Consider the following 113,565-nt stretch of genomic DNA (forward strand, 5'->3'; position numbering starts at 1 on the left):
TGGAGAACACGTTCACGATCTCGGGTACCGGGTTCGTGGGTGCGGGTGCGCAGTACGGCGCGTACGTGCTGCTGGGCGACGCGTCGATCTGGTCGGGTGACGGGCCGCTGGTCGCGTCGGGTTGGCTGGGTCTGAAGTGGGTGTCGCCGGCTCAGGTCGTGGACGGGAAGTTCACGACGGAGATCACGGTTCCGGCGGGCGCGTTCGACGCCTCGAAGGAGTTCGTGGTCGCGACGTCGGCTGCGCACGGCCTGTCGGTCTCGGACCGCACGCTGGACACGTTCACGCCCCTCACGCTCAAGAAGGCGGAGATCCCGACCTTGCTGACGGTGACCCCGGGGGCTTCCTCGGTGACCGCCGGCGACAAGCTCTCGCTGACCGTCGCAGGCCTCACGCCTGGTGACACGGTGGCCTCCGTCCGCCTGGGCGGTGCGCCGGTCAGCTTCGTCGCCGACGGCGCGGCCGTCGTCGTGTCGGTGCCCGCAGACCTCGCCTCGGGCGAGCTCACGGTGACCGTCACGAGCAAGCTCGGAGCCACGGGCGAGACGACCGTCGCGGTCACGGCCGAGCCGGGGACTCCGGTCGAGAAGCCCACGGTGACGGTGACGCCCCGCGCGGATCTCGACCCTGCGGTCGAGAACACGTTCACGATCTCGGGTACCGGGTTCGTGGGTGCGGGTGCGCAGTACGGCGCGTACGTCCTGCTGGGCGATGCGTCGATCTGGAAGGGCGATGCCCCTCTGGTCGCAGATGGTTGGCTCGGCCTGCAGTGGGTGATGCCGGCTCAGGTCGTGGACGGGAAGTTCACGACGACGATCAAGGTCCCCGCGGGTTCGTTCGACCCGGCCACGGAGTACGTGGTCGCGACGTCGGCTGCGCACGGCCTGTCGGTCACGGACCGCTCGCTCGACACGTTCACGGCGCTGTCCGTGAAGCAGCCCGGGAAGGACGCGGAGGCGACGAGCACGACCCTGCGTGCTTCGTCGGCGAGCAGCGTCGAGGGCACCGGCGTGACGTTCACCGCGACCGTCGCACCGGCTTCGGCCGAGGGCGTGGTTCGCTTCGTCGACGGCTCCAAGGACCTGGGATCCGCCGCGGTCAAGGACGGCGTCGCGGTCCTCGTGGCGAGCGACCTCGCGGTCGGCCCGCACTCCGTGAAGGCCGTGTTCACCCCGACGGACAACACGTCCTTCGTGGGCTCGACCTCCGCGGCGACGACCGTCACGGTCACGGCCAAGCCCGTCACCCCGCCTCCCGCGGGTGCGGCAGGCAGCCTGCAGTGGGGCGTCAAGGAGTCGTTCCGGACCTACATCGCAGGCCCGATCGCCCAGGGAGGCGTGACGACCTCGAACGGTGCGTCGGGGGCCGCGACCGGTCTGTACTCGTTCCCGCAGTCCGCGAAGAGCTCGTTCGACACGGCCTCGCGCAAGGGCGCGGTCGACTTCGCCGGCACCGTCCGGTTCACGGGGCACGGCGGCATCCTCGACGTCCGCCTGAGCAACCCGCGCGTCGTCGCGACCGGCGACAAGGCGACACTGGTCGCGGACGTCGACTCGAAGGACATCGAGGGCGGTTCGTTCGTCCAGTCCGGCGTGACGGTCGCGACGCTCGACCTGGCCGCCGCAAAGGTCACGACCGGGAACGGCACGACGACCTACGCGAGCGTCCCCGCGGCCCTCACCGCAGCAGGCGTCCCGGCGTTCGGTGCGTTCTACACGGCCGGTGACGCGCTCGACCCGGTGACCTTCACGGTCGGCTCCGCCGTCGAGAACCCGGGCACGACCCCGGGCGAGAGCTCGGGCAACACCGACGGCTCGGGCACGCAGCAGGACCCCGCCAAGGCGACACTCTCCGTCTCCCAGGCCGCCCCCGGCGACCAGGTCACGATCAGCGGCATCGGGTTCGGGGCCGACGAGGAGGGGCTGCGCGTCGAGGTCCACTCCACCCCGCAGGTCCTCGCCACGGGCATCACGGCCAACGCCGGTGGTGCGGCCACGTCGACCGTCACGATCCCCAAGGATCTCCCGGCGGGCGAGCACACGCTGCTCCTCATCGGCGCGAACCACACCGCGTCCGCGGCCATCACGGTCACGGGTTCGAGCACCTCGGGCAGCGGTTCCGCCGCCCAGCAGTGCTACGCGCAGGGTGTCAACGGCGCCACGCTGACCTGGGCCGTGAGCGACAAGTTCCGCGCGTACATCGCGGGGCCGATCGCCAAGGGTTCCGTCTCGGCCAGCGGCGCCAAGGACAACGGCTCCACGACCACGTGGAGCGGTGGCGAGGGGTCGTTCAACACCGACCTCGGCAAGGGGCGCGCCTCCTTCGCAGGTTCGGTGCACTTCACCGGTCACGGCGGCATCCTCGACCTGCAGATCTCCAACCCGCGGGTCCAGGTCAACGGCGGCAGCGGCACGCTCGTCGTCGACGTCGTCAGCAGCGACATGGAGGGCAACAAGTCCACGAGCAAGGGCGTCGCGTTCGCGAACCTGGACCTCTCGGGCAAGAAGTCGACCTCGGGCACCACGATCACGTGGACCGGAGCCTCGGCCACGCTGACGGCCGCGGGCGCCAAGGCGTTCGCGGGCTTCTACGAGGCAGGGACCGCCCTGGCCCCCGTCACGTTCAGCTTCCCGATCGGCGGCGACGTCGAGTGCGACGCGTTCTCGGGCCTGGCGGCCACGGGGTCGGACGCGGGCAACGCCACGGCACTCGCGGTGATGCTGCTCCTGAGCGGCGCGGGCCTGCTCGCGGTGAGCAGGCGCCGTCGGGCACGCGCGACCGCCTGACGCACGACCGCACGACCGAACGACGAACGGCGGGCGGGCCGGGACCACTCCAGGTCCCGGCCCGCCCGCCGTTCGTCGTTCCCGCCTCAGCCGGTCGCGCAGCGACCTCGCACGCGGCCCTGCAGCGGTACTCCGGGCGTCCCGCCGGGCCGTGGCAGGGGTCGACACCTGCCACGGCCGGTCGCGCCCCTCCGGGGCCTTGCAGACGACTGCCCCGGTCCCCTCCGAGCTGGTCGGGGGGACCGGGGCAGCGCGCTGTCCGGGGGGCGTGCGTCAGACGAGGTCGACGAGGTTCGCTATCGAGTCGACGACCTTGCTGGGACGGAACGGGAACGTGTCGACCTCGTGGAGCTTGGTCGAGCCCGTCATGACGAGGTAGGTGTAGAGCCCGGCCTCGATGCCCGCCACGACGTCGGTGTCCATGCGGTCGCCGATCATCGCGGTCGTCTCGGAGTGCGCGTCGATGCGGTTGAGCGCGGACCGGAACATCATGGGGTTGGGCTTGCCCACGAAGTACGGCTCGCGGCCCGTCGCGGCCGTGATCATGGCGGCGACCGCGCCCGTCGCGGGCAGCGGCCCCTGCTGCGAGGGACCGGTCGTGTCCGGGTTGGTGCAGATGAAGCGCGAGCCGCCCAGGATCAGGCGCACGGCCTTGGTGATCGCCTCGAACGAGTAGGTGCGGGTCTCGCCCAGCACCACGTAGTCGGGGTCGGACTCGGTGAGCGTGTAGCCGGCCTCGTAGAGGGCCGTCGTCAGGCCCGCCTCACCGATCGCGTAGGCGCTGCCGCCCGGGACCTGGTCGCTCAGGAACTGCGCGGTGGCCAGCGCGGACGTCCAGATCGACTCCTCGGGCACCTCGATGCCGGAGGTGGCGAGGCGCGCGCGCAGGTCGCGGGCCGTGAAGATCGAGTTGTTGGTCAGGATGAGGAACGGGCGCTCCTTGTCGCGCAGCGCGCGCACGAACTCGGCTGCTCCGGGGATGGCGTGGCCCTCGTGGACGAGCACGCCGTCCATGTCGGTGAGCCAGCTCTCGATCACGCGCGTCATCGGTGGTCCTCTCCAGGGGTGTGCTCGACGGCGTCCGTCGTCTTCTCGGACCCCGTCGCCGGGGCGGTGGTCGCCTCGGACGTCGTCAGGGGGGTGTCGGTCGGGACGGCGGGGGTGGCCGTGGTCGGGGCGGCAGAGGTGCCCGCGGTCGCGACGGCGGGGCTCTCAGCGGCGCCGGCGGCGGCGGCGGCCGCTCCGCCCGCGGCGAGCTCGGCCTTGGTCCGCTGCGACTCACGGCGGGCCCGCAGCACCTCGATGACCACGGGGACGACCGAGACGGCGACGATGAGGACGAGGATCGTCTCGATGTGGTCGTTGACGAACTGGATGTTGCCGAGCCAGTAGCCGAGCAGCGTCACGCCGACGCCCCACACGAACGCGCCGACCAGGTTGTAGGCGACGAACGTCCGGTAGCGCATGCCGCTCATGCCCGCGGCGACCGGGGCGAACGTCCGCAGGAAGGGGACGAACCGGGCCAGGATGACGGTGCGTCCGCCGAAGCGCTCGAAGTAGTCGTGAGCCTGGTCGATGTACTTGGTCTTGAGGACGCGGGCGTCGGGCGTGAAGAGGCGCGGGCCGATCTTGTTGCCGATCAGGTAGGCGAGCTGGTCCCCGAGGAACGCGGCGGCGAAGATCATGGCGCACACGAGCCAGATCGACAGGTTGAGCTCGTCCTGGGCGACCAGGAGGCCCGCGGTGAAGAGCAGCGAGTCACCGGGCAGGAACGGGAACAGCAGGCCCGTCTCGATGAAGACCACGGCGACGATGCCGAGCACCGCGTACACGCCGAACCTCTCGATGAACCCGCTGATCATGGTTCGCGCGTCGAGCCAGTCCGGCCCCAGCGCGACCACCTGGGTGCCGTCGACGGCGGAGAGTGCCGCGGCCGTGTCCGGCAGCGTCGAGGTCAGGAGAAGGTCGGTGAGCACGCCACCAGCGTAGTGGGCGCCACGCTGCACGGACCTGGGCTGCGTGGAGCACCCTGTGAACATCGTGGGGGGATCGGGGTCACGGCGAGGCACCGGGGACAATGGGTCCGTGACGAACTCCTCCGCGCGCCCCCAGCACGAGGGTCACCCCGCGCGTGACGACCAGCCCGCAGCGCCCTCCGTGCCCCCGGCACCGGACGAGCCGCCGCACCCCCGCGGCGAGGACCAGGTCGAGGTGGGCGTGGGCCCCTGGCCCGGCGGTCGGGCAGCCTGGCCGACCGGCGAGCGCTACGACGTCGAGCTGCTCGAGCACGGCGACCGGCGCAACGTCGTGGACGCCTACCGGTACTGGACGGTCGAGGCGATCGTCGCGGACATGGACGCGCGACGCCCGGTGGGAAGGCGCCTGCACGTCGCGATCGAGAACTGGGGCCACGACCTGAACATCGGGTCGGTCGTGCGCACGGCCAACGCGTTCAACGCCGCGGGCGTGCACATCGTGGGCAGGCGGCGCTGGAACCGCCGTGGCGCGATGGTCACGGACCGCTACCAGCACGTGAGCCACCACCCGCAGGTCGAGGACCTGCTCGCGTGGGCCGCGGCGCAGCACGACGGCGCGGGCATCCCGGTCGTCGGGATCGACAACGTCCCCGGCTCGATACCGATCGAGGGCTACCTGTTCCCGCGCGAGTGCGTCCTGCTGTTCGGGCAGGAGAGCAGCGGGCTCTCGGCCGAGGCCCGCGAGGCGAGCCGGGAGATCCTGCACATCACGCAGCTCGGGTCGACCCGGTCGATCAACGCGGGGGCCGCGGCGGCCGTCGCGATGCACGCGTGGGCCGTGCAGCACGCGTACGAGCCCTAGGCGTCCCGACCTCCGGGACGTCCCAACCAGTGGTGACGGACGTCCACCAGAGGGACGGATCACACCGGCGGTAGGGATCCATGACAAAATCATGGGGATAACAGGGCGCGCGGCAGTGTCGTCGGCACCCACCTCCTTCCGTCATTGGAGTTCTGCAGATGGCTATCGCAACCCCCGAGGTCTACGCCGAGATGATCGACCGCGCGAAGGCAGGCAAGTTCGCCTACCCCGCCGTCAACATCACGTCGTCGCAGACCATCACCGCCGCCATTCAGGGCTTCGCCGAGGCCGAGTCCGACGGCATCATCCAGGTCTCCGTCGGCGGCGCCGAGTACGCGGCGGGCTCGACCATCAAGGACCGCGTCACCGGTTCGCTCGCCCTCGCGGCGTACGCGACCGAGGTCGCCAAGAACTACGACGTCACCATCGCGCTGCACACGGACCACTGCGCCAAGCAGAACCTGGACTCCTGGGTCCGTCCGCTGCTCGCGCTGGAGATCGAGCAGGTCAAGGCCGGCAAGCTCCCCACGTTCCAGTCGCACATGTGGGACGGCTCGTCCGTGCCGCTCGACGAGAACCTGATCATCGCCGAGGAGCTCCTCGAGCTCTCCGTCGCCGCGCGCACCATCCTCGAGATCGAGGTCGGCGTCGTCGGTGGCGAGGAGGACGGCCACACGGCCGAGATCAACGACAAGCTCTACACGACGGTCGAGGACGGTCTCGCGACGGTCAAGGCCCTCGGTGCGGGCGAGAAGGGCCGCTACCTGACGGCTCTCACGTTCGGCAACGTGCACGGCGTCTACAAGCCGGGCGCGGTCAAGCTGCGTCCGTCGATCCTCGCGGACATCCAGAAGGCCGTCGGCGACGCGATCGGCAAGGAGAACCCGTTCGACCTCGTCTTCCACGGCGGCTCGGGCTCCACGGCCGAGGAGATCACGGAGGCCGTGGACAACGGCGTCATCAAGATGAACATCGACACGGACACGCAGTACGCGTTCACGCGTCCGGTCGTCGACCACATCTTCCGCAACTACGACGGCGTCCTGAAGGTCGACGGCGAGGTGGGCAACAAGAAGGCCTACGACCCGCGCGCCTGGGGCAAGCTTGCTGAGGCCGGCATGGCTCAGCGCATCGTCGAGGCGTCGCAGCAGCTGCGTTCCGCGGGCCAGAAGATCCGCTGAACGGCTCGCTGAGCCGCCCGCGAGGGCGGTGAGCCCGGCGGGAGCCTCCCGCTACCAGAAGTGCCAGCAGGCCCCGGTCCGTCAGGACCGGGGCCTGCTGCGTGTCGTGGGCCCGCCAGGGGCGCCCGACGGCGGAGCGTCCGTCGGGCAGTCGTCCTCAGCGGTCGGTGCGCGGGAGGCGACGGCTCCCGTTGAGGTGCGTGACGCCGTCGGGCAGGTCGAAGCCGGGGTCCTCGTCGACGATGTCGAGCATGTCCCCGATGCGCGTGACCTCGAGCAGGAAGCGCACGGTCGGGGGAGCACGCAGCACCCGGACGCGATGCGGCCCGCGGGTCGCGAGCCGGGCGAGGAACGCCACGCCCGAGGAGTCCATGAAGGTCACGTGGTGCGCGTCGATCTCGACGGGGAGGCCGGTGGCCTCGGCGTCGGCGGTCGCGTCCAACAGGTCCGGCCCGAGATCGGCGTCGATCTCGCCGGACAGCACGATGCGGGCACGCGTCGCGCCCACGATGACGTGCACGCTCGCGGGGTCGGACTGCTCCGTCACGACGTTGCTCGACCCGGTCGCGGGGTCGTCAGGCTCGCTACCAACCGTGGTGTTACCGTCGCGCACGTTGCTCCTCCCAGCGTGGACCGGACCCGCACAGGTCTCGGAGATCACCAATCTACGGTTGAATGTCCACTCGGGACAGTAACGCGCTCACGGCAATCTCGGTCGGAGGTGGGAATGGTCGGCTCGTCGAGCCTCGGGCTGGGCTCCTGGGCCCGCGGTCCGCGCGCGGCCGGGGCCTCCCTGCCGGCCGGCGGACCGGAGATCTTCGCGCGCGCCGCGCAACGCTCCGGGGTCGCGTCCTTCCTCCTCGGCCGCCGGTCCGAGGGCATGCCGATGACCTGGGTCAACGACGCCTTCTGCCGGCTCACGGGGTACACGGCCGACGAGGTCCTGGGGCGCAGCCCACGCTTCCTCGCCGAGCTCCTCGCGGACCAGGGCGAAGCCGACCTGTTCCGCGCCGCGGTGCTCGAGGGACGCGAGGTCACGCGCACGGTCCGCAGCGACCGGCACGACGGCACCCCGTTGTGGACACAGGTCTCGCTGTCCCCGGTCGACGAGGCCGACGGCGAGATCGCCCACTGGATCGGCGTGATGATCGACGTCACCGAGCACATCGACCGCTCCGCTGCCCAGCTCGCGTCGCTCGAGCTCGAACGCCGGGAGCGCGTGAGCCTCGCGATCATCACCGAGACCTCGGACCTGCTCAACGACCTCGACTACCCGCTCGCCCTGCGCGAGATCTGCGACGTCCTCGAGGGGGCGCTCGTCGGGTGGGCCGGCTTCTACATGAACGACGACGGGCTGCGCTACGCCGAGGGCATCGACACGACGACCCCGCCGAGCGGCCGCGGGCAGCGCCACGGGCGCTACATCGCGGACGGTGCCGGCGCCGTGGAAGGGGCCATGGGGCTCACGGACGCCCTCGGGGACGCCACGGGTCCTGCGGGGCTCGTGCCCGGCACGGTGATCGACCTGCAGGACACCGTGCAGGACCTGCTCGACGGACGGATCGACGGTCCGGTCCTCCTGGACCTGACGGTCGACTACCCGCAGTGGTCCGCGTCGAGCTGGCTGAGCCGGGACGTCCGGCAGCGCACCTCGGCGAGCGCCGAGGCGCCCGCCTCCGTCCTGCTCCACCCGATCGCCGGCCGCCGTCGCGTCCTGGGTCTGCTCGCCACGAGCGGGCTGCCGGCATCGGTCACGACGGCCCCCGACGAGTCGGGGGCCCAGGCCGTCCTGAAGGCGCTGGCACGCCGTGCCGGCCTCGCGATCGACAACGTGCGCCTGTACGCCCGCGAGCACCGTCTCGCGGAGACGCTCCAGCGCGCCATGCTGCCCGAGCAGGCGGACGTCACGGGGCTCGACGTGTGGACCTACTACGCGCCCAACTCCGAGCACGCGCAGGTCGGCGGGGACTGGTACGACGTCCTGCAGATCTCTCCCGACGTCGTCGGCCTGGTGATCGGTGACGTCGTGGGCCACGACGTCGAAGCCGCTGCCGCGATGGGTCAGCTGCGGTCCGTGGTCCGTTCGTACGCGTACGAGCTCACGACCCCGGGGCCCGTCCTCGAGCGGGTCGACCAGCTCGTGGTGGGGATGCGGATCCCGCGGTCCGCGAGCCTCGTGTATGCGGCGCTCACGCACCGCCCGTCCGTGCCGTCCGCCACCCGTGCGTCCGAGCTCGACCCCGAGACGTTCGAGGAGGACGCGACGGTCCTCCAGGTCACCGCGACGGGCAGCGATGACACGGACGACGCCGGAGCCGCGGACGACGCGAAGACCTGGGCGATCGAGTACTCGCGAGCGGGCCACCTCCCGCCCCTGCTGCTCCGGGCCGGCGAGGTCACCCAGCTCAACGAGGCGGGCGGCTCGCTCGTCGGGTTCGGCACCGGCACCCGGGCGACGGGGCGGGTCGAGCTCGAGCCCGGCGATGTCCTGCTCTTCTACACGGACGGGCTGATCGAGCGGCGCGACCGTGCGCTGCGCGTCGGGCTCGACGCCCTCGTGGAGGCGACCCGGTCGATCACGGCCATCGACTCGGCCGGCATCGGCGAGGAGCTGCTCTCCCGCCTCGCGGACGCCCCCGAGGACGACGTGGCGCTCGTGGTCGTGCGGATCCCGGACCCCGTCTCGGACCCCGTCACCTCGGCCCTGAGCCCGCGCAGCCGCCGCTGGCTCCTCCCGAGCGAGCCCGCGTCGATCGGGCGTGCCCGCCATGCGGTGCTGCGCACGTGCCAGGCCTGGGACCTGGGTGACAGCGCCAACGCCGAGCTCGTGGTGTCCGAGCTCGTCGCCAACGGGGTCCTGCACGGCTGGGGCCACCTCGCGCTGCGGCTGTTCGACACGGGCGACGGCCTGCGCGTCGAGGTCGAGGACTCCAACCCCGCGCCACCCGTCTCGACCGACGGGCACGCGCACCGGATGGGCGGGTTCGGTATGCAGATCGTCGAGCGACTCGCGGACTGGGGCTGGCGTCCGGCGGGGTCGGGCAAGCTCGTGTGGGCGCGGCTGCGCCCGCTCGGGGAGCGACAGGACAGGACGTCGAGCGCCTCGGACTGAGGGCCGGTCAGGCGGGAGCGCCGCAGACCGAGGGCCGGTCGGTCGAGGAACGGCTCGGTCAGGAAGCGTTGGCCCCCGCCGGCGGGTCGCAGCGGTGGTCGACGTCGATCCGGAAGAGGTCGAGCGCGCCGCACACCTCGAGGACGAACAGGTCCCGGTCGTCGCACCCTCGCAGGACCGTCGCACCGCCGCGCTTGCGCCCCGAGTCGGCGAGCGAGATGAGGAACGCTGCGCCCGTGGAGTCCATGAACGTGACCCGGCACATGTCGATCACCAGGAGCTGACGGCGCAGCCCGACGACGCGGGCCGCGATCTCGGGGAACTGGTCCCGTTCGGCGAGATCGAGGTCCCCGGCGATGACGAGGGTGGTCGTCGCGGGGGAGGTCGAGATCTCGATCATGGTCCTGACTCTAGGCGGGTGCGCCGTTCGGTGCACATGCGCTCGTCAGGGGCCTGCGAGAATCGACGGATGTCGACCACACCTGTGCGCCCCAACCTCCTCGACGGACCGCCTCCGGTGCGTCTGCCCGCCGAGCCGGACGTCGTCGCCGGCCTCGCGCGCGGCGACGAGCCGTTCGGGCTCGCGGCCGCCCACCCCTCCTCCTCGCTGCTCTGGGCGCTCCTCGCCGAAGCCACGCTGCGCGACGGGGGAGAGCACGCCCCGGTGACCGCGTACGCGTTCGCGCGTACCGGGTACCACCGGGGCCTGGACGCGCTGAGGCGGGCAGGGTGGCGCGGTCAGGGGCCGATCCCGGCCGACCACGAGCCCAACCAGGGGTTCCTGCGAGCGCTGCTCGCGCTGCACCTCGCCGCTGCGCTCATCGGTGAGACCGACGAGGCCGACCGCTGCGCCCAGTTCCTGGTCGACTCGGGCACCTCGGTCGACGAGGTCGCCGCGCTCGTCGTCTGACGCAAGCCAGGACGTCCTCCGGGCGTCGCCCCTCGGCGGCGTACCCCGTCGTCCGTCGCCGAGGGCGCCCGAGGGGTGCGCCCCGCGACCCGCACCGGACCGGGGTGACGAGCGGCGCCGTCGGGCACGTGGAGCACGCCTCGTGGACCAGGGGAGCCGTCCAGGGCAAGGACAGGTAAACTCGTCCCGGCTTCCGGGTGACTGCCGCCCGGACGTGCCTCGGGCCCGCAGAGGACCCGCCGACGAGACGCGACACGCATCGACAACCGTCGACGACGCGTGCCGCCGTTCACCGGCCGGTCTGTCCCCTGTACGTGCCGGTCGGTGCTGGCCCGTGACCCGGTCCGAGGAACAGGCAGTCTGAAAGTGGGGAATCCATGCCAGGCGTGGTGCTCATCGGTGCCCAGTGGGGCGACGAAGGCAAGGGCAAGGCGACCGACCTCCTCGGTTCGCGGGTCGACTACGTGGTCAAGTTCAACGGCGGCAACAACGCCGGGCACACGGTCGTCATCGGGGACGAGAAGTACGCACTGCACCTTCTGCCCTCCGGCATCCTGTCGCCGGGCGTGACCCCCGTCATCGCGAACGGCGTGGTCGTCGACATCGAGGTGCTCTTCCAGGAGCTCGACGACCTGATCTCGCGCGGTGTGGACGTCTCGCGCCTCCTGGTCTCCGGGAGCGCGCACGTCATCACCGGGTACCACCGCACCATGGACAAGGTGAGCGAGCGGTTCCTCGGCAAGCGCCGCATCGGGACGACCGGGCGCGGGATCGGGCCGGCGTACGCCGACAAGATCAACCGCGTGGGCATCCGCATGTGGGACCTGTTCGACGAGAAGATCCTCGCCGAGAAGATCGAGGGCTCGCTCGACCAGAAGAACCACCTGCTGGTCAAGGTCTACAACCGTCGGGCCATCACGGTCGACGAGACCGTCGAGGAGCTCCTCGCGTACGCCGAGCGCGTCAAGCCGATGGTCGCGGACACGTCGCTGATCCTCAACCAGGCGCTCGACGCGGGCAAGAACGTCCTCTTCGAGGGCGGCCAGGCCACGATGCTCGACGTCGACCACGGCACCTACCCGTTCGTGACGTCGTCGAACGCGACGGCGGGCGGCGCGGTGACCGGTTCGGGCGTCGGCCCCACCAAGATCTCGTCGGTGATCGGTGTCATCAAGGCCTACACGACCCGGGTGGGCGAGGGGCCGTTCCCCACCGAGCTCTTCGACGAGATGGGCGAGTACCTGCTCAAGACCGGTGGCGAGTTCGGTGTGACCACCGGTCGCGCGCGTCGCTGCGGCTGGTACGACTCGGTGATCGCTCGCTACTCGAGTCGCATCAACGGGATCACGGACCTGGTCGTGACCAAGCTCGACATCCTCACGGGCATCCCCAAGATCCCGGTGTGCGTCGCCTACGACGTCGACGGCGTCCGCTACGACGAGATGCCCACGGACCAGACGGCGTTCCACCACGCCAAGCCGATCTACACCGAGTTCGACGGCTGGACCGAGGACATCTCCGGCTGCCGGACCTTCGAGGACCTGCCGGCCAACGCGCAGGCCTACGTGCGCTCGCTCGAGGAGCTCTCGGGTGCGCGGGTCTCGGCGATCGGGGTGGGACCGTCGCGCGACGCGATCATCCCGCTGCACGACCTGCTGCACTGAGACACCGCCCCCGCGCCTGCTCCTGACCACAGGGAGATGTTCCAGGTGCGCTGACGGACGACTCGCAACAGGGACGGACGCCGCGGATCCCCGACCTCGTGTCGAGGGTCCGTCGCGTCCGTCTTCTGTGCCCGGCGATCCTCCGGAGGGGCGCGACGGCAGCGCCGCGCGGCAGGGCTGCCCGGCTGCGGTGCGTGGACGCCTCGGGCTCACAGCGCACCGATCGGTAGACTGCGTTCCCGTGAAGATCCTCGTCATCGGTTCGGGTGCCCGCGAGCACGCCATCGTCCACTCCTTCGCCCAGGAGTCCGTCGCCTCGGGCGCGGAGGCGCACGAGCTGCACGCCGCTCCGGGGAACCCGGGGATCGGAGAGCTCGCGACGCTCCACGCGGTCAGCGCGGTCGACGGCGAGGCCGTCGCAGCGCTCGCCGTCGAGCTGGGCGCCGACCTGGTCGTGATCGGTCCGGAGGCTCCGCTCGTGGCCGGGGTCGCGGACGCCGTGCGGGCGGCCGGCGTCGACTGCTTCGGTCCCAGCGCCGAGGCCGCAGCGCTCGAGGGGTCCAAGGCGTTCGCCAAGGACGTCATGGCCGCCGCGTCGGTCCCCACGGCGCTCGCGCACGTGTGCACCGACATCGACCAGGTCGCCGACGCGCTCGACGCGTTCGGCGCCCCGTACGTGGTCAAGGACGACGGCCTCGCCGCGGGCAAGGGCGTCGTCGTGACCGACGACCGCCAGGAGGCGCTCGAGCACGCGCAGGCCTGCTTCGCGACGCCCCGTCCGGGCGCGGGCGACCCCGTGGTCGTGATCGAGGAGTACCTCGACGGACCCGAGGTCTCGCTCTTCTGCCTGTCGGACGGCACGAGTGTCGTCCCGCTCGCTCCGGCACAGGACTTCAAGCGCGCGTTCGACGGCGACGCCGGCCCCAACACGGGCGGCATGGGCGCCTACAGCCCCCTGCCCTGGGCCCCGGCCGGCCTGACCGAGGAGGTCGTGACCCGGGTCGCGCAGCCCACGATCGACGAGATGGCGCGCCGCGGCACGCCGTTCGCCGGCGTCCTCTACGTGGGCCTCGCGCTCACGAGCCGCGGTACGCGCGTGGTCGAGTTCAACGCGCGCTTCGGAGACCCCGAGACCCAGGTCGTCCTCTCGCGGCTCGTCACGCCGTTGTCCGCGGTGCTGCGCGCAGCGGCCCGCGGTGAGCTCGCGGACTTCCCGCGCCTGCGCTGGTCCGACGACGCGGCCGTGACGGTCGTCGTCGCCGCGAACGGCTACCCGGCCGCCGTCCGCAGCGGGGACGCCATCACGGGAGTGGCCGACGCCGAGGCGATCGAGGGCGTGCACGTCCTGCACGCGGGCACCGTGCTCGACGACGAGGACGTGCTGCGCAGCGCCGGTGGCCGTGTGCTGTCGGTCGTCGCGCGTGGGGAGGACCTCCAGGAGGCCCGTCGCCGTGTCTACGCAGGCGTCGACAAGATCGTCCTGCCCGGCTCGCACCACCGCACCGACATCGCCGAGAAGGCCGCGCGCGAGCAGCGCTGAGGCCGTGCACGGCGAGGGCCCGCGAGCTGGTGCTCGCGGGCCCTCGTCGTTCCCGGCCCGTCCGACAGGGCCAGGTCGATGGGGCGCCCCCGGCCGACGGCCGCAGACGCACCCGGTCAGGAGGTCGAGCAGGCCTTCCCACCGAGCGTGATGCTCGTCGGGGTGCCGGCCGTGCCCGACGCGATGAAGCCGACCGTTGCGCTCGCCCCCGGGGCGAGCGTCGTCGACCACGCCGGCGCCGCCACCCGGACGTCCGCCCCGGTCTGCGTCAGCGTGCCGCCCCAGCCCTGGGAGACCTGCTCGCCGCTCGCGAACGTCCACGCGGCCGACCAGCCCTCGACGGGCGTCGTCGCGGTGTTCTTCACCGTGAGGGAGCCCTGGAAGCCGCCGGGCCAGGAGCCTGCGACCGCGTACTGCGCCGTGCACGCACTGGTGCCGGGCTGCTCGGTCGGCTGCTCGGTCGGCTGCCCCGTAGGCCCTTCCGTCGGTTCCTCGGTCGGCTCGGGAGCCGTGCCCGTGAGGTCGCCGACGACGATCCCTCGCCCGTTGGTCCCGACGAAGACCCGGCCGTACACGTCGGGGTCGCCCGTGATGGTGCTGCCCGTCCAGGCCCACTGGTGCTCGTCGTCGTTGATACGGACCCACGTGGCGCCCGCGTCGTCCGAGCGGAACAGTCCTCGGACGCCGTCGATCTTCGACGACGTGTACACGGCTGGATAGCTGTTCCCGGGAGCGGCCTTGCCGAACCCGACGGCATCGCCCTCGTCGACCGCCGCGACGCGGGTGAACGTCGCGCCCTCGTCGGTCGAGCGCCACATGCCGTAGGTCTTGTCGGTCGCGCCGCCCGCGAGCCACACGTCACCCTCGTGACCCGGGACCGCCGCGAACCGGACGTTGCCGTCCGCGGGCAGGCCCGTCGCGGCTGACGCGGTGAACGACGCCCCGCCGTCGGTGCTGCGGTAGAACGTCCCGCCCGCGTAGCCGTAGAAGACCTTGGGGTTCACCCGGTCCGACTCGACGCGGGCACCTGCGGGGATCCCGGTCGACGCGGTCCAGCCCGACCCGAGCGTCGTCGAGACGTGCACCCCGGTCCCGGCCGGGCTCCACACGATGCGTCCGCCGTCGGCGGCCACTGCGACCGTGCCCGCGCCGGTCACGCCCGCCGGCTCCTGACCGGCCCACCACGAGGACCCGCCGCTCGTCGAGATCCCGATGTGCGACTCGACGTCCCCGTCGACCCCCTGACCGACCCTGACCACGGTCGAGGGCGAGAGCTCGGCGAAGTCGAGGCTGTGCACCGCGCCGTGGTACGGCTGGGTGTACATGCCCGACGGCACCTGCGTGACGTCGGTGTGGACGAACCCGCCGATGTCGGCGAGCCCCGAGATGAGCTCGGCGCCCCCCGGAGGGGCGACGAGGTCGAGCACGGCGGTCTCCTCGATGCCCTGCGCCTTGACGGAGATGTCGACGATCCCGCCCGCGTCCCAGTCGGTGAGGTCGGTCCCGCCGTAGATCGTCGCGCCCGTGCCGTAGAAGAAGCGGTCGGAGTCGAACGGGTCGATCTCGAACGACTCGGTCATCCAGCCGAGCTTGGGGCTGGGCTCCGGGGGGTTGGGCTGCTCGCCGAAGCTCAGCCACGGGGCCCCGCTGATGTCGAGCGTGTACCGGAGCGTGCGGTTCGGGTAGCCGTCCCAGTCCCAGATGCGGCTCCAGGTCTCTCCGCGATCGGTGCTTCGCCAGATCACGATGTCCGGCCACCAGGAGACCTGGCTCACGACCATGAGGGTGTCCGGGTCCTGCCGGTCGATCGTGAGGCCCGAGTAGCCGTAGTAGGCGTCCGCGCTGCTCGACGGGACGGGGCTGATCCGGTCCCAGGTGCCCGTCGCGACGTCGAGCCGCCACACGTCGCCGCTGCCGCCGTCGTACGGGCCGCCCGTGTCCGAGGTCGCGATGTAGAGCTGTCGGCCGGTCGCGTCGAGCACCCCCTTGTGGGGGAGGAACCCGGTGGGCTGGCCCGGGACGCGCTCCCAGGTGGCCCCGGCGTCGGTCGAGCGGTAGACGCCGTTCTCCTTGTCGGCGACCCCGACGTAGATGGTCCGGGTCGGCTGCGTCCCCGTCGAGCTCGACGGGTCGAACGTCACCCAGACGACGCCCTGGTTCGAGCTGAGGTAGCCGTTCTCGTCGTCGGGGTCCTGCACGTAGGTGCCCGCGTTGGGGAACGACGCGACCTCGGACCACGTGACGCCCTTGTCGGTGCTGCGCCACAGACCGTGGCCACCCTCGGTGCCCAGGTAGAGGACACGGTTGTCGTGCGGGTCGACCGAGAGCCGTTCGCCCATGCCGCGGCCGGGCATGTTGCCCCCGACCTTGAACGGCAGGTCCGTCTTCTGCCAGGTCTCGCCGCGGTCCGACGACCGCAGGATCGCGCCGTTGTGGGGGTCCCACGAGTTCGTGTAGGTGCCGACCGCGACGTAGACGTTGTCCGGGTCGACGGGGTCGGTCGCGAGGCTCAGGACGCCGTTGTGGTTCCAGTCGTCCCAGCCGACGTGGTCGAGCAGCGGGATCCAGCGCTGCGTCGCAGGGTCGAGCCGGTACGCACCCCCGATGTCGGTCCGGGCGTAGACGAGCCCCGGCTCGGTCTGGTTGAAGACGATGCCGGGGACGAACCCGCCGCCGACGATCTCGACGTTCCCCCAGTCGTAGTCCTGCGCGGCGCTCGCGGCGGGGTCTGCGGCGACTCCCGCGGTGGCCAGGCCGCCGGTCGCGGCGACGGCGCCCGCCGTGCCGAGCCCGGCGGCGAGACCGAGCCCGACGAGGGACGCGATCAGTGGTCGGTAGCTCATCCGTGGCACTCCTTCGTGACGGTCGGTCGGAGCGGGTCCGCCGTCACCCCCTCCGACGGACCCGCGCCGCCGACCTTAGCGAAGCGCTTCGACGATGAGCACCGGGTGAAACGTTTAGGCGGAGCGGCCGGCCGGGCGGCCCGCTGACGGGCCGCCCGGTTCGTGCGCGCCAGGTGCGTGTCAGGCGCTCGTGCAGGGCTGGCCGTCGAGCGCGAAGCCCGTGGGGGCCGCCCCGGTGCCGTTCGCGTTGAAGCCGAGCTCGACGCTCGCGCCCGGGGACAGGGTCGCGTTCCACGGTGCGTTGGCGACCGTGACGGCCGTGCCCGACTGGCTGAACGTGCCCGACCAGCCGTTCGTGACCTGCTGACCTGCCGGCAGGGTGAAGGTCAGGGTCCACCCGTTGCGGGTCGTCGAGCCCGTGTTGGTGACCTTGAGCGTCCCCGTGTAGCCCGTGCTCCAGCCGTTCGCGGAGAACGTCACGGCACACTGGCCCGTGGGGGTCACGGGACTGGCCGACGTGGTCACGGTCCGCGCGCCCGACGGGGGTGAGACATTGCCCGCCGCGTCGCGCGCCCGCACCGTGAACGAGTAGGTGGTCGCGGCCGACAGTCCTGTCAGGGTGGCGTTCGGAGCGATCGTCGCGGCGACCTTCGTGGCCCCCGTGGCGTCGTTCCGGTAGACGTCGTAGGCGGTCACGGCCCGGTCGTCGGTCGAGGCGGCCCAGGTGAGCGTCACGCCCGACGACGTCACGTCGGTCGCGCTCGGGGTCCCCGGCACGGTCGGTACCTGGGTGTCCGGGACGGGCGTGGTGCCGCCGTCGCCGTACAGGTCGCCGAGCGACCGTCCCGTCGTCGAACCGGCCCCGCCGAGCGGCACCTGGTGGTCGAGCGAGACGAACTTCCCACCCTCCTTCCACAGGGAGGGCTCGAGCAGGTCGTACTTGGCCTCGTCCCACGTGGTCCAGTCGTGGTTGAGCAGCCCGCCCGTGTCGCCCGAGTTCGGGTTGATGCACCAGAACGTGTGGCTGATCCGGTAGTCGACCATCAGGTCGCGCAGCGCACGCATCCACTTCTCGTTCTTGCCGCCGTCCAGGAAGCCGCCCCACTCGCCCACGAGCAGCGGCGCGGTCTCCTGCTTCCACAGGTACAGCCAGTTCGGGTCCCACACCTCGGCCTCGAGCGAGGCACGGTCCCAGTCGTCGCCCTCGAACCAGGGCTGCGCGGAGACGAGCGGCCCGTAGTCGTGCGGCGAGTAGACGAGCTGGTCCTGGTGCGCGCCCAGGTCGACCGGGTGGTCGGCCGCGCCGCGCAGGTTGCCGCCCCACCACGTGTTGTGGAAGTCGTCGAGCCCGCGGTCGGCCCAGGTCTTGCCGGCCTTCGGGTAGACCTGGACACCCTCGACGAGGATGAGCAGGTGCGGGTTGATCGCGAGGATCCGTGCGGCCGCCTGCTCGGCGACGTAGCGCCAGTTGTCGGCGTCGCTCGACCCGTCCCACTTGGCGCGCAGGGTCTCGGACTGCGAGCCGTGCGGCTCGTTCTTGAGGTCGGCCGCGACGATCGTGTCGTCGTCCGCGTACTCCTGGGCGAACCACTCCCAGCCTGCGTAGAAGTCCTCGACGGTGAATCCCCCGTGGGTCCACAGGGGATAGACGTGGCCCGAGTTGTCGGCCGTGGCGCTGTGGAGGTCGATCATCACCTTGAGCCCGTACTTCTCGCACAGCGAGAGCCAGTGGTCGAAGATCTCCTTGTTGTCCATGCCCACGAGCTCGGGGTTCACGTACGTGTTGACGTTGGGCGACGCGACGGTCTCCCCGTCCTTCCACTCGAGCAGCAGCTCGGTCGAGACGGGCACGCGCACGATGTTGATGCCCCGCTCGGCCATCGAGCGCGTGATCGCCTCGAGGTCGCCGGACCACAGGCCGTGGAACACACGCTCGCTCGCGTTGAAGCCGAACCAGTTCGCGCCGGTCAGCCAGACCTCGTTGCCCGCCGCGTCGACGATGGTCGAGCCGTCGGTGTGCAGCCAGTCGTCGGCCGGGACGCCGGCGAGGGACACGTCGGCGGCCTCAGACGGGGCGAGGGACGCCGAGGTGGGAGTCGCGGACGAGGTGAGCGGCGTCGTCGGGCCGGAGTGGGCTGCGGCGGACGGCAGCGCGCTCGCGACCAGGACGGCGCCCACCGCGATCGCGGCGTACGCGGCCCTGCGCCGGGGGCGGGAGATCGGATCCTGCAGAGGACTCATGGAAAAGCTCCTGGAAGAAGGACCGGGCTGCCCGGGGCCGCGAGGTGCGGGCCCGGGCAGCCCGGTCGGGTGCTGTCGGTCAGGTCAGGTCAGGCGACGGTGCAGGCCTGGCCGTTGAGGGTGAAGACGGCCGGCACGCCGTTCGTGCCGCTGTGGCTCGCGTTGAAGCCGACCTCTGCGGACCCGCCCGGGGCGAGGTTCGCGTTCCAGGAGAGCCCGGTCACCGTGACGTTCGCGCCGGTCTGGGTGAACTGGCCCGACCACGAGTTGGTGATCGTCTGGCCCGACGGGAACGTGAAGGCCAGGCTCCAGCCGTTGACCGTGCTGGTCGAGGTGTTCGTGACCTTGATGGTGCCCGTGAAGCCCGAGCCCCAGCTGTTGGCCGTGTAGGCAACCGTGCACGAGCCCGGGGGCGGGACGACGACCGTCGTGGTCGTGGCGCTCACCGCGGCCGAGGCCGCCGAGAGGTTGCCCGCGGTGTCCTTGGCCCGGACCGTGTACGAGTACGCGGTGCCGGCCGTCAGGCCCGTGTCGGTGAACGACGTGCCGGTCGGGGTGCCGACCTGCGAGCCGTTGCGGAAGACCACGTAGCCCGCCACGCCGACGTCGTCGGTCGACGCGTTCCACGAGAGCGGGACGGTGCTCGCGGTGGTCGTGCCCGCGGTCAGCCCCGTGGGGGTCGACGGCGGCTGGTCCGTCTGGCCTGCCGCGGTCGTGACGGACCGGGCGGCCGACGCGGCCGAGACGTTGCCCGCCGCGTCGCGCGCCGTGACCGTGAACGAGTACGTGGTCGAGGGGTTCAGTCCCGTCGCCGTGAAGCTCGTCGAGGTCGACGTGCCGACCTGCACGCCGTTGCGGTAGACGGTGTAGCCCGTCACCCCGACCGCGTCGGTCGAGGCCGTCCACGAGAGCGCGACCGAGGTGGCCGTGGGCGTGCCCGCGGTCAGGCCCGTCGGGGCCGTGGGCGCCGTCACGTCGCCGGGCGTCGTGCCGCCGCCGTCGATCACCGGGTAGGCGTTCTCGACGAGCATCTCGAACTGCGCGTCGAACCACTGGCCCGCGAGCGGGGCCCCGCCCAGCGCGCCCGTCAGCTGGTTGGCGAGCTTGGGCGAGACGAACGTCGGGTCGCACATGCGGTCGAACCGCTTGCCCTGGTCGTTCGGGATGTCCGTCGAGGCGCCGTCGGACTCGCCCGGAGGCTTGACCCACACGAACGCGTGCAGGTGCGACTCGGGGTATCCCGCGGGCGTGGCCTGCGGGCGCTCGCCGATGCCGGCGCCGGCCGGGTTGCACCACGCGCCGCGGTGGATGCGCTTGTCGACCCGGGACTCGTCGACGTAGGTGTTGTGGTTGGTCGACGTGCTGACCGCGGTCGGCCGGGCGTCGCCGCCCCACCCGTTGCGCGACGTGTCGATGAGCATGCCGATCGAGGCCGGGAAGCCCTCGGCGACCAGGAGGTCGTAGAGGTGCGCGGTCCAGTCGGTCTCGTCGAAGTCGGCGTTCCACTCGTAGAAGCTGGACGACCGGATGGGCGTGCCGCCGATCTGGATGTCCTCGAGGAACGGCTCGGCCAGCGGCGTCGAGTTCGCGGTGTTGGTCACGAATCCCGTGACCGAGGCGAAGCCCGCGTTCGTCGACCTCACCACGTCGGCGAAGAGCTTGGCGGCAGGACCCGAGTTGCTCGGCCAGCCCAGCCAGCCCGCGTGCGCGGCGTCGATGTAGGAGTACACGTTGCCGACCGTGTAGAGCTCGTCGAGCGCGTACTTCACGCCTGCGCGGTAGTACGGTGCGGACTGCTGGCAGTCGGGCGTGCTGATGTTGGTGATGAGGTTGGGCAGAGAGTCGGGCTCGATCGTCGCGGCGATGCGCAGCGAGTCGTACTTGGGGTCGTCGAGGATGTCGACGATCGGGTCGATGTACTCGTTCTTGTAGCGCACGAGCCCGGCGTCGGTGGCGGGCAGCTCGCCGTTCGACGCGAGCGCGTAGCAGTCACGACCGGGCAGGTCGTAGATGACCAGGTTGAACACGATCGGTACGCCCGCGTCCTTCTGGGCGAGCGCCTCGTCCAGGTGGAAGCGCAGGCCGGGTCCGTCGGCGTTGCCCTCGATCGCGCTGATGCGGTCCATCCAGACGGCCGTGGGCTCGCCCGAGATCGCCTGCATCTTCGCGGCGAGGTCGCCGCCCGCCCGCGTCGCGGCCGCCTCGACCGAGTCCGACCAGTACGGGTTCACGTACTGGGTCGCCCCGGAGTACGGGTTCGCGACCCGCGGCTCGGCCGCTGCGGCAGGGACCTGCGCGAGTGCGAGGGGAGCGGCGACGAGCGCCGCGGCGGCCATGGCTGTCGCGCCCTTGCGCAGCCGATGGTGGGTTGGTGACACGAGATCCTCCTGGGGTTCGTCCTGGGGCCGGACGACGCCGGCCGGCCCGTGCCGCGGAGTGCGGCGCCGAGCGCAACGTGTCACGGACCGGGTGAGGTCGGCAGGTCGTGAAACGTTTAGGTGGACAACCCCGTTCACCCGCTCGACGGGTGCGGGGGCCCCGGTCAGCGCGGGGGAGAGGTGGTGCCGCGCACGACGAGCCGTCCGCCGGGGACCGCGGGCAGGGGCTCGGGATGCGAGGTCGCGGTCCCCGGCGCGGCGTCGGGGCCGGCGTCGGGGCCGGCCTCGGGGCCGGGCACGGTCCCGTCGGACCGGCCGAGGGCGCGGAGCACCTGACGCCCGGCCTCCTGCCCCAGCTCCCGGTCGGGCCGCCCGACGGCCGTCACGGGTGGGGTCGACAGTCGCAGCACCGGGGAGTCGCGGCCCGCGACGACCGACAGGTCCCACGGGACGGCGAGACCCGCACGTCGCGCGACGTCGAGGACGACCAGGGCGCCCTGGTCGTCCGAGGTGACGATCGCCGTCGGGCGCTCCGGGGACGCGAGCAGCCGGCGCGCGGTCGCCGCGACGTCCGCGAGCGTCGTGCACGACTCGACGACCGCGACCCCGCCCCGGCGGACGACCTCCGCGCTCACGGCCTCCGCGGCGCCGCGCCCCGACCGGAGGTCCGCCGCGGGCGCGAGCACCGCGACGCGCCGGTGCCCGAGGTCCGAGACGTAGCGGCCGACCTTGGTGTCGGCCGAGGGGTCCAGGGCCACGGCCCGCGGCTCGGGCCTCGGGGGCGCCGACGACACGGGTGCTGCCTGGTCGCGCGGGTCGCGGACGGGCGCGACGTGGTCGACCAGGACCGCGGCCGCGCCCAGGCGTGCGACGACCGCGAGCCGTGGGTCCTCGTGACGGACCCCCGTGAGGACCACGGCGTCGTATCGCTGCTCGGCCCACCAGTCTGCGATCGCGCCCGCCGCCGTGGCCGTGGAGCCCAGCAGGTGGACGGCCAGCGAGAGGTGCCCGTCGAGGACGTCCCGGAGACCGTCCGAGAGCTCGAGGTCCGTGGCCGTCGACGCGATCCCGACCGCGTCGCGCACCAGGACGAGCGCGACCGATCCGGCCGCGCCGCGCAGCGTCCTGGCGGCCACGCTCGGCCGCCACCCGAGCTCCTCGGCGACCTGGAGAACCCGGCGCCGCGTGCGGTCGGAGACCCCCGGTCGACCGTTGAGGGCGTAGGAGACGACGGCGATCGACACCCCGGCCGCGCGGGCGACGTCGGTGATGGTCGTGCGCCTACCGGTAGCAATCGGGCGTTCCGGACGTAAGAATGTGGCCACGGTCACACAGCATGCCCCCAGTCAGGGCGTGGTGCACGATCGGACGGGCTCGACGGCGAGCCCGCCAGGGGGGAAACCGGTACACGACGGGGTGATCGCCATGGTCGATGTCACGACCCACCGACGGAACCTCACGATCGGTGTGCTCTCACCGGTCGTGGGGGGCTTCTACTTCGGCAAGGTCCTCGCGGGGATCGCGCGCGGCCTGCGCGCGGGCGGGCACCGCGTGGTCGCGGTCCAGACCTATCCCGCGGACCTCGACCGGGACGAGTTTCCCGACCAGCCCCCGCACCGTCCGATCGTGGGGCTCGACGCGATGGACGGGGTCATCGTGGTCACGTCCGCCGTCGAGCACGACGTCCTGCGGACGCTCGACCGGTCGGGAAGGCCCCTGGTCGTGATCAGCGAGACGGTCGACGCCCTCGGGGCGCCCCTGGTCACCCCCGACAACGCGGGCGGGGTGCGTGCCGCCGTCGAACACCTCCTCCAGCACGGTCACCAGCGGATCGGGTTCCTCGGCAACCCCCGCCAGCACGACCTGGCCGAACGGCACGCCGCGTACGAGGCCGCGCTGCGCAGCCACGGGATCGAGCCCCGGCCCGAGTGGGTCTACCGGACCCGCGACAACCAGGAGGCCGCGGGGGCGGCAGCCGCCCGGACCGCGCTCGACGAGGGGCTCGACACGACCGCGACCATCGCAGGGACGGACCGCAACGCGGTCGGCTTCCTGCGCGCTCTGACAGACTCGGGGCTCGTGCTGCCCCGCGACCAGGCGCTCATCGGGTTCGACCACTCGGACGGCGGCGCTCGTGCGCGGCCACGGCTCTCGTCCGTCGACCCGCACCACGACCGCGTCGGCGAGCTCGCTGCCGAGCTCCTGCTCGCACGCATCCACGGCGACCGCGTCGGTCCGGGCCAGCACCTCGCCGAGGCGACCCTCGTCTGCCGCGAGTCCTGCGGGTGCGTCGACGGCACGCGGACCGACCTGCTCGTCGACGGCGTGCCGCGGATCGCCGGTGCGGGCGAGGGGGACTCCGCGGCGGCTCGCCTCGGGGCCGTGGCACGCGCCGTGCTCGACGACGCCGTGGTCCTGCGCGCGAGGCCGCGCCCGGGTCCCTCGGGGGCGGCCGGTGCAGGAGAGAGCGCGGTCGGAGGGTGGGTGCGCGCCGTCGTCGGGATGATGACCGACGCCGCCACCCACGCGACGACGCCCACGTCGCACTCCTACCGGGCCCTCGCCGACCGGACCGCGGTGCTGCGACCCGTCCCCGAGGCCCTCGAACAGCTCGTGCCGGCCGTGCGCGCCCTGGAGGCCGAGCTCCTCGGCGGCCTCAGGCGCCGTGGGCCGGCGGGGCCGCTCGGGGTCGCGGTCGGTGGCGCGGCGCGCGGCCGTCCGCAGGAGCGCTCCCGAGCGCTCGGCGACGTGACGACCGAGATCCTCGTCGCACTCTCGAAAGGATGCACGCACGGGCTCCTCGTCCGCTCGGGTCACCTCGAACGAGCCATGGTCGACCAGTACGAGCTCGACCTCGAGCTCATGCACGCCGACAGCGCGTCGCTGCGTCACCTCGAGTGGTTGCCGCGAGGGCAGGCCGGTCCGGCGGCGATCGCGCTGTGGGTCCCGCCGGGCGGTGGGGCCGCGGGCGGCGTGCTCGAGGTCGCGGGCGTCCGAGGCAGCGCCGCCGGGCAACGGCTCGTCGGCCACCGGTACGCCCCGGCGGAGTTCCCGCCCCGGGCGCTGCTGAGCGCCAACGCTCTCTCGTTCGTCATCCCGGTCGCGTTCGACGTGAGCGACTGGGGGTACCTCGTGATCGGAGGGCCCGTCGACACCCGGGCGACGAGCGCGCGCGAGAAGTACAACCACTGGGCGGCCATGCTCGCGGTCGCGCTCGACCAGGAGCACCACCTCGCGGCGCTGCGCGCGCAGCGCGCCGAGCTCGAGGAGTCGGCGCGGCGAGAGCGGCGCCTGGCCGAGGAGATCAGCGCGAGCGAGGAACGCTACGCCCTCGCCTCGGTCGCCGCGTACGACGCGACGTGGGACTGGGACGTCGCGACCGGCACGGTCTACTTCTCGCCGTCCTGGCGGGCCATGCTCGGCCTGCCCGACGACGACGTCAAGACCGCCGACCCCGACGAGTGGCTCGACCGGGTCCACCCCGAGGACCTGCAGGCGGTCCAGGTCGCGCTCGCGGCCCAGCTCGGCGGAGCGGGCGGGTCGCTCGACCTCGAGCACCGCCTGCGGTCCGCCGACGGACGCTACCTGCGCGTGGCCTGCCGTGCCGTGACGGTGAGCGACGGTGCGGGCTGTCCGACGCGCATGGTCGGGGTCATGACGGACCGGTCCGACGAGCGTCGGGAGGCCGCGCTCCGAGGGGTCTTCCTGCCCGATCCCTCGCGGCCCTGACCCGGCTCTCCCTTCGGCCGCTAGGGTGCAGCGACGATGAAGTACCTTTCCGCCAGGTCGCAGGCGTCGGGGACGACGGTGGTCGGCCCCGGCTCGGGCATCCCTTCGTCGCCCCCGCCGCCCAGCGAGATCTCCTCGCCCGGGACGACCTCGTCCCTCGTCGCCGGGTCTCTCGGGTTGGTGGTCGTCAGGGTCGAACCGTCCCAGTCGACCGCACCCGCGGGAAAGACCGGAAGGTACCTCGCCGATCTCGCATCGACGTACAGGCAGCCGTCCTCTTCCACGAGAGTGCCCTCGAGCTGAGCCGCGTCACCTCCCGGCTCCGACGGGAGCCAGTACGCGAACGGCACCGGCACGGTCGGGGTGGGAAGCGGATCGAGGCGCGGCTGACCCATGCCGGCGCAGGCCGTGAGCCCGAGCATGCCGACGAGAACCCCACCGAGCAAGCGCCTCGGTCTCATACGACCTTGACCCCCATCCATCGAGCTGGGCTCGTTCGCTCCAGGTCTCGAGCGGCATCTGCCCTGAAGCCGTTGCCAGGACCCTACCTGGGCAGATCACGACAGCCCGCCGGCATCGCGGCGAGCAGAGCTGCCGATCCGTGCGCGTCAGCAGCCGACGGACCGGAGCCTCGCCATCCGGACGCCCTGAACGACGCCCGTGCCGGATGAGAGACTAAGCGCCGTGACTGACTCGCGCGACGCCCTCGACACGGCCCACCTCGACCTGCCGGGGTGGCGGCACGTCTACTCGGGGAAGGTCCGCGACCTCTACGAGCCGGACCTCGCGCAGCTCGGCGGGGCGCACCCGCTCGGCGACGTCGTCCTGGTCGTCGCGAGCGACCGCGTGAGCGCGTTCGACCACGTCCTGTCCCCGGGGATCCCCGACAAGGGCGTCGTCCTGACCCAGCTCAGCCTGTGGTGGTTCGACAAGCTCGCCGACCTCGTCCCCAACCACGTCGTGAGCACCGAGGCCAGCGCCATGCCCGGTGACGGCCTGGTGCCGGACGTCGTCGCCGGTCGCGCCATGATCTGCCGCCGCCTCGAGATGTTCCCGGTCGAGTGCGTGGCTCGTGGTTATCTCACCGGTTCCGGCCTGGTCGAGTACCGCGTGGACCGTACGGTGTGCGGAGTTCCTCTGCCCGAGGGGCTCGTCGACGGCTCGCGCCTGCCGGAGGCGATCTTCACACCCGCCGCCAAGGCCGAGGTCGGGGAGCACGACGAGAACGTGTCGTTCGAGGTCGTCGCCCAGACCGTCGGGCTCGAGGCGGCGACCCGCCTGCGCGACCTGACGCTCGCGGTCTACTCGCGCGCCGAGGAGATCGCGCGCGAGCGCGGCGTGATCCTCGCCGACACCAAGTTCGAGTTCGGCGTGGACCCCGTCACAGGCGCGACCGTGCTGGGCGACGAGGTGCTGACGCCCGACTCGTCGCGCTTCTGGCCTGCTGACCAGTGGCAGCCGGGGCGCTCGCAGCCGAGCTTCGACAAGCAGTACGTCCGCGACTGGCTCGCCTCCGACGCCTCGGGCTGGGACCGCGCGTCCGATGCCACGCCGCCGTCCCTGCCCGCCGACGTCGTCGAGCGCACGCGCGACCGCTACCTCGAGGCCTACGAGCGGATCACGGGCGACTCCCTGTTCTGAGCGACCCCGAGGCGCTCTCGGACGTAGCGGTGCCCCGTCGGTGACGTCCAGCGGACGGTGCCGTCGGCCGCGAGCTCAGGACGCCAGCCGTGCCGCGCCCGGACCACGTGGTGGTGTCGGCAGAGCGAGATGAGCTCGTCGGGGCCCACGTCCGTCGTCTCCTGGGTCGCGCCCGGTCCCGGCGGCGACGGGCGCCTGACGTGGTCGAGGTCGCAGCGGAACGCGGGCACGGCGCACCCCGGGAACGTGCACGTGCGGTCGCGCGAGAGGACGGCGGCGATCACCTGGACCCCTGGCCCAGGGCGGGCTTCGAGCAGCGATTCGAACATGTGTTCGATCGTAGCGTCGGGGTCCGACAGTGACCCGTGGGGCCGCAGGGTCGTCCAGCCGGGCGCGGCGTCTTGCCCCATGGGTCGTCGCGCGATATATATCGACCATGACTCCCGCCGTGAGTGGTCCGCCTGGCGCCAAGCCGTTCCGCATGACCGAGCAGGCGTACCTGATCCTGCTCTCGCTCACTCCCGAGCCGCTCCACGGCTACGCCGTCATCCAGGCGGTCGCCGAGCTCTCCGACGGGGCCACCGCCCTCGGAGCCGGCACCCTGTACGGCAACCTCGACCGGCTCTCGGGCGCGGGGCTCGTCGAACCCTCGGGCGAGGAGGTGGTCGACGGTCGCCTGCGGCGCTACTACCGGATCACCGACGACGGCCGTCGCGCGGCCGAGCAGGAGACGGCTCGGCTCCGAGAGCTCGCCGCCAGGGCGCAGCAGGCCCTCGACGGGCGCGGCACGGCAGCACGCCCGACGTCGGGCAGGCTCGCCGGAGGGCTGGCCTGATGCGCCGCCGCGACCTGACGCCCGACGAGCGCTTCGAGCGGTCGGCGCGCTTCTGGGCGCGTGCCTACCCGCGCCGCTGGCGCGAGGTCCACGGCGACGAGCTGCTCGCCGTCCAGCAGGACGTGGCCCGAGCGGCCGCGGAGGCGACCGGCGCACCCGCGCCCGACCGGCTGAGCACCGACGAGATCCGCAGCCTGCTGCGTGCAGGGTGGGGCCTGCGGTGGCGCGAGCGCCCGCCGCTGTGGCGGTGGGGGCTGTACCGGCTCGGCATGCGGCTGCCCGCGAGGTACTGGTGGTGGGTCGCGGACGACATCCGGGGAGCGTTCTACTCGGTGCGGGACACGACCTGGACGCTGGTCCTGGGCTACGGCACGATGCTCATGGTGATCGCCGGATACGCGCTGATCGCTGGTGAACCGGTCGCCGCATACTGGCCCGCATTCTTCGCGTCGGGGTTCTTCTGGGCCTTCGTGGCCGTTCTCGTGCTCCTCTCCGGGACGGTGTTCCGCGAGTCCCGCACGCGTACCGCCTGGTACCGGCACGTCGTCCACGGCAACGTCCCCGAGCCGATGCGGCTCATGACCGCGTCCTCGGCGGACCAGGTGCGGGACGACCGAGACCCCGCCTGACCCCGCCTGACCCCGCCTGACCCCGCCCGACGTCCGGCTCCGCGAGGCCGCACGGTCCTCCTGAGGTGGGCTCCGTCGTCGGGCTGGGGGATTCCTGCGGCCGAGCACGAGGTTGCGGTCGTTCTGACGCCCAGAACGACCGCAACCTCGCGCTCGGCTCCCCTCGAAAGCACCGCACCGCCCGCCGCCTGAGACGCGGCCCGGCCCCGTGCGCGGCGCGGGTAAACTGGCCCCGGAATCCCCACCCACCGAGATCCGCGCGACCCGGTCGCCGCCCTCGCGGCGCGCCCCGAGCCTCGTGCGGACCTGTCCGAGCCGAGCGGCCGGACCAACTTCCCGAGGAGCTCCTGTGGGACGCGTAGTCGTCGAGGTCATGCCCAAGCCCGAGATCCTGGACCCGCAGGGCAAGGCCGTCGTCGGGGCGCTCCCGCGCCTGGGCTTCACCCAGTTCACCAGCGTGCGCCAGGGCAAGCGGTTCGAGCTCGAGGTCGAGGGTGACGTCACCCCCGAGGTGCTCGCCGCAGCCCGCGAGGCCGGCGAGAAGGTCCTGTCGAACCCGGTCATCGAGGACGTCGTCCTCGTCGCCGAGCTGACGGCCGAGCTGGGCGGGGAGAGCGCCTGATGAGCGCCCCCGCAGCGACCGGCCTGGCCACGGCCCGGATCGGTGTCATCACGTTCCCCGGTACGCTCGACGACCGGGACGCGGCCCGTGCCGTGCGCCTGGCCGGCGGCGAGCCCGTGTCCCTGTGGCACGCGGACGCCGACCTGCACGGGGTCGACGCGGTCGTGCTCCCGGGCGGCTTCTCGTACGGGGACTACCTGCGCGCCGGGGCGATCAGCCGCTTCGCGCCCGTCATGGACTCGCTCGTCGACGCGGCCAAGGGCGGCCTGCCCGTCCTGGGCATCTGCAACGGCTTCCAGATCCTCACCGAGGCGCACCTGCTGCCCGGCTCGATGATCAAGAACGACCACCTCGCGTTCATCTGCCGCGAGCAGACCATGGTCGTGGAGAACGCCGAGACGGCCTGGACGCGCGACTACACCGCGGGCCAGCGCATCACGGTGCCGCTCAAGAACCAGGACGGCCAGTTCGTGGCCGACGAGCGCACGCTCGACGAGCTCGAGGCCGAGGGCCGCGTGGTCTTCCGCTACGAGGGCTGGAACCCGAACGGTTCGCGCCGCAACATCGCGGGCATCTCGAACGCGGCGGGCAACGTCGTGGGGCTCATGCCGCACCCCGAGCACGCGGTCGAGGCCGGGTTCGGCCCCGCGAACGAGTCCGGGCCCCGCGCGGGCACGGACGGGCTGGGCTTCTTCACCTCGGTGCTGAGCACGCTCGTCCAGGCCTGACCGCACCAGCACTGCCCGACGGCGGGTCCCACCCAGGAGGTGAGGCCCGCCGTCGGCGTGCCACCACGTCTCGACGCGGTCGCGGGGCGGTAGGTCGCGGCGCGGCGGCCTACCTCGCGACGGCGGTCCGCCAGGAGGGCCGGACACGGCGGAGATCACCCGACGCCCTGCCGCGCGAGCCGCTACCCTGTTCCCGTGCCCACCTTCTTGTCCGGTTCCTCCACGTTCGGCGCCTTCATGATCGACTGCCTCGCGTGGGTCGCCGGTGCGCTGGGCGCGGCTCCGGGACGGGTGGGGGCCATCGCCACGCACGCCGAGGCGGTCGTCACCGAGTGGGGCTGGTTCGGCCCCGCGGAAGAGATGACCGAGCGCATCGCGTACACACCGCTGCGCGTCGCGATCGCCCTGTTCCTGGTCATGGCGGTCGCCGCGGTCGCGGCGATCGTGTCGAGCGTCCTGACGCGCCGGGCCCGGTGACGCGCGGGCCTCAGAGCCCCGCGACGAGGTTGACCACCGCGCCGATGATCACCGTCCCGAACAGGTAGGACAGCAGCGAGTGGCCCAGCGCCGTCCGACGGATGTCCCCCGACGTGACGTTCGTGTCGGAGATCGCGAAGCTCATCCCGACCGTGAACGCCACGTACATGAAGTCGAGGTAGCGAGGCGGCTCGACCTGGTTGAAGTCGATCCCGCCGTCCTCGCCCGTGTAGTACTGGCGGGCGTAGGCCAGCCCGAACAGGGTGTGGACCGCAGCCCACGAGACGGTGATGCAGGCGACGGCGAACACCGCGCTCACGGCCTGGGCGCTCTTCTTCTCGGGTGAGGCCAGCAGGAGGAGCGCGACCCCCACGAGGCTCGCGAGCGAGGCCGTGACGATGAACAGGTGGGTCACGCGACGGGACGGTTCCTCGCGGGTCGCGAGCCGCGAGGTCATCCGTGCGTCCATGGGCGCGACCACGACCCAGGTCCACACCGTGAAGATCAGCGCGGTGACGCTCCACCCGGCCAGGACCGCGAACCTCGGGTAGCCCTGCGTGCCGAACCAGAGGCCCGCGCCGACACCCACGACCGCACTGATGCCCAGCCGCACCACAGGACCCGCCATCAGGACGTCGCGGCGGGCGGAGGGCGTGGGACGGTCCGGGATCGAGGGAGTCACGCGGTCAGTCAACCACCGGCGTCGAGGCCCGGCGCGTCGGGTCGTCGCGTCGCTCCGCTCCGGCTCGGCACTCCGGTCGCGAGGCCACCGCTGTGTGTCAGGGGCGGCTCCGGCGCGCGCCGGAACCCGGAGGTCTACGGGCTCTCGGCGAGGTACCGGAGCTGGGCGCGGACGCTCTGCCGGGCGGCGGGGAGCACCCCGGGCGCGACGTCGCCGTAGACGATCGCCGTGACCTGCTCGACGAGCTGGTCGGTCACGGGGGCCTCGGCGATCCCGGACCCGGCCAGGGCCGCGCGCACCTCGGCGAGCCGGCCCAGGCGGTGGTCCCGGTACGCACGCACGACGGCGGACAGGTCACCCAGGTGCGGGCCGTGCGCGGGCAGGACCGTCGCGGTCCCGAACGCCTCGAGCACGTCGAGGCTCGCGAGGTAGTCGCGCAGCGACCCGTCGGGCGTGGAGATGACCGTGGTGCCGCGCCCGAGGATCGTGTCGCCCGTGAGCACCGAGCCGTGCGGTCCGTCGTCCGGGAGGCGGAAGCTCACCGAGTCGGCCGTGTGACCCGGGGTCGCGACGACCTCGATCCGCAGCCCGGCGGCGTGGAGCACCTCGCCCCCGCGCAGCGGTGCGGCAGCTCCCGCGGGCCCGGGGCCTCCGGCCGCGCCGCCCGTCGCGGGGTGCGCGGGGTGGCAGTGGGTGGGGTCGGCCGCCCGGACGGGCGCCCCGGTGAGCTCGGCGAAGCGCGCCGCCCCGGCGGTGTGGTCCGCGTGCCGGTGCGTGATGACGACGAGCTCGACGCGTGGACCGTCGGCCAGGGCCGTGAGGTGAGCGACGTCGTCGGGCCCGGGGTCGACGACCACGCGCGTGCGCGCGCCCGGCGCGGCCAGGACGTAGGACCTGGTCCCGTCGAGCGTCATGGGTCCGGGGTTCGGGGCGAGCAGCACCGAGGCGTGGTCCGTGACGCGCACGGGCACGCCCGACGGCGCCGCGTCGGCGGGCGGTCGGGCGGGCTCTGCGCGTGGCGGGGTCACGGGACGGGCGTCAGGCGAGCGCGTCCGCGAGCAGCTCGAGCGTCTGCGTGCGGCCGGGCGTCGCGTCGAGCGACTCGTCGGCGCGGGACGCCGCGACGGGCACGACCATGACCTCGTCGACGCCGTGCCGGGTGGCGAGCTCGCGCACGCGACGGGCCGCGGCCTGGGGCTCGTCGACGATCCAGCGGTCGAGCATCTCGTCGGCCATCTGGGACGTGAGCCCGTCGAGCGGCGTGGACGCGGCGTCCTCGACCGTCTCCTGGGCGCCGAGCGGCTTGCCCGAGCGCAGGCGGGCCATCATGCGCGCCTGCGGCAGCGCGCGGGCGCGAGCCTCGGCGAGCGTCGGGGCGACCGACACGTTGACCGTCAGGAACGTCTCCGGCGCGGGGTGCTCGGGGGAGGGGCGGTAGCCGTCGCGGTACAGCGCGAGGATCTCGTCCATGCCGGCACCCGAGAAGTGGTTCGCGAACACGTAGGGCAGCCCGAGCTCGGCGGCCAGGCGCGCCGAGTAGTCGCTCGACCCGAGCAGCCAGACGGTCGGCACGGACTCCGCGGCCGGGGTCGCGTGCACGTCGTAGACCTGGCCGCTCGTGAGGCGGACGGTGGCGCCCTCGGCGCTCATGAGCGAGCGGATGTCCTGGACGTGCTGGGGGAAGCGGTCGACGTCCGACGTGGGGCCGCTGCTGCGCAGCAGCGCCGTGACCACGGGGTCGCTGCCGGGCGCGCGCCCGATCCCCAGGTCGATGCGCCCCGGGGCCAGGGCCTCGAGGACCGCGAACTGCTCGGCCACGACGAGGGGCGCGTGGTTCGGGAGCATGACGCCGCCCGACCCGACGCGGATCCGCTCGGTCACCGAGGCGGCGGCCGCGATCATGACGGGCGGGGCGGACGCGGCGACCGCGGGCATGTTGTGGTGCTCGGCGAACCAGTAGCGCGTGAAGCCGAGGCGGTCGGCGAGGCGCACGAGGTCCAGGGAGGCGGCGATGGCCTGGGAGCTGGACTGTCCCAAACGGACGGGGACGAGGTCGAGGACGGAGAGGCGCGGCGAGGTAGTCATCGCCAGGTGCAACCCCGGGATACGGCCGGGGTATTCCTGGACCGTCCGCCGAGTGCGGTGCGGCGGGCGCCTCAGCGGGCGGCGAGCGCCTGCTCGACGTCCTCGATCAGGTCGAGGGGGTCCTCGAGGCCGATCGACAAGCGCACGGTCGTCTCTGCGATCCCGACGGCGGCACGACCGTCGGGCCCCAGCTTGCGGTGCGTCGTGGTCGCGGGGTGCGTGATGAGGGACTTGGCGTCGCCCAGGTTGTTGGAGATGTCCACGATCCGCAGCGCGTCGAGGAACTGGAACGTGCGCTTCTTGAGGAGCTCGGGGTCCGTGCCCGGGTCGTCGGCGCCGGGCACGTCGAGGTTGAACGTCACGACCGTCCCGCCGCCGCTCTGCTGGGCCTTGGCGAGCTCGACCTGCGGGTGCGAGGCGAGGAACGGGTAGCGCACGGCCGTGATACCGGGCAGCTCCTCGAGCGCGGTCGCGACCTGGAAGGCCGCGGCGTTCTGGGCCTTGACGCGCACCGACAGGGTCTCGAGCCCCTTGACCAGGACCCACGCGTTGAACGCGCTGAGCGAGGGGCCGGTGTTGCGGATGAACGTCTGGACGGGTCCCTTGACGTACTCCTCGGAGCCCAGGATCGCGCCGCCGAGCACGCGCCCCTGGCCGTCGATGTGCTTGGTCGCCGAGTACACGACGACGTCCGCGCCGAGCTCGAGCGGCTTCTGCAGCACGGGGGTCGCGAACACGTTGTCGAGCACGACGACGGCGCCCGCCGCGTGCGCGAGGTCGCTCACGCGGCGCACGTCGATCACGTCCTGCATGGGGTTGGACGGGGTCTCGAAGAAGACGACGTCCGCGGGGGTCGACAGCGCCTCCTCCCACTGCGAGAGCACGTGACCGTCGACGTAGTCGGTGCGCACGCCCCACTTGGCGAAGATCTCGTCGAAGATCACGAGCGACGAGCCGAACAGCGCGCGGGCTGCGACGATGCGCGACCCCGCACCGACGAGCGCTGCGAGCGACGTGAAGACCGCAGACATGCCCGACGCCGTGGCGTAGCAGGCCTCGGCGCCCTCGATGAGGCGCAGCCGCTCCTCGAACGTGTGCACGGTCGGGTTGCCGTAGCGCGAGTAGATGAAGCGGTCGACCTCGCCCGTGAACGCGGCCTCGGCCTCGGCGGCGCTCCCGTAGACGTAGCCCTGCGTGAGGAAGAGCGCCTCGCTCGTCTCTTCGAACTCGGAGCGGGCGTGGCCACCGCGCACCGCGAGAGTGTCGGGTCGCACCGAGCGGGGGAGCGGGCCGCGGCCCGAGCCTCCGGGGATCCCGGCGGGGATGCGCAGGACGCCGTCCTCGGCCGCGGCGCTCACGACTGCTTCCAGGGGAGGCCCGCTGCGCGCCAGCCGTCGGAACCACGGTGACCGGCGCCGTCGAGCGCTCCTTCGAAGCCCTCGAGGACGTTGTACGCCGGGCCGAGGCCCGCCGCGGTCGCGGCCTTGGCCGCGCCGATCGACCGCGCACCGGAGCGGCACAGGAACACGACCGGGCGCTCGGGGGTCACACCGGCCGCGGTGAGGTCGGCGACGAACGCCGGGTTGGGGCGGCCCTCGACCGTGACCCACTGGGTCAGGACCGGTTCGCGGCCCGCCGAGGACAGGTCAGGGACGCCGACGAAGCGCCACTCGGCGTCGGTGCGGACGTCGACGAGGACGGCGTCCGGGTCCGACTGGAGAAGGGTCCACGCCTGCAGGGGCGTGATGTCGCCGGCGTAGCCGTCGGCGGGCCGGGCGTCGGGGACCGGTGCAGCGGTCGCGCGGTCGGGGGCACTCATGGTGATCCTCCATCGGTCGTGGCGGTAGCACCCTCGCCCGTCGCCGGGGGGTTGCTGCGGCGTCATCGTGCCAAGTCACTCAGCCGCTCTGGATGGTTGCGTCGGATCGTACGCCACGGTGCCCACGGAGTGGAACGGGTGTCTCGCAGGGTGGGCAGGGGATAGGTTGCCGTGCATGGAGAGCTTCCCGTCCGGCCGTGAGATCGAGGATTCCTGTCGAGGGAGGGGGCTCGGTGCCTCGACCTCGACGCAAGCCCTCGCCCTCAGCGAAGGTGGTCAGGAAGGCGGCCCGCTCGAGGAGATTCTGACCGGGGGCAACTCCACGACCGTCGTGCGGAGCGGCGACACGGTCCGCCGGTCGGCCGGATCCTGGACGCCCACGGTCCAGGCGCTGTTGGCGCACCTGCGGGCGAGCGGTGTCGTCGAGGTGCCCGAGCCGCTGGGCGTCGACGACCAGGGGCGCGAGGTCCTGTCCTACCTCCCGGGCGATGTCGCGAACTATCCGCTGCCCGACTGGCTCTGGGGCGAGTCGGTGCTCCGCGACGCGGGCGCGCTCCTGCGACGCGTGCACGACGCGAGCATCGGGTTCCTCGCGGCCGCGGCCACGGCCACGGCCATGGTCACAGCCGGCGGTGCGGTCTCGGACGGCACGGCCTCCGGGGGCACCGTCGTCGGCGGCGCTGCAGCCGTCCCCGTACCCGCCGCCGCCCCGACCTGGCAGCTCCCGCAGCGCGAGCCGGTCGAGGTCGTGTGCCACAACGACGTCGCCCCGTACAACCTGGTCTTCCGCGACGGGACCCTGGTGGGCCTCATCGACTTCGACACCGCGAGCCCCGGCCCGCGGATCCGGGACCTGGCCTACCTGGGATACCGGCTCGCGCCCTTCGTGGCGGACGCCGTGGGCGAGGACGGGGGCGACGTCGTCGGGCGCCTGGACCCCCTCGTGCGCCTCGACGCGCTGGTCGCGGCCTACGGGCTGCCCTTCTCGCGTCGTGAGGTCCTGAGCGTGATGGTCGAACGGCTCGAGGAGATCGCGGACTTCACCGACGGCCGCGCGGAGGAGACGGGCCGGTCCGACTTCCTCGACCACGCGGCCATGTACCGCGCCGACGCGCGCCGCGTCGCGGCCCTGCGCGACGACTCCCCGGCACCCGCTCCGACCACCTGACGCACCCCCGTTGCCCACCATCCGAGACGCCGTGCCCACCGGTTGACACGCTCCGTGGGCCTCGCCCATCCTGGACACCAGGTCATGAGCGCCAGCGCAAAACCCCGGTTTGCTGGCCGGCAACCCTCCTCCGCGGCGGGGTGCCCCGGGTGACGACCGGGCCCCTCTCTACAAGGAGGGGGGCAAGCGCGGAGGGGCCGCAGGGCGAACTCCGACGACCACCGGAGGACGTGCCATGAGCGCACACGCAGTCATCGAAGCCCCTACCTCGTGTGCCGTGCTGCCCGTCGTGGGCAGCGACACCCTGGTCCCGCTCGTCGACGGGCGCAGCGTCCCGTACGCGAACCTCGACGTCGCGGCGTCGGCCCCTGCGCTGCAGGTCGTGGCCGACCGCGTCAACGAGGTCCTGCCGCTCTACGCGAGCGTGCACCGCGGCGCGGGCTACCTGTCCCAGGTGTCGACGGCCCTCTACGAGGCCGCGCGCCAGACCATCGGCGCGTTCGTCGGCGCCCGCGAGGACGACGTCACGATCGTCACGCGCAACACCACCGACTCGCTCAACCTGCTCGCGGGCTGCGTCCCGGCGCAGGCCGACGGGACGCCCGGCCGGGTGCTCGTCCTGGACGTCGAGCACCACGCGAACCTCCTGCCCTGGCAGCGCACGGGCGGTGCCACGGTCCTGGTCGGCGGCGCGACGGTCGCCGAGACCCTGTCCGGGCTGCGCGCCGAGCTGTCCCGCTTCCCGTACGCGCTCGTCGCGATCACGGGGGCCTCGAACGTCACGGGCGAGTCCCTCCCTCTCGCAGAGGTCGTCGCCGCAGCGCACGACGCCGGGGCGCGCGTCCTGCTCGACGGCGCCCAGCTCGTCCCGCACCGCGGTGTCTCGCTCGCGGCGAGCGACGTGGACTACGTCGCGTTCTCGGGCCACAAGACCTACGCGCCGTTCGGCGCGGGCGCGCTCGTGGGACGTCGTGACTGGCTCGACGCCGGCACGCCCTACCTCGCGGGCGGTGGTGCGGTGCGCAACGTGACGCTCGACGGCACCACGTGGCAGAGCGCCCCCGCGCGGCACGAGGCCGGGTCGCCCAACGTGATCGGCGCGGTCGCGCTCGCCTCGGCGTGCGACGCGCTCGCAGCGCTCGAGCCGGGCGTGCTGGTCGCGCACGAGACCGAGCTCCGCGCCCGCCTGGTCGAGGGGCTCGAGGAGATCGACGGCGTGCGCGTCGTCCGCGCCTGGGCCGACGCCGTGGACCCCGTGGGCGTCGTGACGTTCTCGGTCGACGGCCACGACGCGGGCCTCGTCGCGTCCTACCTGTCGGCCGAGCACGGGATCGGCGTGCGTGACGGTCGGTTCTGCGCGCACCCGCTCCTGGCCCGCCTGGGTTTCCCGGCCGGTGCCATCCGGGCGTCCATCGGCGTGGGCACCACGGGTGAGGAGATCGAGCGCCTGATCGTCGCGCTGCGCGCCTACGTCGGCGAGGGGGCCAAGGCCCGGTACGAGGTCGTGGACGGCTGCTGGGTCGTGAGCGACGACCCGCGCCCGCTGCTCCAGGTCGCAGGGCTCTCCGGGCTGTTTGCGACCGCCGCGGTCGGCAACATCACGGCCGCCGTGGGGTGCGGTCCCGCCCCCGCCTGAGAGGCCCTCTGACCTGCGGAGACGCTCCTCGGAGCACAACGTTCACCCGTGCGTCACCTCGTCGTCCACAGCAGACCGCTCCGTGGTCTTGGCGGCGACGCCTGCGTGTGTTCTGATATGCGCTGTGCAGCACGATGTCGTCCTGGAAGGCCACGGGTTCCGCCTCGAACCCCTGGCTGTCGCGCACGCCGGTGCGCTGGCTCAGATCGTCGATCCGACGATGTGGGCGGGTATGAGTATGACCCTCCCCGAGGGGGAGGTCGGGATGGTGAACTTCATCGAGGACACTCGGGCTACCCGGGCGCTGACGGCCTTCGCCGTCGTCGACGCGGGCTCGGGTCTCGTGGTGGGGAGCACCGCTTTCCGTGACCTGTCGCTCGACGACAGGCGCGTGGAGATCGGGCGGACCTTCTACGCCCGTTCCACGTGGGGGAGCCTCGTCAACCCGGTCTCGAAATGGTTGCTGCTCCGACATGCGTTCGAGTCGTGGGACGTGCACCGCGTGGGCTTCCGGGTGGACGCGCGCAACGCTCGCTCGCTCGCCGCGATGCGTCGCCTCGGCGCGTACGAGGAGGGCGTCATGCGAGGTCATCGCGCGGCCCCTGACGGCACGCGCGCCGACTCGGTGTGCTTCTCGATCCTCGCGCACGAGTGGGCGGGCGTCGAGCTCGGCCTGCTCGCGCGGATCACGAGCCCGCGGATCGTCCCGCTGCTCGGCCCGGTCGAGATGTCCGCCGCCGGCGAGCCCGTGACCACGCCGCTCCTGTCGGTCGTCCCGCCGGTCGTCGGGCACGCCGCCGCCGTGCCCGGCCAGCCCGTCGCGTCCGTCACGGCCCTGCCGCCCGCCGTCGCCCTCTGAACCTCCCCCGTCCACAGCGACGCCCCGGGACCCGTGCGGGTCCCGGGGCGTTCTTCGTCTGGTGGGTCAGTCCTTCTTGAAGGCGTCCTTGACGTCGTCACCGGCCTGCTTGACGTTGGCCTTCGCCTGGTCGGCGTGGCCCTCGGCCTCGAGCTTCTCGTTGCCCGTGAGCTTGCCGGCGCCCTCCTTGACCTTGCCCTCGACCTCTTCGGCCGCGTGCTTGATCTTGTCTCCCAGTCCCATGGAGGTCCTCCCGTGGTGATCGTCGGATGGTGGGTGGTTCGCATCGACCGTAGGCAGGTCCGGAGACGGCTCGCATCTCGGGGGACGGGCGGTTCACAGGATCCTCACGTCCGGTCCGGCAGGATGACCGCATGGAGAACGCCACGGTCCTGGAAGGGTTCGGGCTGCGCCTCGAGCCGCTCGGCGAGCAGCACGCGCAGGCGCTGGGGGCGTTCGTCGACGACGCCCTGTGGGCGGGCATGTCCTCGCCGACGCCTCGCGGGACGCCGGCCATGTCCGTCTATGTGCGGGACGCGGTGGCGGCGCCGGGGCGCCTGGCGTGGGCCGTCGTCGGGCCGGCTGCTCCCGGCGAGGGGCCCGACGGCGCCACGTCCGTCCGCGGCAGCACCTCGCTCTACGAGTGGTCGCCCTCGCAGCGGAGGGTCGAGCTCGGCTCGACGTTCTACGACCGTCCCTGGTGGGGCGGCGTGACGAACCCGGCGTGCAAGTACCTGCTGCTGCGGCACGCGTTCGAGGTGCTCGACGTCGAGCGCGTCGCGCTGCGGGCCGACGCGCGCAACGCCCGCTCGATCGCGGCGATCCAGCGCCTCGGGGCCGTGCCCGAGGGGGTGCTGCGCAGCCACCGCGTCGCTCCCGACGGGTCGCGCGGCGACACGGCCTACTTCTCGATCCTGGCGGACGAGTGGCCGGACGTGCGAGACGCCCTGCTCGGCCGGCTCGCCCGCCTGGAGGGCCTCGACCGGGTCGTCTGACGGGCTGCGAGCCGCGCTGCGGGCGACCAGGCCGAGCGTCCCTGTGGCCCCGGGCCCCGATCCTCCCTAGGTTGGAAGGATGCCTCCGCGAGCCTGCGGCGGGCGCACCGATCGCTGGAGGGCTGTTGACGACCGAGGACGCACGACCGGCAGACCCCGCGGTCGACCCGGACGACAGGGCCTTCTTCGGGCACCCGCGAGGTCTGTCGACCCTGTTCGGCCTCGAGGTCTGGGAGCGGTTCTCGTTCCTCGGGATGCAGGCCATCCTCGTGCTGTTCTTCACCGCGACCGTCGCGGACGACGGGCTCGGGATGGAGGCCGGTCCTGCGGCCTCCATCGCGGCGGGCTACGGGACCATGGTCTACCTCGTCTCGGTCGGCGGCGGGTGGATCGCGGACCGGGTCCTGGGCTCGTACCGCGCCGTCCTGTGGGGCGGGATCCTCATCGCGTGCGGGCACTACACCATGGCGATCCCCGCCGAGCTCTCGACGTGGCTCGGGCTGGTCCTCATCAGCCTGGGCACGGGGCTGCTCAAGCCCAACGTGTCGACGCTCGTGGGCAAGCTCTACTCGACCACGGACGAGCGCCGCGACGCGGGGTTCGCGCTCTACTACATGGGCATCAACGTGGGGGCGTTCTTCGGCCCCCTGGTCACGGGGTGGCTCGGCGCCGACGTCGGCTGGCACTGGGGGTTCTCGGCTGCCGCGATCGGCATGACCGCGGGAGTGGTCCAGTACGTCGTGGGCCGCCGGCACATCCCGGGGCACGGGCGCGGCCCCGAGGCGCCCCTGCCGCCGGCCGTGATGCGCCGGACCCTGTGGATCCTGGGAGGCGTCGCGGCCGGCGTGCTGATCCTCGCCGTCGGGCTCGCGCTCGCGGGGCGGCTCAGCATCGCGGGCGTCGTCGACGCGCTGACCGTGGTCGCCATGGCCGCCCCGATCGTCTACTTCACCGTCGTGTTCCGCAGCCCGCGCGTGACGGGCGAGGAGCGCGGCCGGCTCCGGCCGTTCCTGGTGCTGTGGTTCGCGTCGGTCGCGTTCAACTTCGTGCTGTTCCAGGCGTACAGCGTCCTGATCCTGCTGGCCGACCAGCACGTCGAACGCACGATCTTCGGCTGGGAGGCGCCGGCGGCCTGGTTCAGCTCGTTCCTCGGCGGCGTCGAGGTGCTCGTCGCGCCGGTGGTCGCCGCCCTGTGGACCTGGCTCGGCCCCCGGCAGCCGCACGCGTCCAAGAAGATCGCGATCGGTGCGCTCCTCGGCGGGCTGTCCTACCTGATCCTCGTGCCCGCCGTGACCGGGCAGAGCGGAGACTGGAAGATCGCCGTCTGGTGGCTCCTGGCCTCGCTCCTGCTGCTGGGCCTGGGCGACGTCCTGCTCCAGACGACGGGCCTGTCCGCGACCACCAAGCTCGCCCCCGCGGCGTTCTCGAGCCAGTCCATGGCCGTGTGGTTCCTGTCGATCGCGCTCGCGAACGGCATCCAGGCGCAGACCGTCCGGTTCTACGGCGAGATCCCTGACGGCCTCTACTTCACGCTCAACGGGGCCGTCGCGGTGCTCGTCGGGGTCGTCGTCCTGATCCTGTCGCCCTGGATGAAGCGGACCATGCACCCCGTCCACTGACCGGCGGGCGCGACCCGCACGACCCACGTGGCCCCGCGCCACCACCACTGAACGAGCACCACCCGCCCGACAGCACCACCCGCACCACCCAGCACCGGAGGAACGACCATGCGGTACGTGACCGAGCTCCCGTTCGAGACCACGGTCGAGGACCACTGGATACCCCTCGCCGACGGCACGCGCCTCGCGGCGAGGGTCTGGCGGCCGGTCGACCCCACGCCGGTCCCCGCGATCCTGGAGTACCTGCCCTACCGGCTGTCCGACTGGACGGCCCCGCGCGACGCGCAGCGCCACCCGTACTACGCGGGCCACGGGTACGCGTCGGTGCGTGTCGACATCCGCGGCAGCGGGAACTCGGACGGGCACCAGGACGACGAGTACTCGCCGACCGAGCTCGCCGACGGCGTCGCGGTCGTCGAGTGGCTCGCCGCGCAGGAGTGGTGCAGCGGCAAGGTCGGGATGTTCGGCATCTCGTGGGGAGGGTTCAACGCCCTGCAGGTCGCGGCCCTCGCCCCCGAGGCGCTCGCGGCGATCGTCACGGTCTGCTCGACCGACGACCGCTACGACAACGACGTGCACTACACGGGCGGGTCGGTCCTCGCGGTCGACATGCACGCGTGGGCGGCGACCATGCTCGCGTTCTGCTCCCGGCCCCCGGACCCGGCCGTCGTGGGCGACCGGTGGAAGGAGCAGTGGCTCGACCGCCTCGAGCACACCGAGCCGTTCGTCCACACCTGGCTCGACCACCAGACGCGCGACGACTACTGGCGCCACGGCAGCGTCATCGAGGACTACTCGGCGATCAAGGCCGCGGTCCTGGCGGTCGGCGGGTGGAACGACCCGTACCGAGACACGGTCCTGCGGCTCGTCGCCGCGGGGGAGGAGTCGGCGGACCAGGGATCGAGCGACGGCTCGGCGAACGCCGGCCGGACCCTGGGTGGCCCCGTCCGGGGCATCGTCGGGCCGTGGTCGCACCAGTACCCCGACCGCGGCCTGCCGCCCGGACCGTCGATCGGGTTCCTCCAGGAGACGCTGCGCTGGTGGGACCAGTTCCTCAAGGGCCAGGACACGGGCGCCCTCGACGAGCCGGCGCTGCGCGCCTGGATCACGGAGTCCGTGCCGCCCGCGACGGTCTACGACGAGCTGCCCGGGCGCTGGGTCGGCGAGGAGCGCTGGCCCTCCCCGCACGTCCGGCCCACGGTCTTCCCGCTCGCGGGAGCGCCTGGCGGCACCGACGACGTTGACGACTCCGCGGTCGCCACCGAGCTGCGCACGACCGCCCCGCTCGTCAACCACCTTCCCGCCCACCCGAGCCCGGCGGGCGGTGAGCCGACCGCCCCGGCGGACGTGCCGCCGTCGTGCCTCGTGGCCTCTCCCCAGCACACCGGGATCGACGCGGGGCGCTTCTTCCCGTTCGGGAACGACGCGGACCTGCCCCCCGACCAGCGCGAGGAGGACGGGAGGTCCGTGTGCTTCGACTCGGCCGCGCTCACGCAGCGGCTCGAGATCCTGGGCCGTGCCCGGGTCCGTCTGCGCCTGACGTGCGCGGGCGAGAAGGGGCAGGTCGTGGCGCGGCTGTGCGACGTGGGCCCCGACGGCTCCTCGACGCTCGTGACCCGTGGCGTGCTCAACCTGTCCGCGCGCGAGGGGCGTGACCGCGTGGTGCCGTGGGAACCCGGCGCGACGCACGACGTGACGTTCGAGCTCAGCGGGACCGGGTACGCGGTCGCGCCGGGGCACCGGCTCCGGCTCGCGGTCTCCTCGGCGTACTGGCCGTGGGTGTGGCCGCAGCCGGGAGGGGCGGGGCTCGCGGTCGCGCCCGCGGGCAGCTCGCTCGAGCTCCCGGTGCACGACGGCGCAGCGCCGGGCGGGCACCCCGTCGTCACCTTCGAGGAGCCCGAGCAGGCGCCCCCGCTCGGTGTCGTCTACCCGGAGGCCGCGGACCAGCGGCCCGAGCGACGCGTGGTGCGTGACGTCGCGGCCGACGAGTGGCTCCTGGAGGTCGACCCGAGGTACGGCGGGACGCGCGTCTACCCCGACGGTCTCGAGTTCACCGAGGACGCGCTCGAGCGGTACTGGATCGGGCGCGACCCGCTGAGCGCGCGCACGCGCTCGGACTGGAGCGTGCGGCTGCGCAGGCCGGGGGCCACACCGGCCGACCCTGTGTGGGACGCGAGCATCGTGACGCGCTCGGAGATCACGTGCGACGCGGAGTACTTCCACACCGACGACGAGGTCGTGGCGCGCGACGGCCAGGACGTGGTGTTCGAACGTCGGTGGCGGCGCAGCATCCGGCGGACCGCGGGGTGAGCTCGGCGGGCGGCGGCACGAGCGCTCAGCGCGGCGTGACCGTCCCGCTGAAGTGCCGCTTGCCGCTCTTGCCGTTCCAGCCCGTGTACGCGAAGCCGGCGTCCGCACCCGGGTGAGCGCCGTCGTCGGGCACGCGGTGGATCGCGACCTGGACCGTGCCCGGCAGCAGGACCGGCTTCTCGAACTCGACCGTCCAGTCGTACGCGTCGCCGCGTGCCGCGCCGACCTCGGCCAGCGCGCGCGCAGCCGTGTACATGCCGTGCGCGATGGTCCGCGGGAAGCCGAACGCCTTGGCGCCCAGGACCGAGGTGTGGATGGGGTTGCGGTCGCCCGAGATCGCGCCGTACGCGCGCCCGACCCCGCTGCCGAGCTCCCAGCGCGCCGTCGGGAGCGGTGGCACGAACTCCTCGCGCGGCACCTCCTCGGCCGCCCGTTCGCCCGACAGCAGCCCGAACCCCTTGGCCAGGTACGTCGAGACGCCACGGTAGGCGAGCTCGCCCCCCGTGCTGACCTCGGTCACGAGGTCCACCTGGACCCCGCGCCGGTGCGCGCGCAGGTTCTCGGCGGACGCACGAACCTCGAGCACGTCCCCGACCTGCACGGGCCGGTGCACCGAGACCGCGTTGGACACGTGCACGAGCCCCAGCAGCGGCAGCGGGAAGTCGCCGCGCACCATGAGCGCGGTCGCGAGCGGGAACGCGAGCACGTGCAGGTACCCCGCGGGCAGGGTGTCGCACACGCGCTCGCCGACGAGGCGCTGGTAGTCGGTCAGGTGCTCGGTCACGCCCGACGTCGGGACGTCGGCGACGCGGTAGACGACGTCGGGCAGGACGACGTCGCGCGGCCCGGGCAGGGCGCGCCCCACGGGGGAGCGCGTCACGGCGATCCGGCCCGACGACGCCACGCCCTTCGCGTACAGGCCGCCGAGCCCCGGCAGCGAGGGCAGCGTGACGAGGCGCGGGTTGCGGGTCTCGTGCGTGGCGGCCGTCACGCGCCCACCAGGCTCTGGCCGCACACGCGCAGCACCTGGCCGTTGACGCCGACCGCCGCGGGCGACGCGAGGAAGGCGATGGCCTCCGCGACGTCGATCGGCAGGCCGCCCTGCTGGAGCGAGGACACGCGGCGCGCCATCTCGCGCTGGACGAGCGGGATCGACGCCGTCATGTCGGTCTCGATGAACCCGGGCGCGACCGCGTTGGCCGAGCCGCCGAGCGGGGCCAGGAGGCGTGCCGTCGCGCGCGTGTGGCCGATGACCCCGGCCTTGGAGGCGCCGTAGTTCGTCTGGCCACGGTTGCCCGCGATGCCGCTCGTCGAGGCCAGCGAGACGATGTGCGGGGCCTCGGAGAAGCCGCTCGCGCCCAGCAGGTAGTCGTTGATGCGGAGCTGCGAGAGCAGGTTGACCGCGATCACGGCGTCCCACTTGTCGGGGGACATGTTGGCGAGGAGCTTGTCGCGCAGGATCCCGGCGTTGTGGACCAGGATGTGCAGACCGCCGTGGCGGGTCCGCGCGTGCTCGAGGATCCGTGCGCCCGCGTCGTCGGCCGTGACGTCGAGCTGCAGAGCCGTGCCCTTGATCTCGTTCGCGACCTTCGCGAGGGACTCGCCCGCCGCGGGGACGTCGACCACGACGACCGTCGCGCCGTCGCGGGCCAGCGTCCGGGCGATGGCCGCCCCGATCCCGCGGGCTGCGCCCGTCACGACCGCGACGCGCCCCGCGAGGGGGCGGTCCCAGTCGGGGGCCTCGGCGCTCGCGGCCGGGCCCACGTGCAGCAGCTGGCCGTCGACGAACGCCGACCTCGCCGAGAGGAAGAAGCGCAGCGTGGCCAGGGCGGAGGTGCTGTCGGGGGCTGTGCCGTCGGTGAGCTGGATGCCGTTGGCCGTGGCCCCCGCGCGCAGCTCCTTGGCGAGCGAGCGCAGGAACCCGTCGACGCCCTGGCGGGTCGCCGCGAGCAGGGGCGTGTCGTCGTCGGACGGTGCGCGCGAGACGGTCACGACGCGGCCGCCGGGCGCGAGCTGGCGCAGGTTCGCGCCCAGCTCGAGGACGGGGGCCGAGAAGTCGGCGGGGCTCGTCGCGCCCGTCAGGACGACGACGATCGCACCCCAGCGGGTCTCGGCGCCGTTCGCGTTCTGCCGCACGTCGAGGTCCCAGCCGAGCAGGGCCTGGGCGACCGCGGTGGTGTCGGCGGCCGAGCCGGGCTCGCCGATCACCAGCACGGGGCCGGGCACGAGCGGGTCGCCCGCGCGGTAGCGGCGCAGGACGGCGGGCCGGGGGAGGCCGAGCTTCTTGGCGAGCGTCTTGGTGAAGCCCGAGTTCACGGCGGACAGGTACTTGTCGGTCATGGCGGGTTCCCTCAGCTCTCGGTGCTCTGCGCAGGCGTGGTGGACAGGTCGTCGGCGCTCTCGATGATCGCGGCGAGGCCCAGGCCGCCGGCCGCGCAGATCGAGATGAGCGCGCGGGCGGGGCGACCGGTCTCGGAGGCCTTCTGCGCGACGAGCTTCGCCGCCGTGGCGACGATGCGCCCGCCCGTCGCGGCGAACGGGTGCCCTGCGGCGAGCGACGAACCGTTGACGTTGAGACGCGAGCGGTCGATCGACCCCAGGGCGCCGTCGAGGCCGAGCTCGGTGCGGCAGTAGTCGTCGTCCTCCCACGCGGCGAGCGTGGTCAGGACCGTCGAGGCGAAGGCCTCGTGGATCTCGTAGACGTCGAAGTCCTCGAGCGCGAGGCCGTTGCGGGCGAGCAGCCGGGGGACCGCGTGCGCCGGGGCCATGAGCAGGCCCTCGTGGCCGTGCACGTAGTCGACGGCGGCGGACTCGGCGTCGACCACGCGGGCCAGGACCGGCAGGTCGTGCTCGGCGGCCCACTCGCGCGAACCGAGCAGGACGACCGAGGCGCCGTCGGTCAGGGGGGTCGAGTTGCCGGCCGTCATGGTGGGGCCCACCGGCTGAGCGGGTCCGGCGTCTCCGCCCGCCGCGGCCCCGTGCGTGGGCGCGCTCGGCGTGAGGTGCTTGCCGAACACGGGCTTGAGGGACGCGAGCTTCTCGGCCGACGAGTCGGCGCGCATGTTCTGGTCCTGCGCGAGGCCGCGGAACGGGGTGACGAGGTCGTCGAAGAACCCGGCCTGCCACGCGGCGGCGAGGTTCAGGTGGCTGTTCAGCGCGACCTCGTCCTGCGCCTCGCGCGTGATGCCCCACGCGGCGGTCGTGATCGCCTGGTGCTCGCCCATCGACAGGCCCGTGCGGGGCTCGCCCGTGCTGGGCGTCGACGGCGCCAGGTCGCCGGGGCGCACCGAGGCGAACGCCTTGAGGCGCGCGCCCAGGGTCTTGGCGTGGCTGGCCTTGAGCAGCGCCTTGCGCAGCCCCTCGCTCACCGCGATGGGGGCGTCGGACACGGTGTCGGAGCCGCCCGCGACGCCCGACTCGATCTGCCCGAGGCGGATCTTGTTGGACACGGTGACGACGGCCTCGAGGCCCGTGGCGCACGCCTGCTGGAGGTCGAACGCCGGGGTCTGGGGCGAGAGCGACGAGCCCAGGACCGACTCGCGAACCAGGTTGAAGTCGCGCGAGTGCTTGAGCACCGCGCCGCCGACGACCTCGCCCAGGCGCTCGCCCTGGAGGCCGTAGCGGGCCACGAGCCCCTCGAGGGCGGCCGTGAACATGTCCTGGTTGCTGGCCCCTGTGTACTTCCCGCCGGCGCGTGCGAACGGGATGCGGTTGCCGCCCAGGACGTAGGCGTCGCGGAGGGCCGGGGGCTGCTGGGGGGAACTGGGCGTGGGGGTGGGCTGCTGCGTCTTCCGGATGGCCACTTCGGCTGCTCTCTCTCGCTTCGTTGCTGAGGATCTCGGACCGCGGGCGCGATCCACGCGGTGTCCAAGACCCACAGTACCTGATACTCTCGGTATCGTGAGGCGGGTCACACCCTTCACTCCCTGTGCCCGGCGTTCCCGCCAGGGCAGGACGCCGTCGTGAGGACCACTCGCGGACCGACGGACGGACGACCAGGGACGACACCGACGTCGGGCACCTCTGGAGGACTGTGTGATCAACGGCGACACGAACGGCAGGACCGGACGGCCTCGCTCCGCCGTGCTCCACCGTGCCCCCGGCCGCGCCCCCGCACCCGCTCCTGCTCCCGTCGTGGACGGACGCTCGACCCGCTGGGACGACCACCGCGCGATCCGTCGCGCCGAGCTCGTGCACGCGGCCCGCAAGGCCGTCCACAAGGGCGGACCGGGCGTCTCCATGGACGAGATCGCGGCGGCCTCGGGCACGTCCAAGTCGATCATCTACCGCTACTTCGAGGACAAGACCGGCCTGCAGATCGCGATCGGGGCGTCGGTCGTCGGGCAGATGCACGACGCCCTGACCCAGGCCGCCGAGTCCGCCGAGACACCGCGCCGGGCGCTGCGCGCCATGGTCGGCGTGTACCTCGAGATGATCGCGAGCTCGCCCAACGTCTACTACTTCGTGACACGCACGGGCGCCATCGCCGGCACCGACGGCACGGCCCGCACGGCCTCGGCGCCCCTCGCGGCGTTCCTCGACTCGGTGACCGAGCTCGTCGCCCAGCCCTTCACGCGCGCGGCCGACGTCACGCCCGCCGACGCCGCGGCCTGGGCCGCGGGCGCGGTCGGGTTCGTGCGCGGCGCGGGCGAGTGGTGGCTCGGCCACCACGACGACCCCGACACCCCGGACCGCGACGAGCTCACCGAGCGGGTCGCGGCCTGGCTGTGGGGCGGCCCCGTGGGCGTCATGGCCCGTGGCCGGGGCGCCACGACCGACGGCGCCGCGACCGCGACCGGCGGCACCGCCGCCTCGGACGGCACCGCCGCCTCGGACGGCACCGCCGCCCCCTCCACCGACGACCTCTGATCCTTCTCATGGCTACCACCGGCACACAGGAGTCCCGATGACCACCACCTCTGACCGCACCGCAGCCCGCGACACCCAGCGGGGCGACGGCGCAGCGACCTCCACGTCCATCCCCGCCGCAGGCGTCACACCCCCGATGCCCGAGGGCGAGGTCCGCGTCGACGTGGCCGACCTCTCGCACCAGCTCCTGGGCCGGTGGGCCGACCTGCGTGCCAAGGCGCGCGCGACCGCGGGCGAGGAGCGGTTCCAGCGCATCGAGGGGCTCTCGCTGACCGAGCACCGCGAGCGTGTCATGGACCAGGTCAAGCAGCTCGTCGAGATCGGGCAGGTGCACCGCGGGTTCCCGACGCGCCTCGGCGGGCAGGACGACGCGGGCGGCAACCTCGCCGGGTTCGAGGAGCTCGTCGCCGCGGACCCCTCGCTCCAGATCAAGGCGGGCGTCCAGTGGGGCCTGTTCGCCGCGGCGATCCTGCACCTCGGCACGCCCGAGCAGCAGGACCGCCTGCTCCCGGCCGCGATGGACGCCTCGGTGCCCGGTGCGTTCGCCATGACCGAGACGGGGCACGGCTCGGACGTCGCCTCGATCGCGACGACCGCGACGTTCGACCCGGCCACGCAGGAGTTCGTCGTCCACACCCCGTTCCGCGGTGCCTGGAAGGACTACCTCGGCAACGCGGCGGTCAACGGCACGGCGGCGGTGATCTTCGCGCAGCTCGTGACGAACGGCGTCAACCACGGCGTCCACGCGTTCTACGCGCCCATCCGCGAGACCACGCCCGACGGCGCCGCGGGGGCCTTTCTTCCCGGCGTCGGCGGGGAGGACGACGGGCTCAAGGGCGGGCTCAACGGGATCGACAACGGTCGCCTGCACTTCACGCACGTCCGCGTCCCGCGCGAGAACCTCCTCGCCCGTTACGGCCAGGTCGCCGAGGACGGCACGTACACCTCGCCGATCGACAGCCCCGGGCGTCGCTTCTTCACGATGCTCGGCTCGCTCGTCCAGGGCCGCGTATCGCTCGACGGTGCCGCCATCACGGCGTCGAAGCTGGGCCTCACGACCGCGGTGACCTACGGCAACCAGCGTCGCCAGTTCAACGCGGCCTCGCCCGTCGACGAGGTCGTGATCCTCGACTACGGCACGCACCAGCGCCGCCTGATCCCGCGCATCGCGCAGACCTACGCGATGCACTTCGCGCACGACCGCCTGCTCGACCTGTTCGACCTGGTGTTCTCGGGCGAGAGCGACACCCCCGAGTCGCGCGAGGACCTCGAGACCATGGCGGCCTCGCTCAAGCCGATGAGCACGTGGTTCGCGCTCGACACGCTCCAGGAGGCCCGTGAGGCCTGCGGCGGCGCGGGGTTCCTCACGGAGAACCGGATCACGAGCCTGCGCGCCGACATGGACGTGTACGTGACGTTCGAGGGCGACAACACCGTGCTGCTCCAGCTCGTCGCCAAGCGCCTCCTGGCCGACTACGGCAAGGAGTTCAAGGACATCTCGCCCGGGCAGATGGCCCGGTTCGTGGTCGAGCAGGCCGCCGATGCCGCACTGCACCGCACGCCGCTCAAGCGGGCCGCCCAGACCATCGCGGACGTGGGCGACCCGCGCCGTGCGGCCGGGCACCTCAAGGACGTCGGCAACCAGCGCGAGCTGCTGACCGACCGCGTCGAGACCATGGTCGCCGACGTCGCGGCGGCCCTGCGCCCCGCGCAGAAGGCCACGCCGGAGAGGGCCGCCGAGCTCTTCAACGAGCACCAGCACGAGCTCATCGAGATGGCGAAGGCGCACGCCGACCTGCTGCACTGGGAGGCGTTCACGCAGGCCCTCGAGACCATCGAGGACGCGGGCACGCGTCAGATCCTCACGTGGGTCCGTGACCTGTTCGGGCTCACGGTCATCGAGCGCAACCTCGCCTGGTACCTGATCAACGGGCGCCTGTCCGCGCAGCGTGCGCGCATCGTGACCGGCTACATCGACCGCCTCGTCGCGCGCCTGCGCCCCCACGCCCAGGACCTGGTCGACGCCTGGGGCTACGGCCCCGAGCACCTGCGCGCGAAGATTGCGTCGGGGGCCGAGCAGGTACGTCAGGACGAGGCGCGGGAGTACTACCGGCAGCTGCGGGCCAGCGGCGACGAGCCCGTGAGCGAGAAGTCGATCAAGGCCCGCGAGAAGGCCGCAGCCAAGGCGGCGGCACGAGGCGGGTCGAAGGCCGCGAGGCGCTGAGGGCTCACGGGGCTGGTTCCCGGCGCCGTCAGGGTCTGGGTTCCGTGCTGGTCCGGCCTCGGTGCCGAGCATGCGGTGGGCGTTCGAATCCTGCTGAATTCTGACGGCAACCGCATGGTCGACGGACGACAACCGTCTGTTCGGCAACGGCAGCGGCTGGTGCGGCCACAGCCGCGCCGCAGGAACGACCTCGGGGCCCGGCGGAGCGGTACCGCCGCCGAGGGAGCCAGGGACCCGCGGTTCCGGCGTGACGACCACCAGCCGTCGCGTCGGGCCCGCGGGTCCCTTCGTGCGTCCGGGTCGGCTTCGGCACGGGAATCCTGTTGACGTGCCTGGTGCACTCGGCCAGGCTGCACCGATGGCACCCGATTCCGCACCTGACCCCACGCGCGATCCCGCGCCCCGTGCACACGACCAGGCGGCGCGTGGCACCGGGCGACCGTCGCGCACCGAGCTCTGGCCCCCGTCCGGGCTGCGCGTCGTCTCAGGGGACCTGGAGCTGCGTCATCTCGACGAGGACCTGCTCTTCCAGCTCGCGGCGGTCGGTGGCGAGGGCATCCACGACGAGGGCTTCATGCCCTTCGTGTTCCCGTGGTCGCGCGGGTCGGCGGTCGAGGTCGGCCGCAGCATCCTGGCCTACCAGTGGGGTGCCGCGTCCCGGATCTCGCCCGCGTCGTGGGCGATCGAGCTCGCCGTGGTCCGCGGAGGCGAGGTGCTGGGCGTGCAGGCTCTCACGGCCTCGGACTTCGTGGTGACGCGCACTGCAGAGTCGGGCTCGTGGCTGGGGCGACGGCACCAGGGGGCCGGGGTCGGTACGCTCGCGCGGCTCATGATCCTCGAGCTCCTCTTCACGGGGTTCGGCGCGCAGACGGCCACGACGTCGGCCTGGGAGGACAACGGTCCGTCGAACGGCGTCACGCGCAAGATCGGCTACCGGCCCAACGGCACGGCGACGCTCGCCCGCGAGGGCAAGCCCGCCGGCGACGTCCGGTACCGCCTCGACCGGGAGGACTGGGAGTCCCGCGCCGAGGCGCTGCGACCCGAGGTGACGCTGCACGGCGTGGGGCCCGTCCGGGAGATGCTCGGGCTCGGCTGACGGCTGACGGCTGGCGGCTGGCGGCTGGCGGCTGGCGCGCAGCACGGGGCTGTCGGCGCGAGCACGAGGTTCCGGTCGGTCGAGCACGAGGTTGCGGTCGGAATCCGCCGGACAGCGACCGCAACCTCGTGCTCGGCCCCCAGCGACGGCGCCGAAGGCCGGCACAGACGGCCGACCGGTCAGCCCGCCACGAGCTCCGCGAGCACCGACCTGGCCTCGGCCTCGAACCCCGGGTCGTCGTGCGCGACCGACCACGCGATGGTCGCGAGCGCCGAGAGCGCGACGTACGCGCGCAGCACGAGGCGATCCTCGTCGTCGGGCACGCGCCCGTAGCCCTCGAGGAACGCCGCCTCCAGCTCGGGGCGGCCTCGCCACTCGCGCATCGTGAGCTTCTGCAGGTCCACGGCCCACGGCGAGGGCTCGGAGTGCGCGAAGTCGATCACGCGCACGTGCCCCGCCGCGTCGACCAGCCAGTTGCGCGGACCGTAGTCGCGGTGCGCGGGCACGAGCCGCACGGACCGTACGTCGGCTACGGGTGCCGCGACCTCGCGCAGCCGCACGAGGTTCGCCGCGTCGACGAGGTCGGCGTGCGCAGCGATCTTCTCGTCGAGCTCGGTGAGGAGGCGTTCGCCGTACCACTCGTCGGGCACGGCCGGGGCGCTCGCGTGCAGCCGCGCGAGCAGGGCGCCGGCCTGCCGGTGGACGTCCGGGTCGAGGGCCGCCGCACCGGCGGCGAGCGTCCCGGGCACGTGCGTCAGCACCAGCACATGGGCGTCGACGTCGGCCGCGAGCAGCTGTCCGGCGTCGTCCTCCAGCACGGGGACGTACCGCCGCAGGGCCTCGACCTCGCGCTCCACGTTGCGCGCCGAGCGCTCCCACTTCACGACGACGTCACCCGCTCCCGTCCGCACGCGCGCCACGCGGGACTGGCCGTGGGGCCAGGCCCATTCCTCGACGAGCTCGACGGCCCCGCCGTGCCCGGTCGAGGCGGACCAGGCCGCGGCCGCGCCGAGCAGGAGCGAGAGGGGAGGCAGGTCGGAGAGCATCCGCCGATGCTAGGGCCCTCGGCGCCGAACACGAGGTTGCGACCGGTCGAGCACGAGGTTGTGGTCGAAATCCGCTGGATATCGTCCGCAACCTCGTGCTCGGCACCCAGGACTACGACGTCGGGTTGCAGCGCGCCGCGACCGTCGCGAGGAACCCGACGTCGGGCCGCCACGGCTCGAGGTTCCACGTCTTCTTGTCGGTCGCGCCCAGCGCGTGGCAGTCGAACTGGTCGCGCATGGTCGACGAGTCCGCCTCGGGCTCGCCCGCGACGAGCTGCGCCCACGCGGTCTCCTCGCCCACCAGGCCCGACTGCCGCGCCCACGGCGTCGGGTCCACCGCGAGCGAGCGCCCGCCCTCGCGGTTCCCCCAGGTCGCGCTGCGCACGCCCTGCGCGCCGAGCCAGGTCGTCACGGTCACGTCGTCGGGCGGGGTGCTCGCGGTGGTCCCCGCCGTGCCCGACGGCGTCACGCCCGCAGCCTTGACCCGCACCTCCGCGCGGGTCGGCGCCACGACCACGACTCCTGCGCGGAGCGTGGATCCGGACGGTTCCGTCGCCTCCGGCGCCGACAGGCCACCGAGCGGCGTGCCCGCCGCGTCGAGCACGCTGATGCTGCCGTCGCCGTTGCGGAGCAGCGAACCGTCGGCGGGGGAGACGAGGTCGAGCGTCGCAGTGGCGGAGTCGTCAGCCGTGCCGGTCCCCGTGCCGTTGTCGCCGCCACCTTCGCCACCGCTGTCGGAGCCGGACCCCGTCCCGGCCGTCGGGACAGCGAGCCCGAACGAGACCCGGCTCGACCCGTCCTCGTCGGGGATCACGGTCACCGGCGCTGCCTGCCCGGGGGCCACCGGACCGGTCCCTGCCGGACCGGCCGCCGCCTCACCGTCACCGCCCTCACCGTCACCGCCCTCACCGTCACCGCCCTCACCGGCCTCGGCGCCGTCACCGCTCACCTCGCCGGCTCCGTCGGCCGATGCGACCGGCACCGACAGCAGCAGCTCGATCCCGTCGGCCGTGAGCGCGTGCGTCGTCATGGCCGACTCAGGGGGCTCGGCCGTCTCGGCCTCCGCGGCGTCGCCCGACGTGCCCCCCTCGGCAGGCGAGGACGACCCGGGGACGGAAGCGGCGCCGTCGGGCCCGGTGCAGCCCACCAGCAGGCAGGCCGCCAGCGCCGCCCCGACGAGGGCGGGGCGCGAACGAGGGCGGCGAACGGTCGAGGTCACCGTGCGAGGCTAACCCCGCCGCAGCCCCGGCCCCCCGCGCACCCGGTCCCCGCCGCCCGAGGCGAGCGCATCCGCGCAGCCCACGGGCCCGCCTGCACCTCCAGGAACGCGTTCATGGACGCCCGACCGCGCCGCCCCCAACCCCCGGTAAACTGGCCGCACCTGTGCAGCCCCGTGCCGGTCGCCTCCCCGATGACTCGCTCGTCGAAACGCGCCGGCTGGCACGCCACCCCGAGGGATTCGATGACCGCCCCCAGCAACGCCCCGACGCCCGCCGCAGCGACCTCCGAGCACCGGCCGCACCTCGACACGGTCGAGCGCGCAGCCGCCACCCCCGACGAGGCGCAGCCCTTCGCGGAGCTCGGCCTCAAGCCGGACGAGTACCAGCGCATCCGCGACATCCTCGGGCGACGCCCCACGGCTGCCGAGCTCGCGATGTACTCCGTCATGTGGTCGGAGCACTGCTCCTACAAGTCGTCCAAGGTGCACCTGAGCACGTTCGGCAAGAAGACGACCGACGAGATGAAGAAGCACCTCCTCGTCGGCATCGGCGAGAACGCGGGCGTCGTCGACATCGGTGACGGCTGGGCCGTGACGTTCAAGGTCGAGTCCCACAACCACCCGAGCTTCGTCGAGCCCTACCAGGGTGCCGCGACGGGCGTCGGCGGGATCGTCCGCGACATCATCTCGATGGGCGCGCGTCCCGTGGCCGTCATGGACCAGCTCCGCTTCGGTGCGGTCGACCACCCGGACACGGCGCGCGTCGTGCACGGCGTCGTGTCGGGCGTCGGCGGCTACGGCAACTCCCTCGGCCTGCCGAACATCGGTGGCGAGCTCGTCTTCGACTCCTCGTACCAGGGCAACCCCCTCGTCAACGCGCTGTGCATCGGCGTGCTGCGCCACGAGGACATCCACCTCGCCAACGCCTCGGGCGTGGGCAACAAGGTCGTCCTGTTCGGTGCCCGCACCGGTGGCGACGGCATCGGTGGCGCCTCGATCCTCGCGTCCGAGACCTTCGAGGACGGCGTGCCCGCCAAGCGCCCCTCGGTCCAGGTCGGCGACCCCTTCATGGAGAAGGTCCTCATCGAGTGCTGCCTCGAGCTCTACGCGGCACGCGTCGTCGAGGGCATCCAGGACCTCGGCGCGGCCGGGATCTCGTGCGCCACGTCGGAGCTCGCCTCCAACGGTGACGGCGGCATGCACGTCGAGCTCGACTCGGTCCTGCTGCGCGACCCGTCGCTCAACGCGGGCGAGATCCTCATGTCGGAGTCGCAGGAGCGCATGATGGCCGTCGTCGCTCCCGACAAGCTCGACGAGTTTCTCGCGATCACGGGCAAGTGGGACGTCGAGACCTCGGTCATCGGCGAGGTCACCGGTACCGGTCGCCTCACGATCGACCACCAGGGCGAGCGCATCGTGGACGTGGACCCCAAGTCCGTGGCGCACGAGGGCCCCACCTACCACCGCCCCTACGCGCGCCCCACGTGGATGGACGGCCTCAACGCGGACAGCATCTCGACGGGTGAGGGCGCCGCGCGATTCGCTCGTCCCGAGACGGCCGACGAGCTCCGCGCGACCGCGCTGCGCCTGCTCGGCTCGCCCAACCTCGCGTCCAAGGAGTGGGTCACCAACCAGTACGACCGCTTCGTCCAGGGCAACACGGCCCTCGCCCAGCCCGACGACGGCGGCGTGATCCGCGTCGACGAGACCACGGGCCTCGGGGTCGCGCTCGCGACCGACGCCAACGGCCGCTACGCCAAGCTCGACCCGCGCACGGGCGCCCAGCTCGCGCTCGCCGAGGCGTACCGCAACGTCGCCACGACCGGCGCGCGCCCGCTCGCGATCACCGACTGCCTGAACTTCGGCTCGCCCGAGGACCCCGACTCCATGTGGCAGCTCGTCGAGGCCATCGAAGGCCTGGCCGACGCGTGCCAGACCCTCGGCGTCCCCGTCACGGGCGGCAACGTCTCGCTCTACAACGGCACGGGAGAGCCCGGGCAGATCGACTCGTCGATCCACCCGACGCCCGTCGTCGGCGTCCTCGGTGTGCTCGACGACGTCGCGCACGCCACCGGGTCCGGCTGGCGCGAGGCGGGGGAGGCCATCTACCTCCTCGGCACGACCAGTGCAGAGCTCGACGGTTCCGCATGGGCCGACGTCGTCCACCAGCACCTCGGCGGCGTTCCCCCGCAGCTCGACCTCGCGGCCGAGCGTGCCCTGGCCGAGGTCCTCGTCAACGCGAGCCGCGACCACCTGGTCTCCGCCGCGCACGACCTCTCCGAGGGTGGCCTGGTCCAGGGCCTGCTCGAGGCGTCGCTGCGGTTCGGGACCGGCGCCAAGGTGTCGATCGACGCCCTCGCGACGCGCGACGGTGTGACCCCGTTCGAGGCCCTGTTCTCCGAGTCCACGGCCCGCGCGCTCGTCGCCGTGCCGCGCAGCGAGGAGACCAAGCTCGTCGACGCGTGCGTCGCCCGCGGCGTGCCCGTCCTCAAGATCGGCGAGACCGGCACCGAGCCGGCCGAGGTCGCCGAGACCGGTGAGTCGCTCGAGATCGAGGGCATCTTCACGATCCCGCTGAGCGAGGCCGACCAGGTCTTCCGCGCGACGCTGCCGGGGATCTTCGGCTAGTCGTCCGACCCGAGGGGCGAGTGCGCGGTCTTCCGGCCGCGCACTCGCCCTTCGTGCGTCTCCACCACGGCGGGCCTTCGCGAGTTGCGGCCAACGGGGGTCCAGGACGGGTTCCGACCCCCGTTGGCCGCATCTCGCGGCGACGCCCCCGTCGCGGGTGCCGTTCACGATGCCCCGTTCGCCGAGAGTGCCGTTCACAGGATCCCTCCGTGTGCTGCACCGGGCTCCCGCACCGGCGGGGGCCGACCGGCCCAGAACCGTGCGAACCGGTCGATAGGGTCGCTGCATGACAGGGGACAGCCGCACCACGGGGGAGATCGCCGCCTCGACGGCCGAGTCACCGTCCACACCGACCACACCGCCCGTCGGCCCCACCCCCGCCCCCGCAGCCCGACGTCGTCCCGGTGGGCGCGCCGTCGGGCTGGTGCTGTGGGTCGTGGGCGGCCTGGTCCTGGCCTTGACGCTCGTGCGCGCCGTGCCGTACGACGGCGTCACGCCCCTCGCGCAGGTCGTCGGCGTGACGCCGTGGGTCGTCCCGCTCGCGCTGCTGGTGGCCGCGACGGCCCTGGTCCTGCGGCGCCGCTTCCTTGCGATCTTGTGCGCGGTCGCTCTCGTGGCCCAGGTCGCGTGGGTCGCGCCCTTCTTCGTGCCCGGGCAGGGCATCGAGGCAGACGCCCGGGGCACGCTGCGGGTCCTGACGGTCAACGCGTACTTCGGGCAGGCGGACGCCGCCGCCGTGGTGCAGATGGTTCGCGACCAGGAGGCCGACGTGCTCGCGGTCGTCGAGCTCACGGCCGACTTCCACGACCGTCTCGAATCGGCAGGGCTCGAGGCGGTCATGCCGCATCACGTCGACGCCAAGGTGGGCACCGGCTCGCCCGGGAGCGGCCTGTGGAGCAAGACCGCGCTGACCGACCCCGACACGACAGAGTGGAGCACGTTCGCCATGCCCGCAGCCACGGTCGACGTGGACGGCACGCCCGTTCGCGTGACCGCCGTCCATCCCGTCCCGCCGCTCCCCGAGATCACGGGCGTGTGGCACCAGGAGATGGCGGACCTCGTCCGCCGTGCCCACGACGAGTCCCTGCCGCAGGTGCTCCTGGGCGACTTCAACTCGACGTACGACCACGCGTCGTTCCGCGCCGTCCTGGGCGACCGGTTCCACGACGCGACGCGCACGGCCGGGCGCGGCCTGAACCTGTCGTGGCCCGTGGGGGAACGGGTGCCGACGTTCCTCGACCTCGACCACGTGGTGGTCGACGAGGGCATGCGGGTAGGCGACCTCGCGTCGCTCGTGGTCCCGGGGTCGGACCACCGCGCGCTCGCCGTCACGGTGCAGGTCGCCCCGTGAGCGCCCCGGCACGCGCCGCAGCGCGCACGCCGTCGCGGGCGCGTCGCGTGGGCGGTGTCGTGTGGACGGTCCTGCTGTCGTCGTGCCTCGTCGGGGTGGGTGCGCTCACGCTCGCCCGCGCCCTGGGGTTCGACGACGTCACGCCCCTCGCCCAGCTCGTGTCCTTCACGCCATGGGTGGCCCTCGCGGCGCTCGTGGTGCTGCTGCTCTCGTTGAGCCGGCGGCGGTGGGTGCTCAGCGCGATCGCGGGGGTGCTCGTCGTCGCGCACGCGGTGTGGCTCGTGCCGTTCTTCGTGCCGGGCCCGGGCATCGCTCCCGGTGCCGACGGGACCCTGCGCGTCATGGCGACCAACGTCCTCTACGGGCGTGCCGACGCCCGGGCGGTGGTCGAGGCCGTGCGCGAGCAGGAGGTCGAGCTGTTGAGCGTGGTCGAGCTGACCGAGGAGCTCGAGGCCGAGCTCGTGGCAGCCGGGATCGAGGACGTGCTGCCGTACTCGTGGACCGCGACCCACCTGACCGAGGGTGCCGCGGGCAGCGGGCTGTGGAGTGCGACCCCGCTGACCGACGAGCGCGAGGGCGTGGCGAGCCGCTTCCATCAGCCGAGCGCCGTCGTCGAGGTCGACGGGACCTCGGTCCGCGTCACGGCCGTCCACCCGCACCCGCCCACACCCGGGGACGTCGACCTGTGGACGGGCGACCTCGCGCTTCTGCGCGACGCGGCGCACGCCGACCACGTGCCGCAGATCCTGCTCGGCGACTTCAACGCGACCTTCGGCCACTCGGCGTTCCGCGACCTCCTGGGCGGGCGCTTCGCCGACGCGACCCGCCTCGCGGGGCAGGGCGTGAGCCTGTCGTGGCCCGCCGACCGCAGGTATCCGCCGCTCGTCGACCTGGACCACGTGGTCGTCGACCAGGGCATGCGTGTCGACGACGTCGGAGCCATCGCGATCCCCGGCACGGATCACCTCGCAATCCTGGCGACCGTGCAGGTCAGGCCGTAGGTTGGGGTCATGAGCGCCGACGAGACCGCCACCATGTACGAGTCGCAGCTGCGCGACCTCCTCGAGCAGCGCATGGCCGCAGGTCGCGCCCTCGCCGAACGGGCTGAGCAGGTCGCAGTCGCCCGTACCCAGCTGGACGAGGCCGAGCGCGCCTACGCTGCGACGTTCTCCGAGGCGCTCGCCGCGGGCTGGACCGAGGCCGAGCTGCGCAAGGTCTTCAAGTCGCTCGGCGTCGCAGTGCCGACGCGCCCGCGCCGCAGCAAGAGCACGGGCGTCAAGGCGCAGCCCCCGGTGCCCAAGCCTCCCGTGGTCTCCGCGCTCGCGCGCATGCACGACGACACCGAGGTCATCCAGGTCGTCAGCGCCTGAGCGCGAGCGGCTCCGACCGGAGCCCCAGCGTCGGGTCGTTCCGCGCCGGCGCCGCGCACCTGGCGCGTCGCCCGCACCGTGCCCGACGGCGGCGCTTGCCGCCGTGGTCCGGCTACGCTTCTCGCCGATCCCGGCTCACGTGAGGACCCCAGATGGCGCTGTTCGGTTCACTGTTCCGCAAGAAGTCCGACCCGTCCTCGTGGGACGAGCTGTGGACGGTGCTGGCTCCGTACGGCGGGCGCGTGACGCCGTCGAGCACCCAGACCTGGCTCCAGGCCGCGGCGAACATGGACCCCAAGATGCTCGCGAAGGCCAAGGGCCAGCTCGAGCGGGCCTACGACCTCCTCGACACCGAGGCCGTGGCCCGCTTCGCGGGTGAGGCCCCGTTCACGGGTTCGGACCGCCCGTTCGCGCGCCGTCGTTTCCTGCGGACCGTTGACGCCGTGATCGTCGCGGGGCCGGAGGCCGTCGCGCGCGTCGTCGCCGACCCGTCCTACCTGCGCTCGTACGACTCCTCGCCTGCCGTCGCGCCCTACGAGACCCCTGACCCCGAGGGGTACCTGGGCGACCGGTGGGACGTCGAGAGGTGGAAGGACCCGCTCCACCGCATGATCTGGAAGGACGTGCTCGTGAGCCTGAGCACGCGGCGCCAGAAGGCGTGGCCGAGCGTCGCGGACGACTCCGCCGCCCAGATGTTCCACCTCGACCCCGAGTACGGGTGGGTCGACGTCGACGCGTCGTCGATCGCCGCGGAGCAGGGAGCGCCGGTCGAGGCCGTCGACGGGTGGACCGGAGCAGGTATCGAGGCGAGCAAGCGGCTCTACGCGGCCCTCGGGAGCGTCGTCGAACGACCTGACGTGCTGGGGCTCGTCGCGGTCGTCGTGCTGTCGCAGGCGGAGTGGGACGGTGAGGCCGAGGACGGGGACGAGGTGCGCGACGGTGTCCTGAACCTCGGGATCGACAGGCAGGCGACCGAGCTCGACATCGCGTTCTCCGCCGAGGAGTGCGCGATCGAGGACCAGGAGGAGCGCGTCGAGTTGCTGGTCGGCCGTGCGGCGCACGCGCTCCTGGTGTTCGACCTGCCGTTCACCGGGGCCCAGGCTGCGACGCTCGGTGAGCTGGCGCGTTCCCGGGAGGGCCTGGGGCGCTGAGGCCCAGGGGCCGGACGCGGTCGGCGGTGCGACGGTCGGCGAGCGGCGGCCGGGAGTGCCGCACGGAGGTGTTCTGCTGGACGGGACCTGGTCCTGCTCAGCGAACGCAGGTTCGGCCCAGCCGAACCTGCTCGGCAGACACCCCGCCCAGCCCGGAGGGTTCGTCGCCCAGGAACGAGCGCCCCGACGACCGGCTCAGTCCTCCCGGAACCTCGATCCCCGCTCGGCGAGCTCCTCGCCCAGGATCCGGATCGCCTTGGGCCCGACCCCGTGGATCGCGAGCAGCTCCTTGGCCGTGGCCCGCGTGAGGTCGTCGTAGCGGGTGTACCCGTGGTGGGCGAGCTCGCGCGTGGCGACCTTCCCGATGCGTGGCGTGAGGTCGCTGGGCGGGACGGCAGCACGGTCCTCGGTCATGGGCTCGGTCCTCTCTGGGCCCGTCCGCGGGCGGGGCGGGTCTCCAGGATCACCGGGGGACGGTCTCGACCGCCACCTCGACCGCCTCCTCCGGGAGCGTCGACGAAGTGACCGCCGGCAGGGCCGGCCGCGGCCATGGCGCCCACACGGGCACGTACCGCCAGAGCACCGCACCTCCGGCGGCCGACGCCGCTCCGACGACGAGCGCCGCCGCCCCGAGCGGGGCCACGAGCGCCGTGCCCGCGACGACCAGGGGACCCGCGAAGGCCCCGGCGTCGTGCATGAGTCGCCACGCCCCGAAGAACTCGGCGCGCTGCGCGGGCGGCGCGACGTCCGCTCCGAGCGTCATGATGACGCCGTTGCTCAACCCGTTCCCGAGCCCCAGCACCAGGGCCACGACGGTCAGCGACGCGACGCCACCCGCCCAGGGGAGCGCGACGTACCCGGTGGCGAGGACCAGCAGCGACGGGACCGCGAGGGCACGCCGCCCGAACCGGTCCATGAGGTACCCCGCGGGGATCGAGACGATCACGTCGAGCGCCGCGCTGGCCCCGAAGACGAGGCTCGTGGTGGCGGCGTCGACGCCCAGGACGTCGGCCCACAGGGGCAGCACCACGGTGCGGGCCGTGCGCGAGAGTCCCATGAGCGCGGCCCCGAGCCCCAGCGTGCGCAGCAGCCGGCGGTGCTCGACGACCACGCGCCACAGCCCCGCCTCCCGGGCGACCGCGTCGCCGGGCGAGCCGGGCGCCCGGGGGGAGCGTCCGACGTCGGGCACGCGACCCATGAGGACCGCCGTCGCGCACACGGCCACGAGCTGGACCGCGAAGCCGCCCCTCGTCCCGACGGCGAGGATCGCCGCCGCCCCGAGGATCGGGCCCGCGAAGAACCCGACGCGCATCATGGCCGCCACGGTCGACATGACGCGTGCCCGCCGCGCGAACGGGACGGCCTCGGCCAGGTACGTCTGGCGCGCGAGGCCCCACACGGCCTGGGACAGGCCCGCGAGGAACACGCCGACCGCGAGCGAGACCACCGACCAGGACACCAGGCACAGCGCCACGCCGCCCACGGCCAGGACGCCCGCCCCGACGATCGAGCGCCGCTCCCCGAACCGGGACACGAGGCGCCCCGCCGGCAGGTCGCCGATCAGCTGGCCGAGCCCGGCGAGCGCCACGACGAGCCCTGCGACGCCGAGCGACGCGCCGTGCTCGCGCGCCGCGAGCGCGACGACCGGTGCCGCCGCGCCCTGGGCCACGCCCCAGACCCCGGCGGGGACGTGGACGGTCCAGGCCAACCTGACCGGCGGCGCGCCCGTGCCCGTGCTCACGCCAGGACCGGCTCCGCGGTCCGGGCCTCCTCCTGCCCGACGACGTCGCTCGCCTCGTGCGCGCCCCTCGCGCCGTGCGAGGCGTCGGCAAGCTCTGCGGCGGGTGTCGCGTACCGGCTCGCGGGGCGCTCGAGCCCGAAGTGGTCACGCAGCGTCGTGCCCTCGTACTCCGTACGGAACAGGCGGCGCTCGCGAAGGATCGGCACGACGTGGTCGGCGAAGTCGTCCAGGCCGCCCGGCAGGTACGGCGGCATGACGTTGAAGCCGTCGGCGGCGCCCTGCGTGAACCACTCCTCGATCGTGTCGGCGACTTGCTCGGGCGTGCCCGCGACGACCCGGTGGCCGCGCGCCCCGGCGAGGCGGTGGAGCAGCCCGCGGACCGTGGGCTGCTCGCGCTCGACGATGCCCGCCACGACCTGGAGGCGGCTGCGGGAGTTGTCGGTCACGTCGCCCGCGCCCGCGAAGAGCTCGGCCGGGACGGGGCCGTCGAGCTGGGCGTGATCGAGGCGGACCCCGGTGAGCTTCTCGAGCTGGCGCAGGCCGTACTCGGGGACCGTGAGCTCGTTGAACTCGCGCTCGAGCGCGCGCGCCTCGTCCTCGGTCGAGCCGATGAACGGGCTGATGCCCGGGAGGATCTTGACTGCGTCGCGCGAGCGGCCCAGGGCCTCGGCCCCCGCCTTGATGTCGGCGTAGAAGGCCTGGGCGTCGGCCAGGCGCTGGTGGGCCGTGAAGATCGCCTCGGCGTAGCGGCTCGCGAACGCGCGCCCCTCGTTCGACGCGCCCGCCTGGACCAGGACCGGGTGCCCCTGGGGAGAGCGTGCCGCGTTGAACGCGCCCTCGACCCGCAGGTGCTTGCCGCGGAAGGCCACGTCGTGGATCTTCGCCGGGTCGGCGTATCGGCCCGATTCCCGGTCGATCAGGACCGCGTCGTCCTCCCAGCTGTCCCAGAGGCGGGTGACGACCTCGACGAACTCGGCCGCGCGGGCGTACCGCTCGACGTGGTCCGGGTGGGAGTCGAGGCCGAAGTTGCGGGCCGCGTCCTCGGAGGCCGTCGTCACGATGTTCCAGCCCGCCCGCCCGTTGCTCAGGTGGTCGAGCGTCGAGAAGAGACGCGCCAGGTTGTACGGGTCGTAGAACGTGGTCGAGGCCGTCGCGATGAGCCCGATCCGCTCGGTCGCGGCGGCGATCGACGCGAGCGTCAGGAGCGGCTCGAGCCGCCCGACGCTGTTGAACTCGATGCCGTCGTGCAGGACGGGCCCGTCGGCGAAGAAGACCGCGTCGAACGTCGCGGCCTCGGCCTTGCGGGCGAGCTCGGTGTAGAAGTCGGCCGTGAAGATGCGTTCGGGCTGGGTGTCCGGGTGGCGCCAGGCGGCCTCGTGGTGCCCGGCCGGGTGGATGAAGAGGTTCAGGCTGAGCTGACGGGGGTGCTGGGTCATGGTGCGTCCTCTGGTCGTGGTGGTCGTGGTCGTGGTCGTGGACTTGGGTGCGGGGTCGGGAGGTGGGTCGTGCCTACGAGGCCGGGTCGCTCAGGACGCGCGGCCCCTGTTCACGTGGTGCGCCAGCGCGAGAAGTGCCGTTCGAGGCCCACGAGCACGGCGTTGATCGAGACGCCGACGAGCGAGATCGCGATGATCCCGGCGTACATGTTCGTGATCTGGAAGTTGAACTGGGCGTACGTGATGAGGTAGCCGAGGCCCGCCTTGGCGCCGACCATCTCGGCCGCGATGAGCACGAGGATCGAGCTCGTCCCGGCCATCTGGATGCCCGTGAAGATCGTGGGGACCGCGGCCGGCAGGACGACCTTCTGGAACAGCCGGACGGGCGGCAGCCCGAGCGACCGGGCGGACTTCACCAGGAGCGGGTCGACCGTGCGGACCCCGGCGATCGTGTTGAGCAGGATGGGGAAGAAGCACGCGTAGACGACGAGCGTGATCTTCGAGGTCTCGCCGATCCCGAGGATGAGGATGAACACGGGGAGCAGCGCCAGGGCTGCGGTGTTGCGGAACAGCTCGAGGAACGGACCGAGGAACTGGGCCACTCCCGCCCACCAGCCGATCGCGATCCCGAGCGGGATCGCTAGCAGCACCGCGATCGCGAAGCCCGTGCCGGCCCGCGTCAGGCTCGTCCCGACGTGCTTGCCGAGCTCGCCGCTCACGAGCAGCTCCCCGAAGGACTCGAGCACCGCGCTGAGGGGCGGGAGGAAGACGCGGTCGACGAGCCCGACGCGCGGCGCGACCTCCCAGATCACGAGGAAGAGCACGATCGCGGCCGACGCCCGCAGGACACGGGTGCCGACGCCGCGCAGGCGGGCCGCGAGCGAGGGCGTCGGGTCCTCGTCGGCCGTGAGTGCCTGACGGCGTCCCAGCGTGGGCGGGTCCGCGAACGCGACGGTGTCCTCGGCCGGGGGGACCGGGGCCACACGGGCCGGTGTGGTCGCGGTGCTAGACATGAGCGTCCTCCTCGTGGGTTCCTGCTCCGGCGTCCTGCGCCGGGGTGGGCGAGCCGTGGAGCGCGCTCCACACCTCGTGCCGGTACCGGCCGAACAGGGCCGAGGAACGGACGTCGGCCACGGCGTCGTCGTCGGTGCGGTCCGCCGGACCGCGGTCCGTCCGGCTGCTGTCCCCGGACGGGCCGGCGTCGCCTGCTCCCGCGAGGTCCACGTCGATCACGGTCTGCAGGCGCCCCGGGCGAGGCGTCATGACCGCGACCCGTTGGCCGAGGTACACCGACTCCTCGATGCCGTGCGTGATGAAGACGATCGTCTTGCCCGTGGTACGCCAGATGCGCAGCAGCTCGTCCTGGAGCGACTCGCGCGTCTGCGCGTCGAGGGCCGCGAAGGGCTCGTCCATCAGGAGAACCTCGGGGTCGAACGCGAGGCTGCGCGCGATCGCGACGCGCTGCTTCATGCCGCCCGAGAGCTCGTGCGGGTACCTGTCCGCGAAGGCCGTGAGGCCCACGAGGTCGAGGTACTCGTCGGCGACCCGGGCTCGGGCGGCCCGCCCGACGCCCTTGGCCTCGAGCCCGAACTCGACGTTCGCGCGGGCCGAGCGCCAGGGCAGCAGCGCGTACTGCTGGAAGACCACGCCGCGGTCCAGGCCGGGACCCGTCACGGGGGAGCCGTCGAGCAGGATCCGGCCCGACGTCGGCTCGGTGAGCCCGCCCAGCAGGTCCAGGAGCGTCGACTTGCCGCAGCCCGAGGGGCCGACGACCGTCAAGAACTCGCCCGCCCGGACGTCGAGCGTGAAGTCCTCGACGGCCGTGAAACGCTTGCGGGCCCCGCGGCCGCCGGCCGCGTCGCGCACGATGAACTCCTTGCGCACGTGCTCGAGGCGGAGCTTGGGCGTCGAGCCCGGGAAGTCCGTCGTCGTCGTGGAGTCCGTCGCGCTGGGGCGGGCGGTCAGGGCCGTCGCTGCCGGCGCTGCCGTCACCGCGCCGCTCACGGTGACACCTCGACGGGCTCGCCGTCGGGGCCGGCGTCCTGCGGGTAGGTCCCGTTCGCGTAGGGGTTGTCGTCGTTGGTGTAGATGTCCTCGGGAGAGAACTGGCCCTCCTCGAGCTCACCTTCGCGGACCAACCAGTCGATCCACGTCGAGATCTCCTCATCGACGATCACACCGCCCGGGGCCGTGATGCTCGCGGACTTCCAGTAGGGGACCAGGTCGGTGGTCTCGCCGCGCCCGCGCCCCTCGATGATGGACGTGAACCGGGCACGGACCTCCTCGACCGGGGTGACCTGCGACCACCGGATGGCCCGCGCGGTGCCCTGCACGAAGTCCTCGACCACCTCGGGGTTCTGCGCGATGTACTCGTCGCGGAAGATGTACGTGCCGTAGCTGAAGTCGCCGAACAGCGAGAGCTCGCTGAACAGCGGCGTGATCCCGCCGCGTTCGAGGGCCTTGTCCTGGAAGACGCGGGACAGCGCGACGACGTCGACCTGACCCTCGCGCAGCACCTGCTCGGCGTTGACGGGCGGGACCACGATGAGCTCGACCTGGTCGATCTCGTCCGCGGTCAGCCCGCCCCGAGTGAGCCACTCGCGGATGACGAACTCGCTCTGCGCGCCCAGCGTGTTGACGCCGATCGACTTGCCGATCAGGTCCTTGGGCTCGGTCAGCGGGCTCCCTTCGAGCGTGTAGAAGCCGCCGTACGACAGCTCGTCCGAGCCGTAGTAGGAGATGACCGACGTGATGGCCGAGCCCGAGGCCTTGAGCTTGACGATCGCCCCGTTGAACGCACCGCCGAAGTCGGTCGAACCCGTCGCGGCGGCCTGGATGCTCTGCGGGCCACCCGTCGAGTCGCCGACCCACTCGAGCTCGACCTTCTCGTAGTAGCCGAGGTCCGCCGCGAGCTCGGGGAACGTCACCTGCCCGACCGACCCGTCGTAGCGCAGGACGGTCCGGCCCGACTCGCCGACGACGGCCTCCTCGGCGCTCGCGGCCGAGCAGGCCACGAGCGCGGTCGTGAGGCCGATGGTCACGGCGGCCCGCAGTGCGGTGCGAGCCAGTCGGCGGGCATGGGGTCTGAGGGTGCGGGGCATGGGAGCTCCAGGTCTTCGGGTACGGGGGCCGACCGGTCGTGGGTACGCCGGCGGCAGGGAGGGAAGGGAGGCGCTCGGTGCGTGAGACCGCCTGCGGGCGCGAGATTCCGGCGGCGTTACGGCGTGAGCGGGATGGTGAGGGTGCGAGGTGCGCGGATCAACCGGCCGTCAGCGCGAGCTGCGGCCGGGCCGGGGCAGGGCTACCGACAGAGACAGCCCGCGACGAGGCGCAGGTCGACGGCGCGGCGCACCACGAGGCGCACCGGTGTCCCGGGGTGCTCGTGGGCCCTGACGTCGAAGCGCATGGCGGTGATCCTGTCGGCCCGCGCAGGCCCGGCACAAGCCCCCATCCGGTCTCCGAGACGATGTTTCGCCCGGTTTCTCCCGGTAAACGCTGCCCGACGGCGTCGCGCGCCGCGGCAGGGTGGGTGGGGGTGGGGCGTCGGTCGGGTCTCGCGGACGGGCAGGCTACGGAGGGCCTGCGGGCCGAGTGCTGAGGACCGCTACGCTCGGCGCACCAACCCGACGAACGACGGAGCTCCGATGTCCCTTCCCTCGTCCTTGACCGACGACGACGTCAGTCGTCGGCTGGCCTCGTTCCACGGCGCACTGCGGACGGAGCTCACCGGCATCGCCGATCTCTCCAGCACCCGTGACGGAGACCTCGAGGGCTTCGACCTCCGACCACGCCGCGCCGGTGCGCTCCGGGTCATCTGGGTGCAGTCACCCGAGGACATCGATCTCAGCGTCGGCGACTCTTTCGTGTGGACGCTTCCCCGCACGGTCGAGTCGGTCGAGCGGATCGAGCGCGCGGTCCGTGCCACGGTCGACGGCAGGGTGCGGGTCGGAACCTCGTGGGCGACGACCCGCTACGAGGTGGACCTGGGCGACAGCGAGGTCCTCGCGAACGAGTCGGAGCGGTGGTGGGCCAGCCTGGTCGCGGTGCCGTGGCGGCCTCGGTGGAGATGGTCCGACGCTGTGCCGTACCGCAAGGGCGAGTGACTCCTCGTCATGCCGATGCTGAGACGGGAGCACGACCCGGCCCTCGACGTCTTCGACAAGGGCTGCCTGGTCCTGCGGCGTGACGGCGAGGTCACCGGTCACGTGGGCACGACCCTCGGAACGTTCTGGTCCCCGTTCCGTCCTCTGACCAGGCAGCAGTGGGTCTGGTTCAGGGTCGTGTGGGCCGACGGGGTCGTGGAGGACGCGTTCGAGGACTATCCGCCGTGGACGGTGGTCACGGAGGTCCTGAACGGCACGTTCACCTGGGACGAGCAGGGGGCGCACAGCGGGGAGCACACCGCCGAGTGGCTGCCCGACGGAGAGAGCCGCTGGCCGGAGCTGGGCATCACGCTGAGCGACTTCTGAGGAGGCGCAGGGACTTCGCGCCCGCGGCCGTGCGCTGCGAGCTCAGGTCAGCGACCGGACCGCCTCGATCGTGTCCGCCTCGGCCGCGGTCTTGTCGTCGCGGTAGCGCAGCACGCGCGCGAACCGCAGCGCGAGCCCGCCCGGGTAGCGCGTGGAGCGCTGCAGCCCGTCGAACGCGATCTCGACGACCTGCTCGGGCCGCAGGGTCACGGTCCAGCCGTCGTCGGCGACCTCGAGCTCGCGGAAGCGCTCGGTCTGCCAGCGCAGCATCTCGTCGGTCATGCCCTTGAACGTCTTGCCGAGCATCACGAAACCGCCCGTCTCGGGATCGCGCGCGCCCAGGTGAATGTTGGACAGCAGGCCCGTCCGGCGCCCCGACCCGCGTTCGACCGCGAGCACCACGAGGTCGAGCGTGTGCCGCGGCTTGACCTTGACCCATCCCGCGCCGCGTCGCCCGGCCGCGTAGGGAGCGTCGAGCGACTTCACGACGACGCCCTCGTCGCCCTCGCGCACCGTCTCGAGGAAGTACTGGGTCGCCGCGCCGGGGGAGGAGGTCGTGAGGCGCCGGACCCTGAAGGAATCTGCGACGCGGTCCAGCACGACGAGCCGCTCACGCAGCGGGGCGTCGATCAGGTCGCGACCGTCCGCGTGGAGCACGTCGAAGAAGTACGGGCGCAGCGCGAGCGCCCCGGCGAGCGTGGCATCCTCGGCCTCGGCGTCCGGAGCACCGGGGGCGTCGCGCGTGGCCGAGCGGGCGGCCGTCTCCTGGAAGGGCCTGGCCACCCCGTCCGGCCCGACGACGAGGGCCTCGCCGTCCAGCACGAACCGCTCCGAGGCCAGGGAGCGGGCGTCCGCGACGATCTCGGGGACGCGCGAGGTGATGTCGTCGAGCGAGCGCGTGAACACTCGCACCCGGTCGCCGTCGCGGTGGACCTGGATGCGGATGCCGTCGAGCTTGACGTCGACCGACACCTGGTGAGCCCTGTCGTCGGTCTCGGCCGAGACACCGAGCTTGTCGAACGCCGCCGCGACGTCGGGGGCCGACTGCGCGAGCATCGGTCGCACGGGGCGCCCCACCTCGAGGCCGAACCCGGCCAGGGCGGCGAGCGCCGCCGTCGGGCCGTCTGCCTCGAGCGCCGCCCGCGCGACCGGGCCCGACGCTCCGCACAGCATGGCCGCGCGGCGCACCGCGTCGACCGGGACGCCCGCTGCCTCGGCGACCGCGTCGACGACCAGCGCGTCGAGCGCGCCCTGCCGCAGGTCGCCCGCGACCAGCCCGCGCAGGAACGACTGCTCGCGCTCGGTGGCCGCAGCGAACAACGCCGTGGCCGCCGCGGACCTGGCCGTGTCCGAGCCGGGCCCCGCGAGGCCGGCCATGTGCTCGAAGGTCGCGTCGACGGCCTCAACGCTCAGCGTCGGTGTCGTGGCGGGCGGGGGGAGCGAGCGCAGCGAGGCCCAGCCGAGCCCCGTGCGGCGTTGCCGCAGCTCGCCCGCGAGGTAGGACACGACGATCTCGACGTCGGTCCCTGTGCCGGTTGCCGCAGCGTCCTGGGCGGCCCGGCGCAGCAGGTCGGCGATCGCCGCGCGCTTGGCGAGGCGCGAGCGGGTGCCGGCGACGGCGTCGGACGTGGCGGCGACCTCGGCGAGCAGCATGTCTCATCCTCCCGCCGCTCCCGCGCCCTCGCGCGGGCTGTCGGCACCCCGCGCCGGGCGACGCCGCGACCACGTGGCTACGCTGGCGGACGACCGTCGACGAAGGAGTGGGACGTGGAGATCTCGGGCAAGGTCGCGCTGGTGACCGGAGGGGCCTCGGGCCTGGGGCGGGCGACCGTCGAGGAGCTGGTCGGCGCCGGGGCGCGGGTCGTGGTCGCGGACCTGCCGGGCTCGCCCGGCCAGGCGCTCGCGGACTCCCTGGGCGATGCGGTGCGGTTCGTGCCGACCGACGTCACGAGCGAGGACGACGTGTCCCGGGCCCTCGACGCTGCCGCGGACCTGGGCGGGCTGCACGTCGCGGTGAGCTGCGCGGGGATCGTGCTCGCGCGGCGCGTGCTCGGCAGGAACGGGGTGCACGACCTGGCGTCGTTCGCGAAGGTCGTGACCGTGAACCTCGTCGGGACGTTCAACGTCGCGCGGCTCGCGGCCGAGCGCATGGTCGCGCTGGACGGCCCGGCCAGCGCGGACGGCACGGACGGCGCAGCGGCCGACGGCGGGCGCGGCGAGGCCCCCGAGGAGCGCGGGGTGATCGTGAACACCGCGTCGGTCGCGGCGTTCGACGGTCAGGTGGGCCAGGCCGCGTACGCGGCCTCGAAGGGCGGGGTCGCGGCCATGACGCTGCCGCTCGCGCGCGACCTCGCGGACCTGCGCATCCGTGTCATGACGATCGCGCCGGGCATCTTCAGCACGCCCATGATGGCGTCGTTGCCCGCGGAGGCCCAGGAGTCGCTCGCGGCGCAGGTGCCGCACCCGCGGCGGCTCGGGCGCCCGGAGGAGTTCGCGCGCCTGGTCCGCACGATCGTCGAGAACCCCATGCTCAACGGCGAGGTGATCCGCCTCGACGGCGGCATCCGGATGGCGCCGCGCTGACCCGCCAGGGTGCCGGCCCGCGAGGTAGAACCTGCTGCGCGAGGTAGAACCCGCCGCGTCCTACCTCGCGCAGACGGTTCTACCTCGGCACCGGGAATCGTCCGGTCGAGCGCACGCCCGACGACGGCGCGCCCTCCGATGTCCGTTTCAGCCAGGTTCACGTCTCAATCTCTACTGAATCGGTCCAGAATGCGGACTGTTCGCCGAAGTCGTTGACACTCCCCGGACCCCGGCATACATTCCGGGCCATCGGCAGACACCACCGTCCGCCGCACCGAAGCACCGAAGCACCGCCGACCCGAGGAGGACCCGTGGACATCAGCAGCACGCTCGTCCTCCCGTCCGCAGGGTCGGCGCGGGGAGCCGTGGCTCCCGCCCGTCGAATGTGTTGTTCCCCCGGGCGCCCCGTCGTCCCGGGCCGCGTCTGTTGTTGAGCCTGCGCTCCTCCTGACGCCTCCCGAGCCGAGCCGGCTCGCCCCTGAACCGCCCTGCCCCTGACACGGGTCGCCGCGGCCTGCCGGTCCTCCGGCCCGCCTCGGCCTCCCGTCTCCGGCCCGGCGGTCCACCTGCTGCACCCCCACCTGCACCCGCAGTGCTCGCGACACGCCGCGGCCTTCCGCCGACCCCGGCGACCGCGGCCCCGCGACCCCCGCACCCGACCTCCCGGAGTGGAACGACCCATGCCTGACTCGAACCTGACCCCGCTGTTCGCCCCCGCCTCCTCGTCCGCCGAGCAGCCGGACGACCGGCCCTCCGGCCGAACGGTCGACGCGCTCGACGCGCTCGACGACCAGCTCGACGAGGCGCCGCGCCGCTCGGCCCACCTCGGGGTCGACCTGTCCGACGCCGGAGCACGAGCGGGCGCCTGGCGCGCCGTGGGGTCCGAGTCGCCCCGCCTGTTCGACGGCCAGCGCCTCCAGGAGCTCGTCGCCACGGCCCAGCGCGGCGTGCTCGACTTCGCGCTGTTCGACGACACCTTCTCGCTCCAGCCGACGCGCAACACCACGCTGCGCGGGCGGCTCGACGCGGCCCTCGTGGCCTCGCGCATCGCGCCCCGCTCGGCGGGGATCGGGCTCGTCGCGACGGTCGACACGACACACACCGAGCCGTTCCACGTCTCCAAGGCGATCGCGACGATCGACCACGTGAGCGCAGGCCGTGCGGCGTGGCAGGTGGGCTGGTCGACGACCGAGGCCGGTGCCGCGCTGTTCGGGCGCAAGGGCGCCCAGGCCACCGCCGACGCGGTCGCCGAGGCCGAGGAGGCCATCGAGGTCGTGAGCCGGCTCTGGGACAGCTGGGAGGACGACGCCGAGATCCGCGACGTCGCATCGGGTCGTTTCGTCGACCGCGACAAGCTCCACTACGTCGACTACGACGGCGTCCGGTTCGCCGTGAAGGGTCCGTCGATCACGCCGCGCTCGCCCCAGGCCCAGCCCCCGGTCGTCGTCCGCGGCGACTCCGCGGAGGCGCTGGCCCTCGCAGGCCGCCGCGCCGACGTCGTGCGGGTGCGTGCCACCACGCTCGACGGGGCACGGGCGCTGCGCGACCAGGTGCGTGCCACGGCCGCCGAGGCGGGCCGCAACCCCGACGACCTGCGTGTGCTCGTCGACGTCTACGCCGTGATCGGCCAGGACCGTGCGAGCGCCCAGGCGCGCCTCGACCTCCTCGAAGGGCTCGAGGGCATCACGTGGGACACCGGGTCGCTCACGCACGTGGGCACGGCCCGCGACCTCGCCGAGGTCGTCGAGGAGTGGTTCGACGCGGGTGCGGCCGACGGCTTCACGATCCGGCCCTCGTCGCTGCGCACCGACCTCGACGCCCTGGTCGACGACGTCGTCCCGCTGCTCCAGGAGGCCGGCGTCTTCCGCTCGGCCTACCCGGGATCGACCCTGCGGGACACCCTGGGGCTCGCCCGCCCCGCCAACCGCTACGCCGCCGCGATCGCCTGAGGACCCGCCACCATGACGAACCCCACCCCCGCCTCGACGGCCCGTTCGCGCGACGGTCGTCCCCGCAAGCAGATCCACCTGGGCGCCCACTTCCCGGGCGTCAACAACACGACCGTGTGGAGCGACCCCGCCTCGCGCAGCCAGATCGACTTCAGCTCGTTCGAATACCTCGCCCGCCGGGCCGAGGAGGCCAAGCTCGACTTCTTCTTCCTCGCCGAGGGCCTGCGCCTGCGCGAGCACAAGGGTCAGATCCACGACCTCGACGTCGTGGGCCGTCCCGACACGCTCCCCGTGCTCGCGGCCCTCGCCGCGGTCACCGACCGCCTGGGCCTCGCGGGCACGGTCAACACGACCTTCAACGAGCCCTACGAGCTGGCGCGCCAGTTCGCGAGCCTCGACATCCTGTCCGGCGGTCGCGCGGCCTGGAACCTCGTCACGAGCCCCGACGCCTTCACGGGTGCGAACTTCCGCCGCGGCGGGTTCCTGCCCTACGAGGAGCGGTACGAGCGCGCGGGCGAGCTCGTGGCCCTGGCCCGGCACCTCTGGGACTCGTGGGACGACGACGCGGTGGACACCGAGGACGGCCTCGTGCGGCCCGGTGGGGTGCGCCCGTTCGCGCACCACGGCAAGCACTTCGAGGTGTCCGGCCGGTTCGAGACCCCGCGCGGCCCCCAGGGGCACCCGGTCCTTTTCCAGGCGGGCGACTCGGCCGACGGGCGCGACTTCGCGGCCGCGACGGCCGACGTCGTCTTCTCGGCGCACTCGGCGTTCGAGGACGGCCAGGCGTTCTACGCCGACGTGAAGTCCCGCCTCGCGGCCCACGGCCGCGACCGCGACTCGCTCAAGATCCTCCCGGCCACGGTCGTGGTCCTGGGCGACACGGCCGAGGAGGCCGCCGAGCGCGCTCGGGAGATCCGCCTCCAGCAGGTGCCGGGCCGGACCGCGATCGCGTTCCTCGAGCAGGTCTGGGGTCGTGACCTCACGGCCTACGACCCCGAGGGTCCGCTGCCCGACGTCGAGCCCGACCTCGAGCACCTCAGCATCACGCGCGGCCGGGTCCGGCACGTCAAGGATCCAGGTCCCGTGGTCCGCGCCTGGCGCGAGAAGGCGGTGGCCAACGGCTGGTCCATCCGCGACCTCGTGATCGAGGTGTCGGGGCGCGGCGGGTTCGTCGGCACGGCCCAGCAGGTCGCGGACGACATCGACCGGCACGTCCAGGAGGACGCGTCCGATGGCTTCATCCTCGTCCCGCACCTGACGCCCGCAGGGCTCGACGACGTGTTCGACCAGGTCGTGCCGCTGCTCCAGGAGCGCGGCTCGTTCCGCACCGAGTACACGGGCACGACGCTCCGCGAGCACCTCGGGCTCGAACGCCCCGAGGCCGGGACCGTTCCTGCCCCCGCGGGCGACACGGTCGCGGCCGGGGCGAGCAGCTCGGCCCGCCCGAGCTGACCCCGCAGCACCCGACCGTCCGACCACCAGCCCTGAAGGAGCATCATGACGACGAGCACCACCACCCCGACCGACGTCGCCACGCGCGGCCGCCACGTCGCGGCGCCCGCCCCGACGGGCACGTCGACCGGCACCCCGGACGGCGCAGCCGCATGGGCCGCGTGGCACGCCGAGCGCGAGCGGTCGCTGCGCGAGCCGCACGGCTGGCTCACGCTCACCGCGCTGCACTGGGTCCCGGAGTCCCCGACGACGTTCGCGGGCCTGCCCGGCCAGTGGTGGGCGGACGGCCAGGGCGTGCACCTGCGAGCGGCCGCGGCCGACGCGATCGTCCCGGCCGGGAGCCAGGACGCGCTGCGCGGGACGCACGTCCAGGACGTCGCGGAGGGGGCCTCGCGCATCGTCGCGACCTTCGTGCCCGACGGCGCCGACCCGGCCTCGGCGGTCGCCGTCGAGCTCGTGCAGCGCACCGGGCGCTACGGGCTGCGCGTGCGCGACCCGAGAGCGCGCGCCCGGGTCGCGTTCGAGGGGGTCCCGACCTTCGCCTACGACCCGGCCTGGGTCCTCGACGCGCCGGTGCGCTGGTACGACGAGCCCGTCGCCGAGGTCGTGGGCGGGGCCCAGCCGGGGCTGGAGCACCACGTCCAGGTCGTGGGCGAGGTCGACGTGGTCCGCGACGGTGTCACGACGACGCTCCGGCTCACGGGCAAGCCCGGCGGCGGCGCGACGCTCCTGTTCACGGACCCGGCCCCCGGCGTCGCGGACTGGCGGATCCTGTTCGTCGACCGTGACGCCACGGCGCACGGGAGGGGCGGGGACCTCGCAGGGGAAGGAGCCGACGGCGACGGTCGGCCTGGGCAGACGCTCCGTCTCGACCTGAACCGCACGCTCAACCTGCCCTACGCCTTCAGCGACTTCGGCACGTGCCCCCAGCCCGTCGCGGGCAACGTCCTGCCGTTCTCGGTCGAGGCGGGGGAGAAGGTCCCCCGATGAGCGCGCCCACCACGACACGGGCCACCACGACACGGGCCGCCACGACCGGGCCGGTCGTCGCGCCGTCGGTCCTCCCGTCCGTCGAGGTCCGGTCGGTGACCCTGCACGACCCGCTCGTGCGCCCGCTCCTCGACGAGCTCGCCCACGAGTACGCCACGCGCTACCGCAGCATCCTCGACGCGGACGAGCTGCGGGCCGAGATGGAGCACTACCCGGCAGCCGACTTCGCGGCGCCCGACGGCGAGCTCGTCCTGCTCCTCGCGGACGGCGAGCCGGTCGCGGGAGGGGCGTTCCGGCGTCGGGCAGAGCCTGAGCTCGGCGACCCCGCGCGCCGGACCCGGCCCGAGGCCGGCCCGCACGCCCGCACCGACGCGCACAGCGGTGCGGTCCACAGCGGTGCCGTCCACAGCGACGACGGCACCCCGCTCGTCGCGACCGCCGAGCTCAAGCGCATCTGGACGCACTCGGCCCACCGGCGGCGCGGGCTCGCCCGCCAGGTCCTCGTCGAGCTCGAGGACCGCGCTGCCCAGCGCGGCTACGTGCGGATCTACCTGACGACCGGTCCCCGCCAGCCCGAGGCCGCAGGCCTCTACCTGCGTGCGGGCTACACCCCCTTGTTCGACGTGAGCCGGGACCCCGAGGAGATCGGACCCCTGGCGTTCGAGAAGTGGCTCTGTCCGCGCGTGTCAGACCCTGCGTGACCACCAGGTCCCGCTCGCTCTGACACGGCACGACCCGCCGACCCGGCCCCCTGCCGCGGCCCGCGCCCGACCCCTTCTCACCTGCCCGAGGTCCCCATGAGCACCCTGTCCCTGCCACAGGACGAGTCACGCCAGCTCGTCCCACCCCCCGGAGCGCTGCCCGACCCGCCGGGCGCGACCACGCTCGCGCCCGCCACCCCGACGACGGCCAGCACGACCAGCACGACCAGAACGACCGACGCGTCGACCACGCGCTGGGAGGACCTCAAGGTCGTCCCCGCGAGGCACCCGGGCCGGTGGATCGCCACCGCGGGCGTCGCGGTCCTCCTCGCGATGGTCGTGAGCTCGCTCGTGACCAACCCCAAGTGGGAGTGGTCGATCGTCGCGCAGTACCTGACGTGGCCCTCGGTCCTCAACGGCCTGTGGGGCACCATCCGGCTCACCGCGGTCGCCGCCGTGGTCGGGTTCGGCCTCGGCACGGTCCTCGCGCTCATGCGCCTGTCGAGGTCGCCCCTGCTCCAGGCCGTGTCGTCGGCGTACACGTGGGTGTTCCGCTCGGTGCCGCTGATCCTGCAGCTCCTGCTCTGGTACAACCTGGCCTATCTCTACCCGACGCTCTCGCTGGGCATCCCGTTCGGCCCCGGCTTCCTCGAGTTCGGGACCCTCGACGTGATCGACAAGTTCGGTGCCGCGATCCTGGGCCTGGGGCTCTCGCAGGCCGCCTACTCCTCGGAGATCGTCCGGGCCGGGATCCTCTCGGTCGACCAGGGCCAGCACGAGGCCGCGGCCTCGCTGGGGATCCCGCGCTCGCGCCAGACGCTGCGCATCGTGCTCCCGCAGGCCATGCGGACCATCGTCCCGACGTCGGTCAACGAGATCATCGGCCTCGTCAAGGGCACCTCGGTCGTGTACGTCCTCGCGTACGGCGAGCTGTTCTACACGATCGGCGTGATCTACGGCCGCAACCAGCGCGTCGTCCCGCTGCTCATGGTCGCGGCGATCTGGTACCTCGTCATCACGACCGTGCTGACCGTCGCGCAGTACTACGTCGAGCGGCACTACGCCAAGGGCGCGGTGCGCACGCTGCCCCCGACCCCGGTCCAGCGGGTCCGGTGGACGCTCCAGGTCGCGTGGTCGCGCGTCACCGGGCGCCCCGCGCCCGCCCACCTGCCCCCTGCCTACGCCGCGCGCGCCGCGGTCGGCCGCAGCCACCTGCTGCGCACGGCAACGAGCGACCGCACCACCGGAGGTGCTGCATGACCGCCACGACCACGGCTGCGGCTACCTCGACCGCCGGATCCACGACCGCCTCTCCGGCCAAGGGCCTCGTCGAGGTCCGCGGGGTCCACAAGTCCTACGGCACGCTCGAGGTGCTCGCGGGCATCGACCTCGAGGTCCGCCCGGGCGAGGTCACCGTGATCCTCGGCCCGTCGGGCTCGGGCAAGTCGACGCTCCTGCGCGTCATCAACCACCTCGAGAAGGTGGACCGCGGCTTCATCGCGGTCGACGGCGACCTCATCGGCTACTCCCGCAAGGGCGACACCCTGCGCGAGCTCAAGGAGAAGGAGATCCTGGTCCAGCGCACCCGGATCGGGTTCGTGTTCCAGAGCTTCAACCTCTTCCCGCACCTCACGGCCCTCGAGAACGTCGTCGAGGCACCGGTCTCCGCCCAGGGCAGGGACCGGGCCGAGGTCGAGGCCGAGGGGCGCGAGCTCCTGGCCCGCGTGGGTCTCGCGGACAAGGCCGACGCCCGTCCCCGGCAGCTCTCGGGCGGGCAGCAGCAGCGCGTCGCGATCGCCCGCGCGCTCGCCATGCGTCCCCGCGTCCTGCTCTTCGACGAGCCGACCTCTGCGCTCGACCCCGAGCTCGTCGGCGAGGTGCTCGACGTCATCAAGGGCCTCGCGCACGGCGGCACGACCCTGGTCGTCGTCACGCACGAGATCGGCTTCGCCCGTGAGGTCGCGGACACGGTCGTCTTCATGGACGCCGGCCGCATCGTCGAGCAGGGCCCGCCCGCGCAGGTCCTCGACGCCCCCCGCCACGACCGGACCAAGGCCTTCCTCGACAAGGTCCTGTGATGCCCGGAGCCCGGCACGCAGATCGCCCGGGCCGCGTCACCCCACCGCACGTCCACCCACACCGAAAGAGAACATGATGTCCCTCCGTACCTCCGGCGCGCCCCGCGCCGCCCGCCGCCCCTCCCGCCGGACGGTCGCCGCCGTCGCGACCCTCCCGCTCCTCGCGCTGCTCGCGGCGTGCGCCACGAGCGCCGACGCCGAGCCCGGCACGGCCGACAACGAGAAGGCCGCGGAGGCCGCCGGCCTCGTCATCGACACCTCGCCCGACCAGGAGTGGATCCACACGACCGAGTCGCCCGAGGCCATCGCCCTCCTGCCCGAGGACGTCAAGGCCGCGGGGGTCCTCAAGGTCTCGACGACCGCGGGCGGACTGCCTCCGCTCGGCTTCCTCGCGGACGACGACAAGACGCCCATCGGCAACGAGCCCAACATCGCGGTCCTCGTCGCGGACGCGCTCGGCCTCGAGCTCGAGCTCGAGGTCAAGGCGTGGGCCGACTGGCCGCTCGCGCTGCAGTCCGGGGACGTCGACGCCGTGATCTCGAACGTCACGGTGACCGAGGAGCGCAAGGAGCTCTACGACTTCTCGTCCTACCGCAACGACCAGCTCGGCTGGCTCGCGGGTGCGTCCAACGACAAGGTGCCTGCGATCAAGGAGGCCAAGGACATCGCGGGCCTCACCGTGGGCGTCGGTTCGGGGACCAACCAGGAGAAGATCCTCCTCGCCTGGAACCAGGAGAACATCGACGCGGGACTCGAGCCCATCAAGGGTGGAGAGCCCGAGTACTACGAGGACTACAAGGACGCGCTGCTCGCTGTCGCGTCGGGCAGGCTCGACCTCTACGTCGGCCCCAACGCGAGCCTCGCCTAAGCGCCGCGACCGCGCCCGACCAGTACAAGGTGGTCGGCACGCTCAACGGCGGCTGGCCCGCGACCGCGCAGATCGCCGTCGCGACGCTCAAGGGCAGCGAGCTCGCCCCGGCCGTGACCGCGGCGATCAACCACGCGATCGAGGACGGCAGCTACACCGAGCTCCTCGAGCACTGGGGTCTCGAGGACGAGGCGATCCCCGCCTCCGAGACCAACCCTCCCGGGCTGCCCAAGCCCTGACCCGGACGGCCGACCGGCCCGCGGAATCCTCCTGGGACCCGCGGGCCGGCGGCACCGACCTACTGATCGAGAGGCAGCCAGATGACCGAGCACGTGTCGCACGTCGTCGTCGGTGGAGGCGTCATGGGCTCGGCCGCGGCGTGGCAGCTCGCGCGCGCGGGGCACGACGTCGTCCTGCTCGAACGCTTCGAGCCCGGCCACGCGCAGGGCGCCTCGCACGGGGCGTCGCGCATCTACCGGACCACCTACACCCAGCCCGCGTACCTCGATCTCGCGCAGGAGGCGTTCGGCCTGTGGCGCGAGCTCGAGCGCGACGCAGGGCTCCCCGCCGACGCGGTCCTCACCCTGACGGGCGGCGTGAGCCACGGCTTCCCGCGCCGCACCGAGATCGGTGACGCGTTCGTCGCACGGGGCGTCCCGCACGAGTGGCTGCGCCCCGAGGAGGCTGCCGAGCGCTGGCCCGGCCTGCGCTTCGAGGGCGACGTGCTCCACGAGACCGCGACGGCGGGGCGCGTCCACGCCGACCGCGCGGTCGCAGCCTTCCAGTCCGCGGCGCGCTCGCACGGCGCCGACGTCCGCCACGGCGTGCACGTGCGTCACGTCCACCCGGGTGCGGGCTCGGTCCGGGTCGTCACGGACCGGTACGACCTGGTCGCGGACACGGTCGTGGTCGCGGTGGGGGCGTGGAGCGCGGGCCTGCTGGGGGCGGCGTTCTCCGAGCCCGACGGCGTCGCGTCCGTCCCGCCGCTCGTCGTCACCCAGGAGCAGCCCGCGCACTTCGCGCTCGCCCCGGGAGCACCGGCGGAGGACGCCTGGCCGAGCTTCACGCACGCCCCTGCCGAGCCGCACCCGTGGCCCAGCGGGGTCTACGGGCTCGCGACCCCGGGAGAGGGGATCAAGGTCGGCTTCCACGGGGTCGGGCCGCGCACCGATCCCGACCGGCGGACCTACCGTCCCGAGCCCGGGCAGCTCGCACAGCTCCAGGACTACGTCAGGGCGTGGGTCCCGGGGGCCGACGCCGACCGGCTCGTGCCGATCTCCTGCACGTACACCACGACACCGGACCACGACTTCGTGCTCGACCGCGTGGGCCGTGTCGTGATCGCCGCCGGGTTCTCGGGCCACGGCTTCAAGTTCGCGCCGTCGATCGGCCGGGTCCTGGCGGAGCTGGCCCGCGAGGAACCGACCGCCCGGCCGGTCGCCGCGGACCGGCTGTTCTCCCTGGCCCGCTTCGCGCAGGTGCCTGCCGGCTGACGCTGCCGGTCGCCTCTCTGCCCCGCGCCGCGTCCCACGCTCTCACGACCGAAAGGCCCTCATGTCGACCACGACCGACCTCGCCGCCCTCCCTGAGGCCGCACCCTCGGTGACCGCGTCCTCCGAGACCGTCCCCGCGACGGCCTCGCCCCTGGCCGAGCGCTACGGCCCCGACCAGTCCGTTCCCCTCGCTCCGCTCACGGACGCGATCGACGGGATCCTGCGGCACCGCACGGTGCGCGCCTATCTCACGGACCCGCTCGACGAGGTGGTCCTGCCGACCCTGGTCGCCGCCGCACAGTCGGCCCCGACGTCGTCCAACATGCAGTTCTGGAGCGTCGTGGCGGTGACCGACCCGGCCCGCAAGGACCGGCTCGCGGCGCTCGCCGGCGGCCAGGAGCACGTCCGGCAGGCGCCGCTCCTGCTCGTGTGGGTCGCGGACCTGGCCCGCGCCCGCGCGATCGGCGACGCGCACGGCACCTCGCTCGAGGGGACCGACTACCTCGACTCGACGGTCGTGGCGTTCGTCGACGCGGCCCTCGCCGCCCAGAACGCCGTCGTGGCCGCCGAGTCGCTGGGGCTCGGGACCGTGTACATCGGTGCGCTGCGGCACCACCCCGAGCAGGTCGCGGCCGAGCTGGGCCTGCCCGAGGGCACGGTCGCGGTCGTCGGCCTGGTCGTGGGGCACCCCGACCCCGCGGGCGGCGAACGGGTCAAGCCGCGCCTTCCCCAGGCCGCGGTGCTGCACCACGAGACCTACGACCTGGCCGTCCAGGGTCCGTACGTCGACGCGTACGAGGACCTCATCGCGCCCTTCTACCGCGAGGAGGGGCTCGCCGAGAGCTGGCGTCGGCGCGTGGTCGACCGGCTCGCAGTCCCCGGGCCCCAGCGCGGGCACGCCCACCTGCACACGGCGCTCGCGGCTCGCGGCCTGCCGTCCCGCTGACCACCTTCCGCCGGGTGCGGAGCAGCGGTCGCCAGATCCGGCGATCGACGACGGCCGCTCTGCACCCAGCGCCCCCACCGACACACAGAGGACCTACCGATGACCACCTCCGACCTCCCGGCCACCCACCAGCCCCGCGTCCCGCTGTCCGTCCTCGACCTCGCGGTCGTGAGCGAGGGCTCGACCGGAGCCCAGGCGCTGCGCGACACGCTCGCCACCGCGGTCCGTGCCGACGAGCTGGGCTACCGCCGCATCTGGTTCGCCGAGCACCACCTGTCCCCGGGGGTCGCCTCGGCGTCCCCCGCGGTGCTCGCTGCCCTCGTCGCGGAGCGCACGTCGCGCATCCGCGTCGGGTCGGGAGCCGTGCTGCTGAGCACCACGAGCCCGCTCCTCGCGGCCGAGCAGTTCGGGACCATCGCGGCCCTGCACCCGGGCCGGGTCGACCTGGGGCTGGGCCGGGCGTTCACCCCGCCCCCCGCGCAGGGCGGGGCGAGCGCGGGGGGCGAGGCTCCGTCGTCGGGCACGCAAGCGAGAACGGCGGGCGAGCCCGAGCCCACCGCGGCGGGCCCCGCGCAGCCCGCCGGGACGCGCGTGGTCGACGGCCTCCTGATCCCCGCCGCGCCCGGCGTCGCCTTCACCGACACCGCGCTGCGCCAGCGGCTGCTCGCGCAGAAGGAGGTCGTCGGCGCGAGCCGGACCCCCGCCGAGTTCCGTGACGAGCTCGAGCTGGTCCTGGGCCTGCGCGCGGGGACCTTCACCAACAGCGCAGGCACCGCGTACACGAGCCCGCCCGTCGAGGGCGCGGCGTTCGACCTGTTCGTGCTCGCGTCGAGCGGCGGGGTCAGCGCCCGCGTCGCGGGAGAGCTGGGACTGCCGCTCGCGGCGAACTACCACGTGGGCCCCTCCGCGACGCTCGACACGATCGCCGCCTACCGGGCCGCGTTCCGCCCGGGGGTGCTCGACCGTCCGTACGTCGTGGTCTCGGCCGACGTCCTGGTCGCGGGCACCGACGCCGAGGCCCACCGGATCGCCGACCCGTTCACCGCCTGGGTCCTGTCGATCCGCCGCGGGGCCGACGGCGCGATCGCCTACCCCGCGCCCGGCACGACCCCCACGTGGGAGGACCTGTCCGACGCCGACCGTGCGGCCGTCCAGGACCGCGTCGACACGCGGTTCGTGGGTTCGCCCGAGACCGTCGTCGAGCGCCTCGAGACGCTCGCGCGCGTGACCGCGGCCGACGAGATCGTCGTGACGACCGTCGCGCACGACCCCGCCGACCGTGCGCGCTCGTTCGAGCTGCTCGCGCAGCACTGGGGCCTCGCGGCGGACCCGGCCGTGCCCGCCGTAGCGGCCGACCGCGAACCAGCCCTCGCGAGGTAGAGGGCACCCGTCGAGACAGCGGGCCCCGGACCTCTACCTCGACGCCTGCCCTCTACCTCGGCAGCAGCACCACCCGCACCACCCACCGCGCCACCGGCGCCACCCGACCAGGAGACGACATGACCCAGCACCAGCCCCTCCTCACCCCGGCCACCGACGCGGGCGACCGCGTCGCGGCCGGAGCCTTCCTCGTCGACGTCCGCAGCCCGGGAGGCCGTGCGAGCGCGGGCGCCATCCCGGGTGCCACGGTCACGGACCGCGAGGACCTCGACGCGATCTTCGGCTCGGTCGCGGCGCCCGCGGTCTCGCTCGACACCCCGATCGTCGTGGTCTGCGGCTCCGAGCGCGGTTCGGGCCCCGTCGCCGAGGCCCTCGCCGCTCGCGGCTACACGAACGTCTCGCACGTCGAGGGCGGCTTCCCCGCCTGGCGCGACGCGGGCCTCCCGGCCGAGCCGGGCGCGGGTGCGCAGGACGCGGCGGGCGAGCCGGCGTCGTCGGGCCCGCACGAGCCCGTCCGGCAGCGCGCATGAGCGCGCCCACCACGTCGCGCGCGGGCGTCGGGAGCCCGCCCGACGGCGTGGCCGACCCTCGCGAGTCCTCGCGCCGGGCCAGGCGCGTGCGTGAGGTGGCCGACGGCGTCGCTCGCCTCGTCGAGTCGGCTCGCCGAGAGGGCCGTGTGGGGGCGGCGACCGGCGTCCCTGCCGACCTGGACGCGTCCTCATCCTCGGAGGTCGGCCGGGCCGCGACCGACGCCGCCGGGGTGACCGTCCGGCGCGTGGTTCCCGCCGAGCACGAGGCCGTCGCCGACCTGCTCGAGGCGGCGTACGGGTTCGAGTACACGATCTCGGAGTCGTACCGCGACGTGCTGCGCGACGTCGCGGGCCGCGCGGCCGAGCACGACGTGTGGGTCGCGGTCGACGACGAGACCGGTGCTCTGCTCGGCACCGTCGCGACGCCCGTGCCCGGCCGGCACATCTCTCCCCTCGCGCTCGACGGAGAGCTGGACTTCCGGCTCCTCGGCGTCGCGCCCGCGGCCCGGGGGCGGGGGATCGGGACGACGCTCACCCGCCACGTCCTCGACGTGGCCCGCGTCCAGGGGGTGCAGCGGGTCGTCATGAACTCGGGGCCCCAGATGGTCCGTGCGCACCGGCTCTACGAGGCGCTCGGGTTCCGGCGGCTGCCCGAGCGCGAGACCCGCGTGATCGAGGGAGAGGGCGGTGGGCGGCTGCACGCGTACGGGCTGGACCTCGCGGATGTCGTGGGCCCCGCCCCGCATCCGTCCCCCGTCCCGCCGAGGTAGTACGCGCTGCGCGAGGTAGAACGCGTCGAGCACTACCTCGCGCAGCACGTTCTACCTCGGCCGACCGCCGCCAGCACGAGCACCACCACCCGCACCCGCCGAAGACCCCACCACACCTGAACCGGAGAAGACCATGCCCGTCGAGTTCCTCGGCATCGCCACCACGAGCGACGCCTCCGAGACCACCGACCGCACGACCGCGCCGTTCGACAAGCAGTACCTCGAGCGCATCGTGCGCGCGCACGAGGACAACGGCTGGACCCGTGTCCTGTTCGCCTACGGGTCGAGCGGACCCGAGCCGTCGGCGCTCGCGGCATGGACCGCGGCCCGCCTCGACTCGATCGAGCTCCTGCTGGCGCACCGCCCCAACGTCTCCTACCCGACGTTCGCGGCCAAGTCCTTCGCGACGCTCGACCAGCTCTCCGAGGGGCGGCTGTCCGTCCACTTCATCACCGGCGGCAACGACCACGAGCAGCGACGCGAGGGCGACACCCTGACCAAGGACGAGCGCTACGCCCGCACCCAGGAGTACATCCAGATCGTGAAGAAGGCCTGGTCGAGCGCCGAGCCGTTCGACCACCACGGGAGCTTCTACGACCTCGACGACTTCGTGCTCGACACCAAGCCCTTCGAGGGGCGTACGCCCACCATCTCGTTCGGCGGGTCCTCGGACGCGGCGTTCAAGGTCGGCGCGGCCGAGGCCGACATCTACGCGGTGTGGGGCGAGCCGCTCGACCGGACGGCCGAGCAGATCCTGCGCGTCCGCACCGAGGCGGCCGCGGCCGGTCGCACCACGCCGCCGCGCATCCACGCGGCGTTCCGGCCGATCATCGGGGCCACCGAGGAGCTGGCCTGGGAGAAGGCGCACGGCATCCTCGACCGGATCGAGGCCCGCAAGGCTGCGGCGGGCGGCGTGCTGAGCCGGCGTCATCCGATCGACAAGCCCGAGAACGCCGGCTCGCAGCGCCTCCTGGAGATCGCGGCCCAGGGCGACCGCTTCGACTCGGCCCTGTGGACCGCGACGGCCAAGGCCACGGGGGGAGCGGGGAACTCGAACGCGCTCGTCGGGACGCCCGAGACCGTCGCGCAGGCGCTGCTCGCGTACTACGACCTGGGGGTCCGCATCATCTCGGCGCGCGGCTACGACCTGCTCGACGACGCGACCGACTTCGGCCGCTACGTCATCCCGATCGTGCGCGAGGAGGTCGCCAAGCGCGACGCCGGGGCCGCGTCGGGGCAGGCGGCCTGAGCCTCCTTTCCCGCGAGGTAGAGGGCTCGCGTCGAGGGAGAGGGCCCGAGCCCTCTCCCTCGACGCCCGCCCTCTGTCTCGGCACCCCCCACCCCCACCCCCACCCCCACACCAAGGAGCATCCGTGCGTTTCCAGGTCCTCGACATCGTCTTCAACCCGCCCCACCCCGTCACGGGCGAGGCCGTCCCCGCGGCCGACCGCCTCGAGCGTGTCGTCGAGACCGCGGTCCTGGCCGAGGAGCTCGGCCTCGACGCGTTCGCGGTCGGCGAGCGGCACGCGGGCGACGTGCTGTCGTCGTCGCCCACCGTGATCCTCGGTGCGATCGCCGCCCGCACCTCGCGCATCCTGCTGAGCACGGGCGTCACGGTGCTGTCCCTGCTGGACCCCATCCGGGTCGCCGAGGACTACGCGACGATCGACCAGCTCAGCCGGGGCCGGTTCGAGATGGTGATCGGCAAGGGCAACGAGGCGCTCCAGTACCCGTTGCTGGGCCTCGACCTCGCCAAGCAGTACGAGTACCTCGAGGAGAACTACGAGCTGCTCCGCCTGCTCCTGAGCGGTGAGGAGGTCGACTGGGAGGGCCGTCACCGCCCCGACCTGCAGGGCGCCACGACCCTGCCGCGCCCGTACGACGGCGCGTTCCGGATCTGGCACGGCTCGGCGACGTCGCAGTTCGCGGTCGAGCTCGCCGCGCGGTGGGGCGACCCGATCGTGAGCGCCAACGCGTTCCAGCCGCGCGAGAGCTACAAGGTGCTGATCGACCACTACCGCGAGCAGTACGCGGCGGCGGGGCACGACCCGGCGTACGGGTTCGTCGGGTCCGGCTCGGGCGGGCTGTTCCTCGCGGACACCACCGAGCAGGCGATCGAGGAGTTCCGCCCCATCTACGAGGGCGCGGTCGCGCGCGCGGACCTGCGGAAGTACGACCCGGCCGCGGTCGGCAAGGTCACGAGCTTCCGGACCATCGAGGAGGCCGTCGAGCGCGGCCCGGACCTCGTGGGCTCGCCCGAACGGGTCGCCGAGAAGATCCTCGACTACCACCAGAGCTACGGGCACGACCTGCAGTCGGTCTCGATCAACCACCTCCTGGAGCCGGCCCGGCAGGACGACGTGCTGCGCCGGTTCGCGGAGGAGGTCGTGCCGCTCGTCCGGGCCGAGGTCAAGACCGACCTGTGGGGGCCGGCCGACGCGCGCCGGGCCAAGGGGTTCACGGCGTCGTAGGTCGCGGCCGACCACGTCAGGGGGCCCCGCCGGGGCGGGAGAGACGCTCGCCGACGGGCGTCCGCGCGGTCGCCTCTCCCACCTCGCGTCAGGGCTGTCCGACCGGCCCGACGACGGGCCTCGAACCCTGGCGGAGCGTGCCCGCAGGTCCTAGGCTGGAAGAGTCCTGCGGGCACGTACGGGCACCGGAAGAAGGCTCCGACGATGTGGCTTCTCGTGATCTCCGGCGTGGTGGGCGCGGCAGTGGTCGCCGTCATCGCGTGGTTCACGGTGCGCCACGACCGGCCTCCGGTAGACGCTCTTCCACCCCTCCGACCGCACCGGCTCACGTGGCGCGAGCGGCGCCGTCGGGCACCTGACCCCCTCGTGGCGCTGGGGCTCCAGATCCGCCTGGGCCAGCTCGCGCACGAGCTGCGCGACGTCCAGGACGACCCGGGCGTCTACGCCCGGGCCCACCACTACCTCGCCGCGCAGGGCGCGTACGACGCGCTGCTGCGCGAGGCGTGCCGGCTCAGCGGTCTCGAGGTCGACGCCGACCCGCTCGCCGCGGGCCTGCGCAGCGACGAGGACGAGCGGCTGCGCGAGGAGCTCGAGCTCAGCGCGCGCGGCTGGACCTGGTAGCCGGCCCCCGGCACGGGTGAGGGGCCCGACGGCGGTACGCGCCGTCGTCGGGCCCCTCACCCAGGTCGCGGCCTCAGAGGGCCGAGTGGTCCCCGATCCGGTGGTAGGACCGGTCGTGGTAGACCAGCGGCGTCGCGTCGCTGCGCGTCCCCGACGCGAGCGCGCGCAGCGAGACCAGGTAGCTGTCGCCCACGGGCGTGCGCTGGATGATGCGCCCGCGCACCCAGGACAGCGCGCCGTCGATCACGGGCTCGCCCGAGTCGAGGGGGGACCATCCGCCGGCCGCGAACCGGTCGATCCCGCTCGTCGCGAAGCGTGCCGACACGTCGTCCTGGTCGGCGCTGAGGAAGTTGACCGTGACCGTGCGGGCGGCCGAGATCGCGGGCCACGACGACGAGGTCGACGCGAGCGAGAACGCGAGCAGCGGCGGCGCGGCCGAGACCGAGATGACCGAGGTCGCCGTGAAGCCCACGGGGCGCCCCTCGTGGTGCAGCGCGACGACCGCGACGCCCGCGGGGTGCTGCCGGAAGACGGCCTTGTAGGCGTCGGGGCTGAGCTGGGGCTCGTCCTGCTCGTGGAGCAGGGCCTCGAGCCCGGCGAGGCCGGCGACGTCGGAGCGGGTGGTGGGTTCGGCGGTCATCGGGTCACCTCGGCGAGCTCGGGGGCGGTCTGGTGGGTGGTGGCGTCCTTCCCGACGGCGGCGCTCGCCGCCCGGAGCAGCGGGCCCCCCGCGCGGTCGAGCCAGGCGTCGACGGTGCTCGCGAGCTCGGCCTCGCCGAGCTGGGAGTCCAGGAGCGTGAGCGTCCGCGCGGGGACGGTCGCGCCCAGCTCGACGAGGAGCGGGCGCAGGTGCACCTCGCCCGCGAGGGCGTGCGCCGGGTTGCCCGACACGACGACCGGGACCGCGACGACCCCGGCCAGGCCGTCCGGGCCGTAGAGGTCGAGGAACGCCTTGAGCAGGCCGGTGTACGAGCCCTTGTAGACGGGGGTCGCGACGACCAGGACGGTCGCGCCCGCGACGACCTCGCGCGCGGCGTCGGCCCGGGGGTGCACGGGGGCCAGGACCTCGGCCGCGATCTCGGCGAGGTCGATCGTGGCGGGGGGCGGGGTGGCCGCGAGGCCCAGGTGGTCGGTGACCCGGGTCGCGACGGCCTGCGCCGCGGACAGGGTCCGTGACCCGGGGCGGGGGTTGCCGACCAGGGTGACCACGGCGGGTCGGGGCGGGTGGGATGCGCCGTCGTCGGGTCCGGGCCGGGTGCCGAGGCCGCTGCCGGTGCCGGCCGAGTCGCTGGGCGGTGTCTGGTGCTGCGTCATGGTGTCCTCGCTGTCGTCGTGCTGCACGCTTGCCGCGCCGGTGTCGGCGCGGCCAGGTCATCTCCCGGAGCACCCCGTCGTGGGAGGGGTTGCTGACCAGCGAGCCGGGGCTTGGCGCTGGTGCTCGTGACCGTTGGGTAGGGGTATAGCCCGACCGGCGCCAATCTGTACCGATCCGGTCGAGATTTCTCACGGCGTGGACGGTTGTTTCGTGGCGGGGCTCGCGCGCTGCGTGCGGGGCGAGCCCGGGTCGCCTGCGTGGCACGGCCGCGCCGGGGCTCCCGGCGGCGGCCCCGGGCAACCGTGATGTCCCAGGTCGTGAGCCTGCCGTCTCCCAGAGTGGGACGGGAGTACGGCGCTGTTTACACGTACGTAACCTGGTGCAGTTAAGAACCAGCCCTGCCGAGGAGCACTTCATGGATAGTCGTCTGCACTCCGTCTACGACGAGGTCCTCGCCCGTAACCCTGGTGAGGCCGAGTTCCACCAGGCGGTGCGTGAGGTCTTCGACTCGCTCGGGCCGGTGCTCCAGAAGAACCCCCAGTACGTCGACGCCGCCGTGCTCGAACGCATCTGCGAGCCCGAGCGACAGATCATCTTCCGCGTGCCGTGGGTCGACGACAAGAACCGCGTGCAGATCAACCGTGGTTTCCGCGTCGAGTTCAACTCGGCGCTCGGCCCGTACAAGGGCGGCCTGCGGTTCCACCCGTCGGTCTACCTGGGGATCGTCAAGTTCCTCGGGTTCGAGCAGATCTTCAAGAACTCGCTCACCGGCATGCCCATCGGCGGCGGCAAGGGCGGCTCGGACTTCGACCCGCGCGGCAAGTCCGACGGCGAGGTCATGCGCTTCTGCCAGTCGTTCATGACCGAGCTCTACCGCCACATCGGCGAGTACACGGACGTCCCGGCCGGCGACATCGGCGTGGGTGGCCGCGAGATCGGCTACCTGTTCGGCCAGTACAAGCGCATCACGAACCGCTACGAGTCCGGTGTCCTCACGGGCAAGGGCATCAGCTGGGGCGGGTCGCTCGTGCGGACCGAGGCCACGGGCTACGGCACGGTCTTCTTCGCCGACCACATGCTCCGCACCAAGGGCCAGAGCTTCGACGGCCAGCGCGTCGTCGTCTCGGGCTCCGGGAACGTCGCGACCTACGCGATCCAGAAGGCCCAGCAGCTCGGGGCGAACGTCGTGTCGTTCTCCGACTCGTCGGGCTACGTGGTCGACGAGGCCGGCGTGGACGTCGAGCTGCTCCGCCAGATCAAGGAGGTCGAGCGCGGACGCGTGGCCGACTACGTCGAGCGCCGCCCCGGTGCGCGCCTCGTCACGGGCGGCAGCATCTGGGACGTCCCCGCGACCGTCGCCCTGCCCTGCGCCACGCAGAACGAGCTGACCGAGCAGGACGCCAAGCAGCTCGTCGCCAACGGTGTCCTCGCGGTCGCGGAGGGCGCCAACATGCCCACCACGCCGGGTGCCGTCGCGCTGCTCCAGGAGGCCGGCGTGCTCTTCGCGCCCGGCAAGGCCGCGAACGCCGGCGGCGTCGCGACCTCGGCCCTCGAGATGCAGCAGAACGCCTCGCGCGACGCGTGGACGTTCGAGTACACCGAGGAGCGCCTCGCGCACATCATGGAGGGCATCCACTCGCGCTGCGAGGAGACGGCCGACGAGTACGGCGAGCCGGGCAACTACGTGCTCGGTGCGAACATCGCGGGCTTCACCAAGGTGGCCGACGCGATGATCGCCCAGGGCGTCATCTGACGCTCGTCCTGACGGGCCGCTGAGCGGCCCGGGCGCTGCCCTGCACGACCAGGAGCGGTGCGTCCCCGCGTGCCTCGAGCACGCGCGGGGCGCGCCGCTCTCGTCGTCTCCGGCGGGGCCTGAGGTGGGCTCGCGGGCCGCGCTCGCGGGCGGGCGACCCGACGACGTCACGCGCGCGCCGTCGTCGGGCCGCGGTCGCTGTGCGCTCGCCTCGGCGCCGGCTCCCGCGGCGGTCCTGGCCGGGTCTACGCTGGCCGCTGACCCGTCGGCGCGCCCCCGCCCGCCGGCCCCCGAGGCAAGGAGCACCCCCACATGGCACGCGACGTCGCGCTCGAGATCGCCGTCCAGGACACCGACGGCGTGCGGATCGCCACCGAGGTCGGCGCTCGCCGGGTCGAGCTGTGCTCGGCGCTGGGGGCGACGGGTGGGCTGACGCCGAGCGTCGGGCTGCTCGAGGCGGCCGTCGCGGTAGCGGCCGAGGCCGCGGGCGGGGGAGTGCCGGTCGAGGTCCACCCGCTGGTCCGGCCGCGCCCGGGAGGGTTCGTCTTCAGCGCGGCCGAGCTCGACGTGCAGGTGCGCGACGTGCGTGCAGCCGTCGCCGCCGGTGCTGCGGGTGTCGTGATCGGGGCGCTCACGGCCGAGCGGCTCGTCGACGAGGCCGCGGTCCGTGCCCTGGTCGCGGCCGCGGACGGGCGTGAGGTCACCTTCCACCGCGCGATCGACGTCGTCGAGGACGTCACCGCGGCACTCGACCTCCTCGCGGGACTCGGGGTCACGCGGGTGCTCACGTCGGGTGGTGCGGCCCGCAGCATCGACGGGGTCGACCGGCTGCGTGCCATGGCCCTCCACACCGCGGGCCGGGTGCAGATCCAGGCGGGCGGGGGAGTACGCGCCCAGGACATGGGCGACCTCGTGGCGGCGGGCGTGGACGCGGTCCACCTCTCGGCCAAGGGCATCCGGCCCGACGACGGCGGGCCCGGTGGCGGGGGCGGGTCCGGCTACGAGGTCACGGACCTGGGGGCGGCGCGCGAGGCGCGCTCAGCGCTCGACGTCGCGCTGGGTTCCTGACCGGGCGCGTCGGGCTCAGACGCGCTGAGGTCGCGGCCGGCGCGGTACCGGAGCCGCGGATTCCTGCGGTTCCTGTCGTGCCCGACCGCTGACGTGTTTCATTTAGGTAACTTTCCTGTTGTATTGGTTCGCAGGGCACCCTTGATTCGTTAGTGTTCCTGCACATACCCGCCGAGCGGGGCTGATCGACGTGATGAGGCGTCGACGACTCGAAAGGACCGATGATGATCCGAAGCAAGGGGCGCACGCGCCTTCTCACCGCGGTGGCGCTCGCCTCCGGCCTCACGCTGCTCGCCACGGGCTGCGGCTCGTCGGGTGACGACGGGGACAAGGGCTCCGCGAGCAAGGGCGACGGCGTGCTCACGGTGTGGGCCGGCAGCCAGACGCCGATCGTCGCGAACTTCAACCCGTACGCACCGACGGTCCTCCATGCCGCGCTCGGTGGCGTGTACGAGACGCTCTTCTACTACAACAAGGCCAGCGCCGAGGCGCCCACCCCGATGCTGGGAGAGTCCTTCGAGTTCAACGAGGACGGCACCGAGCTGACGATCACGATCCGTGAGGGCGTCACGTGGAACGACGGCAAGCCGTTCACGGCCGAGGACGTCGTCTGGTCCTTCACGAACGACACCTCCAAGCCGGAGTACCTCGCCTCCGCCGAGGTCGTCGACCCCACGACCGTCAAGCTGACCTTCACGGGCCCGCAGTTCACCAACGAGTTCGCCCTCCTCGGTGCGTCCTGGATGGTTCCTCAGCACGTCTGGAAGGACGTCCCCGACCCGGTCACGTTCGCCAACGAGGCGCCGGTCGGCACCGGGCCCTACACCGTCCAGAGCACGTCCGACGCGTCCTACACGATCGTCGCGAACCCCGACTACTGGGGTGGCGCACCCGCCGTCGAGAAGGTCCAGTACCTCGGGATCGACGCGAACACCTCGGCCGAGAGCCTGCTGAAGACCGGCAAGGTCGACTGGGCCGGCATGTTCGTGGCGGACCCCGACGCGCTCACCGCCGACGGTCGCCTCGGGTACATCAACACCCCGCAGGACCCGACCGTGCTGTACACGTGCGCCAACGTCGACGCCGGCTGCGCCGGCGCCCAGACGGACGTCGCCGTCCGCCAGGCGCTCAACGTCGCGATCGACCGCGGTGTCATCAACGAGAAGGCCTTCGTCGGCCTCGCGGGCGAGATCTCGCCGACCTTCGCCCTGCTCGGTCGTGACGACAAGTGGATCTCCCCCGACGTCGAGAAGGTCAGCCCGCAGGAGGCGAACGCTGCCGAGGCCGGCAAGATCCTCGAGGCCGCGGGCTACACCAAGGGTGGCGACGGCATCTACGAGAAGGACGGCAAGAAGGTCGAGCTGACCCTCACGTCGGTCGAGGGCTGGAGCGACTACAACGCCGCCGCCGAGCTCATCGCCGCGCAGGCCAAGGCCGCCGGCATCGCCGTCACGGCCAGCACCGTCACGTGGGACGAGTTCTCGGACTCGCGCCAGACCGGCAGCTTCGAGCTGATCATGGGTGGTGTCGTCGGCACCTCGGTCGCCGACCCGTTCCAGATCTACCGCGACTGGTTCAGCGGTGAGTACACCCAGCCCGTCGGGACCCAGCTCGAGTCCGGCGAGTGGAACTTCTCCCGCTACTCCAACCCTACGGTCGACGCAGCGGTCAACGCCGCAGCGGCGACGAACGACGAGGCCGCGAAGAAGGCCGCCTACGCGACGATCCAGACCGAGATCACGCGTGACCTCCCGTACATCCCGCTGGTCATCAACGCGACGCAGACGTTCTTCGACCAGAAGGACTTCACCGGGTGGCCCACCGAGGACGACCTGTACGCCTTCCCGCCGTCATGGGGGTCGGTCTCGGCAGGCGTGGTGCTGAGCACCATCAAGCCGACCGAGTGACGCCGGGCCGAGGAGGAGCTTCGATGACGACGGGACGTAACGAACGGTGAAGTACTACGCGCGGCGGCTCACGTTCTACGTGATCACCCTGTGGGCCGCCATATCCCTCAACTTCTTCATCCCCCGGCTCATGCCGGGCAACGCGGAGGACATCTTCCGGGCCAAGATGGCCCGCAAGGGAGAGCTCACCCCCGCGATGGAGAAGAGCATCCAGCTCCTCTTCGGCTCCGACGACCAGTCGTCGCTGTGGGACCAGTACCTGCGGTACTGGAACAACCTGCTGCACGGTGACCTGGGGACGTCGATCACCAAGTTCCCCGCCCCGGTGTCCGAGCTCATCGGTCAGGCCCTGCCGTGGACCATCGTGCTCGTGGGCCTGGCGACCGTGCTGTCCTTCGTCATCGGCATCTCGCTGGGCGCGTGGGTCGGCTGGCGGCGGGGTACCTGGGTGGACGGGATCATCCCGGCGTCCACCCTCCTGCAGTCCGTGCCGTACTTCTGGCTCGCCCTCATCCTCATCGCGGTGTTCTCCGTGAACCTGGCGTGGTTCCCGATCATCGGTGGGTACGACACGTTCATGTTCCCGGACGGGCCCGTGGCCACGTGGGAGTTCTTCTCGAGCGCGGTCTACCACGGCTTCCTGCCTGCGCTGACGATCGTCCTGTCCTCGGTGGGCGGCTGGCTCCTCGGCATGCGCAACATGATGGTCTCGACGCTGTCCGAGGACTACATCACCACGGCCGAGGCCAAGGGCCTGCGTCCCTTCCGGGTCCTCACGACCTATGCCACGCGGAACGCGGCGCTGCCCTCGCTCGCCGGGTTCAGCGTCTCGCTGGGCTTCGTGGTCGCGGGGTCGATCGTCATGGAGCAGGTCTTCACCTACCCCGGTGTCGGGAAGCTGATGATCAACGCGGTCCAGGACAAGGACTTCGCTCTCATGCAAGGGGTGTTCCTCGTCATCACCGTCACGGTGCTCGCGGCGAACTTCCTCATGGACCTTCTGTACGGCTTCATCGACCCGAGGGCTCGGCACAATGGCTGACGACGACATCCGCACGCGGGAGTTCGTGACCCCCGCCACCAGCTCGTCCCCGGTCGCCGAGGCGGTGGCCGACGGGATCGCGCCGAGCATCCGCACGGACGGGCTCGTGCCCGACGTCCCGGTGTCCGACGGCGACGTCCCGTCTGCCGCGCTCGCGGCCGACGCGCCGGTCACCGCCCCGCCGCGCCGCGGCTTCCGCGAGATGCTCCCGCGCAGGTCCGGCAAGCTGGTCGTCGGTCTGGTGCTCACGATCGGCATCGTGCTGTTCGCGGTCATCGCACCGTTCGTCACCCAGGATCCCTGGAACTACGACAACCCGGTGTTCGAGCCGCCCAGCGCGGCACACCTGCTGGGCACCAACAACCTCGGTGCCGACCTCTTCGCGCAGCTCGCGGAGGGCGCGGCCGGCTCGTTGACCGTGGGGCTCGTCGCGGGGGCCATCGCCGTGGTGCTGTCGCTGTTCTTCGGGATCGTGGCCGGCTACGTCGGCGGCTGGACGGACGAGGGCCTGTCGCTCGTCACCAACGTCATGCTCGTCATCCCGGGCCTCCCGCTGGTGATCGTGATCGCGAGCTACATGGAGAGCCGCAGCATGTGGATCATCGCCGTGGTGCTGGGCCTGACGAGCTGGGCGGGATCGGCGATCGTGCTGCGCTCGCAGGCCAGGTCGCTCCGGAGCCGCGACTACGTGGCGGCCTCCCGCGTCGCGGGCGAGAAGCCGCTGCGGATCATCACGGTCGAGATCCTCCCGAACCTCCTGCCGCTCCTCGCCGCGCAGTTCCTCTTCGCGGTGGTGCTCGCGATCCTCGCGGAGGCGGGCCTGTCCTACCTCGGTCTCGGCCCGTCGGGTGCCATCACGTGGGGGACCATGCTCAACCAGGCCAGCCAGCACAACGCGTTCACGATCGGCGCGTGGTGGTGGTTCGTGCCGCCGGGCCTCATGATCGCGCTGTTCGGCTGCGGCCTCTCGCTCATCAACTTCAGCATCGACGAGATCATCAACCCCAAGCTGCGCACGGCTCCGGCCGCCGTCAAGAGCGTCCGCCAGGCGCGCAAGGCGCAGGTCCGCGGCGAGGGCGCGCACCCGGCCCCGGCGCAGGACGCTCCCGTCGACGGCGACGACACCGGCGGGAACGCCTTGGAGAAGGAGAGGGTGAACGCATGAGCACCGCGCTCACGACCGGTCCTCTGACCACCCCCGACCACGCGGAGGCGATCGCGGGGCTGGCTCCGGTCCTCACTGCCCGCAACGTCTCGATCGAGTACGAGGTCTCGCCGCCGGTCAAGGCCGTCAGGGACGTCTCGCTCACGCTCCACCGGGGCGAGATCCTCGGCCTGGCCGGGGAGTCGGGCTGCGGCAAGACGACCCTCGCCTACGGGATCAACCAGCTGCTCAAGCCGCCTGCCCTGCGCACCGCAGGTGAGATCGTCTTCCACGACCAGGACGGCACGGACGTCGACGTCGCCGCGCTCGAGGGCGACGCGCTGCGTGCCTTCCGGTGGGACAAGATCTCGATGGTCTTCCAGGGAGCCATGAACTCCTTGAACCCGGTCATCAGCGTGAGGTCGCAGCTGTTCGACGTGTTCACCACGCACCGCCCCGGCATGTCGAACGCGGAGAAGCTCGAGCGCAGCCAAGAGCTGCTGCGGCTCGTCGGGGTCGACCCGGCGCGGCTCAACAGCTTCGCGCACGAGCTGTCGGGCGGCATGCGCCAGCGCGTCATGATCGCCATGGCGCTCGCGCTCAACCCCCAGGTCATGATCATGGACGAGCCCACGACCGCGCTCGACGTCGTGGTGCAGCGAGGCATCCTCCGCGAGATCATGCGGCTGCGCGAGCAGTTCAGCTTCGCGGTCGTCTTCATCACGCACGACCTGCCCCTGCTCCTCGAGATCAGCGACCGGATCGCGGTGATGCGCCACGGCGAGATCGTCGAGCTCAACACGTCGGCCAACATCTTCACCAGGCCGCAGCACGAGTACACGCGCAAGCTCCTCGCCTCGTTCCCCAGCCTCACCGGGGAGCGCGGGTCGTTCGTCAGAACCGGTGAGAGCACGGAAGGGGAAGCGTCGTGAGCACCCTCGAGGTCAAGCACCTCACCAAGGACTTCCGCGTGCGGGGCGGCGGGGCGGGCAGGAAGTTCCGCGCGGTCGACGACGTCTCGTTCACGCTCGAACCCGGTCGGACGATCGCCCTGGTCGGAGAGTCCGGCTCGGGCAAGTCGACCGTCGCCCGGATGATCTCCAAGCTCGAGACGCCGACGTCGGGCGAGATCCTGATCGACGGTCGCACGAGCGCGACGCGGGGCCGACGGCTCGCGACGTACCGGCGTGACGTACAGATGGTCTTCCAGGACCCGTTCGCCTCGCTCAACCCGTTCCACACGATCGCGCACCATCTCGAGCGCCCTCTCCGGCTGCACGGCAAGGCGAAGGGGAGGGCGGAGATCGATGCCCAGGTCCACCAGCTCCTCGAGCGGGTCAACCTCACGCCCGCGTCGATCGTGGCGGCGAGGCGACCGCACGAGCTCTCCGGGGGCCAGCGGCAGCGGGTGGCGATCGCCCGTGCGCTCGCTCCCGGAGCCCGCTTCCTGGTCGCCGACGAGCCGGTCTCGATGCTGGACGTCTCGATCCGGTTGTCGGTGCTGAACCTCCTGGCGCGGCTGCAGCGTGAGGAGAGCCTGGGCGTCCTCTACATCACGCACGACCTCGCGACGGCTCGCCACTTCAGCGACGAGATCATCGTGATGTTCCGCGGGAAGATCGTCGAACGTGGGCCGTCGGACGAGCTCATCCTCAACCCGCAGCACGACTACACGAAGCTCCTCCTGGGGGCGGCGCCCAACCCGGAGAACCACGGGCGGCTCCGCGAGGAGGTGCGCAGAGAGCTCGCGTCGGCGTCGGCAACCTCGGGGGATGCCGGTGCGGTGCGCGACCGCTTCGGCACGGCCGACCTCTGAGGTCGGCCGTCACGGCGGTGCCGGTGGCGAGCAGGCGACCGGCAGGACGAGCAACGGCCTCGGGCACAGCCCGGGGCCGTTGCTCCGTCGCCGGGCCCGGCCGTGGAGACCTCGCCCGCGAGGTCGCCCGGCTCTGCCGTCCGACGACCCGGTCGCGCCGCCGTCCGACGCCCGGAGCGACGGCCTAGAGTCGGTTCGTGCCCACCAGGAACCTGCGCATCGCGCCCACCACCGCCCCTGTCCGGCCCGCGGTCGACCCGGTCCTCGCCGCGCTCGCGTCGTTGCGCGCCGAGATGGAGATCCCCGCGGAGTTCCCGCAGGACGTGCTCGACGACGCCGCGGCCGCGGCTGCGACCGACGTGTCGTCGGGCCGTGCGGACCTGCGTGCCGTCGGCTTCGTGACGATCGACCCGCCGGGGTCAATGGACCTGGACCAGGCCGTCCACCTCGAGCGCGCCCCCGGGGGATTCCTCGTGCGGTACGCGATCGCGGACCTCGGGGTGTTCGTGACCCCGGGGGGTGCGCTGGACGCCGAGGTCAACGAGCGGGGTATGACACTCTACGGCCCCGACGAGCGCACCCCGCTGCACCCGGAGGTGCTGTCCGAGTCCGCTGCGAGCCTCCTGCCGGACGTGGACCGGCCCGCCGCCGTCTGGCACGTCGGGCTCGACGCGCGCGGGGAGATCGTCTCCGCGCGGGTCGAGCGCGCCCTCGTGCGCAGCACGGCCCGACTCACCTACGAGGAGGTCCAGGCGCGCCTCGACGCCGGTGACGCGGGGGAGATGCTCGACCTGCTCCGCGAGATCGGGTTGCTGCGCGAGGCGCGTGAGCGCGAGCGGGGCGGGGTGTCGCTCAACGTGCCCGAGCAGGACGTCGTGGTGCACCCGGACGGGACGTTCGGGCTCGCGTTCCGCTCGACGCTGCCGGTCGAGGGGTGGAACGCCCAGATCTCGCTGCTGACCGGGATCGCGGCGGCGCAGCTCATGCGCGCGGGTGGCGTCGGGATCTTCCGCACCCTGCCCGCGGCGGACCCGCGCGACCTCGCGCGCCTGCGGCGCACGGCCCGGGCGCTGGGGATCGACTGGCCGAAGGACGTCTCGTACGGCGACCTGCTCCCGACGCTCGACTCGGGCAGCTCACGGCACGCCGCGTTCCTCAACGAGGCGACGTCGCTGTTCCGGGGAGCCTCGTACGCGCCGTTCGGTGGGGTGGGGCAGCCTCAGGAGGTGCCCGACGACGTCGCGCACGCCGCCATCGCGGCCGAGTACGCGCACGTGACCGCACCGCTGCGCCGTCTGGTCGACCGCTACGGCACCGAGATCTGCCTGGCGCTCAGCGCGGGGACGCAGGTCTCGACCTGGGTGCGCGAGGCGCTCCCCGGCCTGCCGCGGACCATGGCTCGCACGGGACAGAGGGCCGGCTCGTACGAGCGGTCGAGCGTCGACGTCGTCGAGGCCGCCCTGCTCGCGGGCCGCGTGGGCGAGGAGTTCGACGCGGTCGTGGTCGACGTCGAGAACGACGACGAGCGCCGACGCCGCGCGACCAAGGACGCCGAGCGGGCCGCGAGGGCTGCGAAGGCGTCGGTCGACAGCGGGTCGTACGCCTCCGCGGCGGGCGATCCCGCTGCCGGTGCGGCCGCCCCGGCGGAGGCCGCCTCGGCGGAGGCCGGCCACGACCTGGTCCGCGGCCAGGTCGTGATCGCCGAGCCCGCGGTCCGGGCGAGCGTCCAGGGCGTCGGCCTGCCGCTCGGTGACCCGGTCCGGGTGCGGCTGCGCGAGGCGTCGATCGAGCTGCGACGGGTCGGTTTCGACCTGGTCTGACGCCCTTCCCGTCGAGTGCATGATTCCGCCGTGAAACGCCCGGCGAGTCGCAGCGCAATCATGCACTCGGCAGGGGAGAGGGGAGGATGGACCCATGCCTCCTCGTCGCCGCACCGACCCGGCCGTCGGCCGCACCGCCCTGGCCGCCTGGCAGGACGGCGTCGCCGGCCGCCCCGAGGTCACGACCGCCGTCCGCTTCACGCTCGAGGAGCTCGCCGAGGTCTCGCCGGGCCACGCGGTCGAGGTCCGCGTCCCCCCGTACGGGGCGGTCCAGGCCGTCGAGGGTCCGCGGCACACGCGCGGGACCCCGCCCAACGTGGTCGAGACGGATCCCGAGACCTGGCTCGGCCTCGTCACCGGCACCGTGGTCTGGGCCGAGGCCGTCGCCGACGGACGCATCAGCGCCTCGGGCGAACGGTCGGACATCTCGGGGCTGCTGCCGCTGCAGGCCGCCCGTCGCCGCGACAGGTAGGGCGAGCCGAGCGCGCGGGCCTGCGCGCCGCCGTCGGGCACGCGCACACCTCCCGACCAGCGGGTGAACTTCGCCCCGCGACCCGCACCCAGGAAGTTTCCAGTGTCTGCATCGTGAGATAGCGTGCCAGGACGAACGGGCGACGGCGCCCGTCGACCGGTCTACGCACGACGACGTCGCGCTCCCCGGCAGGACAGTGCCGTTCGTAGGGGGAAGCGGGCGTTCGACCGGAAGTGACCGGCCGGACACCGCGCGTTCATCAGCCTGCTGTTGGATTCCAGAGCCCGCACCTGCGCCACCCGCGCCGAGGTGGGCGCGCCGGGAACCCGGCCACGACACGAAGGAGTCAGCGTGATCGGTAGTCACCATCAGTCCCGACGCAGGAGAGGTGTGGTCGCGGCCACCCTGTCCGCGTCGCTCGTCGCCACGGCGGCGTTCAGCACGGTAGCCGCGGGGGCTGCCTCTGCTGCGGTCGACGGGTCGTCCGTCGTCATCAACGAGGCGTACCTCAACGGCGGCAGCGCCAACGCCCCGTACCTCAACAAGTTCGTCGAGCTCTACAACCCGACGAACGCGGACATCGACCTCTCGGGCTGGTCCGTCCAGTACCGGTCCGCGACGGGCACGGGTGCCTCGAACGGCGTCGTCCCGCTGTCCGGCAAGATCAAGGCCGGTGGCTACTACCTGGTCCAGGGCGCCTCGAACGGCGCGACCGGTGCGGCCCTCCCGACCCCCGACGCGACGGGCACCATCGCCCCGCAGGGGCAGAACGGCACGCTCGCGCTGGTCAAGTCTCCCTCGGCGATCACGCTGACGCCGGGCTCGCTCGTGGGCAACCCGCAGGTCGTCGACCTCCTGGGGTACGGCACGTCCAACACGTTCGAGACCGCTGCGGCGCCCGCGGGCACCGCGAACAACGTGCCCGGCTCGCTCAACCGCGCGACCGGCGCGGACACGGACAACAACTCCGTGGACTTCGCGGTCAGCAGCACCGTCACCCCGCAGAACAGCGGCGGCGGATCGGGCCCCGGCCCGGACCCCGAGCCCGGCACGGCCAAGACCATCGCCGAGATCCAGGGCACGGGCGCCGCGAGCCCCCTCGTGGGCCAGACCGTCACGACGCGCGGCGTCGTGACCGCGACCTACCCGTCGGGCGGGTTCGACGGCCTCTACATCCAGACCGCCGGCTCGGGCGGCGACCTCGACCTCGCGACGCACACCGCGTCGGACGGCCTCTTCGTGTACTCGAAGGCCGCGGCGACGGCGCTGCAGGTCGGCCAGCACGTCGAGGTCACGGGTGTGGTCTCGGAGTACTTCGGCCTGACGCAGGTCACGCCTGCTGCCGGCGGCTGGAAGGTCCTGACGGACCCGGCAGAGGTCGTCAAGCCCGCGAACGTCGCGTACCCCGCGACCGACGCGGACCGCGAGAAGCTCGAGGGCATGCTGGTCCAGCCCGCCGGTGACTACGTCGTCGCCGACAACTACGACACGAACTACTACGGTTCGGTCGTCCTGGCGAGCGGCACCGAGCCGCTGCGCCAGCCCACGTCGGTCGGCCGCCCGGGCAGCGCGGAGGCCGCAGCCGCGGTCGCGGACGCCAACGCCCGCCGGGTCAACCTCGACGACGGTGCGACGACCAACTTCAACAACGCGGCCAACAAGGCCAAGCCCTTGCCGTACCTCACGGGCGGTGCCCCGGTGCGTGTCGGCGCGCTCGCGACCTTCACGTCCCCGGTCGTGCTCGACTACCGGTTCGACGGCTGGAACTTCCAGCCCGTCACGGAGCTGACCCCGGCCAACGCCGCCGCGGTCCAGCCCGCGACGTTCGCGAACACGCGCACGGACTCCCCGGAGGCCGTGGGCGGCGACGTGACCGTGGCGGCGTTCAACGTCCTGAACTACTTCACGACGACCGGCGACCAGGTCAGCGGGTGCCAGTTCTACACGGACCGTGAGGGCAACCCCGTCACGGTGCGCACGGGCTGCGACGCCCGCGGCGCAGCGAACGCGGCCAACCTGCAGCGCCAGGAGACCAAGATCGTCGCGGCGCTCAACGCGCTCGACGCGGACGTCGTCGCGATCCAGGAGATCGAGAACTCGGCCACGTTCGGCAAGAACCGCGACGCGGCACTCTCGACGCTCACGTCGAAGCTCAACGCCGCGGCCGGTGCGGGGACCTGGGCGTTCGTGCCCTCCCCGGCGACGCTGCCCGCCTCGGAGGACGTCATCCGGACGGCCTTCATCTACCGCCCGGCGGCCGTCGAGACGGTGGGGGCCTCGGTCATCCACGACGTCGCGGCCTTCGACAACGCGCGCGAGCCGCTCGCCCAGACCTTCCGGGTCGCCGGGGGAGAGGCCGCGACGGACTTCGTCGTCATCGCGAACCACTTCAAGTCCAAGGGCTCCGGCTCGGGCGCCGACGCGGACCAGGGCGACGGGCAGGGCGCCTCGAACGCCTCGCGCGTCAAGCAGGCCACGGCTCTCGCGGCGTTCGCCGACCAGGTCTCCGCCGACGCGGGGACCGACAAGGTGCTCCTCGCGGGTGACTTCAACTCCTACGCCCAGGAGGACCCGATCAAGGTCCTGACGGACGCGGGCTTCGTCGACCTCGGCCCCACCACGGGCAAGGAGACGTACCTGTTCGACGGCCTCGTCGGCTCGCTCGACCACGTGCTCGCCTCGCCCGGTGCCGCAGCCGCGGTGACGGACACCGACATCTGGAACATCAACTCGGTCGAGCCCATCGCGAACGAGTACAGCCGCTACAACTACAACGTCTCGAACCTGTACGACACCACGGCGTTCCGCTCGTCCGACCACGACCCGATCGTCGTCGGCCTCGAGCTGGGCGGCGAGGAGCCGGGCGGGGTCAAGGACCTCGACCTGCTCGCGATCAACGACTTCCACGGTCGTATCGACGCGAACACGGTCAACTTCGCCGGGACCGTCGAGCAGCTGCGCGCCGCCAACCCGGCGGGCACGGCGTTCCTGTCGGTCGGCGACAACATCGGTGCCTCGCTCTTCGCGTCGGCGCTGCAGGACGACCAGCCGACCATCGACGTGCTCAACGCCCTGGACCTGTCCGCCTCCGCGGTGGGCAACCACGAGTTCGACAAGGGCTTCAGCGACCTGGCCGGGCGCGTCACCGACGCGTCCGACTGGTCCTACCTGGGTGCCAACGTCTACGCCAAGGACACCACCAACCCGGTCCTGCCGGAGTACGCGGTGATCGACGTCGACGGCGTCAAGGTCGGCGTCATCGGCGCCGTCACCGAGGAGACCCCGACGCTCGTGACCCCGTCCGGGATCGCGGACCTCTCGTTCGGCGACCCGGTCGAGGCCGTGAACCGTGTCGCCGCGCAGCTGCGCGACGGCGACACGGCGAACGGTGAGGCCGACCTCCTGGTCGCGCTGTACCACGAGGGCGCGAGCGCCGGCACGCCGGACGGCTCGTCGCTCGAGCAGGAGCTCGCCCACCAGGGCGCGTTCGAGCAGATCGTCAACGACACGGACGCGCGCGTCGCGGCGATCTTCACGGGCCACACCCACAAGCAGTACGCGTGGGAGGCGCCGATCCCCGGCACCGACAAGACCCGTCCCGTCCTGCAGACCGGGAGCTACGGCGAGAACATCGGGCACGTGAGCCTGACGTTCGACACCGCGACCGACGAGGTCACGGACTACTCGGTCGCGAACGTCAAGCGCACCACGACGCCCGCCCCGGAGCTCGTCGCGGCGTACCCGCGCGTGGCCGAGGTCAAGACGATCGTGGACGCGGCGCTCGCGCAGGCCGAGGTCATCGGTGCCCAGCGCGTCGGCTCGGTCACCGCGGACATCACGACCGCCTTCCTGGGCGGCTCGTACGTCGACGGCAAGTACAAGGGCTCGGGCCCGCTCCCGTCCACGGGTCGTGACGACCGTGCCTCGGAGTCGACCCTCGGCAACCTCGTGGCGACCTCGCTGCTCGACACGCTGGCCGACCCGGCCCGTGGCGGCGCCGACTTCGGTGTCGTCAACGCGGGTGGCCTGCGCAACGAGCTGTTCTACGGCGACGACGGCGTGATCACCTACGCCGAGGCCAACGCGGTCCTGCCGTTCGTCAACAACCTGTGGACCGTGTCCCTCACGGGTGCGCAGGTCGAGACGATGCTCGAGCAGCAGTGGCAGACCAACCCGGACGGCACGCGCCCGTCGCGCCCGTTCCTGGCCCTCGGCCTGTCGGACAACGTCAAGTACACGGTCAAGACGACCGACGTGAACGCCACCCCCGGCGACAACGTCACCTCGGTCCTCGTCAACGGCGAGCCGCTCGACCCGGCCAAGACGTACCGGGTCGCGACGTTCTCGTTCCTCGCCACGGGTGGTGACAACTTCCGGGTCTTCGCGCAGGGCACGGACGCCCGTGACTCGGGTCTGATCGACCGCGACGCGTGGATCTCCTACCTGCAGACCCACCCGAACCTCAGCCCTGACTTCGCTCGTCGCAGCGTGGTCGCGGACGGTCTGGGGACGGTCACCGCAGGCGAGTCCGTGACGGCCAAGGTCTCGCGCCTGAACCTCACGTCGCTCGGCAGCCCGCTCAACACGGGCGTCTCGGCGTACCTCGTGCCCGCGGGCACGGCGTTCGACGCGGCGAACCCGGGCACGCCGGTCGCCACGGGCACGGTCACGAACGGGGCGGCGAGCCTCGAGGTGCCGGTCCCGGCGGAGACCGCGGGGGGCGAGTACGGCGTGTACGTCGTCGCCGCTCCGAGCGGGACGGTCACGCGGCTGGCCCTGACGGTCGAGGGCGCAGACCTGCCCGACGTCGTCATGGACGGCCTCACGGCCACGACCCAGTGCGTCGCGGGTCGCGTCCAGCTGTCGGTCAAGGGCGTGAACGGCGAGTCGCTCCCGATCGACGTGCGTTACACGACCGCGTTCGGCGAGAAGAAGTTCACCAAGCTTCTCCCGGGCAAGATCGCGGCGCAGTCGTTCAACAGCCGTGCGACGTCGGTGCCTGCGGGCACGGTCCGGGTCGCGGCGTACAAGTGGCAGGACGGTCAGGGCTTCTACGAGACCTACGACCTGGCCTACCCGGCGGTCACGTGCGGCTGATGCAGCGCGCATGACGGTCTGAAAGTCGTCGGGCCTGTTCTCCTGGTCGCCAGGGGAGCAGGCCCGACGGCGTCTCGCACCCGGGTGCGAGACGCGCCGGTGCGGTGCCCACCCCGGAGAGCGGGAGCGGTCCGCGCCGTCGCCAGGACGGGTGGCCGGCACAGGGGATTCCCAGTGGGACGGGGTACTGTCGGCGCGTGAGCACGAGCACCCCCGACCCCGACGTGAACGAGACCCCGACCGGCCTCGACGCCGCTTCGACTCCGGAGGCCGGCTCGACCGGCGCCGCGGGCCGTACCGACCCGGAAGCGGTCGGCGCACCGCGCGACGACGCGAACGAGGGCCTCCGTGGCGACGAGGTCGAGATCGAGTCGGTCATCGACCCGACGACCGTCCGACGCGCTCCGCGCTACAAGGCCTTCTTCCTGACCGGCGCCCTGGCAGGGATCGTGCTCGGCCTGGCGATCGGCATCTCGTGGCTCGTGTCCCCCGCGGCGAGCGGTGTCCTCAAGCCCGGTGTCTACCTCAGCGTGATCGTGCTGGGGACGACCACGCTCACGACGCTCGTCGCGGGCGCGCTCGCGATCTGGGCCGACAAGCGCAGCCTGCGCCGCTGACGTCCTCGACGTCGTGACCGCGGCGGCTCGTCGAGAACTCGGGCCTGCCGTCATGCTCGACCGGTGATCTCCTCGTGGGCGGACTGCCCCGGCGGGCAGGCCGTCCGCGTCACGAGCCGGCGACCACCGGTGCGGGATCGTCCCCGGGATGCCACGTCTGGCGGACCAGCTGACGGAACCGGACCCCCGCCGGCATGCCGGCGACCACTGCGGCAGCTCCGAGGAGCGCGACCGCTCCGGACACCGCCCCCGCGACCTCGACCGCCCTGCGGTACGCGGCCAGCGGGTGCGAGGGATCCACCGTGACCTGGAGCACTGCCAGGACCGCCGGGACGACGACGGTCGCGAGCCCGAGGACCAGGACACCTCCTGCCCAGAGCAGGGGCGGTCCGTCGAGGGCCCGCCGGACGAGCGCGTCGTCGGGCCGCCACGTGCCCGCGCCGTCGGCCAGCGCATGTCTGCGCAGCGCGCGGCGTTCGCGGACCCTCACGACGGTGGTCGCCACGAGGGCGAGCAGGAGGACCGCCGACCCCGCCAGCGCGAGCACGGCCCCTGACGTGATGAGCACGTCGATCGCCGCCTCCCCCGCCTCGTCGAAGTACCGGGTGTCGGCGTTCTTGCCCGGCTTGCGGAGGTAGACCGCGACGATCCCCACGACCGGTCCCGCCCCGAGCAGGACGCCGCCGACGACGGTCAGCGGCTTCTGGGCCCTGGCCGCCAGGCGGTGCAGCCTGCCGAGGCCGATCGTCCGCTCGTCGGCCGGGCGGAGACGCTTCTCGGTGCGCACGGCGCTCCGGACGACCTCGTCGTTCCAGGCCTGCCGTGGCCGGTCGGTCAGGGCCGTCCACGCCCGCCGGCCTCGGCCTCTCAGCCCGGACAGAGCGAACCCGACGAGCACGGTCAGGAGAGCCGAACCGGCGAGGACGGTGAGCCCGACCGCCACCATGTCGCTCGCGAAGATCATCACGGGCGCCACCAGGAGGACGGCTACCCCGACGGCGACCAGGAGGGCGACGCACAAACCGACGAGAGGTGTCGTGGGGCTGGCGTCGTCGGCCAGCGCGCGGGCCCGCACCGTGCCCACCGGCACGTGCTCGGGAGCCGTGCCGGCGAGCGCGTCGAGCCTGCGCCCGAGGAGTGTGCGTGACGTGGCGCTCGACAGGGCGTACAGGACGCCGCCCGCGGCGGGGACCGCGCACACGTAGATGATCGAGGCCCGGCTGACCGGGTCGAGGTGCAGGTCTCGCCAGACGTCCGGGAACCCCTCCTCGAGCGTGAGCCAGGTGCCGAGGAGGACCAGGAAACCGAGGCCGGCCGAGTACAGGACGGTCCTCGAGATCGTCAGCAGGCCGTCGGCGAGGACCTGTGCGCGGCTCGGCGCGGGTTCGACGAGCCGGAGCGTGCTCGTCGGGACGCGTCGCCCGAGCAGCGCGATCGTCCTGCCGGGGGAGCCTTCGGGGGAGTCGGTCACTGCGCGAGGGTAGCGACCACGGCGCTGCCCGTACAGGGGCGAGGCCTCCTCGGGGCGACCGGTCCATCTCTCGATCGCGGCTTCTGGCGAACGGCGACCGTATGGGAGACTGGAGCCGTGGCCCCCCGCGGAGATGGACTTCTTAACCACGACCTCATGCCCGGCGAGAAAGGCCCCCAGGACGCTTGCGGCGTCTTCGGTGTCTGGGCGCCCGGCGAAGAGGTCGCCAAGCTTGCCTACTTCGGTCTGTACTCGTTGCAGCACCGCGGTCAGGAATCAGCCGGGATCGCGACCAGCAATGGTGAGCAGATCCTCGTCTACAAGGACATGGGACTCGTCTCCCAGGTCTTCGACGAGCGTGCGCTGAACGCCCTGACCGGACACATCGCCGTCGGGCACTGCCGGTACTCCACCACGGGTGGGGTGACCTGGGAGAACGCCCAGCCGACGCTCGGCGCGACGTCCGCCGGGACCGTCGCCCTGGGCCACAACGGCAACCTGACCAACTCGGCCGAGCTCGTGAACCTCGTCGCCGAGCGCTACGGCGCCCAGCGCCGGGGCGAGCTCGCGCGTGGCAACACGACCGACACGGCGCTCATCACCGCGCTGCTCGCGGGCGACGACGACCACTCTCTCGAGGACACCGCGATGGAGGTCCTCCCTCGTCTGCGCGGTGCCTTCAGCCTCGTCTTCATGGACGAGAAGACGCTCTACGCGGCGCGTGACCCGCAGGGCGTGCGCCCGCTCGTGCTCGGACGCCTCGAGCGCGGCTGGGTCGTCGCGAGCGAGACCCCGGCGCTCGACATCGTGGGCGCCTCGTTCGTCCGGGAGGTCGAGCCCGGCGAGCTCATCGCGATCGACGGGGACGGCCTGCGTTCGCAGCGCTTCGCGCCGGTCGAGCGCGCCGGCTGCGTCTTCGAGTACGTCTACCTCGCACGCCCGGACACCTCGATCAACGGCCGCTCGGTCCATGCAGCGCGTGTCGAGATGGGGCGCCAGCTGGCCCGCGAGCACGGCATCGAGGCGGACCTCGTGATCCCCGTCCCCGAGTCCGGGACCCCTGCCGCGGTCGGGTACGCGCAGGAGTCGGGCATCCCGTTCGGGCAGGGCCTGACCAAGAACGCCTACGTCGGACGCACCTTCATCCAGCCCTCGGACACCCTGCGCCAGCTCGGCATCCGGCTCAAGCTCAACCCGCTGCGCGACGTGATCCGTGGCAAGCGCCTGGTCGTCGTGGACGACTCGATCGTCCGCGGCAACACGCAGCGCGCACTGATCCGCATGCTCCGCGAGGCCGGGGCGGCCGAGGTCCACGTCCGGATCAGCTCCCCGCCCGTCAAGTGGCCCTGCTTCTACGGGATCGACTTCGCGTCCCGCGCCGAGCTCATCGCGAACGGCCTGTCCCCGGACGAGGTCGGCGCCTCCCTGGGCGCGGACACCCTCGGCTACATCTCGGAGGAGGGCATGATCGCGGCGACCGAGCAGTCGGCGTCGCAGCTGTGCACCGCCTGCTTCACCGGGAAGTACCCCATCGAGCTGCCCCCGGACGACCAGCTGGGCAAGCACCTCCTCGAGCAGGCCGAGCTCCCACTCGGTGCACCGGAGGACGGTCTGCGCTCGCTCTCCGTGGGAGTGGGCGGCGGGACCGCCCTCGACCATCCCTGACCCCGTACGACGCACCGCCCGGACACCGGGCGCGCCGCAACCACCAGGAGTTCATTCGTGTCTGAAGGTCTCACGTACGCCGCAGCCGGTGTCGACACCGAGGCGGGCGACAAGGCCGTCGAGCTGATGAAGGACGCCGTGCGACGCACGCACGGCCCCCAGGTCCTCGGAGGAGTGGGCGGTTTCGCCGGGCTCTACGACTTCAGCGAGGTCGCGACCTACACCAAGCCGCTGCTCGCGACGTCGACCGACGGCGTGGGCACCAAGGTCGCGATCGCGCAGGCTCTGGACATCCACGACACGATCGGCTTCGACCTGGTCGGCATGGTCGTCGACGACATCGTCGTGGTGGGCGCCAAGCCGCTGTTCATGACGGACTACATCGCGTGCGGCAAGGTGGTACCGGAGCGCATCGCGGGCATCGTCCGCGGCATCGCGGCCGCGTGCGAGGTCGCCGGCACGGCGCTCGTCGGCGGCGAGACCGCCGAGCACCCGGGCCTCCTGGGCGAGGACGAGTACGACGTCGCGGGCGCAGCCACCGGGGTCGTCGAGGCGGACCGCCTGCTCGGCCCCGAGCGCGTCCGAGAGGGCGACGTCCTCATCGCGCTGGGTTCGTCCGGCCTGCACTCGAACGGCTACTCGCTGGTGCGTGCGGTCGTCAAGCACGCGGGCTGGGAGCTGGACCGCGAGGTCGAGGAGTTCGGCCGCACGCTGGGCGAGGAGCTCCTCGAACCCACGCGCGTCTACGCGAGCGACTGCCTCGCCCTGGCGCACGACGACGCCGCGCAGGTTCACGCGTTCACGCACGTCACGGGTGGCGGGCTCGCGGCGAACCTCGCCCGCGTCCTGCCGGCAGGCCTCGTCGGCACCGTGGACCGCGGCTCGTGGGACGTCCCGCCGGTCTTCACCGTGGTGCGCGACCTGGGCAACGTGCCGCGTCGCGACCTCGAGAACACGCTCAACCTGGGCGTGGGCATGGTCGCGATCGTCGGAGCGGACGGTGCCGACGCGGCGCTCGCCCGGTGCGCCGAGCTGGGCCTTCCGGCCTGGGTCCTGGGGACGGTCAGCGCCCTCGACGAGTCGACCACGGCCTCCTCGCTCGGCGAGGACCTCGTCGTGGGAACCAAGGGAGTCCACGCCGGCGCCGTGCGCCTGACGGGTGACTACCGCAACTGAGCGCGGTGACGACGAAGGCGCGTCCTTCTCCCTCTGGCCCTGGAGCCTGGGGGAGAAGGACGCGCCTTCGTCGTACGGGGAACGCCTCGCGGGTCGGTCGGTCGACTGACGAACTCGCGATCATACCGATCTGCGGTCCCCTGGGGCCTGCTGGTCGCAGGGGGTCGAGATCGTGTCAGCGGTCGTCGGACCAGCCGGCGAACGGCTGGTCGTAGTCTCCGTTGTTGTCCTCGGAAGACCTCGCTCCGTAGCGAGGATCTGTCGCGAGATCCGTGTGGCTATGACCGGTGAGCTCTTGTTCGAGAGCTTGATAGTTCGTCTCGGGGCTGTAGTACTTCAGCGCACGAGCGACCTTGGTCTGCTTAGCCTTCTGACGGCCGCGGCCCATGGCTCCGACCCCCTCAACGTAGAAGCGGGGCGGCAACGTACTCAGACGTGCGGCCCCGGGGTGTTGTTTCGTCTGTTCAGAGTCCAACGGTACATGCTCGGGATACATTCCAGCCACTCGGATGCTCCGAACGGGTGCCTTGTCACACTGTCTCCACACAACGACGTGGCCGCGAGGGTGCCTCACGCCCCCGGCGGGCCCGGACGAGCAGGGCTCGCGAGGGTTGCCCGAAGGTGTTCCGGGAGTGTCCCGGCGCCCCGCGGAGCGTCGGTCGGGACGGTCCGCGGCGGGACCGAAACACCTGTACCGGCCATACCCCGTCTAATTCACCCTGTCTGCCAAGTCGCCCAAAATCGTCATGCTGCGACAATAGAGGGGCTAGCGCAGTGCTGTCGTCGCGTTCCGACGTCACCGTCGGACCAGCCAGTCGCTAGGAGGAGGTGCAGTGATGTCCGTCCATGGAGAGTCCGAAGTTCTGCTCACACCGGCCGAGGTCGCGAGCCTGTTCCGCGTCGATCCCAAGACCGTCACTCGCTGGGCCAAGGCCGGCAAGCTGTCGTCGATCCGGACCCTCGGGGGGCATCGGCGCTACCGCGAGTCCGAGGTTCGCGCGCTGCTCGGTGCCGCGAGCGAGAACGCCGAGGGCGTCGACAAGGGCTGACCGACGGCGCGGTGGACACTCCTGCGCCCAGCCCACGCTGTCGGTCCGTTGAGGAGCTCCGGGACCCGTTTCCCGGTGCTCCCCGTCGCGTCCGCAGCCTCTTCCACTTCGACCAGCCGACAGCCCGGCGCCACCGGCGCCGGGCTCGTTCGTGTCCGGGGCCCGTCAGGACCTCTTGCGGAGGATCGCGGCGACGACCAGGGCGACGGTCGCGATGGTCCCGGTGACGAGGATCTTCACGTTGCGCGCACGCGCCGGGTCGTGCTCGGGCAGCCCGCCGCCCGTGAAGAAGCTCCCGGTGTCTGCTGCCGCCTGCTTGGTCTGGTGCGCGACGTTCGCGGCCTGTGTGCGCGGGTCGAGTCGCGTCGTGAGCTCGTCGATCGTGCTCGCGAGCTCGGCCCGGGTCCGTGCGATCTCGGCTTCCAGCTCGCTCTGGGTCGGTTCGGTGCTCACGGGCGCAGTCCTTCCTTGACGGTGGCGACGTCTTCCTTGAGGTTGGCGATGGTCGACTCGGGGGTCGGCGGCATGCCCTTGGTCAGCTGCTTCTTGCCCACGAGGGCCAGGAAGCCGGCGACGAGGAGCAGGACGACGCCGACGATCAGCGCGGCGAGCCACAGCGGGACGGCGTGCGCGAGGCCGACCATGGCCGAGTGGAGGAGGAAGCCGAGCGCGTACAGGGACAGGACGCCGGCGACGACGAACATCCCGATCCCGATGCCTGATCGGGCGGCCTTGGTCGTCAGCTCCTTCTTGGCGAGCGCTATCTCCGTGCGGACCAGGCGGGTGGCCTGCTCCGACATCTGCTCGACGAGCTTGCCGATCGAGGGCTTCGGGTTCGGGGGAGGCGTCTGCCCGTCGTCCCAGTCGCTCATGGTGCTCACCTTCCTGGCGCGTCCGGTCGGAGCGCCCGTGCACGCAGGGGATGCCTGCGGCTCGAAGAGTCGTTCTTCATGTCCCACTCAACCGGTCAACGGCGTCCAGGGCAATTCCGCGCGCCGGGGGTGCGAGCAGGAGTTCGGTGTGCTCGGCGCGCCCGCCGCCGTCGCGTGGTTCGCGCGGATCGTCCTGTCCGCGACCGATCGACGGCACCGGAGTGTCGTGAAAGGGGTCTGGGGAACGACGAAGCCCCACCTCGTGTGAACGAGATGGGGCTTCGTGGAAGTGGCTCCGACCGGCGTCGATCCGGTGACCTTTCGATTTTCAGTCGAACGCTCTACCAACTGAGCTACAGAGCCTTGACACGAAAGCCCGGTCATGATGACCGGGCAGCCGCTGTCGAGCGACCCTGACGGGACTTGAACCCGCGACCTCCGCCGTGACAGGGCGGCGCGCTAACCAACTGCGCTACAGGGCCTTGCGTGAGTTTCTCCCGGCCTTTGCCGTTCGAACCTCGAGAATCGTATCTCACTTCCGGGCCGATCCGTTAATCGGATCTTTCCGAGTACCCCCAACGGGATTCGAACCCGTGCTACCGCCGTGAAAGGGCGGCGTCCTAGGCCGCTAAACGATGGGGGCCTAGTTTCCTGGACAACCCGTACCGCCTACGGGGCACGAGTCGCCGAGAGACCTCCGTCAGCATACGGGGAACTGGGGGCGCGGTGCAAAACGGCATGATCTCGGGGCTGCGGGCGTCCGATCTCGCCTCGTGGCCGGCGTCGGTGGGGGCGTCGCGCCTGGCCGCGGGGGAGGATGGTGCCTGTGGTGGAGATGACGCGCGAGGACTTCGAGGACGCGGTGCGCGATGCGCTCGACGAGATCCCGGAGGAGCTGGCCGAGCAGATGGACAACGTCGTGGTGCTCGTCGAGGACGACGCCCCCGACGACGACCCCGAGCTCCTCGGCCTCTACGAGGGGGTGCCCCTCACCGAGCGTGACCTCATGTGGGCCGCGGGCGCTCTTCCGGACCGGATCACGATCTACCGGCGTCCCACGCTCGCGATCTGCGAGACCCGCGAGGAGGTCGTCGAGGAGGTCGTCGTCACGGTCGTGCACGAGATCGCCCACCACTTCGGCATCGACGACGACCGCCTGCACGAGCTGGGCTGGTCCTGACGGGCCGGTGCCCGCGCCGTCGGCACCAGGGCTTTCATTCATCGTCGATCGGCGATAACATCGGCACATGACGATGAGACGTGAGGCGACGCCCCGGACGCACGTCCGCTCGCGGAGCGCGGCAGCGACCGCAGCGGGCGTGGAGCCGATCGACGCGGACGGTGCGCCGGTCGCCGAGCATCCCGCGCAGGCCTGCGAGCCGCCGGCCGTCGGGCACGACCACGCGGCTGTCGCCCGCCTACTGCACGCCCTCGCCGAACCCCACCGCCTTTCGATGGTCCATCTCCTGGCGCGCGCAGAGCACCGCGTCGTGGACCTGACGAGCGAGCTCGGGCTCGCGCAGTCGACCGTGTCGGTCCACCTCGCGACCCTCCGCGACGCCGGTCTGGTCGACGTTCGCCGCGAAGGGCGGTCCTCCTGGTACCGGCTCGCGCGGCCCGAGGTCGCGCACATCCTGGCCGACGCCGAGCGTGTCGTCGAGGCGACGAGAGGCGGTGCACGGTGAGCGGTCACTCCCACTCGCACTCGCACGGCGCGGCGACCGCGACGGGCGCGCACCGCCGTCGGCTCGTGATCGTCCTGGCCATCACGCTCGGCGTCATGGCCCTCGAGGTCGTGGGTGCCCTGGTCTCGGGATCGCTCGCGCTCCTCGCGGACGCGGGGCACATGCTGACCGACGCGACCGGGATCGGGATCGCCCTGTTCGCGAGCTGGCTCGCGACGCGCCCCGCCTCGGCGACCCGGACCTTCGGGTGGCAGCGCGCCGAGATCCTCGCGGCCATGACCAACGCGCTGATACTCGGGGTCGTCGCGGTGCTCGCGATCGTCGAGGGCGTCTCGCGTGTCCGTGCACCCGACCCGCACGTCGAGGCCGGCCTGATGATCGGGGTGGCGGTCGTCGGGCTCGTCGCGAACGTGGTCGGTCTCCGCCTCCTGTCGGCCGGTCAGGGTGAGAGCCTCAACGTGCGTGGCGCCTACCTCGAGGTGCTCGGAGACCTCCTGGGCTCGATCGCGGTGATCGTCGCCGGGGTGCTCGTCGCGCTCGGCTTCGCGTGGGCCGACGGCCTGGCCTCGGTCGCGATCGGCATCATGATCCTGCCCCGCGCGCTGATGCTCCTGCGCGAGGTCGCCGCGGTGCTCCTCGAGTCGACGCCCGCGGGGGTCGACCTCGAGAAGGTCCGGACGCACATCGAGGGCATCCCCGGGGTCGTCGGGGTCCACGACCTGCACGCCTGGACCATCACGTCGGGGGTCCCGGTCATGTCGGCCCACGTCGTCGTCGAGGCCGAACGGCTCGAGCGTGGCGAGGGGACAGCGGTGCTCCAGCGGCTCAAGGAGTGCC

Annotated in this window: 99 protein-coding genes, 3 tRNA genes and 3 riboswitches (1 of these 105 running past the window's edge); of the genes, 65 read left to right on the top strand and 37 right to left on the bottom strand. The window is 72.7% G+C overall.

The features are described from left to right. A partial coding sequence (locus tag ACFWGN_RS15390) for an HtaA domain-containing protein (RefSeq protein ID WP_377617965.1) occupies nucleotides 1-2,786 on the top strand: 2,786 nt, incomplete at its 5' end. Between the two features lie 273 nt (nucleotides 2,787-3,059). Here the strand turns inward: ACFWGN_RS15390 and ACFWGN_RS15395 are convergent. Both ACFWGN_RS15395 and ACFWGN_RS15400 read right to left on the bottom strand, forming a co-directional pair. After that, on the bottom strand, nucleotides 3,060-3,833 hold the full coding sequence (locus ACFWGN_RS15395; protein WP_191805585.1) for an HAD-IIA family hydrolase: 774 nt from the start codon (nucleotides 3,831-3,833) through the stop codon (nucleotides 3,060-3,062). Further along, entirely contained in the window at nucleotides 3,830-4,762 is a 933-nt protein-coding gene (locus ACFWGN_RS15400) for a DedA family protein (RefSeq protein ID WP_377617967.1), read from the bottom strand. Before ACFWGN_RS15400 ends, ACFWGN_RS15395 begins: the two co-directional genes overlap by 4 nt. A gap of 181 nt (nucleotides 4,763-4,943) precedes the next feature. On the opposite strand from ACFWGN_RS15400, the gene ACFWGN_RS15405 reads away from it, so the two are divergent. Together ACFWGN_RS15405 and fbaA are read left to right on the top strand one after the other, a co-directional pair. After that, nucleotides 4,944-5,624: a TrmH family RNA methyltransferase gene (locus ACFWGN_RS15405; RefSeq protein WP_377618154.1), complete on the top strand. Its 681-nt coding sequence runs from the start codon at nucleotides 4,944-4,946 to the stop codon at nucleotides 5,622-5,624. A gap of 158 nt (nucleotides 5,625-5,782) precedes the next feature. Beyond that, complete coding sequence (gene fbaA / locus ACFWGN_RS15410) at nucleotides 5,783-6,805, top strand: class II fructose-bisphosphate aldolase (protein WP_191805586.1); 1,023 nt, start codon at nucleotides 5,783-5,785, stop codon at nucleotides 6,803-6,805. Between the two features lie 157 nt (nucleotides 6,806-6,962). Here fbaA and ACFWGN_RS15415 read toward each other — a convergent pair whose 3' ends face one another. Then, on the bottom strand, nucleotides 6,963-7,418 hold the full coding sequence (locus tag ACFWGN_RS15415) for an STAS domain-containing protein (RefSeq protein ID WP_191805587.1): 456 nt from the start codon (nucleotides 7,416-7,418) through the stop codon (nucleotides 6,963-6,965). Between the two features lie 114 nt (nucleotides 7,419-7,532). Between ACFWGN_RS15415 and ACFWGN_RS15420 the strand changes: the two genes are divergently transcribed. Continuing rightward, nucleotides 7,533-9,917, top strand: a complete 2,385-nt coding sequence (locus ACFWGN_RS15420) for a SpoIIE family protein phosphatase (RefSeq protein ID WP_377617969.1) — start codon at nucleotides 7,533-7,535, stop codon at nucleotides 9,915-9,917. Nucleotides 9,918-9,975: 58 nt separating this feature from the next. On the opposite strand, the gene ACFWGN_RS15425 is transcribed toward ACFWGN_RS15420, so the two are convergent. Further along, nucleotides 9,976-10,317, bottom strand: coding sequence for an STAS domain-containing protein (locus tag ACFWGN_RS15425; protein WP_056652588.1), 342 nt, complete (start codon nucleotides 10,315-10,317; stop codon nucleotides 9,976-9,978). Nucleotides 10,318-10,386: 69 nt separating this feature from the next. On the opposite strand from ACFWGN_RS15425, the gene ACFWGN_RS15430 reads away from it, so the two are divergent. The 3 genes from ACFWGN_RS15430 (at nucleotide 10,387) to purD (ending at nucleotide 14,031) form a co-directional block, all read left to right on the top strand. Beyond that, complete coding sequence (locus ACFWGN_RS15430) at nucleotides 10,387-10,827, top strand: DUF3151 domain-containing protein (RefSeq protein ID WP_377617970.1); 441 nt, start codon at nucleotides 10,387-10,389, stop codon at nucleotides 10,825-10,827. Nucleotides 10,828-11,204: 377 nt separating this feature from the next. After that, nucleotides 11,205-12,491, top strand: a complete 1,287-nt coding sequence (locus ACFWGN_RS15435) for an adenylosuccinate synthase (RefSeq protein ID WP_056652581.1) — start codon at nucleotides 11,205-11,207, stop codon at nucleotides 12,489-12,491. Nucleotides 12,492-12,732: 241 nt separating this feature from the next. Continuing rightward, complete coding sequence (gene purD, locus ACFWGN_RS15440) at nucleotides 12,733-14,031, top strand: phosphoribosylamine--glycine ligase (protein WP_377617972.1); 1,299 nt, start codon at nucleotides 12,733-12,735, stop codon at nucleotides 14,029-14,031. A 116-nt stretch (nucleotides 14,032-14,147) separates the two neighbouring features. Here the strand turns inward: purD and ACFWGN_RS15445 are convergent, their stop codons facing one another. The 4 genes from ACFWGN_RS15445 to ACFWGN_RS15460 form a co-directional block, all read right to left on the bottom strand. After that, on the bottom strand, nucleotides 14,148-16,874 hold the full coding sequence (locus tag ACFWGN_RS15445; RefSeq protein WP_377617973.1) for a cellulose binding domain-containing protein: 2,727 nt from the start codon (nucleotides 16,872-16,874) through the stop codon (nucleotides 14,148-14,150). 180 nt (nucleotides 16,875-17,054) lie between these two features. Continuing rightward, nucleotides 17,055-19,115 carry a cellulase family glycosylhydrolase gene (locus ACFWGN_RS15450; protein ID WP_377617975.1) on the bottom strand — a complete coding sequence of 687 codons (2,061 nt, stop codon included), beginning with the start codon at nucleotides 19,113-19,115 and terminating at the stop codon, nucleotides 17,055-17,057. A gap of 89 nt (nucleotides 19,116-19,204) precedes the next feature. Continuing rightward, nucleotides 19,205-21,493 (bottom strand): glycoside hydrolase family 6 protein, encoded by a 2,289-nt coding sequence (locus tag ACFWGN_RS15455; protein ID WP_377617976.1) that lies wholly within the window; start codon nucleotides 21,491-21,493, stop codon nucleotides 19,205-19,207. 164 nt (nucleotides 21,494-21,657) lie between these two features. Next, nucleotides 21,658-22,818, bottom strand: coding sequence for a LacI family DNA-binding transcriptional regulator (locus ACFWGN_RS15460; RefSeq protein ID WP_377617977.1), 1,161 nt, complete (start codon nucleotides 22,816-22,818; stop codon nucleotides 21,658-21,660). A 100-nt stretch (nucleotides 22,819-22,918) separates the two neighbouring features. On the opposite strand from ACFWGN_RS15460, the gene ACFWGN_RS15465 reads away from it, so the two are divergent. After that, nucleotides 22,919-25,222, top strand: a complete 2,304-nt coding sequence (locus ACFWGN_RS15465) for a substrate-binding domain-containing protein (RefSeq protein WP_377617979.1) — start codon at nucleotides 22,919-22,921, stop codon at nucleotides 25,220-25,222. A gap of 20 nt (nucleotides 25,223-25,242) precedes the next feature. Here ACFWGN_RS15465 and ACFWGN_RS15470 read toward each other — a convergent pair whose 3' ends face one another. Beyond that, nucleotides 25,243-25,506, bottom strand: coding sequence for a hypothetical protein (locus ACFWGN_RS15470; RefSeq protein ID WP_377617981.1), 264 nt, complete (start codon nucleotides 25,504-25,506; stop codon nucleotides 25,243-25,245). A 400-nt stretch (nucleotides 25,507-25,906) separates the two neighbouring features. Between ACFWGN_RS15470 and ACFWGN_RS15475 the strand changes: the two genes are divergently transcribed. Next, entirely contained in the window at nucleotides 25,907-26,863 is a 957-nt protein-coding gene (locus tag ACFWGN_RS15475; RefSeq protein WP_191805594.1) for a phosphoribosylaminoimidazolesuccinocarboxamide synthase, read from the top strand. On the opposite strand, the gene ACFWGN_RS15480 is transcribed toward ACFWGN_RS15475, so the two are convergent. Next, nucleotides 26,830-27,192 carry an HNH endonuclease signature motif containing protein gene (locus ACFWGN_RS15480; RefSeq protein ID WP_377617983.1) on the bottom strand — a complete coding sequence of 121 codons (363 nt, stop codon included), beginning with the start codon at nucleotides 27,190-27,192 and terminating at the stop codon, nucleotides 26,830-26,832. The two genes, ACFWGN_RS15475 and ACFWGN_RS15480, sit on opposite strands and share 34 nt — an antisense overlap. A gap of 119 nt (nucleotides 27,193-27,311) precedes the next feature. On the opposite strand from ACFWGN_RS15480, the gene ACFWGN_RS15485 reads away from it, so the two are divergent. The 5 genes from ACFWGN_RS15485 to ACFWGN_RS15505 all read left to right on the top strand — a co-directional run bounded on the left by ACFWGN_RS15485 (nucleotide 27,312) and on the right by ACFWGN_RS15505 (nucleotide 30,154). Further along, on the top strand, nucleotides 27,312-27,698 hold the full coding sequence (locus tag ACFWGN_RS15485; protein WP_377617985.1) for a PadR family transcriptional regulator: 387 nt from the start codon (nucleotides 27,312-27,314) through the stop codon (nucleotides 27,696-27,698). After that, nucleotides 27,698-28,327 carry a hypothetical protein gene (locus ACFWGN_RS15490; RefSeq protein ID WP_377617986.1) on the top strand — a complete coding sequence of 210 codons (630 nt, stop codon included), beginning with the start codon at nucleotides 27,698-27,700 and terminating at the stop codon, nucleotides 28,325-28,327. Before ACFWGN_RS15485 ends, ACFWGN_RS15490 begins: the two co-directional genes overlap by 1 nt. Nucleotides 28,328-28,676: 349 nt before the next feature. Then, nucleotides 28,677-28,949: a phosphoribosylformylglycinamidine synthase subunit PurS gene (gene purS, locus ACFWGN_RS15495; RefSeq protein ID WP_056652540.1), complete on the top strand. Its 273-nt coding sequence runs from the start codon at nucleotides 28,677-28,679 to the stop codon at nucleotides 28,947-28,949. Continuing rightward, nucleotides 28,949-29,677 carry a phosphoribosylformylglycinamidine synthase subunit PurQ gene (gene purQ, locus ACFWGN_RS15500; RefSeq protein WP_068708001.1) on the top strand — a complete coding sequence of 243 codons (729 nt, stop codon included), beginning with the start codon at nucleotides 28,949-28,951 and terminating at the stop codon, nucleotides 29,675-29,677. Before purS ends, purQ begins: the two co-directional genes overlap by 1 nt. 195 nt (nucleotides 29,678-29,872) lie before the next feature. Beyond that, a complete protein-coding gene (locus tag ACFWGN_RS15505; protein WP_377617988.1) occupies nucleotides 29,873-30,154 on the top strand; it encodes a hypothetical protein in 282 nt (93 codons plus the stop codon). Between the two features lie 10 nt (nucleotides 30,155-30,164). Here the strand turns inward: ACFWGN_RS15505 and ACFWGN_RS15510 are convergent, their stop codons facing one another. From ACFWGN_RS15510 to ACFWGN_RS15530, 5 genes are all read right to left on the bottom strand, one after another. Further along, nucleotides 30,165-30,836 carry a DUF1345 domain-containing protein gene (locus ACFWGN_RS15510; protein ID WP_377617989.1) on the bottom strand — a complete coding sequence of 224 codons (672 nt, stop codon included), beginning with the start codon at nucleotides 30,834-30,836 and terminating at the stop codon, nucleotides 30,165-30,167. A 134-nt stretch (nucleotides 30,837-30,970) separates the two neighbouring features. Next, on the bottom strand, nucleotides 30,971-31,807 hold the full coding sequence (locus ACFWGN_RS15515) for an MBL fold metallo-hydrolase (RefSeq protein WP_377618156.1): 837 nt from the start codon (nucleotides 31,805-31,807) through the stop codon (nucleotides 30,971-30,973). Between the two features lie 67 nt (nucleotides 31,808-31,874). Further along, nucleotides 31,875-32,921 (bottom strand): LLM class flavin-dependent oxidoreductase, encoded by a 1,047-nt coding sequence (locus ACFWGN_RS15520; RefSeq protein ID WP_377617991.1) that lies wholly within the window; start codon nucleotides 32,919-32,921, stop codon nucleotides 31,875-31,877. A gap of 71 nt (nucleotides 32,922-32,992) precedes the next feature. Next, on the bottom strand, nucleotides 32,993-34,252 hold the full coding sequence (locus ACFWGN_RS15525) for an O-succinylhomoserine sulfhydrylase (protein WP_377618158.1): 1,260 nt from the start codon (nucleotides 34,250-34,252) through the stop codon (nucleotides 32,993-32,995). A 23-nt stretch (nucleotides 34,253-34,275) separates the two neighbouring features. Then, nucleotides 34,276-34,740, bottom strand: a complete 465-nt coding sequence (locus ACFWGN_RS15530; RefSeq protein ID WP_377617993.1) for a rhodanese-like domain-containing protein — start codon at nucleotides 34,738-34,740, stop codon at nucleotides 34,276-34,278. 6 nt (nucleotides 34,741-34,746) lie between these two features. Next, a riboswitch (SAM riboswitch) is annotated at nucleotides 34,747-34,839 on the bottom strand. 76 nt (nucleotides 34,840-34,915) lie between these two features. On the opposite strand from ACFWGN_RS15530, the gene ACFWGN_RS15535 reads away from it, so the two are divergent. The 3 genes from ACFWGN_RS15535 (at nucleotide 34,916) to ACFWGN_RS15545 (ending at nucleotide 38,403) form a co-directional block, all read left to right on the top strand. Continuing rightward, a complete protein-coding gene (locus tag ACFWGN_RS15535) occupies nucleotides 34,916-35,908 on the top strand; it encodes a phosphotransferase enzyme family protein (protein WP_377617994.1) in 993 nt (330 codons plus the stop codon). 80 nt (nucleotides 35,909-35,988) lie between these two features. Beyond that, nucleotides 35,989-36,103: riboswitch (SAM riboswitch) on the top strand. Between the two features lie 40 nt (nucleotides 36,104-36,143). Further along, on the top strand, nucleotides 36,144-37,544 hold the full coding sequence (locus ACFWGN_RS15540; protein WP_377617996.1) for an aminotransferase class V-fold PLP-dependent enzyme: 1,401 nt from the start codon (nucleotides 36,144-36,146) through the stop codon (nucleotides 37,542-37,544). A 124-nt stretch (nucleotides 37,545-37,668) separates the two neighbouring features. After that, entirely contained in the window at nucleotides 37,669-38,403 is a 735-nt protein-coding gene (locus tag ACFWGN_RS15545) for a GNAT family N-acetyltransferase (RefSeq protein ID WP_377617997.1), read from the top strand. A gap of 66 nt (nucleotides 38,404-38,469) precedes the next feature. Here the strand turns inward: ACFWGN_RS15545 and ACFWGN_RS15550 are convergent, their stop codons facing one another. Further along, nucleotides 38,470-38,646, bottom strand: coding sequence for a CsbD family protein (locus ACFWGN_RS15550; RefSeq protein ID WP_191805606.1), 177 nt, complete (start codon nucleotides 38,644-38,646; stop codon nucleotides 38,470-38,472). 131 nt (nucleotides 38,647-38,777) lie between these two features. Here ACFWGN_RS15550 and ACFWGN_RS15555 point away from each other — a divergent pair, with 131 nt between their 5' ends. The 3 genes from ACFWGN_RS15555 (at nucleotide 38,778) to ACFWGN_RS15565 (ending at nucleotide 43,327) form a co-directional block, all read left to right on the top strand. Then, complete coding sequence (locus ACFWGN_RS15555; RefSeq protein WP_377617999.1) at nucleotides 38,778-39,398, top strand: GNAT family N-acetyltransferase; 621 nt, start codon at nucleotides 38,778-38,780, stop codon at nucleotides 39,396-39,398. A gap of 125 nt (nucleotides 39,399-39,523) precedes the next feature. Further along, nucleotides 39,524-41,017, top strand: coding sequence for a peptide MFS transporter (locus ACFWGN_RS15560; RefSeq protein WP_377618001.1), 1,494 nt, complete (start codon nucleotides 39,524-39,526; stop codon nucleotides 41,015-41,017). Between the two features lie 108 nt (nucleotides 41,018-41,125). Beyond that, entirely contained in the window at nucleotides 41,126-43,327 is a 2,202-nt protein-coding gene (locus ACFWGN_RS15565) for a CocE/NonD family hydrolase (protein WP_377618003.1), read from the top strand. A gap of 25 nt (nucleotides 43,328-43,352) precedes the next feature. Here ACFWGN_RS15565 and ACFWGN_RS15570 read toward each other — a convergent pair whose 3' ends face one another. From ACFWGN_RS15570 to ACFWGN_RS15580, 3 genes are read right to left on the bottom strand one after another with little or no spacing between them, the layout of a single operon-like run. Continuing rightward, nucleotides 43,353-44,318, bottom strand: coding sequence for a MaoC/PaaZ C-terminal domain-containing protein (locus ACFWGN_RS15570; RefSeq protein ID WP_377618005.1), 966 nt, complete (start codon nucleotides 44,316-44,318; stop codon nucleotides 43,353-43,355). Continuing rightward, on the bottom strand, nucleotides 44,315-45,667 hold the full coding sequence (locus ACFWGN_RS15575; RefSeq protein ID WP_377618007.1) for a 3-oxoacyl-ACP reductase: 1,353 nt from the start codon (nucleotides 45,665-45,667) through the stop codon (nucleotides 44,315-44,317). Before ACFWGN_RS15575 ends, ACFWGN_RS15570 begins: the two co-directional genes overlap by 4 nt. An 11-nt stretch (nucleotides 45,668-45,678) precedes the next feature. Continuing rightward, nucleotides 45,679-47,130, bottom strand: a complete 1,452-nt coding sequence (locus ACFWGN_RS15580; protein ID WP_377618009.1) for an acetyl-CoA C-acetyltransferase — start codon at nucleotides 47,128-47,130, stop codon at nucleotides 45,679-45,681. Between the two features lie 232 nt (nucleotides 47,131-47,362). Between ACFWGN_RS15580 and ACFWGN_RS15585 the strand changes: the two genes are divergently transcribed. From ACFWGN_RS15585 to ACFWGN_RS15595, 3 genes are all read left to right on the top strand, one after another. Continuing rightward, a complete protein-coding gene (locus ACFWGN_RS15585; protein ID WP_377618011.1) occupies nucleotides 47,363-48,196 on the top strand; it encodes a TetR/AcrR family transcriptional regulator in 834 nt (277 codons plus the stop codon). Between the two features lie 37 nt (nucleotides 48,197-48,233). Further along, entirely contained in the window at nucleotides 48,234-50,420 is a 2,187-nt protein-coding gene (locus ACFWGN_RS15590) for an acyl-CoA dehydrogenase (RefSeq protein WP_377618013.1), read from the top strand. Nucleotides 50,421-50,778: 358 nt separating this feature from the next. Beyond that, nucleotides 50,779-51,516 carry a GNAT family N-acetyltransferase gene (locus ACFWGN_RS15595; protein ID WP_377618015.1) on the top strand — a complete coding sequence of 246 codons (738 nt, stop codon included), beginning with the start codon at nucleotides 50,779-50,781 and terminating at the stop codon, nucleotides 51,514-51,516. A 179-nt stretch (nucleotides 51,517-51,695) separates the two neighbouring features. On the opposite strand, the gene ACFWGN_RS15600 is transcribed toward ACFWGN_RS15595, so the two are convergent. After that, nucleotides 51,696-52,562, bottom strand: a complete 867-nt coding sequence (locus tag ACFWGN_RS15600) for a phosphotransferase family protein (protein WP_377618016.1) — start codon at nucleotides 52,560-52,562, stop codon at nucleotides 51,696-51,698. A 112-nt stretch (nucleotides 52,563-52,674) separates the two neighbouring features. Then, nucleotides 52,675-53,781, bottom strand: a complete 1,107-nt coding sequence (locus ACFWGN_RS15605) for a DUF2599 domain-containing protein (RefSeq protein ID WP_377618018.1) — start codon at nucleotides 53,779-53,781, stop codon at nucleotides 52,675-52,677. 243 nt (nucleotides 53,782-54,024) lie between these two features. Here ACFWGN_RS15605 and purL point away from each other — a divergent pair, with 243 nt between their 5' ends. The 5 genes from purL to ACFWGN_RS15630 all read left to right on the top strand — a co-directional run bounded on the left by purL (nucleotide 54,025) and on the right by ACFWGN_RS15630 (nucleotide 60,281). Further along, entirely contained in the window at nucleotides 54,025-56,409 is a 2,385-nt protein-coding gene (gene purL, locus ACFWGN_RS15610) for a phosphoribosylformylglycinamidine synthase subunit PurL (protein WP_377618020.1), read from the top strand. A 286-nt stretch (nucleotides 56,410-56,695) separates the two neighbouring features. Beyond that, the gene (locus tag ACFWGN_RS15615; RefSeq protein ID WP_377618022.1) at nucleotides 56,696-57,760 is read left to right on the top strand and encodes an endonuclease/exonuclease/phosphatase family protein; all 1,065 of its coding nucleotides are present in this window, start codon (nucleotides 56,696-56,698) and stop codon (nucleotides 57,758-57,760) included. After that, nucleotides 57,757-58,761 (top strand): endonuclease/exonuclease/phosphatase family protein, encoded by a 1,005-nt coding sequence (locus ACFWGN_RS15620; protein ID WP_377618024.1) that lies wholly within the window; start codon nucleotides 57,757-57,759, stop codon nucleotides 58,759-58,761. The genes ACFWGN_RS15615 and ACFWGN_RS15620 overlap by 4 nt, the downstream gene beginning before the upstream one ends. Before the next feature lie 9 nt (nucleotides 58,762-58,770). Beyond that, nucleotides 58,771-59,130, top strand: coding sequence for a hypothetical protein (locus ACFWGN_RS15625; RefSeq protein ID WP_377618026.1), 360 nt, complete (start codon nucleotides 58,771-58,773; stop codon nucleotides 59,128-59,130). 152 nt (nucleotides 59,131-59,282) lie between these two features. After that, a complete protein-coding gene (locus ACFWGN_RS15630) occupies nucleotides 59,283-60,281 on the top strand; it encodes a hypothetical protein (RefSeq protein ID WP_377618028.1) in 999 nt (332 codons plus the stop codon). Between the two features lie 195 nt (nucleotides 60,282-60,476). Here the strand turns inward: ACFWGN_RS15630 and ACFWGN_RS15635 are convergent, their stop codons facing one another. The 6 genes from ACFWGN_RS15635 to ACFWGN_RS15660 form a co-directional block, all read right to left on the bottom strand. Continuing rightward, on the bottom strand, nucleotides 60,477-60,695 hold the full coding sequence (locus ACFWGN_RS15635; RefSeq protein ID WP_377618030.1) for a hypothetical protein: 219 nt from the start codon (nucleotides 60,693-60,695) through the stop codon (nucleotides 60,477-60,479). A 49-nt stretch (nucleotides 60,696-60,744) separates the two neighbouring features. Then, the gene (locus ACFWGN_RS15640; protein WP_377618032.1) at nucleotides 60,745-62,022 is read right to left on the bottom strand and encodes an MFS transporter; all 1,278 of its coding nucleotides are present in this window, start codon (nucleotides 62,020-62,022) and stop codon (nucleotides 60,745-60,747) included. Further along, nucleotides 62,019-63,458 (bottom strand): LLM class flavin-dependent oxidoreductase, encoded by a 1,440-nt coding sequence (locus ACFWGN_RS15645; RefSeq protein WP_377618034.1) that lies wholly within the window; start codon nucleotides 63,456-63,458, stop codon nucleotides 62,019-62,021. The genes ACFWGN_RS15640 and ACFWGN_RS15645 overlap by 4 nt, the downstream gene beginning before the upstream one ends. 110 nt (nucleotides 63,459-63,568) lie before the next feature. Beyond that, a complete protein-coding gene (locus ACFWGN_RS15650) occupies nucleotides 63,569-64,471 on the bottom strand; it encodes an ABC transporter permease (protein WP_377618036.1) in 903 nt (300 codons plus the stop codon). Then, a complete protein-coding gene (locus ACFWGN_RS15655) occupies nucleotides 64,464-65,423 on the bottom strand; it encodes an ABC transporter ATP-binding protein (RefSeq protein ID WP_377618160.1) in 960 nt (319 codons plus the stop codon). Before ACFWGN_RS15655 ends, ACFWGN_RS15650 begins: the two co-directional genes overlap by 8 nt. Nucleotides 65,424-65,458: 35 nt before the next feature. Next, nucleotides 65,459-66,559 carry an ABC transporter substrate-binding protein gene (locus ACFWGN_RS15660; protein ID WP_377618038.1) on the bottom strand — a complete coding sequence of 367 codons (1,101 nt, stop codon included), beginning with the start codon at nucleotides 66,557-66,559 and terminating at the stop codon, nucleotides 65,459-65,461. A gap of 543 nt (nucleotides 66,560-67,102) precedes the next feature. Between ACFWGN_RS15660 and ACFWGN_RS15665 the strand changes: the two genes are divergently transcribed. Together ACFWGN_RS15665 and ACFWGN_RS15670 are read left to right on the top strand one after the other, a co-directional pair. Continuing rightward, nucleotides 67,103-67,561 (top strand): hypothetical protein, encoded by a 459-nt coding sequence (locus tag ACFWGN_RS15665; RefSeq protein ID WP_377618040.1) that lies wholly within the window; start codon nucleotides 67,103-67,105, stop codon nucleotides 67,559-67,561. A 9-nt stretch (nucleotides 67,562-67,570) separates the two neighbouring features. After that, on the top strand, nucleotides 67,571-67,927 hold the full coding sequence (locus tag ACFWGN_RS15670) for a hypothetical protein (RefSeq protein ID WP_377618042.1): 357 nt from the start codon (nucleotides 67,571-67,573) through the stop codon (nucleotides 67,925-67,927). A 42-nt stretch (nucleotides 67,928-67,969) separates the two neighbouring features. Here ACFWGN_RS15670 and ACFWGN_RS15675 read toward each other — a convergent pair whose 3' ends face one another. Next, nucleotides 67,970-69,580 carry an ATP-dependent DNA ligase gene (locus ACFWGN_RS15675; protein ID WP_377618044.1) on the bottom strand — a complete coding sequence of 537 codons (1,611 nt, stop codon included), beginning with the start codon at nucleotides 69,578-69,580 and terminating at the stop codon, nucleotides 67,970-67,972. Nucleotides 69,581-69,694: 114 nt separating this feature from the next. Here ACFWGN_RS15675 and ACFWGN_RS15680 point away from each other — a divergent pair, with 114 nt between their 5' ends. The 17 genes from ACFWGN_RS15680 (at nucleotide 69,695) to ACFWGN_RS15760 (ending at nucleotide 86,759) form a co-directional block, all read left to right on the top strand. After that, nucleotides 69,695-70,510 (top strand): 3-hydroxyacyl-CoA dehydrogenase, encoded by an 816-nt coding sequence (locus ACFWGN_RS15680; RefSeq protein ID WP_377618046.1) that lies wholly within the window; start codon nucleotides 69,695-69,697, stop codon nucleotides 70,508-70,510. A gap of 680 nt (nucleotides 70,511-71,190) precedes the next feature. Continuing rightward, the gene (locus ACFWGN_RS15685; RefSeq protein ID WP_377618048.1) at nucleotides 71,191-72,459 is read left to right on the top strand and encodes an LLM class flavin-dependent oxidoreductase; all 1,269 of its coding nucleotides are present in this window, start codon (nucleotides 71,191-71,193) and stop codon (nucleotides 72,457-72,459) included. A gap of 12 nt (nucleotides 72,460-72,471) precedes the next feature. Beyond that, nucleotides 72,472-73,911, top strand: coding sequence for an NtaA/DmoA family FMN-dependent monooxygenase (locus ACFWGN_RS15690; protein ID WP_377618050.1), 1,440 nt, complete (start codon nucleotides 72,472-72,474; stop codon nucleotides 73,909-73,911). Between the two features lie 45 nt (nucleotides 73,912-73,956). Further along, nucleotides 73,957-74,901: a DUF1684 domain-containing protein gene (locus tag ACFWGN_RS15695; RefSeq protein WP_377618051.1), complete on the top strand. Its 945-nt coding sequence runs from the start codon at nucleotides 73,957-73,959 to the stop codon at nucleotides 74,899-74,901. Continuing rightward, nucleotides 74,898-75,602, top strand: coding sequence for a GNAT family N-acetyltransferase (locus tag ACFWGN_RS15700; protein WP_377618053.1), 705 nt, complete (start codon nucleotides 74,898-74,900; stop codon nucleotides 75,600-75,602). Before ACFWGN_RS15695 ends, ACFWGN_RS15700 begins: the two co-directional genes overlap by 4 nt. A 96-nt stretch (nucleotides 75,603-75,698) precedes the next feature. Then, nucleotides 75,699-76,862 (top strand): amino acid ABC transporter permease, encoded by a 1,164-nt coding sequence (locus ACFWGN_RS15705; protein ID WP_377618055.1) that lies wholly within the window; start codon nucleotides 75,699-75,701, stop codon nucleotides 76,860-76,862. Further along, nucleotides 76,859-77,680 (top strand): amino acid ABC transporter ATP-binding protein, encoded by an 822-nt coding sequence (locus tag ACFWGN_RS15710; protein ID WP_377618056.1) that lies wholly within the window; start codon nucleotides 76,859-76,861, stop codon nucleotides 77,678-77,680. The genes ACFWGN_RS15705 and ACFWGN_RS15710 overlap by 4 nt, the downstream gene beginning before the upstream one ends. Nucleotides 77,681-77,756: 76 nt before the next feature. After that, nucleotides 77,757-78,548 (top strand): transporter substrate-binding domain-containing protein, encoded by a 792-nt coding sequence (locus tag ACFWGN_RS15715; RefSeq protein WP_377618058.1) that lies wholly within the window; start codon nucleotides 77,757-77,759, stop codon nucleotides 78,546-78,548. A gap of 29 nt (nucleotides 78,549-78,577) precedes the next feature. After that, the gene (locus ACFWGN_RS15720) at nucleotides 78,578-78,787 is read left to right on the top strand and encodes a hypothetical protein (RefSeq protein WP_377618060.1); all 210 of its coding nucleotides are present in this window, start codon (nucleotides 78,578-78,580) and stop codon (nucleotides 78,785-78,787) included. Nucleotides 78,788-78,868: 81 nt separating this feature from the next. Beyond that, nucleotides 78,869-80,041: an FAD-dependent oxidoreductase gene (locus tag ACFWGN_RS15725; RefSeq protein WP_377618063.1), complete on the top strand. Its 1,173-nt coding sequence runs from the start codon at nucleotides 78,869-78,871 to the stop codon at nucleotides 80,039-80,041. Nucleotides 80,042-80,102: 61 nt separating this feature from the next. Continuing rightward, nucleotides 80,103-80,987: an NADPH-dependent oxidoreductase gene (locus ACFWGN_RS15730; protein ID WP_377618064.1), complete on the top strand. Its 885-nt coding sequence runs from the start codon at nucleotides 80,103-80,105 to the stop codon at nucleotides 80,985-80,987. Between the two features lie 99 nt (nucleotides 80,988-81,086). Beyond that, nucleotides 81,087-82,367 (top strand): LLM class flavin-dependent oxidoreductase, encoded by a 1,281-nt coding sequence (locus ACFWGN_RS15735; RefSeq protein ID WP_377618066.1) that lies wholly within the window; start codon nucleotides 81,087-81,089, stop codon nucleotides 82,365-82,367. Between the two features lie 119 nt (nucleotides 82,368-82,486). Beyond that, nucleotides 82,487-82,897 carry a rhodanese-like domain-containing protein gene (locus ACFWGN_RS15740; protein WP_377618067.1) on the top strand — a complete coding sequence of 137 codons (411 nt, stop codon included), beginning with the start codon at nucleotides 82,487-82,489 and terminating at the stop codon, nucleotides 82,895-82,897. Continuing rightward, nucleotides 82,894-83,667 carry a GNAT family N-acetyltransferase gene (locus ACFWGN_RS15745; protein ID WP_377618068.1) on the top strand — a complete coding sequence of 258 codons (774 nt, stop codon included), beginning with the start codon at nucleotides 82,894-82,896 and terminating at the stop codon, nucleotides 83,665-83,667. The genes ACFWGN_RS15740 and ACFWGN_RS15745 overlap by 4 nt, the downstream gene beginning before the upstream one ends. 133 nt (nucleotides 83,668-83,800) lie before the next feature. Beyond that, entirely contained in the window at nucleotides 83,801-84,916 is a 1,116-nt protein-coding gene (locus tag ACFWGN_RS15750) for an LLM class flavin-dependent oxidoreductase (RefSeq protein WP_191805651.1), read from the top strand. 124 nt (nucleotides 84,917-85,040) lie between these two features. Continuing rightward, nucleotides 85,041-86,138, top strand: a complete 1,098-nt coding sequence (locus tag ACFWGN_RS15755) for an LLM class flavin-dependent oxidoreductase (RefSeq protein ID WP_377618070.1) — start codon at nucleotides 85,041-85,043, stop codon at nucleotides 86,136-86,138. Between the two features lie 204 nt (nucleotides 86,139-86,342). Beyond that, nucleotides 86,343-86,759, top strand: coding sequence for a hypothetical protein (locus ACFWGN_RS15760; protein WP_377618072.1), 417 nt, complete (start codon nucleotides 86,343-86,345; stop codon nucleotides 86,757-86,759). A gap of 73 nt (nucleotides 86,760-86,832) precedes the next feature. Here the strand turns inward: ACFWGN_RS15760 and ACFWGN_RS15765 are convergent, their stop codons facing one another. Both ACFWGN_RS15765 and ACFWGN_RS15770 read right to left on the bottom strand, forming a co-directional pair. Then, nucleotides 86,833-87,399 carry a flavin reductase family protein gene (locus tag ACFWGN_RS15765; RefSeq protein ID WP_056652434.1) on the bottom strand — a complete coding sequence of 189 codons (567 nt, stop codon included), beginning with the start codon at nucleotides 87,397-87,399 and terminating at the stop codon, nucleotides 86,833-86,835. Then, complete coding sequence (locus ACFWGN_RS15770) at nucleotides 87,396-88,073, bottom strand: NADPH-dependent FMN reductase (protein ID WP_377618074.1); 678 nt, start codon at nucleotides 88,071-88,073, stop codon at nucleotides 87,396-87,398. The genes ACFWGN_RS15765 and ACFWGN_RS15770 overlap by 4 nt, the downstream gene beginning before the upstream one ends. Nucleotides 88,074-88,093: 20 nt before the next feature. After that, nucleotides 88,094-88,205, bottom strand: a riboswitch (SAM riboswitch). Nucleotides 88,206-88,489: 284 nt separating this feature from the next. Here ACFWGN_RS15770 and gdhA point away from each other — a divergent pair. The 11 genes from gdhA (at nucleotide 88,490) to ACFWGN_RS15825 (ending at nucleotide 104,810) form a co-directional block, all read left to right on the top strand. After that, nucleotides 88,490-89,827: an NADP-specific glutamate dehydrogenase gene (gene gdhA, locus ACFWGN_RS15775; protein WP_191805654.1), complete on the top strand. Its 1,338-nt coding sequence runs from the start codon at nucleotides 88,490-88,492 to the stop codon at nucleotides 89,825-89,827. Nucleotides 89,828-90,139: 312 nt separating this feature from the next. After that, nucleotides 90,140-90,895: a copper homeostasis protein CutC gene (locus tag ACFWGN_RS15780; RefSeq protein ID WP_377618076.1), complete on the top strand. Its 756-nt coding sequence runs from the start codon at nucleotides 90,140-90,142 to the stop codon at nucleotides 90,893-90,895. Nucleotides 90,896-91,119: 224 nt separating this feature from the next. Continuing rightward, entirely contained in the window at nucleotides 91,120-92,802 is a 1,683-nt protein-coding gene (locus ACFWGN_RS15785; RefSeq protein ID WP_377618078.1) for an ABC transporter substrate-binding protein, read from the top strand. A gap of 46 nt (nucleotides 92,803-92,848) precedes the next feature. After that, nucleotides 92,849-93,844: an ABC transporter permease gene (locus ACFWGN_RS15790; protein ID WP_191805657.1), complete on the top strand. Its 996-nt coding sequence runs from the start codon at nucleotides 92,849-92,851 to the stop codon at nucleotides 93,842-93,844. Next, nucleotides 93,837-95,009, top strand: coding sequence for an ABC transporter permease (locus ACFWGN_RS15795; RefSeq protein ID WP_377618080.1), 1,173 nt, complete (start codon nucleotides 93,837-93,839; stop codon nucleotides 95,007-95,009). Before ACFWGN_RS15790 ends, ACFWGN_RS15795 begins: the two co-directional genes overlap by 8 nt. Then, entirely contained in the window at nucleotides 95,006-95,920 is a 915-nt protein-coding gene (locus ACFWGN_RS15800) for an ABC transporter ATP-binding protein (protein WP_377618082.1), read from the top strand. Before ACFWGN_RS15795 ends, ACFWGN_RS15800 begins: the two co-directional genes overlap by 4 nt. Then, nucleotides 95,917-96,804 carry an ABC transporter ATP-binding protein gene (locus tag ACFWGN_RS15805; RefSeq protein ID WP_377618083.1) on the top strand — a complete coding sequence of 296 codons (888 nt, stop codon included), beginning with the start codon at nucleotides 95,917-95,919 and terminating at the stop codon, nucleotides 96,802-96,804. The genes ACFWGN_RS15800 and ACFWGN_RS15805 overlap by 4 nt, the downstream gene beginning before the upstream one ends. Nucleotides 96,805-97,001: 197 nt before the next feature. Then, nucleotides 97,002-98,624, top strand: a complete 1,623-nt coding sequence (locus ACFWGN_RS15810; RefSeq protein WP_377618085.1) for an RNB domain-containing ribonuclease — start codon at nucleotides 97,002-97,004, stop codon at nucleotides 98,622-98,624. Nucleotides 98,625-98,718: 94 nt separating this feature from the next. Beyond that, nucleotides 98,719-99,096 carry a sterol carrier family protein gene (locus ACFWGN_RS15815; RefSeq protein ID WP_191805660.1) on the top strand — a complete coding sequence of 126 codons (378 nt, stop codon included), beginning with the start codon at nucleotides 98,719-98,721 and terminating at the stop codon, nucleotides 99,094-99,096. A 390-nt stretch (nucleotides 99,097-99,486) separates the two neighbouring features. Then, nucleotides 99,487-104,193 (top strand): ExeM/NucH family extracellular endonuclease, encoded by a 4,707-nt coding sequence (locus ACFWGN_RS15820; protein WP_377618088.1) that lies wholly within the window; start codon nucleotides 99,487-99,489, stop codon nucleotides 104,191-104,193. Between the two features lie 197 nt (nucleotides 104,194-104,390). Beyond that, a complete protein-coding gene (locus ACFWGN_RS15825) occupies nucleotides 104,391-104,810 on the top strand; it encodes a hypothetical protein (protein ID WP_191805662.1) in 420 nt (139 codons plus the stop codon). A gap of 109 nt (nucleotides 104,811-104,919) precedes the next feature. Here ACFWGN_RS15825 and ACFWGN_RS15830 read toward each other — a convergent pair whose 3' ends face one another. Further along, the gene (locus ACFWGN_RS15830) at nucleotides 104,920-106,281 is read right to left on the bottom strand and encodes a hypothetical protein (RefSeq protein ID WP_377618090.1); all 1,362 of its coding nucleotides are present in this window, start codon (nucleotides 106,279-106,281) and stop codon (nucleotides 104,920-104,922) included. A gap of 117 nt (nucleotides 106,282-106,398) precedes the next feature. Between ACFWGN_RS15830 and purF the strand changes: the two genes are divergently transcribed. Both purF and purM read left to right on the top strand, forming a co-directional pair. Further along, nucleotides 106,399-107,946 (top strand): amidophosphoribosyltransferase, encoded by a 1,548-nt coding sequence (gene purF / locus ACFWGN_RS15835; RefSeq protein ID WP_191805664.1) that lies wholly within the window; start codon nucleotides 106,399-106,401, stop codon nucleotides 107,944-107,946. Nucleotides 107,947-108,003: 57 nt separating this feature from the next. Continuing rightward, the gene (purM, locus tag ACFWGN_RS15840) at nucleotides 108,004-109,122 is read left to right on the top strand and encodes a phosphoribosylformylglycinamidine cyclo-ligase (RefSeq protein WP_191805665.1); all 1,119 of its coding nucleotides are present in this window, start codon (nucleotides 108,004-108,006) and stop codon (nucleotides 109,120-109,122) included. A 175-nt stretch (nucleotides 109,123-109,297) separates the two neighbouring features. Here purM and ACFWGN_RS15845 read toward each other — a convergent pair whose 3' ends face one another. Then, complete coding sequence (locus tag ACFWGN_RS15845; protein ID WP_369800640.1) at nucleotides 109,298-109,597, bottom strand: DUF3073 domain-containing protein; 300 nt, start codon at nucleotides 109,595-109,597, stop codon at nucleotides 109,298-109,300. Nucleotides 109,598-109,958: 361 nt separating this feature from the next. Here ACFWGN_RS15845 and ACFWGN_RS15850 point away from each other — a divergent pair, with 361 nt between their 5' ends. After that, nucleotides 109,959-110,171 (top strand): BldC family transcriptional regulator, encoded by a 213-nt coding sequence (locus ACFWGN_RS15850; protein ID WP_030151000.1) that lies wholly within the window; start codon nucleotides 109,959-109,961, stop codon nucleotides 110,169-110,171. Nucleotides 110,172-110,336: 165 nt separating this feature from the next. Here ACFWGN_RS15850 and ACFWGN_RS15855 read toward each other — a convergent pair whose 3' ends face one another. Together ACFWGN_RS15855 and ACFWGN_RS15860 are read right to left on the bottom strand one after the other, a co-directional pair. After that, the gene (locus ACFWGN_RS15855; RefSeq protein ID WP_377618093.1) at nucleotides 110,337-110,624 is read right to left on the bottom strand and encodes a DUF3618 domain-containing protein; all 288 of its coding nucleotides are present in this window, start codon (nucleotides 110,622-110,624) and stop codon (nucleotides 110,337-110,339) included. Next, nucleotides 110,621-111,043, bottom strand: a complete 423-nt coding sequence (locus ACFWGN_RS15860; protein ID WP_377618095.1) for a phage holin family protein — start codon at nucleotides 111,041-111,043, stop codon at nucleotides 110,621-110,623. Before ACFWGN_RS15860 ends, ACFWGN_RS15855 begins: the two co-directional genes overlap by 4 nt. On the opposite strand from ACFWGN_RS15860, the gene ACFWGN_RS15865 reads away from it, so the two are divergent. Further along, nucleotides 111,042-111,311, top strand: coding sequence for a hypothetical protein (locus tag ACFWGN_RS15865; RefSeq protein WP_377618097.1), 270 nt, complete (start codon nucleotides 111,042-111,044; stop codon nucleotides 111,309-111,311). The two genes, ACFWGN_RS15860 and ACFWGN_RS15865, sit on opposite strands and share 2 nt — an antisense overlap. 22 nt (nucleotides 111,312-111,333) lie before the next feature. Here ACFWGN_RS15865 and ACFWGN_RS15870 read toward each other — a convergent pair. The 3 genes from ACFWGN_RS15870 to ACFWGN_RS15880 form a co-directional block, all read right to left on the bottom strand. Continuing rightward, a tRNA-Phe gene (locus ACFWGN_RS15870) sits at nucleotides 111,334-111,406 on the bottom strand. A gap of 45 nt (nucleotides 111,407-111,451) precedes the next feature. Continuing rightward, a tRNA-Asp gene (locus ACFWGN_RS15875) sits at nucleotides 111,452-111,525 on the bottom strand. Between the two features lie 88 nt (nucleotides 111,526-111,613). Continuing rightward, nucleotides 111,614-111,686, bottom strand: a tRNA-Glu gene (locus ACFWGN_RS15880). Nucleotides 111,687-111,860: 174 nt separating this feature from the next. Here ACFWGN_RS15880 and ACFWGN_RS15885 point away from each other — a divergent pair. The 3 genes from ACFWGN_RS15885 to ACFWGN_RS15895 all read left to right on the top strand — a co-directional run. Beyond that, nucleotides 111,861-112,223, top strand: coding sequence for a metallopeptidase family protein (locus ACFWGN_RS15885; RefSeq protein WP_191805668.1), 363 nt, complete (start codon nucleotides 111,861-111,863; stop codon nucleotides 112,221-112,223). A 67-nt stretch (nucleotides 112,224-112,290) separates the two neighbouring features. Continuing rightward, nucleotides 112,291-112,728 carry an ArsR/SmtB family transcription factor gene (locus ACFWGN_RS15890; RefSeq protein ID WP_377618099.1) on the top strand — a complete coding sequence of 146 codons (438 nt, stop codon included), beginning with the start codon at nucleotides 112,291-112,293 and terminating at the stop codon, nucleotides 112,726-112,728. Then, nucleotides 112,725-113,565, top strand: partial view of a cation diffusion facilitator family transporter gene (locus tag ACFWGN_RS15895; protein ID WP_377618101.1) — the 5' portion only. Its footprint extends 86 nt past the window's final position; 841 of the gene's 927 nt are visible here — the first part of the coding sequence; it begins with the start codon at nucleotides 112,725-112,727; its stop codon lies off the right edge, out of view. The genes ACFWGN_RS15890 and ACFWGN_RS15895 overlap by 4 nt, the downstream gene beginning before the upstream one ends.

Source organism: Oerskovia sp. NPDC060338 (assembly GCF_042726295.1).
Lineage (GTDB): Bacteria > Actinomycetota > Actinomycetes > Actinomycetales > Cellulomonadaceae > Oerskovia > Oerskovia merdavium.

Excerpts from the sequence above, each read along its gene's own strand:
- ACFWGN_RS15395 (WP_191805585.1), bottom strand. The coding sequence starts at position 3,833 with ATGACGCGCGTGATCGAGAGCTGGCTCACCGACATGGACGGCGTGCTC.
- fbaA (WP_191805586.1), top strand. The coding sequence starts at position 5,783 with ATGGCTATCGCAACCCCCGAGGTCTACGCCGAGATGATCGACCGCGCG.
- ACFWGN_RS15420 (WP_377617969.1), top strand. The coding sequence starts at position 7,533 with ATGGTCGGCTCGTCGAGCCTCGGGCTGGGCTCCTGGGCCCGCGGTCCG.
- ACFWGN_RS15425 (WP_056652588.1), bottom strand. The coding sequence starts at position 10,317 with ATGATCGAGATCTCGACCTCCCCCGCGACGACCACCCTCGTCATCGCC.
- ACFWGN_RS15430 (WP_377617970.1), top strand. The coding sequence starts at position 10,387 with ATGTCGACCACACCTGTGCGCCCCAACCTCCTCGACGGACCGCCTCCG.
- ACFWGN_RS15435 (WP_056652581.1), top strand. The coding sequence starts at position 11,205 with ATGCCAGGCGTGGTGCTCATCGGTGCCCAGTGGGGCGACGAAGGCAAG.
- ACFWGN_RS15445 (WP_377617973.1), bottom strand. The coding sequence starts at position 16,874 with ATGAGCTACCGACCACTGATCGCGTCCCTCGTCGGGCTCGGTCTCGCC.
- ACFWGN_RS15450 (WP_377617975.1), bottom strand. The coding sequence starts at position 19,115 with ATGAGTCCTCTGCAGGATCCGATCTCCCGCCCCCGGCGCAGGGCCGCG.
- ACFWGN_RS15465 (WP_377617979.1), top strand. The coding sequence starts at position 22,919 with ATGGTCGATGTCACGACCCACCGACGGAACCTCACGATCGGTGTGCTC.
- ACFWGN_RS15480 (WP_377617983.1), bottom strand. The coding sequence starts at position 27,192 with ATGTTCGAATCGCTGCTCGAAGCCCGCCCTGGGCCAGGGGTCCAGGTG.
- ACFWGN_RS15490 (WP_377617986.1), top strand. The coding sequence starts at position 27,698 with ATGCGCCGCCGCGACCTGACGCCCGACGAGCGCTTCGAGCGGTCGGCG.
- purQ (WP_068708001.1), top strand. The coding sequence starts at position 28,949 with ATGAGCGCCCCCGCAGCGACCGGCCTGGCCACGGCCCGGATCGGTGTC.
- ACFWGN_RS15520 (WP_377617991.1), bottom strand. The coding sequence starts at position 32,921 with ATGACTACCTCGCCGCGCCTCTCCGTCCTCGACCTCGTCCCCGTCCGT.
- ACFWGN_RS15530 (WP_377617993.1), bottom strand. The coding sequence starts at position 34,740 with ATGAGTGCCCCCGACCGCGCGACCGCTGCACCGGTCCCCGACGCCCGG.
- ACFWGN_RS15535 (WP_377617994.1), top strand. The coding sequence starts at position 34,916 with ATGGAGAGCTTCCCGTCCGGCCGTGAGATCGAGGATTCCTGTCGAGGG.
- ACFWGN_RS15540 (WP_377617996.1), top strand. The coding sequence starts at position 36,144 with ATGAGCGCACACGCAGTCATCGAAGCCCCTACCTCGTGTGCCGTGCTG.
- ACFWGN_RS15550 (WP_191805606.1), bottom strand. The coding sequence starts at position 38,646 with ATGGGACTGGGAGACAAGATCAAGCACGCGGCCGAAGAGGTCGAGGGC.
- ACFWGN_RS15555 (WP_377617999.1), top strand. The coding sequence starts at position 38,778 with ATGGAGAACGCCACGGTCCTGGAAGGGTTCGGGCTGCGCCTCGAGCCG.
- ACFWGN_RS15565 (WP_377618003.1), top strand. The coding sequence starts at position 41,126 with ATGCGGTACGTGACCGAGCTCCCGTTCGAGACCACGGTCGAGGACCAC.
- ACFWGN_RS15575 (WP_377618007.1), bottom strand. The coding sequence starts at position 45,667 with ATGACCGACAAGTACCTGTCCGCCGTGAACTCGGGCTTCACCAAGACG.
- ACFWGN_RS15590 (WP_377618013.1), top strand. The coding sequence starts at position 48,234 with ATGACCACCACCTCTGACCGCACCGCAGCCCGCGACACCCAGCGGGGC.
- ACFWGN_RS15595 (WP_377618015.1), top strand. The coding sequence starts at position 50,779 with ATGGCACCCGATTCCGCACCTGACCCCACGCGCGATCCCGCGCCCCGT.
- ACFWGN_RS15600 (WP_377618016.1), bottom strand. The coding sequence starts at position 52,562 with ATGCTCTCCGACCTGCCTCCCCTCTCGCTCCTGCTCGGCGCGGCCGCG.
- purL (WP_377618020.1), top strand. The coding sequence starts at position 54,025 with ATGACCGCCCCCAGCAACGCCCCGACGCCCGCCGCAGCGACCTCCGAG.
- ACFWGN_RS15615 (WP_377618022.1), top strand. The coding sequence starts at position 56,696 with ATGACAGGGGACAGCCGCACCACGGGGGAGATCGCCGCCTCGACGGCC.
- ACFWGN_RS15625 (WP_377618026.1), top strand. The coding sequence starts at position 58,771 with ATGAGCGCCGACGAGACCGCCACCATGTACGAGTCGCAGCTGCGCGAC.
- ACFWGN_RS15630 (WP_377618028.1), top strand. The coding sequence starts at position 59,283 with ATGGCGCTGTTCGGTTCACTGTTCCGCAAGAAGTCCGACCCGTCCTCG.
- ACFWGN_RS15635 (WP_377618030.1), bottom strand. The coding sequence starts at position 60,695 with ATGACCGAGGACCGTGCTGCCGTCCCGCCCAGCGACCTCACGCCACGC.
- ACFWGN_RS15645 (WP_377618034.1), bottom strand. The coding sequence starts at position 63,458 with ATGACCCAGCACCCCCGTCAGCTCAGCCTGAACCTCTTCATCCACCCG.
- ACFWGN_RS15650 (WP_377618036.1), bottom strand. The coding sequence starts at position 64,471 with ATGTCTAGCACCGCGACCACACCGGCCCGTGTGGCCCCGGTCCCCCCG.
- ACFWGN_RS15660 (WP_377618038.1), bottom strand. The coding sequence starts at position 66,559 with ATGCCCCGCACCCTCAGACCCCATGCCCGCCGACTGGCTCGCACCGCA.
- ACFWGN_RS15665 (WP_377618040.1), top strand. The coding sequence starts at position 67,103 with ATGTCCCTTCCCTCGTCCTTGACCGACGACGACGTCAGTCGTCGGCTG.
- ACFWGN_RS15670 (WP_377618042.1), top strand. The coding sequence starts at position 67,571 with ATGCCGATGCTGAGACGGGAGCACGACCCGGCCCTCGACGTCTTCGAC.
- ACFWGN_RS15675 (WP_377618044.1), bottom strand. The coding sequence starts at position 69,580 with ATGCTGCTCGCCGAGGTCGCCGCCACGTCCGACGCCGTCGCCGGCACC.
- ACFWGN_RS15685 (WP_377618048.1), top strand. The coding sequence starts at position 71,191 with ATGCCTGACTCGAACCTGACCCCGCTGTTCGCCCCCGCCTCCTCGTCC.
- ACFWGN_RS15690 (WP_377618050.1), top strand. The coding sequence starts at position 72,472 with ATGACGAACCCCACCCCCGCCTCGACGGCCCGTTCGCGCGACGGTCGT.
- ACFWGN_RS15695 (WP_377618051.1), top strand. The coding sequence starts at position 73,957 with ATGACGACGAGCACCACCACCCCGACCGACGTCGCCACGCGCGGCCGC.
- ACFWGN_RS15700 (WP_377618053.1), top strand. The coding sequence starts at position 74,898 with ATGAGCGCGCCCACCACGACACGGGCCACCACGACACGGGCCGCCACG.
- ACFWGN_RS15705 (WP_377618055.1), top strand. The coding sequence starts at position 75,699 with ATGAGCACCCTGTCCCTGCCACAGGACGAGTCACGCCAGCTCGTCCCA.
- ACFWGN_RS15710 (WP_377618056.1), top strand. The coding sequence starts at position 76,859 with ATGACCGCCACGACCACGGCTGCGGCTACCTCGACCGCCGGATCCACG.
- ACFWGN_RS15715 (WP_377618058.1), top strand. The coding sequence starts at position 77,757 with ATGTCCCTCCGTACCTCCGGCGCGCCCCGCGCCGCCCGCCGCCCCTCC.
- ACFWGN_RS15725 (WP_377618063.1), top strand. The coding sequence starts at position 78,869 with ATGACCGAGCACGTGTCGCACGTCGTCGTCGGTGGAGGCGTCATGGGC.
- ACFWGN_RS15730 (WP_377618064.1), top strand. The coding sequence starts at position 80,103 with ATGTCGACCACGACCGACCTCGCCGCCCTCCCTGAGGCCGCACCCTCG.
- ACFWGN_RS15735 (WP_377618066.1), top strand. The coding sequence starts at position 81,087 with ATGACCACCTCCGACCTCCCGGCCACCCACCAGCCCCGCGTCCCGCTG.
- ACFWGN_RS15740 (WP_377618067.1), top strand. The coding sequence starts at position 82,487 with ATGACCCAGCACCAGCCCCTCCTCACCCCGGCCACCGACGCGGGCGAC.
- ACFWGN_RS15745 (WP_377618068.1), top strand. The coding sequence starts at position 82,894 with ATGAGCGCGCCCACCACGTCGCGCGCGGGCGTCGGGAGCCCGCCCGAC.
- ACFWGN_RS15750 (WP_191805651.1), top strand. The coding sequence starts at position 83,801 with ATGCCCGTCGAGTTCCTCGGCATCGCCACCACGAGCGACGCCTCCGAG.
- ACFWGN_RS15760 (WP_377618072.1), top strand. The coding sequence starts at position 86,343 with ATGTGGCTTCTCGTGATCTCCGGCGTGGTGGGCGCGGCAGTGGTCGCC.
- ACFWGN_RS15765 (WP_056652434.1), bottom strand. The coding sequence starts at position 87,399 with ATGACCGCCGAACCCACCACCCGCTCCGACGTCGCCGGCCTCGCCGGG.
- ACFWGN_RS15770 (WP_377618074.1), bottom strand. The coding sequence starts at position 88,073 with ATGACGCAGCACCAGACACCGCCCAGCGACTCGGCCGGCACCGGCAGC.
- gdhA (WP_191805654.1), top strand. The coding sequence starts at position 88,490 with ATGGATAGTCGTCTGCACTCCGTCTACGACGAGGTCCTCGCCCGTAAC.
- ACFWGN_RS15780 (WP_377618076.1), top strand. The coding sequence starts at position 90,140 with ATGGCACGCGACGTCGCGCTCGAGATCGCCGTCCAGGACACCGACGGC.
- ACFWGN_RS15785 (WP_377618078.1), top strand. The coding sequence starts at position 91,120 with ATGATCCGAAGCAAGGGGCGCACGCGCCTTCTCACCGCGGTGGCGCTC.
- ACFWGN_RS15795 (WP_377618080.1), top strand. The coding sequence starts at position 93,837 with ATGGCTGACGACGACATCCGCACGCGGGAGTTCGTGACCCCCGCCACC.
- ACFWGN_RS15800 (WP_377618082.1), top strand. The coding sequence starts at position 95,006 with ATGAGCACCGCGCTCACGACCGGTCCTCTGACCACCCCCGACCACGCG.
- ACFWGN_RS15815 (WP_191805660.1), top strand. The coding sequence starts at position 98,719 with ATGCCTCCTCGTCGCCGCACCGACCCGGCCGTCGGCCGCACCGCCCTG.
- ACFWGN_RS15850 (WP_030151000.1), top strand. The coding sequence starts at position 109,959 with ATGTCCGTCCATGGAGAGTCCGAAGTTCTGCTCACACCGGCCGAGGTC.
- ACFWGN_RS15865 (WP_377618097.1), top strand. The coding sequence starts at position 111,042 with ATGGTGCTCACCTTCCTGGCGCGTCCGGTCGGAGCGCCCGTGCACGCA.
- ACFWGN_RS15860 (WP_377618095.1), bottom strand. The coding sequence starts at position 111,043 with ATGAGCGACTGGGACGACGGGCAGACGCCTCCCCCGAACCCGAAGCCC.
- ACFWGN_RS15885 (WP_191805668.1), top strand. The coding sequence starts at position 111,861 with ATGGTGCCTGTGGTGGAGATGACGCGCGAGGACTTCGAGGACGCGGTG.
- ACFWGN_RS15890 (WP_377618099.1), top strand. The coding sequence starts at position 112,291 with ATGACGATGAGACGTGAGGCGACGCCCCGGACGCACGTCCGCTCGCGG.